The organism is Sphingomonas radicis (assembly GCF_051400635.1).
GTDB lineage: Bacteria > Pseudomonadota > Alphaproteobacteria > Sphingomonadales > Sphingomonadaceae > Sphingomonas.
The window spans coordinates 216748-328854 of the sequence record NZ_JBLFFG010000003.1 but is presented as its reverse complement, the minus strand read 5'-3'; the positions used below and the strand labels follow the sequence as shown (position 1 = coordinate 328854).

Annotated in this window: 105 protein-coding genes and 1 tRNA gene (2 of these 106 cut by a window edge); 55 read left to right on the top strand and 51 right to left on the bottom strand. The window is 66.7% G+C overall.

The window, feature by feature from the left end:
* Positions 1 to 391, top strand: partial view of an ABC transporter permease gene (locus tag ACMGDH_RS14030; protein ID WP_436828579.1) — the 3' portion only. The gene continues 452 nt to the left of window position 1, outside the view; only the last 391 of its 843 coding nucleotides appear in the window; its start codon lies beyond the left edge, outside the window; the stop codon is at positions 389 to 391.
* A 165-nt stretch (positions 392 to 556) separates the two neighbouring features.
* Here the strand turns inward: ACMGDH_RS14030 and ACMGDH_RS14025 are convergent, their stop codons facing one another.
* Positions 557 to 2077: a PAS domain-containing sensor histidine kinase gene (locus ACMGDH_RS14025; RefSeq protein WP_436828578.1), complete on the bottom strand. Its 1521-nt coding sequence runs from the start codon at positions 2075 to 2077 to the stop codon at positions 557 to 559.
* 227 nt (positions 2078 to 2304) lie between these two features.
* Between ACMGDH_RS14025 and ACMGDH_RS14020 the strand changes: the two genes are divergently transcribed.
* The 6 genes from ACMGDH_RS14020 (at position 2305) to queE (ending at position 7381) form a co-directional block, all read left to right on the top strand.
* Entirely contained in the window at positions 2305 to 3501 is a 1197-nt protein-coding gene (locus ACMGDH_RS14020) for an aspartate aminotransferase family protein (protein WP_436828577.1), read from the top strand.
* On the top strand, positions 3494 to 4420 hold the full coding sequence (gene argF, locus ACMGDH_RS14015) for an ornithine carbamoyltransferase (RefSeq protein WP_436828576.1): 927 nt from the start codon (positions 3494 to 3496) through the stop codon (positions 4418 to 4420). The genes ACMGDH_RS14020 and argF overlap by 8 nt, the downstream gene beginning before the upstream one ends.
* 154 nt (positions 4421 to 4574) lie before the next feature.
* On the top strand, positions 4575 to 5501 hold the full coding sequence (gene hslO / locus ACMGDH_RS14010; protein WP_436828575.1) for an Hsp33 family molecular chaperone HslO: 927 nt from the start codon (positions 4575 to 4577) through the stop codon (positions 5499 to 5501).
* 100 nt (positions 5502 to 5601) lie between these two features.
* Positions 5602 to 5988, top strand: a complete 387-nt coding sequence (locus ACMGDH_RS14005; RefSeq protein ID WP_436828574.1) for a hypothetical protein — start codon at positions 5602 to 5604, stop codon at positions 5986 to 5988.
* Between the two features lie 63 nt (positions 5989 to 6051).
* The gene (gene queC / locus ACMGDH_RS14000; RefSeq protein WP_436828573.1) at positions 6052 to 6738 is read left to right on the top strand and encodes a 7-cyano-7-deazaguanine synthase QueC; all 687 of its coding nucleotides are present in this window, start codon (positions 6052 to 6054) and stop codon (positions 6736 to 6738) included.
* Between the two features lie 10 nt (positions 6739 to 6748).
* Positions 6749 to 7381 carry a 7-carboxy-7-deazaguanine synthase gene (queE, locus tag ACMGDH_RS13995; protein ID WP_436828572.1) on the top strand — a complete coding sequence of 211 codons (633 nt, stop codon included), beginning with the start codon at positions 6749 to 6751 and terminating at the stop codon, positions 7379 to 7381.
* Positions 7382 to 7529: 148 nt separating this feature from the next.
* Here queE and ACMGDH_RS13990 read toward each other — a convergent pair whose 3' ends face one another.
* From ACMGDH_RS13990 to lipB, 3 genes are all read right to left on the bottom strand, one after another.
* The gene (locus tag ACMGDH_RS13990; protein ID WP_436828571.1) at positions 7530 to 8201 is read right to left on the bottom strand and encodes a hypothetical protein; all 672 of its coding nucleotides are present in this window, start codon (positions 8199 to 8201) and stop codon (positions 7530 to 7532) included.
* Between the two features lie 167 nt (positions 8202 to 8368).
* On the bottom strand, positions 8369 to 8614 hold the full coding sequence (locus ACMGDH_RS13985; RefSeq protein WP_436828570.1) for a hypothetical protein: 246 nt from the start codon (positions 8612 to 8614) through the stop codon (positions 8369 to 8371).
* Between the two features lie 90 nt (positions 8615 to 8704).
* Positions 8705 to 9391, bottom strand: a complete 687-nt coding sequence (lipB, locus tag ACMGDH_RS13980; protein WP_436828569.1) for a lipoyl(octanoyl) transferase LipB — start codon at positions 9389 to 9391, stop codon at positions 8705 to 8707.
* 100 nt (positions 9392 to 9491) lie between these two features.
* On the opposite strand from lipB, the gene ACMGDH_RS13975 reads away from it, so the two are divergent.
* Entirely contained in the window at positions 9492 to 10325 is an 834-nt protein-coding gene (locus ACMGDH_RS13975; protein WP_436828568.1) for a hypothetical protein, read from the top strand.
* Positions 10322 to 11059 carry a hypothetical protein gene (locus tag ACMGDH_RS13970; RefSeq protein ID WP_436828567.1) on the top strand — a complete coding sequence of 246 codons (738 nt, stop codon included), beginning with the start codon at positions 10322 to 10324 and terminating at the stop codon, positions 11057 to 11059. Before ACMGDH_RS13975 ends, ACMGDH_RS13970 begins: the two co-directional genes overlap by 4 nt.
* On the opposite strand, the gene ACMGDH_RS13965 is transcribed toward ACMGDH_RS13970, so the two are convergent.
* The 5 genes from ACMGDH_RS13965 to ACMGDH_RS13945 all read right to left on the bottom strand — a co-directional run bounded on the left by ACMGDH_RS13965 (position 11026) and on the right by ACMGDH_RS13945 (position 14514).
* Positions 11026 to 11622 (bottom strand): GNAT family N-acetyltransferase, encoded by a 597-nt coding sequence (locus tag ACMGDH_RS13965; protein ID WP_436828566.1) that lies wholly within the window; start codon positions 11620 to 11622, stop codon positions 11026 to 11028. The two genes, ACMGDH_RS13970 and ACMGDH_RS13965, sit on opposite strands and share 34 nt — an antisense overlap.
* Positions 11613 to 12455 carry an oxygen-dependent coproporphyrinogen oxidase gene (hemF, locus tag ACMGDH_RS13960; RefSeq protein ID WP_436828565.1) on the bottom strand — a complete coding sequence of 281 codons (843 nt, stop codon included), beginning with the start codon at positions 12453 to 12455 and terminating at the stop codon, positions 11613 to 11615. Before hemF ends, ACMGDH_RS13965 begins: the two co-directional genes overlap by 10 nt.
* Before the next feature lie 31 nt (positions 12456 to 12486).
* A complete protein-coding gene (locus ACMGDH_RS13955; protein ID WP_436828564.1) occupies positions 12487 to 13305 on the bottom strand; it encodes an alpha/beta hydrolase in 819 nt (272 codons plus the stop codon).
* A 96-nt stretch (positions 13306 to 13401) separates the two neighbouring features.
* Positions 13402 to 13851 carry a tRNA (cytidine(34)-2'-O)-methyltransferase gene (locus tag ACMGDH_RS13950; RefSeq protein WP_436828639.1) on the bottom strand — a complete coding sequence of 150 codons (450 nt, stop codon included), beginning with the start codon at positions 13849 to 13851 and terminating at the stop codon, positions 13402 to 13404.
* A gap of 42 nt (positions 13852 to 13893) precedes the next feature.
* Positions 13894 to 14514 carry a DJ-1/PfpI family protein gene (locus tag ACMGDH_RS13945; protein ID WP_436828563.1) on the bottom strand — a complete coding sequence of 207 codons (621 nt, stop codon included), beginning with the start codon at positions 14512 to 14514 and terminating at the stop codon, positions 13894 to 13896.
* A 252-nt stretch (positions 14515 to 14766) separates the two neighbouring features.
* On the opposite strand from ACMGDH_RS13945, the gene petA reads away from it, so the two are divergent.
* The 5 genes from petA (at position 14767) to ACMGDH_RS13920 (ending at position 18703) form a co-directional block, all read left to right on the top strand.
* Positions 14767 to 15351: a ubiquinol-cytochrome c reductase iron-sulfur subunit gene (petA, locus tag ACMGDH_RS13940; RefSeq protein ID WP_436828562.1), complete on the top strand. Its 585-nt coding sequence runs from the start codon at positions 14767 to 14769 to the stop codon at positions 15349 to 15351.
* A gap of 12 nt (positions 15352 to 15363) precedes the next feature.
* The gene (locus ACMGDH_RS13935; RefSeq protein WP_436828561.1) at positions 15364 to 16653 is read left to right on the top strand and encodes a cytochrome b; all 1290 of its coding nucleotides are present in this window, start codon (positions 15364 to 15366) and stop codon (positions 16651 to 16653) included.
* A gap of 15 nt (positions 16654 to 16668) precedes the next feature.
* A complete protein-coding gene (locus ACMGDH_RS13930) occupies positions 16669 to 17505 on the top strand; it encodes a cytochrome c1 (RefSeq protein ID WP_436828560.1) in 837 nt (278 codons plus the stop codon).
* Positions 17506 to 17589: 84 nt separating this feature from the next.
* Positions 17590 to 18129, top strand: coding sequence for an adenine phosphoribosyltransferase (locus ACMGDH_RS13925; protein WP_436828559.1), 540 nt, complete (start codon positions 17590 to 17592; stop codon positions 18127 to 18129).
* A gap of 103 nt (positions 18130 to 18232) precedes the next feature.
* Complete coding sequence (locus ACMGDH_RS13920) at positions 18233 to 18703, top strand: hypothetical protein (RefSeq protein WP_436828558.1); 471 nt, start codon at positions 18233 to 18235, stop codon at positions 18701 to 18703.
* A gap of 6 nt (positions 18704 to 18709) precedes the next feature.
* Here the strand turns inward: ACMGDH_RS13920 and ACMGDH_RS13915 are convergent, their stop codons facing one another.
* Both ACMGDH_RS13915 and ACMGDH_RS13910 read right to left on the bottom strand, forming a co-directional pair.
* Positions 18710 to 19156, bottom strand: a complete 447-nt coding sequence (locus tag ACMGDH_RS13915) for a MaoC family dehydratase (RefSeq protein ID WP_436828557.1) — start codon at positions 19154 to 19156, stop codon at positions 18710 to 18712.
* Between the two features lie 46 nt (positions 19157 to 19202).
* Positions 19203 to 19952, bottom strand: a complete 750-nt coding sequence (locus ACMGDH_RS13910) for a MauE/DoxX family redox-associated membrane protein (RefSeq protein ID WP_436828556.1) — start codon at positions 19950 to 19952, stop codon at positions 19203 to 19205.
* 43 nt (positions 19953 to 19995) lie between these two features.
* Between ACMGDH_RS13910 and ACMGDH_RS13905 the strand changes: the two genes are divergently transcribed.
* Positions 19996 to 20388, top strand: a complete 393-nt coding sequence (locus tag ACMGDH_RS13905; RefSeq protein WP_436828555.1) for a MerR family transcriptional regulator — start codon at positions 19996 to 19998, stop codon at positions 20386 to 20388.
* 19 nt (positions 20389 to 20407) lie between these two features.
* On the opposite strand, the gene ACMGDH_RS13900 is transcribed toward ACMGDH_RS13905, so the two are convergent.
* Positions 20408 to 20998, bottom strand: a complete 591-nt coding sequence (locus tag ACMGDH_RS13900) for a class I SAM-dependent methyltransferase (protein WP_436828554.1) — start codon at positions 20996 to 20998, stop codon at positions 20408 to 20410.
* 138 nt (positions 20999 to 21136) lie between these two features.
* Here ACMGDH_RS13900 and ACMGDH_RS13895 point away from each other — a divergent pair, with 138 nt between their 5' ends.
* A complete protein-coding gene (locus ACMGDH_RS13895; protein WP_436828553.1) occupies positions 21137 to 21931 on the top strand; it encodes a TspO-related membrane protein in 795 nt (264 codons plus the stop codon).
* A gap of 3 nt (positions 21932 to 21934) precedes the next feature.
* On the opposite strand, the gene ychF is transcribed toward ACMGDH_RS13895, so the two are convergent.
* Positions 21935 to 23035: a redox-regulated ATPase YchF gene (gene ychF / locus ACMGDH_RS13890; protein WP_436828552.1), complete on the bottom strand. Its 1101-nt coding sequence runs from the start codon at positions 23033 to 23035 to the stop codon at positions 21935 to 21937.
* A 138-nt stretch (positions 23036 to 23173) separates the two neighbouring features.
* On the opposite strand from ychF, the gene ACMGDH_RS13885 reads away from it, so the two are divergent.
* Positions 23174 to 23719, top strand: a complete 546-nt coding sequence (locus ACMGDH_RS13885; RefSeq protein WP_436828551.1) for a hypothetical protein — start codon at positions 23174 to 23176, stop codon at positions 23717 to 23719.
* Positions 23720 to 23798: 79 nt separating this feature from the next.
* On the opposite strand, the gene ACMGDH_RS13880 is transcribed toward ACMGDH_RS13885, so the two are convergent.
* The 4 genes from ACMGDH_RS13880 to ACMGDH_RS13865 all read right to left on the bottom strand — a co-directional run bounded on the left by ACMGDH_RS13880 (position 23799) and on the right by ACMGDH_RS13865 (position 26759).
* On the bottom strand, positions 23799 to 24701 hold the full coding sequence (locus ACMGDH_RS13880) for an alpha/beta fold hydrolase (protein WP_436828550.1): 903 nt from the start codon (positions 24699 to 24701) through the stop codon (positions 23799 to 23801).
* A gap of 86 nt (positions 24702 to 24787) precedes the next feature.
* Entirely contained in the window at positions 24788 to 25687 is a 900-nt protein-coding gene (locus tag ACMGDH_RS13875; RefSeq protein ID WP_436828638.1) for a pirin family protein, read from the bottom strand.
* Between the two features lie 83 nt (positions 25688 to 25770).
* Complete coding sequence (locus tag ACMGDH_RS13870; RefSeq protein WP_436828549.1) at positions 25771 to 26472, bottom strand: glutathione S-transferase; 702 nt, start codon at positions 26470 to 26472, stop codon at positions 25771 to 25773.
* Between the two features lie 2 nt (positions 26473 to 26474).
* Positions 26475 to 26759 (bottom strand): BolA family protein, encoded by a 285-nt coding sequence (locus ACMGDH_RS13865; protein ID WP_436828548.1) that lies wholly within the window; start codon positions 26757 to 26759, stop codon positions 26475 to 26477.
* 36 nt (positions 26760 to 26795) lie between these two features.
* On the opposite strand from ACMGDH_RS13865, the gene ACMGDH_RS13860 reads away from it, so the two are divergent.
* Positions 26796 to 27410 (top strand): J domain-containing protein, encoded by a 615-nt coding sequence (locus tag ACMGDH_RS13860; RefSeq protein ID WP_436828547.1) that lies wholly within the window; start codon positions 26796 to 26798, stop codon positions 27408 to 27410.
* 12 nt (positions 27411 to 27422) lie between these two features.
* Here the strand turns inward: ACMGDH_RS13860 and ACMGDH_RS13855 are convergent, their stop codons facing one another.
* From ACMGDH_RS13855 to ACMGDH_RS13825, 7 genes are all read right to left on the bottom strand, one after another.
* Complete coding sequence (locus tag ACMGDH_RS13855) at positions 27423 to 28070, bottom strand: glutathione S-transferase family protein (protein WP_436828546.1); 648 nt, start codon at positions 28068 to 28070, stop codon at positions 27423 to 27425.
* Positions 28071 to 28104: 34 nt separating this feature from the next.
* Positions 28105 to 28572: an SRPBCC family protein gene (locus tag ACMGDH_RS13850; protein ID WP_436828545.1), complete on the bottom strand. Its 468-nt coding sequence runs from the start codon at positions 28570 to 28572 to the stop codon at positions 28105 to 28107.
* Positions 28573 to 28595: 23 nt separating this feature from the next.
* On the bottom strand, positions 28596 to 29354 hold the full coding sequence (locus tag ACMGDH_RS13845; RefSeq protein WP_436828544.1) for a VOC family protein: 759 nt from the start codon (positions 29352 to 29354) through the stop codon (positions 28596 to 28598).
* Positions 29355 to 29460: 106 nt separating this feature from the next.
* Positions 29461 to 30180 carry a DUF1428 domain-containing protein gene (locus ACMGDH_RS13840; RefSeq protein WP_436828543.1) on the bottom strand — a complete coding sequence of 240 codons (720 nt, stop codon included), beginning with the start codon at positions 30178 to 30180 and terminating at the stop codon, positions 29461 to 29463.
* Positions 30181 to 30191: 11 nt separating this feature from the next.
* Entirely contained in the window at positions 30192 to 30863 is a 672-nt protein-coding gene (locus ACMGDH_RS13835) for a glutathione S-transferase family protein (RefSeq protein WP_436828542.1), read from the bottom strand.
* Between the two features lie 13 nt (positions 30864 to 30876).
* Entirely contained in the window at positions 30877 to 31362 is a 486-nt protein-coding gene (locus tag ACMGDH_RS13830) for a VOC family protein (RefSeq protein ID WP_436828541.1), read from the bottom strand.
* Between the two features lie 44 nt (positions 31363 to 31406).
* Positions 31407 to 31847: a VOC family protein gene (locus tag ACMGDH_RS13825; protein WP_436828540.1), complete on the bottom strand. Its 441-nt coding sequence runs from the start codon at positions 31845 to 31847 to the stop codon at positions 31407 to 31409.
* Positions 31848 to 32020: 173 nt separating this feature from the next.
* On the opposite strand from ACMGDH_RS13825, the gene ACMGDH_RS13820 reads away from it, so the two are divergent.
* From ACMGDH_RS13820 to ACMGDH_RS13795, 6 genes are all read left to right on the top strand, one after another.
* The gene (locus ACMGDH_RS13820; RefSeq protein WP_436828539.1) at positions 32021 to 32635 is read left to right on the top strand and encodes a winged helix-turn-helix transcriptional regulator; all 615 of its coding nucleotides are present in this window, start codon (positions 32021 to 32023) and stop codon (positions 32633 to 32635) included.
* A 75-nt stretch (positions 32636 to 32710) separates the two neighbouring features.
* Positions 32711 to 33715: a cobaltochelatase subunit CobS gene (cobS, locus tag ACMGDH_RS13815; protein WP_436828538.1), complete on the top strand. Its 1005-nt coding sequence runs from the start codon at positions 32711 to 32713 to the stop codon at positions 33713 to 33715.
* 2 nt (positions 33716 to 33717) lie between these two features.
* The gene (gene cobT / locus ACMGDH_RS13810; protein WP_436828537.1) at positions 33718 to 35544 is read left to right on the top strand and encodes a cobaltochelatase subunit CobT; all 1827 of its coding nucleotides are present in this window, start codon (positions 33718 to 33720) and stop codon (positions 35542 to 35544) included.
* Positions 35541 to 35798, top strand: coding sequence for a ribbon-helix-helix domain-containing protein (locus tag ACMGDH_RS13805; RefSeq protein WP_436828536.1), 258 nt, complete (start codon positions 35541 to 35543; stop codon positions 35796 to 35798). The genes cobT and ACMGDH_RS13805 overlap by 4 nt, the downstream gene beginning before the upstream one ends.
* Positions 35799 to 35885: 87 nt before the next feature.
* Positions 35886 to 38264: a TonB-dependent receptor gene (locus ACMGDH_RS13800; protein ID WP_436828535.1), complete on the top strand. Its 2379-nt coding sequence runs from the start codon at positions 35886 to 35888 to the stop codon at positions 38262 to 38264.
* A 127-nt stretch (positions 38265 to 38391) separates the two neighbouring features.
* A complete protein-coding gene (locus ACMGDH_RS13795) occupies positions 38392 to 39075 on the top strand; it encodes a Fe2+-dependent dioxygenase (protein ID WP_436828534.1) in 684 nt (227 codons plus the stop codon).
* Positions 39076 to 39270: 195 nt separating this feature from the next.
* Here the strand turns inward: ACMGDH_RS13795 and ACMGDH_RS13790 are convergent, their stop codons facing one another.
* The 6 genes from ACMGDH_RS13790 to ACMGDH_RS13765 form a co-directional block, all read right to left on the bottom strand.
* Complete coding sequence (locus ACMGDH_RS13790; RefSeq protein ID WP_436828637.1) at positions 39271 to 40182, bottom strand: FAD:protein FMN transferase; 912 nt, start codon at positions 40180 to 40182, stop codon at positions 39271 to 39273.
* Positions 40183 to 40268: 86 nt separating this feature from the next.
* Positions 40269 to 41144, bottom strand: a complete 876-nt coding sequence (locus ACMGDH_RS13785; protein ID WP_436828533.1) for a DUF4198 domain-containing protein — start codon at positions 41142 to 41144, stop codon at positions 40269 to 40271.
* 16 nt (positions 41145 to 41160) lie between these two features.
* Positions 41161 to 41682, bottom strand: coding sequence for a DUF2271 domain-containing protein (locus ACMGDH_RS13780; protein WP_436828532.1), 522 nt, complete (start codon positions 41680 to 41682; stop codon positions 41161 to 41163).
* Between the two features lie 15 nt (positions 41683 to 41697).
* Entirely contained in the window at positions 41698 to 42342 is a 645-nt protein-coding gene (locus tag ACMGDH_RS13775) for a PepSY-associated TM helix domain-containing protein (RefSeq protein ID WP_436828531.1), read from the bottom strand.
* A gap of 90 nt (positions 42343 to 42432) precedes the next feature.
* Positions 42433 to 47040, bottom strand: coding sequence for an NAD-glutamate dehydrogenase (locus ACMGDH_RS13770; protein ID WP_436828530.1), 4608 nt, complete (start codon positions 47038 to 47040; stop codon positions 42433 to 42435).
* Positions 46955 to 47722, bottom strand: coding sequence for a PAS domain-containing protein (locus ACMGDH_RS13765; RefSeq protein ID WP_436828529.1), 768 nt, complete (start codon positions 47720 to 47722; stop codon positions 46955 to 46957). Before ACMGDH_RS13765 ends, ACMGDH_RS13770 begins: the two co-directional genes overlap by 86 nt.
* A 209-nt stretch (positions 47723 to 47931) precedes the next feature.
* Here ACMGDH_RS13765 and ACMGDH_RS13760 point away from each other — a divergent pair.
* A tRNA-Thr gene (locus ACMGDH_RS13760) sits at positions 47932 to 48007 on the top strand.
* 113 nt (positions 48008 to 48120) lie between these two features.
* Entirely contained in the window at positions 48121 to 49446 is a 1326-nt protein-coding gene (locus ACMGDH_RS13755; protein WP_436828528.1) for a glycoside hydrolase family 28 protein, read from the top strand.
* Here ACMGDH_RS13755 and nagE read toward each other — a convergent pair whose 3' ends face one another.
* From nagE to ACMGDH_RS13735, 4 genes are all read right to left on the bottom strand, one after another.
* Positions 49447 to 51135, bottom strand: a complete 1689-nt coding sequence (nagE, locus tag ACMGDH_RS13750; protein WP_436828527.1) for an N-acetylglucosamine-specific PTS transporter subunit IIBC — start codon at positions 51133 to 51135, stop codon at positions 49447 to 49449. It abuts the gene before it with no gap.
* Positions 51132 to 53600, bottom strand: coding sequence for a phosphoenolpyruvate--protein phosphotransferase (gene ptsP / locus ACMGDH_RS13745; RefSeq protein ID WP_436828526.1), 2469 nt, complete (start codon positions 53598 to 53600; stop codon positions 51132 to 51134). The genes nagE and ptsP overlap by 4 nt, the downstream gene beginning before the upstream one ends.
* Complete coding sequence (locus ACMGDH_RS13740; RefSeq protein ID WP_436828525.1) at positions 53597 to 55876, bottom strand: beta-N-acetylhexosaminidase; 2280 nt, start codon at positions 55874 to 55876, stop codon at positions 53597 to 53599. The genes ptsP and ACMGDH_RS13740 overlap by 4 nt, the downstream gene beginning before the upstream one ends.
* Positions 55877 to 55990: 114 nt before the next feature.
* Positions 55991 to 58663: a TonB-dependent receptor gene (locus tag ACMGDH_RS13735; RefSeq protein WP_436828524.1), complete on the bottom strand. Its 2673-nt coding sequence runs from the start codon at positions 58661 to 58663 to the stop codon at positions 55991 to 55993.
* Between the two features lie 209 nt (positions 58664 to 58872).
* On the opposite strand from ACMGDH_RS13735, the gene ACMGDH_RS13730 reads away from it, so the two are divergent.
* The 3 genes from ACMGDH_RS13730 to nagA are packed head-to-tail and all read left to right on the top strand — an operon-like array spanning position 58873 to position 61775.
* Positions 58873 to 59616 carry a GntR family transcriptional regulator gene (locus tag ACMGDH_RS13730; RefSeq protein WP_436828523.1) on the top strand — a complete coding sequence of 248 codons (744 nt, stop codon included), beginning with the start codon at positions 58873 to 58875 and terminating at the stop codon, positions 59614 to 59616.
* Positions 59617 to 59619: 3 nt separating this feature from the next.
* Entirely contained in the window at positions 59620 to 60651 is a 1032-nt protein-coding gene (locus ACMGDH_RS13725; protein WP_436828522.1) for an SIS domain-containing protein, read from the top strand.
* A complete protein-coding gene (gene nagA / locus ACMGDH_RS13720; RefSeq protein WP_436828521.1) occupies positions 60651 to 61775 on the top strand; it encodes an N-acetylglucosamine-6-phosphate deacetylase in 1125 nt (374 codons plus the stop codon). The genes ACMGDH_RS13725 and nagA overlap by 1 nt, the downstream gene beginning before the upstream one ends.
* 174 nt (positions 61776 to 61949) lie before the next feature.
* Here nagA and ACMGDH_RS13715 read toward each other — a convergent pair whose 3' ends face one another.
* Together ACMGDH_RS13715 and ACMGDH_RS13710 are read right to left on the bottom strand one after the other, a co-directional pair.
* A complete protein-coding gene (locus ACMGDH_RS13715; RefSeq protein WP_436828520.1) occupies positions 61950 to 62126 on the bottom strand; it encodes a DUF4169 family protein in 177 nt (58 codons plus the stop codon).
* On the bottom strand, positions 62119 to 62514 hold the full coding sequence (locus ACMGDH_RS13710; RefSeq protein ID WP_436828519.1) for a hypothetical protein: 396 nt from the start codon (positions 62512 to 62514) through the stop codon (positions 62119 to 62121). The genes ACMGDH_RS13715 and ACMGDH_RS13710 overlap by 8 nt, the downstream gene beginning before the upstream one ends.
* Positions 62515 to 62693: 179 nt before the next feature.
* Between ACMGDH_RS13710 and ACMGDH_RS13705 the strand changes: the two genes are divergently transcribed.
* The 4 genes from ACMGDH_RS13705 (at position 62694) to ACMGDH_RS13690 (ending at position 69972) form a co-directional block, all read left to right on the top strand.
* Complete coding sequence (locus ACMGDH_RS13705; protein WP_436828518.1) at positions 62694 to 64205, top strand: tryptophan halogenase family protein; 1512 nt, start codon at positions 62694 to 62696, stop codon at positions 64203 to 64205.
* A 171-nt stretch (positions 64206 to 64376) separates the two neighbouring features.
* The gene (locus tag ACMGDH_RS13700) at positions 64377 to 67415 is read left to right on the top strand and encodes a TonB-dependent receptor (protein ID WP_436828517.1); all 3039 of its coding nucleotides are present in this window, start codon (positions 64377 to 64379) and stop codon (positions 67413 to 67415) included.
* 71 nt (positions 67416 to 67486) lie between these two features.
* Positions 67487 to 68164 (top strand): DUF6445 family protein, encoded by a 678-nt coding sequence (locus ACMGDH_RS13695; RefSeq protein ID WP_436828516.1) that lies wholly within the window; start codon positions 67487 to 67489, stop codon positions 68162 to 68164.
* Positions 68161 to 69972: a family 43 glycosylhydrolase gene (locus ACMGDH_RS13690; RefSeq protein ID WP_436828515.1), complete on the top strand. Its 1812-nt coding sequence runs from the start codon at positions 68161 to 68163 to the stop codon at positions 69970 to 69972. Before ACMGDH_RS13695 ends, ACMGDH_RS13690 begins: the two co-directional genes overlap by 4 nt.
* Before the next feature lie 14 nt (positions 69973 to 69986).
* Here the strand turns inward: ACMGDH_RS13690 and ACMGDH_RS13685 are convergent, their stop codons facing one another.
* A complete protein-coding gene (locus tag ACMGDH_RS13685; RefSeq protein WP_436828514.1) occupies positions 69987 to 70364 on the bottom strand; it encodes a nuclear transport factor 2 family protein in 378 nt (125 codons plus the stop codon).
* Between the two features lie 24 nt (positions 70365 to 70388).
* Positions 70389 to 70844 carry a VOC family protein gene (locus tag ACMGDH_RS13680; RefSeq protein ID WP_436828513.1) on the bottom strand — a complete coding sequence of 152 codons (456 nt, stop codon included), beginning with the start codon at positions 70842 to 70844 and terminating at the stop codon, positions 70389 to 70391.
* A gap of 50 nt (positions 70845 to 70894) precedes the next feature.
* On the opposite strand from ACMGDH_RS13680, the gene ACMGDH_RS13675 reads away from it, so the two are divergent.
* Positions 70895 to 71491, top strand: a complete 597-nt coding sequence (locus ACMGDH_RS13675; protein ID WP_436828512.1) for a TetR/AcrR family transcriptional regulator — start codon at positions 70895 to 70897, stop codon at positions 71489 to 71491.
* A gap of 67 nt (positions 71492 to 71558) precedes the next feature.
* On the opposite strand, the gene ACMGDH_RS13670 is transcribed toward ACMGDH_RS13675, so the two are convergent.
* Entirely contained in the window at positions 71559 to 73001 is a 1443-nt protein-coding gene (locus tag ACMGDH_RS13670; RefSeq protein ID WP_436828511.1) for a glucoamylase family protein, read from the bottom strand.
* A gap of 108 nt (positions 73002 to 73109) precedes the next feature.
* Positions 73110 to 74105, bottom strand: coding sequence for a LacI family DNA-binding transcriptional regulator (locus tag ACMGDH_RS13665; protein WP_436828510.1), 996 nt, complete (start codon positions 74103 to 74105; stop codon positions 73110 to 73112).
* Between the two features lie 189 nt (positions 74106 to 74294).
* Here ACMGDH_RS13665 and bglX point away from each other — a divergent pair, with 189 nt between their 5' ends.
* A complete protein-coding gene (gene bglX / locus ACMGDH_RS13660) occupies positions 74295 to 76586 on the top strand; it encodes a beta-glucosidase BglX (RefSeq protein WP_436828509.1) in 2292 nt (763 codons plus the stop codon).
* Between the two features lie 30 nt (positions 76587 to 76616).
* Positions 76617 to 76973, top strand: coding sequence for a VOC family protein (locus tag ACMGDH_RS13655; RefSeq protein ID WP_436828508.1), 357 nt, complete (start codon positions 76617 to 76619; stop codon positions 76971 to 76973).
* 6 nt (positions 76974 to 76979) lie between these two features.
* On the opposite strand, the gene ACMGDH_RS13650 is transcribed toward ACMGDH_RS13655, so the two are convergent.
* Positions 76980 to 78314 (bottom strand): MFS transporter, encoded by a 1335-nt coding sequence (locus ACMGDH_RS13650; RefSeq protein WP_436828507.1) that lies wholly within the window; start codon positions 78312 to 78314, stop codon positions 76980 to 76982.
* 187 nt (positions 78315 to 78501) lie between these two features.
* Between ACMGDH_RS13650 and ACMGDH_RS13645 the strand changes: the two genes are divergently transcribed.
* The 3 genes from ACMGDH_RS13645 (at position 78502) to ACMGDH_RS13635 (ending at position 80175) form a co-directional block, all read left to right on the top strand.
* Positions 78502 to 79371 (top strand): phytanoyl-CoA dioxygenase family protein, encoded by an 870-nt coding sequence (locus tag ACMGDH_RS13645; protein WP_436828506.1) that lies wholly within the window; start codon positions 78502 to 78504, stop codon positions 79369 to 79371.
* Positions 79372 to 79662: 291 nt separating this feature from the next.
* The gene (locus ACMGDH_RS13640) at positions 79663 to 79956 is read left to right on the top strand and encodes a hypothetical protein (RefSeq protein WP_436828505.1); all 294 of its coding nucleotides are present in this window, start codon (positions 79663 to 79665) and stop codon (positions 79954 to 79956) included.
* A 33-nt stretch (positions 79957 to 79989) separates the two neighbouring features.
* Positions 79990 to 80175 carry a hypothetical protein gene (locus ACMGDH_RS13635; RefSeq protein WP_436828504.1) on the top strand — a complete coding sequence of 62 codons (186 nt, stop codon included), beginning with the start codon at positions 79990 to 79992 and terminating at the stop codon, positions 80173 to 80175.
* A gap of 10 nt (positions 80176 to 80185) precedes the next feature.
* Here the strand turns inward: ACMGDH_RS13635 and ACMGDH_RS13630 are convergent, their stop codons facing one another.
* Complete coding sequence (locus tag ACMGDH_RS13630) at positions 80186 to 80935, bottom strand: S8 family peptidase (protein WP_436828503.1); 750 nt, start codon at positions 80933 to 80935, stop codon at positions 80186 to 80188.
* 113 nt (positions 80936 to 81048) lie between these two features.
* The gene (locus tag ACMGDH_RS13625; RefSeq protein ID WP_436828502.1) at positions 81049 to 82233 is read right to left on the bottom strand and encodes a serine hydrolase domain-containing protein; all 1185 of its coding nucleotides are present in this window, start codon (positions 82231 to 82233) and stop codon (positions 81049 to 81051) included.
* A 55-nt stretch (positions 82234 to 82288) separates the two neighbouring features.
* On the opposite strand from ACMGDH_RS13625, the gene ACMGDH_RS13620 reads away from it, so the two are divergent.
* The 6 genes from ACMGDH_RS13620 (at position 82289) to dacB (ending at position 89458) form a co-directional block, all read left to right on the top strand.
* Complete coding sequence (locus ACMGDH_RS13620) at positions 82289 to 83173, top strand: LysR family transcriptional regulator (protein ID WP_436828501.1); 885 nt, start codon at positions 82289 to 82291, stop codon at positions 83171 to 83173.
* Positions 83174 to 83244: 71 nt separating this feature from the next.
* Positions 83245 to 84279 carry an N-acetyltransferase DgcN gene (dgcN, locus tag ACMGDH_RS13615; protein ID WP_436828500.1) on the top strand — a complete coding sequence of 345 codons (1035 nt, stop codon included), beginning with the start codon at positions 83245 to 83247 and terminating at the stop codon, positions 84277 to 84279.
* Positions 84237 to 85226 carry an N-acetyl-D-Glu racemase DgcA gene (gene dgcA, locus ACMGDH_RS13610; protein ID WP_436828499.1) on the top strand — a complete coding sequence of 330 codons (990 nt, stop codon included), beginning with the start codon at positions 84237 to 84239 and terminating at the stop codon, positions 85224 to 85226. Before dgcN ends, dgcA begins: the two co-directional genes overlap by 43 nt.
* Positions 85223 to 86782 carry an N-acyl-D-amino-acid deacylase family protein gene (locus tag ACMGDH_RS13605; RefSeq protein WP_436828498.1) on the top strand — a complete coding sequence of 520 codons (1560 nt, stop codon included), beginning with the start codon at positions 85223 to 85225 and terminating at the stop codon, positions 86780 to 86782. The genes dgcA and ACMGDH_RS13605 overlap by 4 nt, the downstream gene beginning before the upstream one ends.
* Entirely contained in the window at positions 86782 to 88026 is a 1245-nt protein-coding gene (locus tag ACMGDH_RS13600) for a dicarboxylate/amino acid:cation symporter (protein WP_436828497.1), read from the top strand. Before ACMGDH_RS13605 ends, ACMGDH_RS13600 begins: the two co-directional genes overlap by 1 nt.
* Positions 88019 to 89458 (top strand): D-alanyl-D-alanine carboxypeptidase/D-alanyl-D-alanine endopeptidase, encoded by a 1440-nt coding sequence (dacB, locus tag ACMGDH_RS13595; RefSeq protein ID WP_436828496.1) that lies wholly within the window; start codon positions 88019 to 88021, stop codon positions 89456 to 89458. Before ACMGDH_RS13600 ends, dacB begins: the two co-directional genes overlap by 8 nt.
* Positions 89459 to 89600: 142 nt before the next feature.
* Here dacB and ACMGDH_RS13590 read toward each other — a convergent pair whose 3' ends face one another.
* The gene (locus tag ACMGDH_RS13590; protein ID WP_436828495.1) at positions 89601 to 90140 is read right to left on the bottom strand and encodes a TetR/AcrR family transcriptional regulator; all 540 of its coding nucleotides are present in this window, start codon (positions 90138 to 90140) and stop codon (positions 89601 to 89603) included.
* Positions 90141 to 90196: 56 nt separating this feature from the next.
* Between ACMGDH_RS13590 and ACMGDH_RS13585 the strand changes: the two genes are divergently transcribed.
* A complete protein-coding gene (locus ACMGDH_RS13585; protein ID WP_436828494.1) occupies positions 90197 to 90661 on the top strand; it encodes a monooxygenase family protein in 465 nt (154 codons plus the stop codon).
* A 161-nt stretch (positions 90662 to 90822) separates the two neighbouring features.
* On the opposite strand, the gene ACMGDH_RS13580 is transcribed toward ACMGDH_RS13585, so the two are convergent.
* A complete protein-coding gene (locus ACMGDH_RS13580; protein ID WP_436828493.1) occupies positions 90823 to 91842 on the bottom strand; it encodes a serine hydrolase domain-containing protein in 1020 nt (339 codons plus the stop codon).
* Positions 91839 to 93353: an MFS transporter gene (locus ACMGDH_RS13575; RefSeq protein ID WP_436828492.1), complete on the bottom strand. Its 1515-nt coding sequence runs from the start codon at positions 93351 to 93353 to the stop codon at positions 91839 to 91841. Before ACMGDH_RS13575 ends, ACMGDH_RS13580 begins: the two co-directional genes overlap by 4 nt.
* 248 nt (positions 93354 to 93601) lie before the next feature.
* Between ACMGDH_RS13575 and ACMGDH_RS13570 the strand changes: the two genes are divergently transcribed.
* From ACMGDH_RS13570 to ACMGDH_RS13540, 7 genes are all read left to right on the top strand, one after another.
* Positions 93602 to 96619, top strand: coding sequence for a TonB-dependent receptor plug domain-containing protein (locus tag ACMGDH_RS13570; protein ID WP_436828491.1), 3018 nt, complete (start codon positions 93602 to 93604; stop codon positions 96617 to 96619).
* Positions 96620 to 96906: 287 nt separating this feature from the next.
* Positions 96907 to 97812, top strand: coding sequence for a manganese catalase family protein (locus ACMGDH_RS13565; RefSeq protein WP_436828490.1), 906 nt, complete (start codon positions 96907 to 96909; stop codon positions 97810 to 97812).
* A gap of 108 nt (positions 97813 to 97920) precedes the next feature.
* Positions 97921 to 98706, top strand: a complete 786-nt coding sequence (locus ACMGDH_RS13560) for a ZIP family metal transporter (protein WP_436828489.1) — start codon at positions 97921 to 97923, stop codon at positions 98704 to 98706.
* A 158-nt stretch (positions 98707 to 98864) separates the two neighbouring features.
* Positions 98865 to 100496, top strand: a complete 1632-nt coding sequence (locus ACMGDH_RS13555; protein WP_436828488.1) for a hypothetical protein — start codon at positions 98865 to 98867, stop codon at positions 100494 to 100496.
* Positions 100478 to 102088 carry a Dyp-type peroxidase gene (locus ACMGDH_RS13550; protein WP_436828487.1) on the top strand — a complete coding sequence of 537 codons (1611 nt, stop codon included), beginning with the start codon at positions 100478 to 100480 and terminating at the stop codon, positions 102086 to 102088. The genes ACMGDH_RS13555 and ACMGDH_RS13550 overlap by 19 nt, the downstream gene beginning before the upstream one ends.
* Entirely contained in the window at positions 102085 to 103320 is a 1236-nt protein-coding gene (locus tag ACMGDH_RS13545) for a cytochrome P450 (protein ID WP_436828486.1), read from the top strand. Before ACMGDH_RS13550 ends, ACMGDH_RS13545 begins: the two co-directional genes overlap by 4 nt.
* 60 nt (positions 103321 to 103380) lie before the next feature.
* Positions 103381 to 104274 (top strand): ROK family protein, encoded by an 894-nt coding sequence (locus ACMGDH_RS13540; RefSeq protein ID WP_436828485.1) that lies wholly within the window; start codon positions 103381 to 103383, stop codon positions 104272 to 104274.
* A gap of 15 nt (positions 104275 to 104289) precedes the next feature.
* On the opposite strand, the gene ACMGDH_RS13535 is transcribed toward ACMGDH_RS13540, so the two are convergent.
* On the bottom strand, positions 104290 to 104916 hold the full coding sequence (locus tag ACMGDH_RS13535; protein WP_436828484.1) for a DNA-3-methyladenine glycosylase family protein: 627 nt from the start codon (positions 104914 to 104916) through the stop codon (positions 104290 to 104292).
* Positions 104917 to 104979: 63 nt separating this feature from the next.
* Between ACMGDH_RS13535 and ACMGDH_RS13530 the strand changes: the two genes are divergently transcribed.
* Positions 104980 to 105297 carry a 2Fe-2S iron-sulfur cluster-binding protein gene (locus ACMGDH_RS13530; protein WP_436828483.1) on the top strand — a complete coding sequence of 106 codons (318 nt, stop codon included), beginning with the start codon at positions 104980 to 104982 and terminating at the stop codon, positions 105295 to 105297.
* Positions 105298 to 105571: 274 nt separating this feature from the next.
* Here the strand turns inward: ACMGDH_RS13530 and ACMGDH_RS13525 are convergent, their stop codons facing one another.
* Positions 105572 to 108319, bottom strand: coding sequence for a TonB-dependent receptor (locus tag ACMGDH_RS13525; protein ID WP_436828482.1), 2748 nt, complete (start codon positions 108317 to 108319; stop codon positions 105572 to 105574).
* Positions 108320 to 108502: 183 nt separating this feature from the next.
* Between ACMGDH_RS13525 and ACMGDH_RS13520 the strand changes: the two genes are divergently transcribed.
* On the top strand, positions 108503 to 109177 hold the full coding sequence (locus ACMGDH_RS13520) for a Pr6Pr family membrane protein (RefSeq protein ID WP_436828481.1): 675 nt from the start codon (positions 108503 to 108505) through the stop codon (positions 109175 to 109177).
* A 266-nt stretch (positions 109178 to 109443) separates the two neighbouring features.
* Here the strand turns inward: ACMGDH_RS13520 and ACMGDH_RS13515 are convergent, their stop codons facing one another.
* The 3 genes in view from ACMGDH_RS13515 to ACMGDH_RS13505 are tightly spaced (at most 26 nt apart) and all read right to left on the bottom strand, a layout consistent with a single transcriptional unit that may run on beyond the window.
* Positions 109444 to 110292, bottom strand: a complete 849-nt coding sequence (locus ACMGDH_RS13515) for a hypothetical protein (RefSeq protein ID WP_436828480.1) — start codon at positions 110290 to 110292, stop codon at positions 109444 to 109446.
* Between the two features lie 26 nt (positions 110293 to 110318).
* Positions 110319 to 111065, bottom strand: a complete 747-nt coding sequence (rlmB, locus tag ACMGDH_RS13510; RefSeq protein ID WP_436828479.1) for a 23S rRNA (guanosine(2251)-2'-O)-methyltransferase RlmB — start codon at positions 111063 to 111065, stop codon at positions 110319 to 110321.
* Positions 111065 to 112107 carry the 3' portion of a M20/M25/M40 family metallo-hydrolase gene (locus tag ACMGDH_RS13505; RefSeq protein WP_436828478.1) on the bottom strand. It continues 571 nt past the right edge of the window, so only the last 1043 of its 1614 coding nucleotides appear in the window; its start codon lies beyond the right edge, outside the window — the gene reads right to left on this strand; its stop codon occupies positions 111065 to 111067. Before ACMGDH_RS13505 ends, rlmB begins: the two co-directional genes overlap by 1 nt.

Genomic DNA, 112107 nt, shown 5'->3' with positions numbered 1-112107 from the left:
GCTCTGGCCCGGGGTGCACGTGACGCCCAAGCATTTCTGGGCAGTGCTGTGGTTCGGCTTCCTGGGATCGCTGTTCCTGGCGTTCCTGGGCGTGCTGACCTCGATCTGGGCGGAGAAGTTCGATCATGCCGCGGCGGTGACCAATTTCGTGGTAGCGCCGCTCGCGCTGCTTTCGGGCACCTTCTACTCGGTCGACAAGCTCTCGCCCCTCTTCCAGACGATCAGCCACCTGAACCCCTTCTTCTACATCATCTCGGGCTTCCGCTACGGTTTCCTGGGCGTGGCGGATTCGCCGATCGTGACCGGGAGCGGGATCATCCTGGCGCTCAACGCGGCGCTGGGGCTGTTCTGCTACTGGCTGCTGCGCAAGGGCTGGAAGCTCAAGAGCTAGAAGTATCGGCATTTCCCTAAATCCTCCCCCGCCAGGGGAGCTGTCGGCCGCAGGCTGACGGAGGGCGCGGATGCCAGAACTGGAGCGGCGTGCTTCCTCCCCCTCCGTCGCGCTTCGCGCGCCACCTCCCCCTGGTGGGGGAGGATAAGAAGCATGCCGAGCGACCTAGATCCCTGGCCGGCTCCAGCCGGAGTCGGGCGCCGGCTCGCGTGTCGCCGCTTCGGCGGCGGCTATTCCGCACGCGGGGAAGCTCGCGCGGATCGTCACGCCGATGTCCTCGACGATTACCTGCAGCTCGCCGCCGAACTGGCGGACGCGCGCGTCCATGCCGGTCAATCCCACGCCCGCCACGAAATGCGCGCCGCGCCGGCAGATGCCGTTGTCCGCCACGGCGAGCTGCAGCCCTGCAGCGTCGCGGACGAGCGACAGCGTGACCCGGTTGGCGTTGGAGTGGCGCGCGACGTTGGTGAAGGCTTCCTGGACGATGCGGAACACCGCGCGCTGGACTTCGGGCGGCAGCTTGTTGACCGCGCCGCGCACCGAAACGCTCGTCTCGCGGCCTGTGCGCGCCGCAAAGCCGGTCGCGAAGGACTGCAGCGCCAGGCGCAACCCCTTCTCGGCCAGCGAGGGCGGATGGAGCAGGTAGGAAAGGGTGCGGATCTCGCGCTGCGCCTCGGTGATCGAGGTCTGCATCTGTGCGACCAGCGGTGGCACCGGGTTGCCGCGCTCGATCGCGCTGAGCCCGAGCTGGATCGCGACGAGGTGCTGGCTGGTGGAATCGTGCAGCTCGAGTGCGATGCGCCGGCGCTCCTCCTCCTGCACGTCGATCAGGCGCTGGGTGACCACGGCGAGCTGGCGCTGCGCGCGCACGGCATCGGTAATGTCCTCGTGCGCGACAACGACGTGGCGTTCGCGCGCGGCGGGCACCCGGATGCAATGCAGCTTGAAATGCCGGTCGAGACAGCGATAGGCATGCTCGAACTCGCCAAGCTCGCCGCGCAGCACCGCGGCGAGCTTGGCGCCGATGATCGCTGCGTCGAGGTCGCCGCCCGACGCCGCCGACGCGCAGACGGCGAGATAGTTCGCGCCGACGAAATCGGTCGTCGCGCCGCGCTGCTCGCCGAACATCTGCCAGGCGCGATTGACCGACAGCACGATACCCGACGTATCGAGCAGCGCCACTTGCGCGGACAGCGCGTCGAGCGTTCCCTGAAGCGCCAGCTGGGTCCTGAGCACCGAGTCGAGCGTAGCGACCTGCTCCGAAACGTCGCGCGTGCTGCCGAGCAGGCGCACGATCTGTCCGTCGGCACCCCGCACCGGGACCAGGTTGGTCCGCCAGTGCTTGCGCCCCTCCGGCACGTCGAGCACTTCGGCGTAGCTCAACGGCGTGCCGCGCCGCACGCAGCGCCGATAATGACGTGAAACCTTGGCTGCGTCCGCGGGAGAAAGCACCTGTTCGGGCGTCCGGCCGACGAATGTCGCGACAGTCAGGCCCGACATTCGCTCGAGTGAAGGATTGATCCCGGCGAACTGAAATTCGCGGGGGCCCAGTACTCGTACAACAAAAAGCCCCTCGAAGGCGTGCTCCCAATAAAGCGAGCCACCCTCCAGCAGAGAGCCATTAAAGGGAGTCGACGCCGGCCGGAGCCTGAAATTCGCACGAACAACATTGGACTCGCCGTCCATAGCGAATCTCTCCCCTGTTGGACTGGAATATGTCCCGATTCTGAACAAGTGGCAACGGACAAGTTTGCTGATGTTCGCAGGCTGCTTTGCTGCCGCGTTTCCGACCGCGGTGTTGACGGGCGTGCGCGTCGGCCCCTAAAACCGCGCTCCGGGCGGCCCGGGTTGGCCGCCCTTTTGCGTTTCTGGAGTTTCGACCCAGTTTTTCCGTTCGAGGAGGTACCCTGCCGATGACCATCACCCCGCTCATGCCCGTCTATCCGCGGTGCGGGGTGCGGCCGGTGCGAGGCGAGGGCGTCTATCTCATCGGCGAACGCGGCGAACGCTATCTGGATTTCGCCGCGGGGATCGCGGTCAACGCGCTGGGACACGGCCATCCGCACCTGACCAAGGCGATCCAGGACCAGGTCGCGACGCTGATGCACGTCAGCAACCTCTATGGCTCGCCCCAGGGCGAGGCGTTGGCGCAACGGATCATCGACGTGAGCTTCGCCGATACGGTGTTCTTCACCAATTCGGGCGTCGAGGCGATCGAGTGCGCGATCAAGACCGCGCGCCGCTATCACTATGCCAACGGCAATCCGCAGCGGCACAAGCTGATCACCTTCAAGAACGCGTTCCACGGCCGCTCGCTGGGGGCGATCTCGGCCACCGACCAGGCCAAGATGCGCGACGGCTTCGAGCCGCTGCTGCCGGGCTTCGACTATGTGAAGTTCAACGATCTCAAAGGTGCGCTCGCCGCGATCGACGACGAGACTGCGGGCTTCCTGGTCGAGACGGTGCAGGGCGAAGGCGGGATGACCGCGGGCACCCCCGAGTTCATCACGGGGCTGCGCAAGGCCTGCGACGAGCATGGCCTGCTGCTGATCCTGGACGAGATCCAGTGCGGCTATGGACGCACCGGCAAGATGTGGGCCTATGAGCATTACGGCATCACCCCCGACATCATGACCGTGGCCAAGGGCATCGGCGGCGGCTTCCCGCTCGGCGCGTGCCTGGCAACCGAAGAGGCGGCCAAGGGGATGGTGATCGGCACCCACGGCTCCACCTATGGCGGCAATCCGCTGGCGATGGCGGCGGGGCAGGCAGTGCTCGACGTGATGCTGGAGGACGGGTTCCTCGAGCATGTCACACGGATGGGCGAGCGGCTGCGCCAGGCGTTCGAGCAGATGATCCCCAACCATGATCATCTGTTCGAGGAGATTCGCGGCAAGGGGCTGATGCTCGGCATCAAGATGAAGGAGCCGGCGGTGAGCCGCGACTTCGTGGCGCACTTGCGTGACAACCACGGGCTGCTGACGGTGGCGGCGGGCGAGAACGTCTTCCGCGTGCTGCCGCCGCTGGTGATCGACGAGAACCATATCGCCGAGTGCGTCGAGAAGCTGAGTGAAGGCGCGCGGAGCTTCGGGATTCCGAGCGATGACTGAGCTGCGCCACTTCCTCGACCTCTCCGATGCCGGCGGCGACGCGATCGCGGCGATGCTGAACGACGCGCTGACCCGCAAGGCGGCGCGCGCGGGCTGGCCCAAGGGCAAGGCGGACAGTGATGCGCCGCTCGCGGGGCATGTGCTGGCGATGGTGTTCGAGAAGAACTCGACGCGCACGCGCGTGTCGTTCGACATGGCGATCCGCCAGCTCGGTGGCACTTCGATCGTGCTCGACGCGGGCTCGACTCAACTCGGCCGCGGCGAGACGATCGCCGACACCGCGCGGGTGCTCTCGGGCTATTGCGACGCGATCATGATCCGCACCGACGATCACCAGAAGATCGTCGACATGGCGAAATACGCCAGCGTGCCGGTGATCAACGGCCTCACCGACGCCTCGCACCCGTGCCAGATCATGGCCGACCTGCTGACGCTGATCGAGCATGGCAAGGCGCTCCCGGGGCTCAAGGTCGCGTGGCTGGGCGACGGCAACAACGTCCTCGCCTCGATCATGGAAGCCGCGGGGCTGATGCACTTCGATGTGGTCGCGGCATGCCCGCAGGGCTTCCAGCCGAGCGAGGCCGATCTCGCGCGGGGCAAGGGACGCGCGCGCTGCGTTGCCGATCCGCGCGAGGCAGTGGAAGGCGCCGACGTGATCGTCACCGACACCTGGATCTCGATGGGCCAGGCCCATGCCGAGGCGAAGCTGAAGGCGATGATGCCCTATCAGGTCAACGAGGCGCTGATGGCCGCGGCCAAGCCCGATGCGAAGTTCCTCCACTGCCTGCCCGCGCACCGCGGCGAGGAAGTGACCGACGCAGTGATCGACGGGCCGCAGTCGCTGATCTGGCCCGAGGCGGAGAACCGGCTGCACGCGCAGAAGTCGGTCCTGCGCTGGTGCTTCGGCCAGATCGGCTGAGTTGAAGCCGGGCAATCCGCAACTATCTTAACGTCATCCCCGCGAAAGCGGGGACCCATCTCCTCAACCCTCCTCCTGCATAATCGCCGTAGCAATTCGTGGCGTCTGCACGAGCTGGGCCCCCGCTTTCGCGGGGGTGACGAAGGAAAACGACGTGACGACCATTGCCCCCACCACCGACCACGATCGCGTGCTTGGCTTCACCATTCCCGGGCGCCATGTGCGCGGGCGCGTCGCGCGGCTGGGGCCGGTGCTCGACGAGATCCTGTCGGCGCATGCCTATCCGCCCGTGATCGAGAGGCTGCTGGCCGAGGCGCTGACGCTCACCGCGCTGCTCGGCGCGACGCTCAAGGACAATCAGGGGCAGATGACGCTCCAGGCGCAGAGCAAGGGCGGCATCGTCAGTCTGCTGGTGTGCGATTACAAGAATGGCGAGCTGCGCGGCTATGTCCAGTTCGATGCCGAGCGGCTGTCGCAGCTGGGCAAAAATCCGACCCTCAATGCGCTGTGTGCAAAGGGCTATCTGGCGATCACCTTCGACCAGGCGCTGACCAAGGAGCGCTATCAAGGTATCGTGCCGCTGGATGCGCGCTCGATCGGCGCTGCGGCCGAGCAGTATTTCCTCCAGTCCGAGCAGATTCCCAGCCTGATCCGGCTCGGCACCCAGCGCGACAAGGCGACCGGCAAGCTGATCGCCGGCGGCATTTTCCTCCAGCACCTGCCCGAGGGCGAGGCGGGGCGCGAACGGTTGCACGTGCGCCAGGATCATCCCGAATGGCAGCATGTCGAAGCGATGGGCGCGACGATGGGCGCGGACGAGCTCGCCGATTCCGGCCTTCCGCTCGAGAACCTCGTCTGGCGGCTGTTCAACGAGGAGCCGGAAGTGCGCATCCTGAGCGGGGCGGCGCTGTCGCGCGGCTGCCGCTGCGATGCTGCGTACATCCTGCAGGTACTCGCGAAGTTCCCCGAGTCGGAACGCGCCGAAATGGCCGACGAAGCGGGGATCATCACCGTGGACTGCGCTTTCTGTTCCAAGAAATTCCCGGTGACGCCGGGCGATCTCGTTTCACCGCCGTTGTAATCCAGAGCGAGCTGAACCATATCGCTGTCGCGTGCACGGGCGTGGATTGGGGCCGCCGTGCGCGCGGCGGTGGGGAGTTGTTATGGTGTTCAGGCGTAGCATGCGTTCGGCTGTGGCCGTTGCTTTGCTCCTGTTCCTCAGCGGGGGCGCGTCCGCGCAGCGGCATCCCGCGCTCACTGCACTGGGCGGCGTGGAACTCGGCCAGTGGCAGCTCAAGAGCCCTGAAGGGGGCATGCGCAAGATGTGCGTGAGCGCGCGCTGGATGCTGCTCCAGCCGATGCACGGCACCGCGCAGTGCGAGCATTTCGTGATGGAGAACACGCCGAGCTCGGCGACGATCCGCTACACCTGTCCCAACCACGGGCACGGGCGCACCAGACTTTCGGTCGAAACGCCGCGACTGGTGAATATCGAAACGTCCGGGGTCGCCGATGGTTCGCCCTTCTCGCAGCAGTTCGAGGCGCGCCGCGTCGGGACCTGCGGCTAGCGGCCCGTCCTCCGGGATCGTCCCGTTTTGATTCATGGCGCGAAACGCGCTAGCGGGCCGGCGATGACGAAAAGCGTAGCAGTCGCCCTGGTTTCCGGAGGGCTCGATTCGATGGTTTCCGCCGCGCGGGCGCGCGAGGACGGGCATCGGCTGCTCGCGCTCTCGGTCGATTATAACCAGCGCCATCAGGTCGAGCTGGCGGCCGCGCGCCGGATCGCCGCCGCGCTGGGGGCGGAGCGCCACGTCGTGCTTCCGCTCGACCTGCGCGCCTTCGGCGGATCGGCGCTCACCGCCGATATCGACGTGCCGAAGGACGGCGTGGTCGAGGGCGACATTCCGGTCACCTATGTCCCCGCGCGCAACACCATCTTCCTCAGTCTCGCGCTCGGCTGGGCCGAGGCGGCGGGCGCGCGCGACATCTACATCGGCGTCAACGCGCTCGATTATTCGGGCTATCCCGATTGCCGGCCGGAGTTCATCGAAGGGTTCGAGAAGCTCGCCGAGCTCGCCACCAAGGCAGGCGTGGAAGGCGAGCCCTTCCGCATCCGCGCGCCGCTGCAGCACATGACCAAGGCCGATGTGGTGCGCGAGGCGGCGCGACTGGGGCTCGATGCGGGGATGAGCTGGTCGTGCTATGACCCGGCGCCGGGCGGCGTGCACTGCGGCCTGTGCGACAGCTGCCGGCTGCGCGCCAAGGGGTTCGAGGAAGCCGGCATTCCTGATCCCACGCGCTACGCCGTGGAGCCCTGAGGTCCGGACCATGAGCTATGCGGTCAAGGAAATGTTCCTCACGCTTCAGGGCGAGGGGGTGAACGCCGGCGCACGAGCGGTTTTCGTGCGCTTCGCGGGGTGCAACCTATGGTCGGGACGCGAGGCGGACCGGGCGAGCGCGGTGTGCCGCTTCTGCGATACCGACTTCGTGGGGACCGACGGGCTAGGCGGGGGCAGGTTCGCCGACGCCGATGCGCTGGCTGACGCCGTCGTGGGCCATTGGGGCGAGGGGGACGAGGCGCGCTTCGCGGTGCTCACCGGCGGCGAGCCGATGCTCCAGGTGGATGATGCGCTGGTGGAGGCGCTTCATGCGCGCGGCTTCCGCATCGCGATCGAGAGCAACGGCACCCTGCCCGCGCATCCGGGGATCGACTGGGTGTGCATCAGCCCAAAGGCGGGCAGCGAAGTGGTGCAGCGCTCGGGCGACGAGCTGAAGCTGGTATGGCCGCAGGTGGGCACCGACCTGGACGCGATCGAAGGCTGGGACTTCCGCCACTTCCTGGTCCAGCCGATGGACAGCGCGGAGGGGGAGGCCAACACCCGCGCCGCGATTGCGCTGGCGATGGAGCGGCCCAAATGGCGGCTCACGCTCCAGACGCACAAGCTTCTGGGGCTGCGGTAGGAATCAAGCCCTCTCCCGCTTGCGGGAGGGGGTTGGGTGAGGGTGAGTAAGGGAAGCGAGGGCAAACCTTCCCTTACTCACCCTCACCCTCCCACCGGCTGCGCTGGCGGGCCCCTCCCTCTCCCGCAGGCGGGAGAGGGATCGTCACCTAACCGATCGCGCCGCAGCGCCGGGCCTGGTAGCGGTCCTTCTTCCAGCAGCGCTTGTCGCCGAACGCGGGGAGCGGACCGAAGGGCGGAAGCGTGTAGCCCGAGGTGCTGCGAAACTGCTCGCCCCAGGGCGCCAGGCTGGCGCGCAGCTCGCGCATCCGCGCCTGGGCGAGATCGCCGAATTTGCCGCGGCGCGTGAACAGCGCCTCATGGCTGATTGAGGCAGCGGTCTGGCAGAAAGTGAGCTGCGCCGAGACGGTGGAAAAGCTCGAGTAGACGCGGGTGCCGTACTTATCGAGCTCGGTCTGACCCGCCTTCGCGTTCTTGTTGGTTCGAACGAAATATTTCTCGAGCGTTCCATAGGATTCACGCAGTTCGACTGCATGATCCTTGAGGATCGCGTTGTAATTGGGAAGCGTCAGCAGCGTCGGTTCGAACTGGCACTGGAGTGCGGCGACGTTGAGCGCGGCGCGCAGGTTCCACACCAGCGCGGCGCGCAGCTCGGCGCCCGTTGCGCCCGGCAGCGCCGGACCGGTCATGCCGGGCTCCGCCCCCGTTACCGGCGTGCCGGTGAGATTGGCCGACTTGAGGAAGAACTGCGCCGAAGCCGGAGCTGCGACGAGCATGCCGGCCGCAGCGGCCAGCACGATGGTTATACGCGAAACAAGCATCCTGCCCTCTCAAACCCCTATGCCGCTGTGGTTAAGGGTTTTCGACTCCGCGCCCAAGCCCTTTTTCTCCCAAGGGTCGGCCGGGCGGCGATTTCAGTGCAGGACCAACGAAAAAGGGCCGCCCGGTTTCCCGAGCGGCCCTTTCGAAACACGCTTCCGCGCGATGATTACATCGCGTTGGTGGTGGTGTTCTCGACGATCGTGCTGTTGGTGTCGACAGTGGTGTTGTCGAGCGGAGCAGCGGTGTCGATGTTGGTGACCATCGTGTCGGTCGCGCCGACGTTCTCGGTCGGGACGATCTCGGTGGTGTTGGTGACGTTGGTCGCAGACTCGTTGCTGGTGCACGCCGAGGCCAGGAGGGCCGCGCCGGCGATCATCGAACCTGCAACGATCTTCGAAATGACTGCACGCATGTAATAGCTCCCTAGATAGTGGATTTGGACGACGAACAAGCCGTTTAATACCCAAACCGGGGTGGACATTAGTCGGTTTGAGTCGGGCCCTCAAGGGTCGTTTTGAATCGGCACCAATGAGAGAGCGTCCAAAAACGGCGAGAATGTGGCAGCAAGCGCGGAATCGAACGCCTTAGGGGTGACCGGTTTGCCCAGCGCGGCGGCGCTGGTGACCGGGAATTCGGCGATGCCGCACGGGACGATCCCGCCGAAGTGCGCCAGATCGGGATCGAGGTTCACTGCAAAGCCGTGGAGCGTGACCCATTGGCGGATGCGCACCCCGATCGCGCCGATCTTGGCCTCCTGCCCGCGGTCGAGCGTCCAGATGCCGATCCGGCCGGGCGCGCGGAACGCCTCGATGCCGCATTCGCCGAGCGCTGCGATCACCCAGCCCTCGACCGCGTGGACATAGCCCCGCACGTCGCGGCGGCGCTCGCGCCGCAGGTCGAGCACGAGATAGCCGATGCGCTGGCCGGGGCCGTGATAGGTATAGCGGCCGCCGCGCCCGGTGCGGTGGACGGGAAAGCGGGGGTCGAGCAGCTCGGCGGTGTCGGTCGCGCTGGTGCCGGCGGTGTAGACGGGCGGGTGCTCGAGCAGCCAGATCAGCTCGCCGGCCTCGCCCTTGGTGACGGCCGCGGCGCGCGCCTCCATCGCGGCGAGCGCTTGCGGGTAATCGACCCGCCCGGGCTCGACGCGCCATTCGATGCCGGGGGGGAGGTTTGCAGGCAGGGACGTCATGCGCGCCGATTGCGCCCCCGCGCGGTTTTGCGCAAGCGGGCGAAGCCATTGGCAATGCACCGCGCGGCCGCTAATCACGCGGACGCAAAGGGAGGGTTTCATGGTCGCGATGGGAAACGTCTGGGATCGCACCGCGGAGTTCCTGAGCGAGAACGTCGCCGCCATCCTGCCGATCGCGCTTGTCGCCTTCTTCATTCCGACATCGATCACGGGCAGCCTGGAGCCCGCGCGTGCGACTGGGGGCGAGGGGTTCAAGCTGGGCTTCGGCGCGATGCAGCTGGTCTTCGCGATCCTCTCGCTCTGGGGCTCGCTGGCGATCACCGCCTTGGCGCTCGACGCCGGCAAGGCGTCCGCCGCTGCAGGGGTTGCGCTGCGGCGGCTGCCGGCGATGCTGGTCGTGGCAATCGTGATGTTCGTGGCGATCGGCGTGCTCGCCGCGCCGATCGGCGTGATGCTGGCGCGCGCCGGCATCGACTTCATGGCGCCCGAGGACATGAGCAATTTTCAGCTCGGCCCCGCGACCGGCGGCGCGATCGCACTCTATGCGCTGGTGCTCGTGGTGGTGCTGTTCTGGCTTGGCGCCCGGCTGATCGTCGCGACCGCGGTGATCGTGCGCGAGGGGCGTGTGCTCGGCGCGCTGGGGCGCTCGTGGCAGCTGACGCGGCGCCATGCGCTGCGCATCATCGGCGTGCTCATCCTCTATGTCATTGTCGCCTGGGTCGCCTATCTCGCCGCGACTGCGGTGTTCGGCAGCATCTTCGCGCTGGTCGCCGGCGGCGAGGGTGAGGGAGTCACGCTGGCGAGCGTGCTCACGTCGATCGTCGCGGCGGCGGTGCAGGCCGGCTTCTCGGTGCTCGGCGCGGCCTTCACTGCGAAGCTCTATCTCGCGCTCGCCGCGGAGACGAGCCTGGGCGACGCGTCCGCCGCGGCATGACTCCAGGCTTCGCCCGCGTCCTGAGCGACGCGGCATCCCTCTGGCGCAGCGAGCGCGAGCTGCTGGCGCGGGTATCCGGGCTGTTCTTCTTCGTGCCGATGCTGGGGGTGGTGCTGCTGCTCGCCGACAGCGGCTTCGGCAAGGATCTGGCGCCCGAGCAGTTCCGCGAGGCGCTGCTCGCGTTCCAGACCAGCTATTTCCTGCCCGTGCTGCTCGCCAGCGTCGCGCTCGATTTCGGCACCTTCGCGGTGCTCAACCTCTTCCTCCAGGGCGGCGGGCGCACGCTGGGGGAGGTGCTGCGGATCACGCTGCGCCGGTTCCTGCCGTTCCTGGCGATCACGATCGTCGCGGGCATGTTGTTCAGTATCGGCCTGTCGCTGTTCGTGCTGCCGGGACTGTTCTTCTTCGCGCGGACCTGGCTCGCCGCGCCTGCCTTCGCTGCCGCACCCGAGCGCGGGCCCTTCGCGGCATTCGTCGAAGGATGGCGCCGCAGCGCCGGCCTCACCTGGCTGCTGATCCTGGCGCTGGTGGGGGCGGTGCTGGTGCCGGCGCTGTTCGCTTCGATGCTGGCGGCGGGGCTGCTGGCGGGCGTGGGCGTGGCGATCGGCGCGTTGCAGGGAGCGACGATCGCTGCCCATTTGATCGCCGCGGGAATCGGCGCGCTCGCCTGGGCGTGGCTCGCAGTGCTGCGCGTCGCGCTCTACCGCTCGACCGAGACCAGCAAGGGAATGTGAGGCGCCGCCTCGGGCGGCAATATCCCGGCCGCGCGCGGATCGGCGAAAGTCTCGATCGTGCGCTTGTACGGCACGAAGCCGTGGCGGCGGTAGAAGCCGAGCGCGGCGGGGTGATCGAGCGTGCAGGTGTGCACCCACACGCGCGTGATCCCCTTGCGCCACGCGAACCCCAGCGCCTGCGCCATCAACCAACTGCCGTTGCCCTTGCCCGTGAGTTCGGGGACCAGCCCGAAATAGGAGAGCTCGCAGGTCGCCTCGGTGCGGAAATCGAGCTCGAGCATGCCGATCTCGATCCCGGCGCGGTCGGTGACGGCATAGACTTCAACTGCCGGGTCATCGAGGATGCGGCGCAGCGCGACCTCCTCCATCACCAGCCGCGAGAACCAGAGCCACGGCCCGCCGACGCGGCGAAAGAGCACGCGGTATTTCTCGCTCGCCGGGGCCTGCCAGCGGGTGAGGCGAAGCGGCGAAGGCGGCACGGGCCGCAGCGGCGGCCGGGCGCGCATCTCGAGCGACGTGACCACCGTCGCGAGCTGGTCGTTGGCGACGGGGATCAGACCCATGTCGCGACGGGGGGCAGGCTCATCAGGATCGCGTCGATGTTGCCGCCGGTCTTGAGCCCGAACAGCGTGCCGCGATCGTAGATCAGGTTGAACTCGGCATAGCGGCCGCGCCATTCGAGCTGGCGCGCCTTGTCGGCGTCGCTGAACGCCATTCCCATCCGGCGGCGCACGATCCGCGGGAAAACGTCGAGGAACGTGCGGCCGACGTCCTGGGTGAAGGCGAAGTCGGCCTCCCATTCGCCCTCGAGGTGATCGTAGAAGATGCCGCCGACGCCGCGGTGGACCTTGCGGTGGGGGATGTAGAAATAATCGTCCGCCCATTGCTTGAAGCGGGGATAGTAACTGGTGTCGTGCCGGTCGCACGCCAGCTCCAGCGCGGTATGGAACTCGGCGGTGTCCTCGCCATAGGGAATCGGCGGGTTGAGGTCCGCGCCGCCGCCGAACCAGCGCTTGGTGGTGCACAGGAAGCGGGTGTTCATGTGCACCGCGGGCACGTGCGGGTTCGCCATGTGCGCGACCAGGCTGATGCCGGTGGCGAAAAAGCTCGGGTCCTCGCCCGCCCCGTGGATCGACTTGGCGAAATCGCCTTCGAACGTGCCGCCGACGGTGGAGACATTGACGCCGACCTTTTCGAAGACCTTGCCCTTCATCACCCCGCGCACGCCACCACCCCCGGGCTCGCCCGAAGGATCGGCGCGTTCCCAGGCGAGATAGTCGAAGCGCGCATCGGAGCCCGCCTCGACTTCGATCGCCTCGAATTCGGCGCAGATCGCGTCGCGCAGGGTTTCGAACCAGGTGCGGGCGGCTTGTTGCTGTTGGTCGAGAGGCTTCATGCAGGGTGCGATGGCAATCGTGCGGGCGAAGTCAATCCCCGCCTCGCGTAGCCTCGCTGACGAAACGGAAGCTCTGGGCGACAATCCGACGGCTTTCGTTCGTATCGTTGTAGCCGTCGAAGCCGTGTTCGCTCTCTGGCGCGTTTACCAGGGTGACTGGCTGCCCAGCGGCGAGCGCCGCCGCGAGGAACCGGTCGATCGTCGCGTTGATCGCGGGGCTGTCTCGTCCCGCACGCGCGACGAGCGTCGGCACGCGCGGCGCTCCGACGCGCGCCACCGCCTCGGCCGGCGAGAAGGCGGGGAGCAATGCCGGGTCGTTCATCAGATCGGCTGACGAAAGTATGGGATAGTAAGCGACGAGGCAGGCGATACGCGGCGCATTCTCGCGAAAGGGCAGGGCGGCCAATCGGCCGCCTGCGGAAAACACCCAGAGGCAGATTCGATCCGGATCTATGCCGAGTGCGGGTGCCTCGGCCTGCAGATGCGCGAACAGCGCTTCGGTGTCGGCCATGCCGGTCCTGAGACCGTCAGCGCCGCGCGGATAGCGCTTGTCCGGCACGATGCCGACCATGCCATGCGCCGCGGCGAGCCGCCCGAGGTCCTGATACCAGGTCCAATCGCGGACATCGGAAGTGCCGCTGACGAAGACGATGGCGGGGCGCGCCTTGGCATCGGTGGCTGGCAGATAGGCGTCGTAAGCGAGCGGCGTACCCGCCGAATCGAAGCGCTGGTCCGCACGGACCTTAACCCTCTCCGTGCCGGCCACCCGATAGACCACACGCGTTTTCGAGGGGTCGCGCCGAGCTTCGTCCTGCGCGAGCACCGTGCAGGGGGCCAGCAATGCGGCCACGGCCAACCACCAAATCCGCATGGCAACCACCTCCAGCTCCCGCCGCGCCGATCGTGACCTTTTTCCGCGCCCCTGCAATATGAATTTCTCGCGCCATTATCCGGGCCAGCCGCGGGTCTGGCGAAGTGCTTCGCCCAGCGCGATGCCCGCGGCGATCGCGACGTTCAGCGAGCGGAAGCCGGGGGCGAGCGGGATGCGCACGGCGAGATCGGCGCGGGCATGGACGAAGTCGGGCGCGCCGGCGCTTTCGGAACCGAGCAGGAGCGTGTCGCCCGGCGTAAAGGCGGTGGCATCGAGCCGGTTGCCGCCGCGCGTGGTGAGCAAGACGATTCGGCCGGGGACCTGTTCGAGAAAGGCGTCCCAGTCGGCGTGGCGGCGGACTTGCGCCTGCGCGGCATAGTCCATTCCCGCGCGCGCAAGGGCGCGGTCGCTCCACGGAAAGCCCATTGGCTCGATCAGGTCGACTGCGACCCCGGTGCATGCGGCGAGCCGAAGGATCGTGCCGACGTTGCCGGCGATGTCGGGCTGGAACAGCGCGATGCGCATGGGGTGGGTAGAGTGCAGCGGCGGATTGGTCATCTGTCGTGGCTAGGCTGCCGCCTGCACCGTCTCGGCGAGATACGGCGCCACCACCGCCAGCGCGCGATCGACGTACATGTCCTTCTCGCCGACCGGTGCGACATAGTGGATCGCCTGCCGGGCATCTTCGACGCTCGCCAGACGTGCGATCATCCAGGTAGCGAGATATTGCGACGCCAGGCATCCGCCCGCAGTCGCCACATTGCCATGCGCGACGAAGGGCGCGTCGAGCACCTCCACCCCTGCCTCGACCACCCAGGGCTTGGTGGTGAGATCGGTGCAGGCGGGAAGCGAGCCGATCAGGCCGAGCCTGGCGAGCATGAGCGTGCCCGAGCATTGCGCGCCGATCAGCTGCCGCTTTGGATCGAGCACGATACGCGAAAGGAGCTCGGAATCGGCAGCCAGCTCGCGCGTCCTGATCCCGCTGCCGATCAGCACGGCATCTGCCTCCGCGGCGAATTCGAGCGGCTTCTGGCGCTCGATCGTCACTCCGTTCATCGACGTCACCTGCGCGCTGGGGGCGGTGATGTGCGCCGTCCATCCCTTAGCCTTCAGCCGTTTGAGGATCGCGGCCGCGACGAACGAGTCCAGCTCGTTGAAACCGTCGAATGTGAGAACCGCGATCTGCACCTGCGCCTCCGGGCGATGGGAAAGGATGTCCGGCGTAGCAGAGCCGCTTCGCCGGCTAAAGGCGAAGCAGCGGCGTGCCGGTGCGCTCCCGGTTACGGCACCGTCAAAATCCCTGTTGGCAAAGCCGCTTCGCCACGTCTATCAGGCCGCCCAAGCCACCGGGGGCACTCGGGCGGCTCTGGGCGTGTATGCGCTCGCGTCCCGTTTCTCCGCACATCCGCGCGGCAAGTATCGAAGTGCAAGGGCTGAAGCATGGCAACGCTTGAAGATGGTGTTTCCCCGACCCAGACGGTGGTCCCGCCGGGCGAAGTGGTCGAGAACCCCCGCCGGCGCGACTATCTGAAGGTCGCCGCCGTCTCGTTCGCGGGCGTCGGCGCGGGTGTGGCCGTGCTGCCGCTGATCAATTCGATGAACCCTTCGGCCGATGTGCTCGCGCTTTCGACCACCGAGCTCGACGTTTCGGCGATCGAGCCGGGCCAGGCGATCAAGGCGAGCTTCCGCAAGCAGCCGCTGTTCGTGCGCAACCTGACTCCGCAGGAAATCGCCGAGGCGGACAAGGTGCCGGTATCGTCGCTGCGTGATCCGCAGACGCTCGCCGAGCGCACCAAGGAAGGCAAGCAGAACTGGCTGATCACGCTGGGCGTGTGCACGCACCTGGGCTGCGTGCCGCTGGGTGCGGGCGAGGGCGAGAATCGCGGCCCCTTCGGTGGCTATTTCTGCCCGTGCCACGGCTCGGCTTACGACACCGCCGGCCGCATCCGCCAGGGTCCGGCGCCCACCAACCTGGTGGTTCCCGATTATGAATTCACGTCCGACACTGTCGTCGTGGTCGGTTGAGGATAGACGCAGATGAGCTTCCCCTGGGCACGCCATTACGAACCCAAGAACCCGGTGATGCAGTGGATCGACAGCCGTCTTCCGCTGCCCCGCTTCGTCTATAACGCGGTCGGCGCCGGCTATCCGGTGCCGCGCAACCTCAATTATTTCTGGAACTTCGGCGTGCTCGCCGGGGTGGCGCTGGTCGTCCAGATCGTCACCGGCATCGTGCTCGCGATGCACTTCCACTCGTCGGCCGCCGGCGCGTTCGAATCGATCAACGGCACGATCATGCGCGACGTGAACGCCGGCTGGTTCCTGCGCTTCGCGCACGCCAACGGCGCCAGCATGTTCCTGCTGGTGGTCTATATCCACATCTTCCGCGGCCTTTATTACGGATCGTACAAGGCGCCGCGCGAGATGGTGTGGCTGATCGGCGTGGTGATCTTCCTGCTGCTGATGGCCACCGCGTTCATGGGCTATGTGCTTCCTTGGGGCCAGATGAGCTTCTGGGGTGCGCAGGTGATCACCGGATTCTTCTCGGCGATCCCGGTCGTCGGCGAATGGATCCGCGTGTGGCTGCTCGGCGGCTATGCGCCGGACGATGCCGCGCTCAACCGCTTCTTCTCGCTCCACTATCTGCTGCCGTTCGTGATCGCGGGCGCCGTGATCCTGCACATCTGGGCGCTCCACATCCCTGGCTCGGGCAACCCGACCGGCGTGGAAGTGAAGGGCGAGCAGGACACCGTTCCGTTCCACCCGTACTATACGGCGAAGGACGGCTTCGGCGTGGGCGTGTTCATGATCGTCTTCGCGACGCTGATCTTCTTCTACCCGGACCTGCTGGGCCACCCGGACAACTATATCGCGGCGAACCCGCTCTCGACGCCCGCGCACATCGTCCCCGAATGGTATTTCTGGCCGTTCTACGCGATCCTGCGCGCCTTCACCGCCGACTTCATCATCGCGGCGAAGCTGTGGGGCGTGGTGGCGATGTTCGGCTCGATCATCCTGCTGTTCTTCCTACCCTGGCTCGACAAGTCGCCGGTTCGCTCGGCAAACTTCCGCCCGGCCTACCGGGTCGCCTTCTGGGTGCTCGTGCTCGACGTGCTGGTGCTCGGCTATTGCGGCGGCTCGGCGGCGACGCCCGGGATCGTGGTGACCAGCCAGATCGCGGCCGCTTATTATTTCGCGCACTTCCTGATCATCGTTCCGATCATCTCGCGTCTCGAAACGCCGAAGCCGCTGCCCAACTCGATCACCGAGGCAGTGCTGGGCGACAAGGGCGGCTCGCGGATGAGCGAAACGGCACTGAGCGCGTAAAGGGGACTTGGATCAATGCTTCCGTTGTTCATCCGCTCGATCAAGTTCCTGATCGGTGCCGCGTTCATCTTCGTGCTCGGCCTCGCGCTGTTCGGCACGGTCAAGACCTGGATCCAGGAACCGCCGGCCGAAACCGCCGAAGAGGCGATGCACAAGCATCCCAAGCATCTCGACCTGCCGTCGAACGGGCCGCTCGGCAAGTTCGACCTGGCCCAGCTCCAGCGCGGCTTCCTGGTCTATGAGAAGGTCTGCGCGAGCTGCCACTCGCTGAACCTGGTGGCGTTCCGCAACCTCGCCGACCTCGGCTACTCCGAAGCCGAGATCAAGAAGATCGCCAAGGACTGGCCGATCAAGCAGCCGGTGCAGGACCCCAAAGCGGGCACCTGGGGCGAGCGCGACAATCTGCCTTCGGACCGCTTCCCCAAGGTCTACTATCCGGGCACCGGCACGCCGCCGGACCTGAGCCTGATGACCAAGGCGCGGCACGATGGCGCGGCATATGTCTATTCGCTGCTGACCGGCTATAACGAGAAGCCTTCGGCGGAAGCGCTGAAGCACTTCCCGGAATTCGCGAAGACTCCCGACGGGATGTACTTCAACCCCTATTTCGCCAACCTCAACATCTCGATGCCGCCGCCGCTGACCGGCGACGACCAGGTGACCTATACCGACGGTACTCGCGCGACGGTGGACCAGATGGCGAAGGACGTTTCCGCGTTCTTCGTCTGGACCGCCGAGCCGACGATGCAGAGCCGCCACCGCGCAGGCCTGGCGGTGGTCGCCTTCCTGCTTATCGCGACGGGGCTCGCCTATGGCGCGTACCTGACCGTATGGCGGGGCGTGAAGCACTGAGAGGTGCGCCCAGCGCATCGCTGATCTGACGGAACCCCGCCGAAGCATCGCTTGGGCGGGGTTCCTGCTTTTGGGGAGATTTCCATGGCGCAGGACAACGAAGACATCCGCTCGCGCATCCGCACCATCCCGGATTTCCCGAAGCCGGGGATCCAGTTCCGCGACATCACCACGTTGCTGCTCGATCCCGAGGGGCTGCGACTGACCGTGGAGCGGATGGCAGAGGGAATCGAAGGGCAGGTGGACCTGGTGGCGGGGATCGAGGCGCGCGGTTTCCTCTTTGCCGCCGCGGTCGCCTATCGGCTCGGCACCGGCGTGCTGCTGATCCGCAAGGACGGCAAGCTTCCTGGCGCGACGATCGCCGAGGATTATGCGCTCGAATACGGCACCGACCGGATCGCGATCCACGCCGATGCCTGTGCGCCGGGTGCGCGGGTGCTGCTCGTCGACGATCTGATTGCCACCGGAGGCACCGCGCGCGCGGCGGTGCGGCTGCTGCGCAAGGCGGAGGCGGTAGTGACGCAGGCGGCGTTCGTCGTCGACCTGCCCGAGCTCGGTGGCGCCGATGCGCTGCGCGGTGATGGAATCGCGGTCAACGCCCTGGTCGCCTTCGACGGTCATTGAAGCGCCGGAACAACGAATATAGCCTCAGCGTTCTCAGATCCTTAGCCGCCAGAGTGCGTCGCTGGAGCACCGTAGCGGCAGGATAGCGCGAAAGGTTGTGGTGATGTTGTTCCGCCGCGTTAGCGCCCTGGGCCTGTTGCTCGCCCTGGGCCTTGGCACCGCCGCCTGTACCGAAGACGGCTACGGATATTCGGGCATCTCGCTCGGCTATGGCAGCCCGGGCTATTATGATTATGCCTACAGCCCGTCCTATTATGGCTGGTACGGCGACTATTATTACCCGGGCTCGGGCTATTACGTCTACGACCGCGGCCGGCGTCCGCATCGCTGGAACGAAGGGCAGCGGCGCTATTGGGAAACGCGGCGCAACGCCTGGCGCGGCGATCGGCGGTGGGGTCGCGAGAACTGGGGCGACTTCGGCCGCGACCGTCGCGGAGCGTACCGCAGGCCAGACGGCGGCCGTCCGGATTACCGCGGGGATGGTCGCCGGGGCCGCCCCGATTTCGGACGGGACCAGCGGCGGCCGGATTGGAACGGTCAGCGCCGCGGCAGCCCGCGCTTCCGGCGTGACTGACTCGCCTCAAGCAGGCCGGCGGCGTAGCAGCGCGCGGGCGATGAAGCGAAGCACCGACTCGTCGTTCTGGTTGAAGACTATCATCTGGGTGCGCAGGCTGCCCATTTCGGGCTTGCTGCGCGACGGCGTGACTTCGAGCACTTCGGTCTCGCAGCGGAGCACGTCGCCGGGATGGACCGGCTTGAGCCAGCGCAGCTCGTCGATTCCCGCGGCGCCCAGGCTCGCCTGCGGATCCTCCTTCATGTGCTCGACGAGCATCGCCATCGTCATAGCGCAAGTGTGCCAGCCGCTCGCCGCCAGCCGGCCGAAGTGCGTGCGCGCCGCCGCCTCGTCGGAGAGGTGGAAGGGCTGGGGATCGTAGCGGCGGGCGAACTCCAGCACCTCGTCGCGGGTTACTTCATGGCGGCCGAAGCTGGCGCGGTCGCCCACCGATATGTCTTCCAGATAGCGCATGGTTTCAGTTTCGGATGAAAACCCATGTTTGGCAAGCCCGGACGGTTCAGCCGTGCACGCCGATCAGCATCCACACCGCCATGCCGATCATCATCAGATTCTCGGTGAGCGAAATGAACCCGAGCGGCACGTTGCTGTCGCCGCCCACGCACGCGCATTTGAGCTCGCGCCGATCGATGTAGACCGCCTTGAACACCGAGACTGCACCCACCGTGCCGATGAACAGCGCGAGCGGTGCTGCGAACCATGTCGCCACTCCCGCCACCATCAGCACGCCCGCAAGCCCCTCGGCAAAGGGATAGAGCGTCGCATAGGGGACCCAGCGCTGCGCGAGCAGGTCATAGCCGAGAAACATCGTCGAGAAGCTCGCCACGTCGCGCAGCTTGAACAGCGCGAGCAGACACATGGCGAAGGAAATGAACCAGACGAGCGCCTGGAGCGTGAAGGGCGTTCCCGCCGCGGCCTGGCTCGCTGCGAGCGCCATCACCGCGGCGGTGCCGAACAGCGCGATCACGGGCGCGTAGGTCAGCGCCTTGGGATCGCGCACCTTCAGCCCGAAATAGCGGCGAAGATCGTCATAGCCGCCAATCCGCTTGCCGCCGATGAAGGTCTGCGGAGTGGTGGGGACACCGTGCTCGGCCTTGAAGGCGTCGATCTCGGCGCGGGTGATGAGGTGGTGGTCCTCGACCTCGAACCCCTTGCGGCGCAGCAGATCGAGCGCGCGCAGCCCCCAGGGGCAGATGTGCTCGGGCGTGACCATGCGGTAGAGAACCGCGTTCTTTGCGTTTTCAGCCATGCCGACCCATATAGCGGCCGTACCATGGTACGGAGTCAAGGGCATGACGAGACTGACGATCGGCAAGCTGGCGCAAGCGGGCGGCGTGGGCGTCGAGACGATCCGCTACTATCAGCGCCGGGGCCTGATCGACGAGCCCGACCGCGGTTATATGGGGAGCGTGCGGCGCTATGGCGAGGGCGACGTGCGACGGCTGCGCTTCATCCGATCGGCGCAGGCAGCAGGCTTCACGCTCGAGCAGATCGGCGAACTGATCGAACTCGATGCGCGCGACGACCGGCCACGCGCCCGCGAGCTGGCCCGCGAGCGCATCTCGGCACTCGACGCGAGGATCGTAGAGCTGACGGCGGCGCGGGACGCGCTGCGCAGGCTCGCGCGCGAATGCGGATCGGGCGGCACGGGGCCGTGCCCGATCCTGACGGCGTTCGAAGCGTAGATCGAAAGATGGTCGCGACTCAGGGCTGGCTGCACGGCTTGACGGCATCGAAATAATTGTTCCCGCCCTCATCGACGCGGCAGCCGACCAGGTGCAATCCCGACGCTTCGAGGAGCCGCTGGTAGGTTTGTTCGCCGAGCGACATCGATCGCCGCCCGGTCAACGCGTCCGGCCATTCGCAAGGCTCGCGTGGCGCACTGAACAGAAACCGGCCCCCTGGCTCAAGCGCATCCGCCACACGACCAAGCAATTTGCGCTGATCGTCTGCGGAAAGCAGGAACAACAGGCCGATCGAAACCGCAGCATCGAAGCTACGACCGAAGAACGCGCTGTCCTGCGCGGCCTCACAGGCACTTGGCGCGTCCGGAAACCGGCGGCGGAATGTCGCTATCAATCTGGGCGATGCATCGATCCCGAAGACCGTGAACCCCTCTTCGACGAGCACTTGCGCGATCGGCACTCCCGAGCCGCAACCGACGTCCACGACAGTGGCCGACAGCGGCAGATGGTCTCGAGCCCAGGAGCGGACGAGGCCTGTTCCGATGCCGGAGCGAGCCGCGATGAATTGCTCGGCAACTCCGTCCCAGCCTTCGGAGCGATCGATGGTCATGCGGCGCGCTTCCGGGCAGCGACTCTCGTCTCCTACTCTATTGAACCGGTGGCAGTTGGAAAGTCGGTGCCCCCAAACGGCCCGCTCTGTTGCCGGGCCGACGCGGAACTTCGGCACTCCACGGCGGGTTTGCGCGCCATGGCTACGCTGCACTCTTCGGTCGACCGTCCCGACGGCGGCAATTCGCGCCGGATCGCCGTGATGGCTCTGGCGGTGCTCCAGGTGCTGGTGCCGATCCTGCCCAGTCTCGGCATCGGAACGCAAGTAGGAGAGCGGTCCGATGCAGCGCATACGCTGATCACGCCCGCGGGCTGGGCCTTCTCGATCTGGGGGCTGCTCTATGCCGGGTCGCTCGCCTATGCCGTCTTCCAGACGATGCCGGCGCAGCGGGGCAATCCGCTGCTCGCGCGGATCGGCTGGCCGAGTGCGGGGGCGTTCCTGGGCAATGCGCTGTGGGCATTCTACACCCAGAGCTTCGGGCTCAATGCCGGATCGGTCGCGATCATCGTCTTCACACTGGGGTGCCTCCTGGTGGTCACCCGCAGCTTCGCGCGCGAGCCGGCATTCACGCTGGGTGAGCTGGCGCTGACCGTGGTGCCGCTGAGCGCGCTCGGCGGCTGGCTGACCGCGGCGACGATCGTCAACATCGCCGCGTCGCTGCAATTCCACGGCATCGAACTGGCGCCCGGCGCCGCAGCCGCGATGCTGGTTGCGGGAGGGGCGTTCGCCGCGGGAATGCTCGCGTTCGGCCGTGGCAATTTCTGGTACGCGCTTCCCTTCCTCTGGGCGCTGGCGGCGGTCCATGCCGAAGGCGGGCGTGCGAACGCGACGATCGGTACGACGGCGATCGTTGCCGCGCTGCTCGTGCTCGCCAGCGCGGCGATCCTGCTGATGCGGGGCGAAAATCGAGAGCGCTGGTTCCGCGCCGCCTGATGATCAGACGTTGAAGCGGAACAGCATCACGTCGCCGTCCTGGACGACATATTCCTTGCCTTCGGAGCGCAGCTTGCCCGCATCCCGCGCGCCGGCCTCGCCCTTGAACTGAACGTAATCCTCATAGCCGATCGTCTCGGCGCGGATGAAGCCGCGCTCGAAATCGGTGTGGATCGCGCCCGCTGCCTGGGGTGCCTTGGCGCCCACCTCGACGGTCCAGGCGCGCGCTTCCTTGGGGCCGACGGTGAAGAAGGTGAGCAAGTGGAGCAGCTTGTAGCCTGCGCGGATCACGCGGGCGAGGCCGGTCTCCTCCAGTCCCAGCTCGGCCAGGAACTCGGCGCGCTCGTCGGCGGGCATGGTCGCGATCTCGGCCTCGATCGCGGCGGAGACGACAACGGCCTCGGCACCCTCGGCTTTGGCCTTCTCGAACACCCGCGCCGAAAAGGCGTTGCCGTTCGCGGCATCCTCTTCGTTGACGTTACAGACGTAGAGCACGGGCTTGCCGGTGAGCAGCTGCGCCTGGGCGAGGACCCTGGCTTCCTCGGCGTCCTTCGGCTCGGTGAGGCGCGCGGGCTTGCCGTCACGGAGCAGATCGAGCGCTTGGCCAAGCACGCTCGCGGCGATCTTCGCCTCCTTGTCGCCCTGCTGGCCCTTCTTGATGTAGTTGGGGACGCGCTTCTCGAGGCTCTCGAGGTCGGCGAGCATGAGCTCGGTCTCGACCGTCTCGGCATCTGCGATCGGATCGACCTTGTTGTCGACGTGCTGGATGTCGTCGTTCTCGAAGCAGCGCAGGACGTGGACGATCGCGTCGACCTCGCGGATGTTGCCAAGGAACTGGTTGCCCAGGCCCTCGCCTTTCGATGCGCCGCGTACGAGCCCGGCGATGTCGACGAAGCCGAGCTGGGTTTCGATGATCTTGGCCGATCCGGCGATCTCGGCGAGCTTGGTGAGCCGCGGATCGGGCACGGCGACGTTCCCGACATTGGGCTCGATCGTGCAGAAGGGATAGTTGGCCGCTTGTGCCGCCGCAGTCTCGGTCAGCGCGTTGAAGAGCGTGGACTTGCCGACGTTCGGAAGGCCGACAATGCCGCAGCGGAAACCCATGGGAGAATAGCCTGTTCGTAGGAAAGGGAGATGGTGCGCCGATAGAGGGTTCGACGGGCATTTTCCAGCGTTTGAGAGGTGCGTTGACTTGGCTCGGCACTGTGACACACTCCCCCAAGCACAAGGGGAGTAAATATAATGAACAGGAGAGGAAGAACGGCCGCGCTGTTTTGCGCGGGGGCAGCGCTGGCACTCGGGCTCGGCGGGTGTGAAGACGCGGAGGCCGTCGCCAAGGCGGAAGCCGCAGCCAAGGCCAAGAAAATCGAGGCCGAACGTCTCGACAAGCAGAAGCGCAAGGCCGCGCACAACGTCGATTGTCTTACCGCGCTGCGCTGGCAAAAGGCCGCGCTCTCAACGCTGCCGATTGGCGATCTCAAGCTCTACGAAGATTATTATCGCGGCCAGCTGGACGAAACGGTGGGCGGCGCGATGATCACCAACGAAGGCGGCCCGACGCTCGCGCGCTCGACGATGCAGGACTATCTCGACTGGGCCTATGCCGAGAATGTCCGGACCAAGTTCGTGGCAGGCACCGAACCCAACGAGCGGGGGTATAATATCGTAACCGCGTGCGTGCTCGAAGCTGCCGAAGCGGGCCACGGGCCGCTCGCCGAAAAGGACAAGGTCGAGCGCATGCAGTATCTCCAGGCGCTGCGTGAGAAGCTCGACTCCTCGGGCGCCTGACCTTCGCACGAACGCTCCCCGCGGGTGCCCTGGCGCGTCCGTGGGGAGCGACGGGCTTCGACGATGCCGGTTGCTCGGATCAACCGGCCGTCCGCGCCAGCCAGTCGCGCAGCGCCGCGTTCACGGCATCGGGCCTCTCCCACGGAAGGAAATGACCGCCGTTCTCGATCTTCGCCAGCGTGAGATCGGGCACCAGACGGTCGAGGCCGTCGAGCTGGATCGGGAGCAATGCCCTGTCCTTCATTCCCCAGATCACCAGAGTCGGCTGTGCCACCAGCGGAAAGGGGCCGTCGATCCACGCCGGCCGCTCGACCTGTTCGCCCTCCGCCGGGACGACGATGCTGCTTGCGCGATACCAATTGAGCATCGCGGTCATCGCGCCGGGCTGGCTCCATTCGTCGAGATAGGCGGCCTTGTCCTCGCCCGCGACTGCGCTCACCAGATGCTGGGTGAAGGTCGAGGCGAAGAAGCGCTCGAGCCCGGCGCCGACGAGCCCCTGGTCGATGCTCGTGTCGCGAAAGGTGCGGATGTAGCGGCTGGCGCGGCGCTGTTCGGGATCGTCGAACAGCGAGCGCTGGAAGATCTGCGGATGCGGTCCGTTGACGATCGCCAGTCGGTCCACGCGGCCCGGATGCTGGAGCGCGGCCATCCAGGCGATCGCGCCGCCCCAGTCGTGGCCGACCAGCGTGAAGCGGTCGATGCCGAGCGCATCGGCTAGCGCCAGGAGATCGGCGACCGGCTTGTCGGGCGTATATTGTTCCACCCCCTCGGGCTTGGAAGAGCGGGCATAGCCGCGCTGGTCCGGCGCGATCACATGATGGTCGGCAGCGAGCATCGGGATCTGGTGGCGCCAAGTGCGATGCGATTCGGGGAAGCCGTGGAGCAGGAAGATCGGGGGGTTCTTCGGATCGCCTGCGATCGCGACGTCGAGCTCGACGCCGGTGGGAAGGGCGAAGCGTTCGAGGGCGAAATCCTTCTGCATCCTCACCTCCGTTCGCCCTGAGCCTGTCGAAGGGCGCATGCGAAGGCTGGGGGAAAAATCGCGCTTCTACAAGCTAGGCGCGGCCATCATGGATAGCTGACCGTCTTCGGGATCTCGGGGATGGGGATCCATTCCTTGTCGTCGCCCGGAACCTTAGGGAAGCGCCCGGCCTTCCAGTCTTCCTTGGCCTGGTTGATACGGTCGCGATCGGAGGAGACGAAGTTCCACCAGACGTGGCGCGGGGTGCGGAAGGCTTCGCCGCCGCACAGCATCACGCGGCCGCCCGCCTGCGAGCGCAGCGTCGCCGCCGTGCCGGGGCGGAGGACGTAAAGCGTCAGCGGCGCGAGCGGCATGCCGTCCAGGCTCGCTTCGCCCAGCGCCACGTACAGGGCCCGCTCATCGGCCTCGGGATCGATCGGGATGCTGCCGCCGGGCGCGAGCTCGATATCGGCATAGATGGTGCCGGCATAGGTGGTGGTCGGCGCCGCGGCGCCCCACAGGTTGCCCATGATCACTCGGGCACGTACCCCGGCGGCTTCGACGGTCGGAAGCTGGCCGGCGGCGACGTGCTCGAAGGCGGGGTCCATCTCCTCGACCGCCTCGGGCAGCGCTATCCAGGTCTGGATTCCCGAAAGCTCCGGTCCCTTGGCGCGTTCGGCGGAGGGGGAGCGCTCCGAGTGGACGATGCCGTTGCCCGCGGTCATCAGATTGACTGCGCCCGGCTCGATCGTGGCGAAGGTGCCGAGCGAATCGCGATGGTCGATCGCGCCGGCGTAGAGATAGGTGACGGTGGCGAGATTGATGTGCGGATGCGGGCGGACGTCGATCCCGTTGCCCACATCGAGATGCGCCGGCCCCATCTGGTCGAAGAAGATGAAGGGGCCGACCATGGTGCGCGGCCGCGACGGCAGTGTGCGATGGACCTTGAACCCGCCCAGGTCGTGCGTGGTGGGTTCGATCGTCTGGATGAACAGGTCTTCGCGCATCGCTTCCTCCGGCTGGTGTTCGGCATAGCCCGCGGAGGCACGCGGCGACAATCACCCGATCGCGTGGCACCCGATCGTGTGGCTCATCCGGCGTCGAGCTCGGGATAGTGACGGAAGATGCCCTGGGTGTTGAAGCCGATTCGCCGATCGCTGGCACAATAGGCGGCGACGCCGGGGAGCGCCGCGACGTGATCGCGGATCGTGGCGAGCCTGGGATAATTCCCCTCGATCGCCTTCATCCGCCGGGGGAACATATAGTGCAGCCCCTCGATCAGCTGGAAGATCGAGGTGTCGCCATAGCTCCATGCGTCGCCCGCAAGCCACTCGCCCTGCACCGAACGCTCGAACCAGCCGAGGAACTTGGGCATCCGCTCTTCGCAAAATTCCTGCGCGAAGCGTGCGGCCTCGGCCTTCTGGTCCTCGTAATAGAGGCTGGTGCCGACGGGGTGATGGACCTGGTGCACCTCGGCGACGAAATCAGTGATGGTGAGCTGGACTTCGTGGAGCCAGTAGCGACCCGCCGGATCTTCGGGGGCGATGCCGTGCCTGTCCCCCAGATAGAGCAGGATGTTGGCGACCTGCGAGAGCACCATGTCGCCGGTGTCGAGATACGGCGGGGCGAAGGGCGGGTGATCCTGGCGTGCTTGCATGTCGGCGATCAGCGCGTCCGAGCCCCGCTCGCGCGCCATGTCGACATAGGCGATCTGCGCCGCCTCCATCGGCAGCCGGACGAACTCGCCCCGACCCTGGATCTCGGCCCAGTACCAGAGCTTGTACGTCGTCATATTCACTCTCCCGGAGCGCGTGCCCTGATCGCTAGCGCGTGGATGCGGCCGGCGAGCAGATCGGCGAGCGCGTTGTTGACCAATCGCTGGCGCTGAACGCGCGAAAGTCCCTGGAAGGCCCCGCTTTCGATCGCCACCGTCCAATGCGACTCGCCGGTGCCGTCGTCGCCGAGATGGCCGCTGTGATGGTGGCTGTCGTTGATCACTTCGAGCTGCGTCGGGGCGAGCGCGGCGATCAGACGGGCGGCGATGATGTCGGCGAGTGCGCCGCTGGAAGGGTCGGTCATGGCGCCTATATAGGCGGTTTGTTCGAGGGAGGTAGCGTGGCTGACGGGCAGCCGAAAAAGGATCGACCGAACGCACGTTTCCACGGCCGCGTGGAAGCGGAGGGAAGGCTGTGCGCCGAGCCGGGCTGTGCCGAGCCGGGCGAGTTTCGTGCGCCGAGCGCAGCACCGCGCCACGGATTCGACGGGCCTGGAGACTATCGCTGGCTCTGCCTCGATCACGTCCGCGCGTTCAATTCGGGATATAATTTCTTCGCGGGCATGAGCCCCGACGAAATCCATGACGCGCAACGACCGTTCGCCGGGTGGGAGCGCGAAACCCGCGCGTTCAACGCGACCGGCGGTGCCGACCGGCCGCCGCGCTGGGCCGATTTCTCCGACCCGCTCGACGCGATCGGCGCGCGTTTCCGCGACCGCATGAAGGATCGCGGCGAGCGCAAGGACGGCAAGCCGCTTTCGGGCCGGGATCGCGAGGCGCTCACCACGCTTGCGCTCGAGATCGATGCCGACCGGATGGCGCTGCGAAAGCGCTATTCGGAGCTGGTCCGCCGCTACCATCCCGACCGCAACGGCGGCGACCGCAGCCACGAGGCCAAGCTCCAGCGAGTGATCGAGGCGTATCAGCAGCTCAAGAGCTCACCGGCGTTCGCCTAGCAGCTGGGTTGCTCAGCTGGCCGATGGCTTGTTGACTGCCAATTGCGCATCGAAGGCGCGCCTGTAGGCGGGGCGCGCCTCGCCGCGGGCGACATAGGCGGCGAGGGTCGGATATTCGTCCAGCAACCCCGATGATCTCGACCTGAGAAGCACCGAGATCATCATCAGGTCGCCTGCGCTGAACGCGCCGTCGAGCCAGTCCGTGTCGCCGAGGCGAAGCGCGAGCTGGCCCAGCCGATCACGGACGCGATCCTCGACGATCGGCATGCGCGCCGAGGCCCATGGCTTGTCGCTCTCGAGAATCCTGGCGTTCGCGAGCTCTATGATCGGCGGCTCCACCGTGCTCAGCGCGGCGAACATCCAGGTGATCGCGCGTGACCGGGCATTCGGATCGTTCGGGAACAGGCCTGCATGCCGCTCCGCGATATGGAACACGATCGCCCCAGTCTCGAAGAGCGCGAGATCGCCTTCCTCATAGGTGGGGATCTGACCGAAGGGGTGCAGCGCGAGATGTGCGGGCTCCTTCATCGCCCCGAACGAAACCGGGCGAACCTCGTAGGGCTGGCCGACTTCCTCCAGCGCCCAGCGGACGCGCGTATCGCGCGCCAGCCCCTTGCCGCCATCGGGCGACCGTTCAAAGGCGGTGATGGTGACGGACATCGCGAGCTGCTCCTTAGCGCAGGTGCCGATGCGCTCAGGCGCCGACGCTCTCGGCGATGCGCTTCGCTACCGCTTCCCATTGCTCCGCGACCTTGCTCCAGCCCTGGTGGAAACCCATCGCTTCGTGCTGGGCGCGCGCTTCCTCGGTCCAGTGGCGCGCGCGGCCGCGGTAGAGCGTCTTTCCGCCCGGCTGCGGCTCGAACTCGAACGATCCGACCATGAACGGCCCGGCCGGGTCCCAGCCCTTGGTGAAGGCATCGGTGAAGACGATCAGCCGTTCGGGGATCACTTCCAGATAGACGCCGTCGTTGGGCATCACTTCGCCGTCCGGGCCGTACATGGTGATCGCCGCGCGTCCGCCCGCGCGCAGATCCATCTCTGTCACCTCGGCGCGCCAGGGCGGCGGGCAGAACCATTCGCCGAGGTGATCGGTATAGGCGCGCCACAATGCGCTGGCAGGCGCGTCCATCAGGCGCTCGACGACGAGCTCATGGGCTGACATTGCTTCTCTCCTTGTGGTTTCGGTTACTTGGGCGCGACGAGGCCGAAGCCGGCGCCCTGCGGATCGGTGGAAAAGAAGACGCGCTCGCCGCCGGGCACTTCCATCGGATCGTGCATTGGCGTGCCGCCATTGGCCTTCACCTTCTCGAACGCCTCCTCGATGTCGGGGACGCGGAAGTAGAAGTTCCAGCCGATCGGGTTTTCGGCTTTCTCGCGCGGCATCATCGCGCCCCAGACCTCCGCTTCGCCGTCCGGGGTGAGGAAGCTATAGTCTCCCCACGGCATCGGCATCGCGCCGGCCTTTTTCCAGCCGAACACCTTGCTGTAGAAATCGAATGCGGCGGCATCGTCGCTCGTCTGCAGCTCGTTCCAGCTACCCTTGCCGAGCTCCATCCGGCCATAGGCCTTGCTGGGCTCGGGACTCTCGCCGCGCATCACGTAGAATTTGGCGCCCTGGGGATCCTCGACCAGCGCCATCCGACCCACCTGGTCCATGGTCGTGGGCGGCATATGGACCTTGCCGCCGAGCGACTCGATCTTCGCCACGGTCGCGTCGACATCGTCGACGCCGATGTAGCCGAGCCAGGCGGGAGCAGTGGGCATCGGGTTCTTCATCAGGCCGCCGACGCCGTCGCCGCCAGCGTTGAGGATCGTGTAATCGCTCGGTGCGCCTTCGAACTTGCTCGGAGTCCAGCCAACGACCTTGGTATAGAAATCGAGCGCGGCATCGGCGTTGGTGGTGAGCAGCTCGTACCAGATCCAGCTTCCATGGGGGTTGGTCATCGCGTGTCTCCTAAAGGTAATCGGGCTGAAGATCGCCGCCGCTGCGGGCGAAGCCGAGCCTTTGGGGGGGTGGCTCGGCTTCGCCCTGGGCGAAGGACCGGGGGCTTTAGCCCTTCGCGTCGAAGAGCGGCGCGAAACCGCCCCACATCATCCGCTGGCCATCGAACGGCATGTTGGAGAAGTCCGGCTTCATCCGCTCGTCCTCCATCATCTTGGGCCAGGCGGCGTCGCGCGCTTCCTTGGACGGCCACTCGACCCAGGAATAGACGACGCGCTCATCGTCTTTCCGTAACGTGGCGCGATTATAGTCGGTCTTCTTGCCGTCCGGGGTCTCCTCGCCCCAGGCTTCGACGACGCGCAGCGCGCCATATTCGCGGAAGACCGCGGCGGCTTTCTCTGCCATCGCCTTGTATGCGTCCTTGTTGCCCGCGGGCACCGGCAGGACATAGCCGTCGAGATAGCCGGTGCCCTTGCCTTCGCCGACTTCGACGAAGGGCTCGAACCCCGCGAAGATCATGCGGCTGCCGTCGAACGGCATGTCCATGTTCATCAGGTCCGGATTCTCCATCATCTTGCGATTGGCCTCGTCGCGCGTCGCCTTGTCCGGATATTCGAGCCAGCTGAACAGTACGGTCTCGTCGTCCTTGAGGTCGACCGCCTTCTTGAGGTCGTTGGTCTTGCCGTCGGGCACATCGTCGCCCCAGGCTTCGACGAAGCGTGTCGCACCGAGGCCGAGGAACAGGTCGATCGCGCCTTCGGCGTGCTTCTTGTAGGCGTCCTTGTTGGCAGTGGGGACGGGGGTCAGAAATCCTTCGACATAGGTCATGACATCTCTCCTCAGGCAGCTTTTGGTTGTTCGGTCTGTAGATCGGCGAGCTGCGCCTGGATCGCAGCAGCATAGCCCGGCCGGGCCAGGCAGCGCTGCTGATAGGCGGCGAGGCGTGGCTGCTCGGCGAGCAAATCGGTGTGGTCGAGCGCGCGCAGTACCGCGGCCATCAACAGGTCACCGGCGGTGAACCGGCCTTCCAGATAGTCGCGATCGCCGAGTGCTTCGGCGAGTCGTGCGAGCCGCGTGCGGATATCCTCCACCAGCCCGGGCCGACGCAGCGCCGCCCATTGCTCGCCGGCGTGGAAGACATCGACCGTCACCAGCTCCATCAGCAGCGGCTCGACGCTGTTGAGCGCGGCGATCGTCCAGGCCACGGCCCGCGCCTGGCCGGCCGGGTCTGCGGGCAGCAGCGTCTCGCAATCCCGGCCGATGTGGAGCACGATCGCGCCAGACTCGAAGAGCTGGACGATATCGTCGCGATAGGACGGCACCTGCCCCCAGGGCTGCTCGGCGAAATAGTCCTGCGGACGGTTCACCGCGCTGATTAGCCGGGTCCGATAGGGGATGCCCGCTTCCTCGAGCGCCCAGCGGACGCGGAAGTCGCGGACATAGGAGCGGGCGAAGTCGGGCACCCAGTCGAAGGCTGTGACTTCGACCGGTGCATTGGGATCGACGGGCATCGTGCTTCTCCCTTCAGGCGGCGCGCGCGGCGGCTTCGATTGTGGCGATGTCGATCTTGCGCATCTGCATCATCGCATCCATCGCGCGCTTGCCGGCGGCGCGGTCGGGGTTCTGAAGCCCCAGCTCGATCAACTGCTTGGGCGTGACCTGCCAGTTTACGCCCCATTTGTCCTTGCACCAGCCGCACATGCTCTCGGCGCCGCCGTTGCCGACGATCGCGTTCCAGAACTTGTCGGTCTCTTCCTGATTCTCGGTGTGGATGACGAAGCTGACCGCCTCGGTCTGCGGGAACATCGGTCCGCCGTTCAGGCCGATGAACTTATGGCCCATCAGCTCGAACTCCACGACGATCACTTCGCCGGCCTTTTGCGAGGGCGTGTCCGAAGGGGTGCGTTGTACGCTGGTGATCCGGCTGTCGGGAAAGAGCGAGACGTAGAAGTTCGCGGCTTCCTCGGCAGTGTAGTTGTACCAGATGCAGGTGGTGAGTTGCTTGTCCATCATCTCTCTCCTGTGGAGTGGGCTTAGGCGTCGCCCTTTTGTTTTCAGGCCGGTTCGTGCGCCGGCCCCTCGGGAAAGGCGGCCATCGCGGCTTCCATGTCCATGAACATCGGCTCGAAGATATGGCCGTCCGGATCCTCGAAGCTGCGGCCGTACATGAAGCCCATGTCCTGCTTTTCGCGGATGTCGGCCTTGCCGCCGGCAGCCGCCGCCTTCTCGACGATCGCGTCGACTGCCTCGCGGCTGTCCCGCGAGAGCGCGATCAGCACTTCGGTAGTCGCATGCGCGTCGGCGAGCGGCTTCGGCGTGAAGGTTTTGAAGAAGTCCTGCGACAGGATCATGAACACGATCGAGTCGCTGAGCTGCATCGCCGAGGCGGCTTCGTTGCTGAAGCGCTCGTCCTTGGTGCAGCCGATCGCTTCATAAAATGCGGTCGACTTGGCCACATCGGCCACCGGCAGATTGATGAAGATCATCTGAGTCATCGTTTCGCTCCCTCTCGTTCGCGGTGGCCGGATCGGGCTCCGGCGAATCACCTACTTGCTCCTGATGCAGCATTGAGTTACATAAAGCAACTATGAAGTCACAAAAAATAACCAACTCGGGTCTGGGCAAGTCGCGGCGCTGGTATCCGGATGCTTGTGGAACTGCCCTTGCGATGGAACTGATCGGCGAGCGCTGGGCGCTGCTGATCGTGCGCGAGCTGCTCCTGGGCGGACGCCGATTCAGCGAGCTGCGTGCGGGCCTTCCGGGCATCAGCGCCAACATCCTCACCCAGCGGCTGGAGGGGCTAGAAGCGTCGGGCATCCTCCGGCGGCGCACGCTGCCGTCGCCTGCCAATGCGCAGGTCTATGAGTTGACGAGCTGGGGGAAGAAGCTGGAGGAGCCGATCTTCTCCTTGAGCCGCTGGGCGGCGGGATCGCCCGCGCACGACGTGACGCTGGGGCTGAGCAACACCGCGCTCATGCTCTCGCTGCGCACGATGATCGATCGCGACGCGGCGCGCGGTTTTCCCGCCGAACTGGGTTTCCGCGTGGGCGGCGAGCCCTTTCGGGCGCAGGTGATCGACGGCCGGCTCGAAATCGAGCGCGCCGATCCGAAGGGCGCCGAGCTGCTGTTCGAAGGCGAGCCGACGGCGCTCGCTCCCACCTTCTACGGCCGCGACCCGCTGGAGGAATCCCAGCGGCTGGGGAGGGTGCGCTTCACCGGCGATCCGGCGCTCGGCCAGCGCTTCGTCGATCTCTTCCACTTGCCCAAGTTCGAGAACGACTGAGCGCCTGCGTGGCTTTGGCGTTGCGGCGGCGGGTGCGAGCGACTAACTCGCACTCGCATTCTCCAGGAAGCAGTGATGGCCGATATTCCCAACACGCAGCCCGACAGCCGCGAGACGACGATCCTCGAAGCGCCCGACAAGCAGGTGAGCGTCCGCGACCTGTTCGGCATCGACATCGACATGGAGGTGCCTGCCTTCAGCGAGGCGGACGAGCGCGTCCCCGATCTCGATCCCGCTTATGTCTTCGATCCCGATACGACGCTCGCGATCCTGGCGGGCTTCGCCTACAATCGCCGCGTGATGATCCAGGGCTATCACGGCACCGGCAAGTCGTCGCACATCGAGCAGGTGGCGGCGCGGCTCAACTGGCCCTGCATCCGCATTAACCTCGACGCGCACATCAGTCGCATCGACCTGATCGGCCGCGACGCGATCGTGCTGCGCGACGGCCAGCAGGTCACCGAATTCCGCGAGGGCCTGCTCCCCTGGGCGCTGCAGACGCCGACTGCGCTCGTCTTCGACGAATATGATGCGGGGCGGCCCGACGTGATGTTCGTGATCCAGCGCGTACTGGAGACCGAGGGCAAGCTGACGCTGCTCGACCAGAACCGGGTGATCCGGCCGAACCCCTGGTTCCGCCTGTTCTCGACCGCCAACACGGTGGGTCTGGGCGATACCAGCGGGCTCTATCACGGCACCCAGCAGATCAATCAGGGCCAGATGGACCGCTGGAACGTGGTGGTGACGCTCAACTATCTCCCCGCCGCGACCGAGGCGCAGATCGTGCTCGCCAAATCGGGCGATTACGACAAGCCCGGCGGCAAGGAGCTGGTCGAGAACATGGTTCGCGTGGCCGATCTCACCCGCAAGGGCTTCATCGCCGGCGACATTTCGACCGTGATGAGCCCGCGCACCGTGATCACCTGGGCGCAGAATGCCGAGATCTTCAAGGACGTCGGCTTCGCCTTCCGCCTCTCGTTCCTCAACAAATGCGACGAGGCCGAGCGCGCGCAGGTCGCTGAATATTATCAGCGCGTGTTCGGGAAGGACTTGCCCGAGAGCGTCGTCTCCAAGGCCTGAGGGTGGCCGCGGACTCGCCTCTGGAGCAATTGCGCGCCGTTCTCGGCGGGGCCGCGCGTGCGCTTTCGGGTGAGCCCGAGGCGGAGCTCAGCTTCACTTCCGATCCGCCGCGGCAGGACGGGCGGAGCATCAAGGTGCCGATGCCCTCACGCACGCTGCCGGTTGATCAGGTGGCCGAGGCGCGGGGCTTCGCGGATGGGTTCGCGCTCCGGATCAAGCATCACGACAGCGCGCTCCACCAGCACGGCGCGCCGGGCGAGGCCGTCGCGCGCGCGGTGTTCGATGCCGTCGAGACGGCGCGGATCGAAGCGCTGGGCTCGCGCGGCTATGCGGGAATCGCGGACAATCTCGAGCATTCGCTTGCCGTGCGGCTGCGCTCGGATCCGATCGCTCGCGCCCGCAACCGCGAGGAAGTGCCGCTTTCGACTGCGGTGGGGCTGATGGTCCGCGAGCGGCTCACCGGCCGTGAGGCGCCGGCCAGCGCCGCGCTCGGCATGGCGCTGGTACGCGACTGGATCGAGGAGCGCGCCGGCTCTGACCTCGACGCGCTCGCGCTCGCGATCGACGACCAGCGGGCCTTCGCCCAGCTCGCCAGCAAGCTGCTCCATGATCTCGAGCTCACCGAAGGAGACATGGTGCCCGACGAAGCCGACGAAGGCGGCGGCGAGGACGAGGGCAGTGACGAGCAGGAGGAGCCCGGCGACGAAGAGGGCGACTCCGAGGGCCAGCAGGGCGAGGGCGAAGTCGAGGCGCGCGGCGAGCAGCGCGACTCCGATCAGAGCGAGGAGGGCGAGGACCAGCAGTCCGACGCGATGGAGGACAGCGACGGCGAGCCAGGGGACGAAGGCGACGAGGGCATGCTCCCCACGCGCCCCAACCGGCCGTGGAGCGATTTGCCTCCGCAGTTCGAATATCACCCCTATACGATCCAGTTCGACGAAGTGATCGCCGCGACCGAGCTGTGCGACGCCGAGGAGCTCGACCGGCTGCGCTCGTACCTCGACCAGCAGCTCGTCCATCTCCAGGGCGCAGTCACCAAGCTTGCCAACCGGCTCCAGCGCCGGCTGATGGCGCAGCAGAACCGCAGCTGGGACTTTGACCAGGAAGAGGGGCTGCTCGACGCGGCGCGGCTGGCGCGCGTGGTGGTCAATCCGATGCAGTCGCTCTCGTACAAGATCGAGCGCGACACCGAGTTCAAGGACACCGTGGTCACGCTGCTGATCGATAATTCGGGATCGATGCGCGGCCGGCCGATCTCGATCGCCGCGATCAGCGCCGACATCCTTGCGCGTACGCTCGAACGGGTGGGGGTCAAGACCGAGATCCTGGGCTTCACCACGCGCGCCTGGAAGGGCGGCCAGAGTCGCGAGAAATGGCTCGCCGAAGGCCGCCCGGCGCAGCCCGGCCGGCTCAACGACATCCGCCACATCGTCTACAAGCAGGCCGACGAGCCCTGGCGCCGCGCCAAGCGCAGCCTAGGCCTGATGATGCGCGAGGGGCTACTCAAGGAGAATATCGACGGCGAGGCGCTGCTCTGGGCGCACGGCCGTCTGATCGGCCGGCCGGAGGATCGCAAGATCCTGATGGTGATCTCGGACGGCGCGCCGGTAGACGATTCGACGCTGTCGGTGAATTCGGGGAGCTATCTGGAGCGGCACCTGCGCCAGGTGATCGGCTGGATCGAAGCGCGCTCGCCCGTGGAACTCGTTGCGATCGGGATCGGCCACGACGTGACGCGCTATTACCAGCGGGCGGTGACGATCATGGACGCCGAGCAGCTCGCTGGCACGATGGTCGAACAGCTCGCGGCGCTGTTCGATACCGAGTGACGATCGACCCGCCTCCCGGAGGCTTCCACGGGCCGGTGAAGCGATCGGTGACCATCGCCGGCCATCCCACCTCGATCAGCCTCGAACCGGTCTTCTGGAAAGCGCTCGAAGCCGCTGCCGCCGATTTCGGGCTGCCGCTCAATGCGCTGATCGCTGCGATCGATCACGCGCGGATCCAGACACCCGATCCCCCGAACCTGGCGAGCGCATTGCGCAGCTGGCTGTTGCACAGGAGCGAAGCTGCGACAATTTGATACTTGATGCGATCAACTCGCATTAGCGTTGACTCTGCAAACGATTCGCAATAGCTCGCCGCGTAACGAACCTAAAAGGGGAAAATCGTGACGCGTTCGACGCCTGCCGCTTCGCCGGCATTCCTTGCGCTCGCCTGTGTGGGCTTTGTCGCCTCCTCGCCGGCGCTGGCAAACGATCCGGTGACCGGGCCGGCCGCTGCGGACGAGCAGACGCAGGAGCAGCGGCGCGACGACGATGTCGTGGTCACCGGCGCGATGTACGCCCCCAAGCAGGAAAGCCCCAAGGCGACCCGCACCGTGCGCGACACGCCGCAGACCGTCACCGTCATCACCGGCGAGACGATCGAGCAGCAGAACCTGCTGACGCTCCGCGACGTCCTCTCCACGGTGCCGGGCATCACCTTCGGTGCGGGCGAAGGCGGCGGCGGCTACGGCGATTCGATCAACCTGCGCGGCTATTCGGCCAACACCGACATCACGATCGACGGCGTTCGCGACAGCGCGCAATACACGCGCACCGATCCGTTCAACCTCGAGCAGCTCGAAGTCGTGAACGGCGCCAATTCGGTCTACAACGGCTCGGGCTCGGTCGGCGGATCGATCAACATCATCACCAAGAAGCCCACGGCAACTGACCGCGTGACGATCTCCGGCGGAGTGGGCACTGCCGATTATTACCGCGGCACGATCGACGCGAACGAGCGCGTCAACGATCTAATCGCAGTGCGGCTCAACGCGATGTACCACGAGAACCGCGTGCCCGGCCGCGACGTGGAGAAATACGAACGCTGGGGCGTGGCGCCGTCGCTCACGATCGGGATCGAGAGCCCGACGCGGCTGACGCTCCAGTATCATCACCAGGAAGACACCAACGTCCCGCAATATGGCGTTCCCTATTTCGAGAATGCGGTGAACGCGGGGCCGCTGCCGGGCGTCGATTCGAGCGATTACTTCGGCTTCCGCAACGTCGATACGCAGGAAATCCACTTCGATCAGGCGACGGCGATCTTCGAGCACGACTTCACCGACCGGCTCTCGATCCGCAACCTGACCCGCTGGCAGGAAGTCACTCAGCTCGCGATCGTCAATCCGCCGCAGGGCACCTGGTGTCTCGCCTCGGGTGTGCAGGCGACGGGCGCGCCCTGCCCGGCAACCGTGCCGGCCGGTTATTATCTGCCCTCGGGCCCGCGGGGTAACACCCGTGATTCACGCAACCAGTTGATGTACAACCAGACCGACCTCAACGCGGTGTTCGACACCGGGGGCATCGAGCATACGCTGGTGCTCGGCACGGCCTGGTCGTGGGAGAAATACAATCTCTCCACGGGCAATGTACTGCGCAACCCCAACGGCTCCGCCGCCTATTCCAGCTTCCCGCTGATGCGGATCGACAATCCGAACGAGGTGGTCGCGGGCCCTGCGGGCTTCACCTACGGCAGCAACGTCTACACCGGGCCGCTCAACTTCATCGAGAGCGCGCGACAGACCGGCGAGTTGGAGAATTTTGCAGTCTATCTGTTCGACGCGATGAAGCTAGGCGACATGTTCGAGATCAACGGCGGCGTCCGCTGGGAGCGCAACAAGGGCTGGTACCGCGCCGACACTGTCTCGATCGCTGCGGCGACGCTCGGCCAGGTCGCCGTCGGCGAACGCTTCGACAACGACGACGATCTTTTCTCTTACCGCGCCGGCCTGGTCTTCAAGCCGGTCGAGGCCGTGAGCATCTACGCCGCCTATGGCAATTCGGAGACTCCTTCGAAGACCTCGGTCAACGGATCGTGCACTGCCGCGAGCTGCAACGTCGAGCCGGAGTCCGGCAAGAGCTACGAGATCGGCGCGAAGGCGGAGCTGTTCCATGGCGGGCTGCTGCTCACCGCGGCCGCGTTCCGCAACGAGCGTGACAAGTACAAGGTCGCATCGAACGACCCGGTCGAGCCCGACCAGGTGCTCGACGGCAATTCGCGCGTGGACGGGATCGCGCTGGGTGCGGTCGGCAAGATCACGCCGCGATGGTCGGTCACCGCCAACTACACCTATCTGAAGGGCGAACTGATCCAGTCGGTTTCGGACTATTGCCTTGCGAACCCGGGGACGACGGGTTGCAACAACAGCAGCGCTAACCCCGATCCCGGCGCCGGTGCCCGGCTGGTCAACACGCCCGAGCATTCGGGCAGCCTGTTCACCACTTATGCGTTCCCGTTCGGCCTCACGGTCGGCTATGGCGTGACCTACCAGGGCAGCTTCGCGTTCGGCACGCCCACGCTCGCCGCGCCGGATGTGCTCTATTCGGACGCCTATTGGGTCCACAGCGCCTATATCGCGTACAACTTCACCGAGAATCTGAGCGCGCAGATCAACGTGAAGAACTTCACCGACGAAGAATATTACACCCGCATCCGCAACAACGGCTGGGCGACGCCGGGCGACCGCGCTGCGGGAGTGCTGACGGTCAACTACCGCTTCTGAGAAAGGGGGAAGGAGCGGGCCGCGGATATCCCCAAGCGTCCGTGGTCCGCTCCGCACCCCTGCCGTTGCCATCGCGCGCGGATGCTGAGACAGGTTCGGGGCACCGCTCCGCTGCCTGGAGATACGAATGCTGATCCCGATCCCCGATTTGCTCGATCCGGCGCAGGTGGCACGCGTCCGCGCGATCATCGATGCCGGCGAGTGGGTCGACGGCAACGTGACTTCGGGGCCTCAGTCGGCGCTGGCGAAGAAGAACGAACAGCTTCCCGAGGCGAGCGCCGCCGCGCAGCAAGCGGGGGCGATGATCCTGGAGGCGCTCGGCAAGTCGCCGCTGTTCGTCGCCGCCGCGCTCCCGCTCAAGGTCTTCCCCCCGCTGTTCAATCGCTACGGCGAGGGGCAGAATTTCGGAACGCACGTGGATAATGCAGTGCGGATCCAGCGCGGCAGCGATTTCCGAATCCGCAGCGACTTGTCGATGACGGTGTTCCTCGCGCCGCCGGACGAATATGACGGCGGCGAGCTGCTGGTCGACGGGATGTTCGGCGCCCAATCGGTCAAGCTCTCCGCAGGCCATGCCATCCTCTATCCTTCCTCGAGCCTCCACAAGGTGACGCCCGTCACGCGCGGCGTGCGCGTGGCGAGCTTCTTCTGGATCCAGTCGATGGTGCGCGACGACGGCCAGCGCCGCATCCTGTTCGACCTCGATCAGGCCGTGCAGCGGCTCACCGGTCAGCTTGGCGGGGGCGACCGCTCGGTGATCGAGCTCACCGGCGTCTATCACAACCTGCTGCGCAGCTGGGCCGACGCTTAGACGTCGGGCAGTCGTATCCGCTCAATCCTCCCCCGCCAGGGGGAGGTGGCGCCGAAGGCGTCGGAGGGGGAGGAAGCACGTCGTTACGTTCTGGCATCCGCCCCCTCCGTCATGCTCCGCATGACAGCTCCCCCTGGCGGGGGAGGATCAACTATGCGCATTCGTCGATCTCCGCGAAACGTCCGAACGCAGAGCTCAGCCAAGCATCGCTTCCAGCGCTGGGGATAGGCGTTCGGCGAAGCCCCCGTCCTCGGTGCGCATCACCAGCCGCGCCGTGAGGCCTTCGCGCTCGGCCAACGCCAGCCCTTCCTCCGGCCCCAACACCGTGAGCGCGGTTGCCCAGGCATCGGCGTACATCGCCTGCGCGTGGAGCACCGTTGCCGAGGCGATGCGGTTGTCCACCGGCCAGCCGGTGCGCGGATCGAGCGTATGGGCGAACCGGCGGCCGGCATGCGCGAAGCCGCGGCGATAGTCGCCCGAGGTGGCAACCGCGAGCTCGTGGAGTGCGACGCGCAGAGGCGGCAGCGCCGATCCGGGGACAGGCTCCATCTCGACCCACCACGGCTGGCCGTCCGGCTTGATACCCGCGCCGCGAAGCTCGCCGCCGATCTCGACGAGGAAGTCGGTGATGCCCGCTTCGATCAGCTGCGCGGCGACTGCGTCGACTGCATAGCCCTTGGCGATCCCCGAGAAGTCGAGCGCCGCGTCGCAACGCCGCCGCGCGCGGAAGAGCAGCAAGTCAAGCTCGACGCTGCCGGGGCCGCTGCGCGCAGCCGCATCGGCGATGCTCCCGGGAGAGGGCGGCGCTGCAACCGGGCCGGATGCGCCGAAACCCCATAGCTCGACGAGCGCACCCTTCGTTGGATCGAACGCGCCCTGGCTTGCCTGGCCGATCTCGATCCCGGCTCTGAGCACGTTGAGGAAATCTGCGGGGAGCGCCTGCCAGCGCCCGATCGCCACGCGGTTGAACCGGCTGAGAACCGAGTCCTGCTCCCATTGGCTCATCTGCGCGATGATCCGGCCGAGCACGGCTTCGATATCCTGCTCGATCCGGGGAAGCGCGGCTTCGTCTGGGGAGACGAGCCGGACCGACCAGCTCGTCCCCATCGTCTTGCCGCCCAGCACCTCCACCGGCGCGCCGGCACGTCGTCGCCGGAAAGCCTCGGGCGAAAGCGCGGGCGGGATCGCGATTCTCAGGGCGCGAGCACCTCGAGCGTGGTGACGTAATTGGCGCGGCGCTGCGGCGGGCCGGCGGGCGCGGCGGCCGGCACGGTAGCCTGACTCTGACCTTGTGCTCCCGGACCGCCCGGCCCGCCACGGTCCCCGCCGCTGCTGACGTTGAGCCAATACATGCCCGGCTCCGGCCAGGCGATCTGCACCTTGCCTTCGGCGTCGGTCTTGAGATTCATCTGGTTGAGCTTGTCACGGTAGCGGATCCCGCCCGGGATCACCGTCACTGCTTGGTTCGGGAAGGGCTGGCCGTCGAGCAGGAACTGGAAGGTGGCGGTCTCGCCCGCGACCAGATCATTGGGATGCGTCACCGGCACCAGCTCGATGCCCTTGCCGGTCGGCTCGAAGACGGTGGTGGTCGGCGCGCCCGAGGTGATGAACACTTCGTTGCGAGTCACATTCTCGCTGGTGCGCACATCGGTCGCGCCCACGGGGATCGCCGTGGCGAGCGCAGCCGTGGTCGTGCCGCGCGGCAGCATCTTGCGCTCGCCGTTCAGCATGTAGCTGCCCATGATGCCTTCATTGACGATCGCGACCTTGTAGGTGCCCTTCTGCGTCAGATGGACGTCGAAGGTGGTGCGATAACGGCCGGTCGCCTTGTTCTCGACCTGGCCTTCGCTGCCGTCCGGCGCGAACACCCTGGGATCGCCGCGCAGCGGATGGTGCTCGAAATAGAAGAGGTCGTTCGAGATGGCGGCGTCGATCGTCACCCAGACGTCGTCGCCCGATACGACCGTGGCCGAGGGCAGCATCCACATCCGATGCGCCTGGACGGCGGCGGGCGTGGCGAGCGCGATCAGCGCGGCTGCCGCTAGAATGGGCGTGCGGAACTTCTTCATGGCTTCCCCCTGTTGATCAACGACGGACGGTGAGGCTGACCGCGCCGAGCTCGCTGGAGCCCTGCGCCTTGGCCGTCCCGCCCTTGGGCACGGTGAAGGGCAGGCGCAGCAGCTCGCGGCCGCCCACTTCGCGCGCGGCCTCCACCACCAGCGTGTAATTGCCTCCGCTGAGCTGCGGCATCGGTCCGCGTCCGGCGGTGAAGCTCAGCTTGTGCGTGCCGGGCGCGCGCGTGGCGCCGGTCACCCCGTCGGCCGGGAACGACATCGAGCGGCCGGACGCGCGCCACCATTGCCGCACGTCGCGCAGCCATTTGGTGCCTTCGTTGTTGCGCATGTCCGAATCGTACCAGACCGCGAGGGTGCGCGGCGCGGCGCCCTCCTTTTCGAGCCAGACGGCGACATAGGGCCGGTGGTATTCGGCGACGTTGAGCCGCGGAATGGTGATCGTCAGGTCCAGCGTCTGCGCGGCGGCGGGCGAGACGACCATCGCGCTCGCGCCCAAGGCGGTGACGGTGAGGCCGGTCAGGCGGATCTGCATTTGGGCAGGGTCTCCCTAGTGGATCAGGAAAATGGCGATGAGCGCCGGAATCACGAGGCCCGCCGCGACCAGCGGCCAGGTGCTCCGGCGGTGCTTTGAATGCATCCACAGCAGCACCAGCCCGGTGAGCGAGAAGATCACGCAGGCGGCCACGAAGATGTCGATGAACCATTTCCACACGGTGCCGGCGTTGCGGCCCTTGTGGAGGTCGTTGAGATAGGCGATCCAGCCGCGGCTGGTGGCTTCGGTGGTGACCTCGCCGGTAGCGCGGTCGATCGCTACCCAGCCGTCGCCGCCTGGGCGCGGCTGGGCGAGATAGATTTCATCGGCGGACCATTCGGCCTCGCCCCTGCCCGAGAAGGGCAGGTTCGCCGCGACCCAGCTAGAGACCTGCGGCGGCAGCGGCTTCTTGGCATCGGCGGCATCGTCGGGTGCCACCTGGCGCAGCAGTTCGGGCGGAAGCTGCGCGCTCGCTTCGCGCACCTGCGGCGCTGCTTCGATGTCGGCCGCATGATTGAGCGTGAAGCCGGTAATCGCGAACAGCAGCATCCCGATCAGGCTGATCGCCGAGCTCATCCAGTGCCAGGTATGCAGCTGCTTCAGCCAGAAGCTCTTCCGGCTACGCTTGATCTTGGCCGGGGCTGCGGCGGTTCCGTGCATGAGAGGCGGAAGACTCGAACGTTTCGGTTGCAACGCCGATAACGCGAACGATTCGCATTTGCAACTCCATCCTCTCCGTGCAGGGGAGGATCAGCGCCCGAGCAGCACTCGGGCCTGGCCGGCGATCTGCGCGAGCATCGCCGCGTTGGGCGCCGCCGTCTGGCGCGCGCGCCGCACGAGCGCTGCGAACTGCTCGACGCGCGGCCGTTGCGCTTCGAGCCAGGTCTCGACGGCCGCTTCCGGATTCTCGTCGGGCAGCCGCGCCAGGAATTCGAGACGGAGCTGCTGGAAGTCACGCGCGAGGCCGGCGATGAGCAGCCGTTCCCAGGGATCGCCGGTGGTGATCCGCGCGGCGGTCGACTGCGCCCAATCGAGCCCCAGCACCTGCCCCAGATGGGTGAAGGCGCGGGTGAGCACGGTTTCGTCGACTCCCTTGCGCACGCCCAGGTCGGCAAGGCCCACCGCCCCGTCCATCTCGAACAGCCGAACGACCCGTGCGACGAGTTCGGCAGGCGCGCCGGTGGCTTCGAGCCGTGCGGAAATGCGTGCGCTCTGCGTCCGCACTTCCTCGAGCAGCAGCGTCTTGGTTTCGCGACTCAGTGCGTCGATCCCGGGCTTGAGCCGCGCGACGACTTCCGCCGGACGGGCGCCGGGCGCGCAGACGCGGAGCAGGTCGGCGATCTGCCCGCGCACCGCCACGGCGATCTCCTCGAGCAGCGCGAGCCGCGCGCCTTCGCCGATCGCCGCGCTTTCGACCGCAGCCCAGGTGGCAGGCAGATCGAACAGCCGTTCGGCAGCGACGAACATCGAGGCGATGTCGCCCATCGCCGCCCCTTCCTCCTCGGCCAGCTCGAAGGGGTGGAGCACGCCGAGGCGGTTGACGATGCGATTGGCGAGCTTGGTGGCGACGATCTCGCCGCGCAGGCGGTGCGCCTCGATCGCGCCGGCGAACCGCGCCTGCATCTCCCTGGGGAAAGCGGCGAGCAGGTCTTCGCGCAGCTCGGCGTCCTCTCCCAGCCCCGCACGCTCGATCGCGTCCTGCAGCGCGAGCTTGGTCGAGGCGAGCAGCACCGCCAGCTCGGGCCGGGTCAGCCCGCGGCCATCCTGGGCCCTGCGCAGCAGCTCCTCGTTCGGGCCCAGCCCCTCGACCGCGCGATCGAGCCGGTTCGCAGCCTCGAGCATCTCGATCACGCGGACATAGCTCGGCAGCGAGACGGCGCCGTCATTCTCCATGAACGAGAGCGCGAGCGTCTGGAGGCGGTTGTCCTCCAGCACCAGATGCGCGACGTCGTCGGTCATGTCGGCGAGCAGCGCGTTGCGATCGTCGAACGCCAGCCGCCCCTCGGCCATCTCGCGGTTGAGCGCGATCTTGATGTTGACCTCGTTGTCCGAGCAGTCGACGCCGGCCGAATTATCGATGAAGTCGGTGTTGATGCGCCCGCCCTTGCCTGCGAAGGCGATGCGTGCGGCCTGGGTGACGCCCAGGTTCGCGCCTTCGCCGATCACGCGCGCGCGCACATCCTCGGCATTGACGCGGAGCCGGTCGTTGGCCGGATCGCCGACGTCGACATGGCTTTCCGACGCCGCCTTCACATAGGTGCCGATGCCGCCGAACCACATCAGATCGACCGGCGCCTTGAGGATCGCAGTGATCAGGCCGGCAGGATCAATCTCGGCCACGTCGATCCCCAGCGCCTCGCGCACCTCGGGACTGAGCGGAATCGATTTCTCGGTCCGCGCAAAGACGCCGCCGCCCTTCGAGATCAGCGCCGGATCATAGTCGGCCCAGCTCGATCGCGGCAGCGCGAACATGCGGTTGCGCTCCTCCCAGCTCTTGGCGGGATCGGGGTCGGGATCGAGGAAGATGTGGCGGTGGTCGAACGCGGCTACCAGCTTGATCGCCTTCGACAGCAGCATGCCGTTGCCGAACACGTCGCCGGACATGTCGCCGCAGCCCGCGACGCGCACCGGCTCGCTCTGCACGTCGACGCCGAGCTCGAGGAAATGGCGGCGGACCGAGATCCAGGCGCCTTTGGCAGTGATTCCCATCGCCTTGTGGTCATAGCCGTGGCTGCCACCGCTCGCGAAGGCATCGCCCAGCCAGAAGCCGTGCTCAGTGGCGATCCCGTTGGCAACGTCGGAGAAGGTGGCGGTGCCCTTGTCGGCGGCCACGACGAAATAGGGATCGTCGCCGTCGAGCACGGTCACGCCCTCGGGATGCACCACTTCGGTGCCGACGATGTTGTCGGTGATCGAGAGCAGCGCGCGGATGAAGATGCGGTAGCTTTCGGTCCCTTCCGCGAACCACGCATCGCGATCGACTGCGGGCGAGGGGAGCAGCTTGGGGTAGAAGCCGCCCTTGGCGCCGGTAGGCACGATCACTGCGTTCTTCACGCGCTGCGCCTTCATCAGGCCCAGGATCTCGGTGCGGAAATCGTCGCGCCGGTCGGACCAGCGCAGCCCTCCGCGCGCGACTGGGCCGGCGCGCAGGTGGATGCCCTCCACGCGCGGGCTATAGATCCAGATCTCGCGCCAGGGGAGCGGCTGGGGCAGGCCTGGCACCTTGCTCGAATCGAGCTTGAAGGCGAGCGCTTCGCGCGCGGCGGGGGCGAAGGCGTTGGTGCGCAGCGTGGCCGCGACGACTCCCTTCAGCGTGCGCAGGATACGATCGTCATCGATCGCTGAGACCTTGTCGAGCCCGGCATCGATCGCGCGCGTCGCCGCCTCGACCGCTGCTTCGTCGGACGCCCGGGCCGGATCATGCGCCGCTTCGAACCGCTCGATCAGCGCATTGGCAACCGCCGGCGCGCGGCGCAGCGCATCGACCACCGTCGCCATGCCATAGCTGAGGCCGGTCTGGCGCAGATAGCGGAACCAGGCGCGGAACAGCACCACCGAGGCCGGACGCATCCCCCCCTCCACGATCAGCCGATTGAAGCTGTCGTTCTCGGCGCTTCCTTCGAGCACGGCGGCGATCGCGCGCTCGATCGTCTCGAAATCGGCAGCGGGCGAGGGGATGCTGCCGACAAGCGCTACCTTGAAATCATGGACATAGCCGCCGTTGGCGAGCTGGGTCGGGACTTCCTCCATGACCCGGAAGCCGAAATTCTCGAATACCGGAACTGCGTCCGACAGGGCCAGCGCGCCGCTCTGGGTATAGAGCTTGAGCCGGTATTCGCCGGGCTTGTCGGCAACGGGTGCGATGCGCGCCGAGCGGCTGGCGGACCCTTCGAGAGAAGCGATGCGCAATATGTCGCGCGCCGCCTCTTCGGGCGTGCTCGTGGCGCGATAGACGGGTGGGAACGCCTGGGCATAGCGCAGCGCGAGCCGCGTCGCTCCGGTTCCGGCCTGCTCACCCAGCGCGGCTTCCACCGCGGGCACCCAGCCGCGAACCATGCGCTCGAGCTGGCGATCGAGTTCGGCGGCATCGGGCATCACGCCGCCCGCGCGCAGATCGAGCGTGTAGCGCAGCAGGGCTACCACGCCGTCCTCCAGTGCGATCGACCAGCTGATCAGCTTGGCGTTGGCGGCTTCGCACAGCATCTCGCCGATCGCGACGCGGCGGTCGGTGGCGACTTCGTCGCGCGGCAGCCAGACGAAGGCGAACAGATGGCGGCCGAGCAGCGAGCGGACGAGCACCAGCTTGGGGCGCGGCCGATCGGCGACCGACATCGATGTGAGCACCAGCGTCTCGAGCGAGGCGGGATCGAAGGCAGTGGTCAGGTCGTGCGGAAGCGCAGTGAGCGCATGCGCCATCGCCTTGCCGGTGTGCCCCTTCGGATCGAAGCCGAACTTCTTCTCGAACGCCCCCAGCCGGGCGCGCAGCACCGGCACGTCCTCGGGCGCGGCGAACAGCGCGGCGCTCGTCCACAGTCCGGCGTGGATCGAAAGCCCAGTGACTTCGGCGCCGGTGAGGATGGGGACCACGATGATGTCCAGCGGCGCGCGGCGATGGACTGTGGAAATCGAATTGGACTTGAGCAGCAGCGGCGCCTCGCCGCCCGCCTTGAAATAGTCGAGTGCCGCGCGGCGTGAGGTTTCGGCGAGGATCGGCGTTTCCAGATCGTAGCGCGTCAGCCCCAGCTGATCCGAAACCGCGCCGTCGGCGCGCCATTTCTCATGCCCGAGCAGCGTCATCGCGCCTTCGCAGAACCAGCGCAGCAGCGCCGCGCCTTCGGCCGACGGGAGTGTGCCGGCATCGGACGATATCGCAGCCTGGAGCGCGCGCCAGTCGTCCACGGCGTCGCGCACCTGATCGAGCGTGCGTTCGAGATCGGCGACCAGCGAGCGGCGCTTGCGGGCGTCGCCGCGATCCATCTCGATATAGATCATAGATTCGGCAGCCCCGCTGCCGATCGAGACGAGCCGGCCCTCGCCGTCGCGCTCGACGGGGATCACCGGGTGGATGATGCGGAAGATCGCAAGATCGTGCGCAGCGATCGCGGCAGAGATCGAATCGACCAGGAAGGGCATGTCGTCGTTGACGACGGCCAGCCGCATCCGGCGGCGCTCCTCGTCAAGATAGGTCTCGATGCGGATGCGCGGAGTTCCTGCCGCGCGCACCGCCGCAGTCTGCGCGACGAAGCCCGCGGCATCGGCGCGCTCCGCTTCGTCAAACCCCTCCAGCTCGCCCGGCAGTGCTCCTTCGAGCAGCCGCGCCTCGAACGCCTGCGTCAGCGACGTCATCATTGTCTTCATGGCCGCTTGCTATGCGCGCGCGGCTCCGCGACCTCAAGGCTTGAGGTGAGGAAAAAGTATCAATTGCGACCAGGTCGGGCTGCGGCCGGGCGGATTTTCCATTGGCTCCGGCCGGTCCAAGGCGCGCCAGCTCGGCGGCGATCTGCGCCTCGGTCGCCGCGTCGGCCCTCTCCTTGCCGTTGATCACGCCGTAGATGAAATCGACCGACCCACCGCTGGAGGAGAAGGGCAGCAGGATGCCGCGATAGAGGCTGTTGCGGTCGCGCAGGTCGACGCATTCCGCCTCGAATCCGATCGGCGCGCGATTCGCGATGACCTGGCGGCAAAGACCGGGCAGGCGGGCGAGCAGTGATCCGGCCGGAGCCTGATCCATGTGCACGATCGGCTCGGCGATGCCGCATTCCGCGCGCAGTGTCGCTCCGAGATGGCGGATCACCGGGTTACGATCGTCTGCCGCGAAATCGAGCAGCACGCCGTGCGGCGCGAAACGGGCGATGGCTGCGGGATCAAGATCGCCGATCGCCGGAAGGTTGCCCCCGCGAAGTAGCGTGGCCCAATGATCATAGGCGCGCGCGTGCATGCGGCGCTCGCCTGCACCCACGCGGACCGGGACTTCGATCCGCGCCTCGTCCCCCGCAGGCCGTGGCGCCGGATCGAACGGCCTCCCAAATTCGTGCGCCATGTCCATGCGCCTGCTCCACTTCGGGCGCTAACCCATTGTCTCATCGGGGGCTTGCACGCGGTGTGGTAAACAGCGCGTAAAGCGGGGAGCGTCGGCGGAAGGCACCCGCAATCATACGGACAGGCGGGCAAAGAGAATCGCAACGCTTGTCAGTCAGGAATCATGCTGGTAAGCGCGCGCTCTCTTCCGAGGCTAGGCGCTTCGGACGGGCCGCTTTAGCTCAGCTGGTAGAGCATCGCATTCGTAATGCGGGGGTCACAGGTTCGAGTCCTGTAAGCGGCACCACTTTCCAGATCATCTGCAAGTCGCGCCGTCGCAACCGCTTTTCCGGCTCGTTGGCCTATGAGGACGAAAGCGGCCTTAACGCGCGCGGCCAAGTCGGGTTAGAGTCGGCATTCTTGCTCACGGCACATCGGATCGACATGCTCTTTCGTTACACGCGCCGCTGGTTCACGTCTTCGATGCTTCTGGCGCCGGTCTGGGCGTCCGGCGCCCGGGCAACGGCTGCGAAGGAGCAGCGCAAATCGATCCACGACTTCGGTGCGCGCGGGGACGGTGCTACCATCGATACCGGTGCGATCCAGGCGGCGATCGACGATCTCGCCGAGCGGGGCGGGGGAACCGTGGTGGTGCCGCGCGGCGTGTTCGTCAGCGGCGCGCTATTCCTCAAGCCGCGGGTGAACCTCCATCTCGATGCCGGCGCAGTGATCCAGTGCAGCACCGACATGCGCCACTTCCCACCGCAGCGCACGCGGATCGAGGGACATTTCGAGGAAAAGTTCACGCCGGCGCTGATCAACGCGAAGCGCTGCGACGGACTCAGGATCACCGGCCAGGGGACGCTCGACGGTGCCGGGCGACCGATCTGGGACAAGTTCTGGAAACTGCGCAATGCCGCGCCGAACCCGCATGAATTTCCCAATCTGGGTGTCCCGCGCGCGCGGCTCGCGTTGATCGAAGAGTCGAAGGGCGTGGTGGTCGACGGCATCACCTTCCAGGATTCGCAGTTCTGGAACCTCCACCTATACAATTGCGAGGACGTGCTCGTGCGCGGGGCGCGCTTCGAGGTGCCCGACGATTACAAACAGGCGCCCAGCAGCGACGGCATCGATCTCGACAGCTGCCGCAAGGTGACGATCGACGGCTGCTACTTCTCGGTCACCGACGATTGCATCGCGGCCAAGGGCACCAAGGGCCCGCGCGCGCTGGAGGACAAGGACAGCCCACCCGTGGTGAACATCCGCGTGCGCAACTGCCACTTCCGCCGCGGCCATCACGCGCTGGCGTGCGGGAGCGAGGCGACGATCGTCCGCGACGTGATCGTCGAGAACTGCAAGGTGACGGGCGAAATGGCGCTGGTCCGGCTGAAGCTGCGACCGGACACGCCGCAGCGCTATGAAGACATCACTTTCCGCAACATCACGCTCGACAGCGCGGGCGGGACGATCGTTTCCGTCCAGCCATGGTCCCAATATGTCGATCTGAAGGGCGAGGCCCCGCCGCAGTCGATCGTCCGGGGCGTACGCTTCGTCGGCATCAAGGGGCGTTTCGGAGCGTTCGGCACCATCGCGCCCAATCCCGGCCAGACGCAGATCAGCGACGTGCTGTTCAAGGACTTCGACGTGCGGCTGGCTGAGGGCGAACTGAAGGCCACCGAAGTGCGCGGGCTCGGCTTCGAGAATGTCGTGGTCAACGGCAGGTGGGTCGCCGCCCCGCATGGCTGATCAGCTCGCGGAAGCGCCGCGCTCCAGCTCGGCCAGCACGGCGGGAGCCGTGGGTCCGAGGATCAGGTGGAGCCGCGCGCCGCGCGACATCGCTCGCACGCCTGCCGCATGCAGCGCCTGCGGGTCCATCATGGCACCATCGGGGAGATCGACCAGCAGCCGTGTAGCATCGGCGGAGATCCCGCGCGCGCCTGCCTCGTGCAGCAACGCGCCGAGCGCCGCCACATTGGGGAGCGTAGTTCCCGTGGCCGGTGCGCTCGAGGCCAGCGCGTCGCGCACTTCGCCTGCGACTTGATCGGCGATCGGGCCGAGAATCACCTGCACGCCGCTGCCGTCCGCCAGTCGGACGATGCCGCGCGCGCCGAGCGCCTTGAGCGCAACGTCGTCGGCTGCGGCGGGATCGACAAGGACGAGCCGCAGGCGCGTCGTGCAGGCGGCGACGGAGCGGATATTGCCGGCCCCGCCCAGCGCCGCGACGATCCGGTCACCACGCGTTCCCCCGGCGCCTGCGGCCGTGCCTTGCACCGCATCGGCGTCGCGCCCGGGCGTCTTGAGATCGAAGCGGCGGATGCACCAGCTGAACGCGAAATAGTAGATCGCGAAATAGGCCGCGCCGACCGGCAGCAGCATCCAGGGGCGTGTCGCGAGCCCATAGTTGAGCAGGTAATCGAACAGGCCCGCCGAGAAACCGAAGCCGAGCCGCACGCCCAGTGCGTCCATCACCACCATCGCCAGCCCGGTGAGGATGGCGTGGACGAGATAGAGCATCGGCGCGAGGAAGATGAAGGTGAACTCGATCGGTTCGGTCACGCCGGTGAGGAACGAAGTGAGCGCAAGGCTCACCAGTAAGCCGCCGACGCCTTTACGCCGCTCGGGGAGCGCGTTGCGGTACATCGCGAGGCACGCCGCCGGCAGCCCGAACATCATCACCGGGAAAAAGCCCGACATGAATGCGCCCGCGCTCGGGTCCCCCGCGAAGAAGCGCGCGATGTCGCCGGTCGCGCCGCGATAGTCGCCGAGCAGGAACCAGGCGATGTTGTTGATGATGTGGTGCAGCCCGGTGATCAGCAGCAGCCGGTTGAGCACGCCGTAGACGAACAGTCCGAAAGGCCCGGCGCCCAGCACCCAGCGGCTCGCGGTGTCCACCCCCGCCTCGATCCAGGGGAAACCAAGCCCGAAGATCAGCGCGCCGATCAGTCCCGCGAAACCCGCGACGATCGGCACGAAGCGCCGGCCCGCGAAAAAGGCGAGGTAATCGGGAAGCTTGATCGCGTGGAAACGGTTGTAGAGCAGCCCGCTGACGATCCCGGCGGCGATGCCGGCAGGGACGCCGAGCTTGGCGATCTCCTTGGCGCGCCATGCGGCCTGCTCGGCGGGCACCAGAATGTCGGCCGGCACCTGCAGCAGCACCTTGGCGCCTTCGGTGGTGACGAGATAGGCGACCACGCCCGCGAGCGATGCCGCGCCGTGGTTCTCGCGCGCGAGCCCCACCGCCACGCCTGCCGCGAAGAGGAGGCCGAGGTTGGAGAAGATCGCGCTGCCGGCACCTGCGACGAACGCGATGTCGAGCATGTCGGGCTGGCCGAGGCGGAGCAGGAGCGCGGCGATCGGCAGCACTGCGACCGGCAGCATGAGCGCGCGGCCGAGCGGCTGCAGGCGGGTGAGCGCGCGGGAGAAGGGATTGTTCATGTTGTGATTTCCCGGGCGATCGCGCGTACTGCTTCGGGCGATTCCGCGTCGCAGGCGCGCTGGGCGAGCGCGACGCATACCTCCATGGTGAGCCCGCGCACCACTGCCTTGAGGTGCGGGATCGCGGCAGGCGGGACCGAGAGTTCGGTGATGCCGAGCCCGATCAGGATCGGCGCGGCGAGCGGATCGGCGGCGAGCCCGCCGCACATTCCCGCCCAGCGGCCGGCCTCCCGCGCGCCGCGGCCGACTTCGCGGACCAACCGCAGCACAGCCGGGTGAAACGCATCGATCCGCTGCGAGACGCCTGCGTTGCCGCGGTCGGCCGCCAGCGCATATTGGGTGAGATCGTTGGTTCCGATCGATAGGAACGCCGCCTCGCGCGCGATCTGGCCGGCCAGCATCGCGGCAGCCGGCGTCTCGATCATCACGCCGAGCGGAGGCGCGGCGACGCCGAGTTCGGTGACAATCTCGTCGAGCATGACGCGCGCGGCGCGATAGTCCGAAAGGTCTGCGACCATCGGCAGCATGATCCGGCATTGCCCGGCGGGCACGCCGCGCAGCGCGGCGCGGAACTGGAGCCGCAGTAGGTCCGGCCGGGCGAGGCTCAGGCGGATGCCGCGGACGCCCAGTGCCGGATTCTCCTCGGCGGGTATCGGAAGATAAGGCACGGGCTTGTCGCCGCCGATGTCGAGCGTGCGAAGGATCAGCGGGCGATCGCCGAGGGTGGCGGCGATCCGGGCATAGGAATCGCGCTGCTCCTCCTCGTCCGGCGCGGTCTCGCGGTCGAGGAACAGGAATTCGGTGCGCAGCAGCCCGCAGCCCTCGGCACCTGCGCGCACTGCAGCGGCTGCATCCGCGACCGAGCCCAGATTGGCGAATACCTCAATCCGCGTGCCATCCGCCATCCGGCATTCACTTTGGGCAGCGTGGATTTCGGCCGCACGGCGCTCGCGGCTTTGGGCGAGCCTTTCACTCGCTTCCGCCAGCGCCATCGCGTCGGGCTCGACTGCGATTGTCGCTGCATCGGCGTCGAGGATTACCGTGGCGCCATCCTCAATCTCGAGCACGGCGCTGCCCGCCGCGACGATCATCGGAATCCCCGCCGAGGCCGCGAGAATCGCGACATGCGCGGTCGGACCCCCCGCGGCGGTGCAGATTCCGGCGAGCCGGCTCTTGTCGAGCGCAAGGAATTGCGAGGGTAGTAGATCCCCGCCGATCAGGATCGTGTCGGGCGCGAGTGTCGGCGCTGCCGGACCGCTCTCGCCCAGCAGTGTGCCGATTACCTGGCGCTCCAGATCGGCCAGATCCGCCACCCGCTCCATCAACAGCGCGTCTCCGGTAGCGCGGATCAAATCCGCGGCCTCGCGGCTGGCGGCGCGCCATGCGAAGGCGGCGCTTCGGCCCAGCGCGATCTGCCGTTCGGCCGCTGCGGCCAGCTCTGGATCGGCGAGCAGCGCGCGATGCGCCTCGACTACCGCTGCAGCGGTGCCCCCGCTGCCGCTGAGCCCCACCGATACGTGTGCGAGCGCATCGGCGAGCGCGGTGCGCTCCCGCGCAATTCCTGCGCCGTCCACAGGCACGTCGATCTCGGCGAGGCGGAGCTGGAGCGCACGCCCGATCGCGAGCCCCGGCGAAGCCGTCACCGGCCCGCCGCCCTGCGCCCGCACGATGGCCGGACCCGGTTCGGCGGCGTCTTCCTCCGCGATCCGATCGAGCAGCGCCGCCACTGCATCGATGCCGGCGCGGGCATCGGGGCCGGTTGCGGTGATCGTCACGCGATCACCGTTACTCGCGCCGAGGCCGAGCAACGCTACCGTGCTGCGCGCGTTGGCGACGCGCTCACCGTGATGGAATGTCACTTCCGCCGCGAACGGCTTGAGCGCGGCGGCAATCCGCGCAGCAGGGCGCGCATGGATACCGTTCGGAGCTGCCACGATCAGCTCGCGCGTGTGGCGTTCGCCCGGAACAGCTGGCTCGCGCGCCACCGCAGCGGCTGTCCGCGTCACTCGCGCAACCGTGGCGCCTGCATCGATCTGGCGGCCTGGCCTTTCGACGTCGAGCGCATAGCCTTCGTTGGCCACCACCAACGGCGTAATCAGTGCCTTGGCCGCCCCGGCCAGCGCATCGAGATCGAAGGCGATCAGCGGGTCGCCCGCGCGCACCCGGGCACCCGCTGCGAACTTCGGCTCGAAGCCCCTGCCGCCGAGCGCCACCGTTTCGAGCCCGATATGGAGCAGTAGCTCGGCACCATTATCGAGCCGCAACGTCACGGCATGGCCGCTTGCGGGAATTGAAATCACTTCGCTGTCGGCAGGTGCGCGCAGCAGCCCTTCGATCGGATCGATCGCCAGCCCGTCGCCCATCATCCGTTCGGCGAACACCGGGTCGGGGACTTCCTCCAGCGGAGCCAGCCAGCCCGAAAAGGGAGCGATCAGCGTCACCACGTCGCCGGACCTGTCGTTCAAGGAATCAGCTCCACTGCGTCGATCGCCCACATCGGCTCGACGCCCTTGGCAGTGTAGGTGATGCAGAGCGTCTCGTTCCCGGCGCGCGGGCTGAGCGGCGCGACCAGCCGGGTGATCCCCGGGTTACCGGCGGCAGGCGCGAGCGGGAGCATCGCGACGCGCGGCCCCTCGCACCCGCCGGCGCGGACCTCGAACTCGCCTTCGGGAGTCGCGGGGGGCGCGAACTTGATGCCCTCCACGTCCTTGCCGACCTGGAAGTTGAACGGGATCTGCCCGACGCTGAGCGCAACCTGCTTCGCGCCGCCGACCGGCGCCTTTTCCCATAGCCAACAGGGATTGAAGATGTCGGTGACGAAGACCGCGCGCTTGCCGGTGGCGGGATAATCATCCTCCAGCGCGAGCACGACGCGGCTGGTGCAGGTCTTGAGCGTTTCGTCGCTGCGGCGGAGCAGCATTTGGCGCGTGACATTGTCCTTGATAGCGCCAGGAATCATCTCGCCGCGGCGGAGTGTGGCAGCCGTCAGCTCGAACGGTAGCCTGACCTCGAAGGGCTGGTCGTACATTGGTGACCGCTCAGTCACGGGGCTGCCGTCGGTCGTGTAGCGCATGTCCAGCCCCGATTGATTTTCGAGGCGCACCGTCACCCTGTCGCTGCCGGGCACGTAGTCATAGTGGGGCATGATCTCGAAGGCGCTGAAGGCTGCGCTCAGGCCAAGCCCGCGCATCCGCTCCATCTGCGGCAGCAGCCGCTCGACGAAATCGGAATAGGCGCGCCCCTCCTTGGCGGACCAGCCGATTTCGGCCACTGCCGAGGCGCGGGGAAACATCATCCACGCCGCGCGCTTCTCAGTGCGGATATGCTCGGTCCACAGATTTGCCTGAAGCCCGAGGATATGCTTGCGCTGCGCCGCGGGGACCTCAGCGGGCACCGGCTCGAAGTCATAGACGGTCCTGAGCGTGATCAGGCTGCCATGGGCGGGCGGCTCGCTGTCGGCGAAGGCCTGCCGGTTGTTGAGATAGAGCGTCGGCGCGGGGCTGAGAACGGCGTCGTGCCCGGCCTTGGCGGCGTGGATCGCGCCTTCGATGCCACGCCAGGAAGTGATCGTCGCGTCGGGCGGCACATCGCCTTCGAGGATCTCGTCCCAACCGATCAGCTTGCGAGCGTTCTTGCTCAGATATTCGCCGATCCGGTGCATGAACCACGCCTGGAGCGCGGTCTCGTCCTTCAGCCCCAGCGCCTTGATCTTCGCCTGTATCGCGGGCGAGGCCTTCCACTGATCCTTCACCGCCTCGTCGCCGCCGACATGGATGTATTTGGACGGGAACAGCGCCATCACCTCGGCGAGCACATCCTGCAGGAAGGTGAAGGTCGAGTCGTCGACATTGTAGAGCCATGGGAAGACGCCCCAGTCGCTCTCGGTCCCCGGCGGGATCGGCGTGTCGGTGCCCAACTCAGGATAGGCGCGGATCGCGGCGAGCGCGTGGCCGGGCATTTCGATCTCCGGGAGGATCGTGATGCTGCGCTCGGCGGCATAGGTGACGATCGCGCGGATTTCGTCCTGCGTGTAGAAGCCGCCCACTTTCGGGAGCTGCGGCGCGCCCGGTGCGGTGGCGGGATGGCGCCAGCCGGAGACCTCGGTCAGCTTCGGATATTTCTTGATCTCTATCCGCCAGCCCTGGTCGTCGACCAGATGCCAGTGGAGCGTGTTGAGCTTGTTCGCCGCCATCCAATCGATCAGGCTGCGGACATAGTCGGGTGACTGGAAGTGGCGCGCACTGTCGAGCATGAGCCCGCGCCAATGGAAGCGCGGCGCATCGCGCACGGTGAAGCCTGCGACCTGCACCGCGCCGGTGCCCGGCTCCTGCGTCATCGCTTGCCACAGCGTCACGCCGCCGTAGAGCAGGCCGGCGTCGTCGCCAGCAGTGATCGTCGCTCCGTCCGCGCCGACTGCGAGTTGGTAGGATTCGGCTCCCTCGGCGCTGCCGCGCCGGAAGCGGATCGCCGGCCCCTTCGCGTCCGCCACGATCCGCAACTCCAGCCCGCGCGTGCGCCGCACCAGATCGGCGAAGCGGAGCGCGGCATTGTGCGCGCCTTGGTCGCCTGCGGGCACCACCAGCGGCGTGGCGGCGCTGATCGCGAAAACGCCCGGCGCTTGCTCGATCTCGGCGGGAAGGGGAAGCAGGCGCGGGAGCTGCTGCGCGGCGGCGGGTGTCGCAACCCCCGCGAGCAGGAGCGCACAGAGCCAATGGGCACGGTTCACAGGCAGCATGGGCATCAGCTTACGCGGCTTTCGCTTGCGGACAACATAGGCTCGGGGAAACGAATCGGGCGGCGGAACTGGAATGTTCGATCCGCCGCCCGATGTTGCTCACCTTTCCACCCGCGGTCGTCAGAAGTTAACGTTGACGGTGGCGAGCAGCTTCTTGCCCGTGCGGTAGACGCCGCGCGGCAGGCGCTGGGTATTGGCATAGGCGTAATATTCGCTGTCGGTCAGGTTCATGCCCGAAAGCGTGATGCCGATGTTCTCGGTGACGTTGTAAGTCGCCGAGACGTCCACATTGGCCGAATCGCGCACATACATCTCGTCGCCGCGATCGATGCTGGTGAAGTATTTCGAGCGCCAGGTGTAGGTCGCCCGCAGCGACACCGGGCCGCTCTCGAAGAACGGGCTCAGGCTCGCCTGGTGCTTGGAATTATAGGGCAGGTCCGCGCCGTCCTGCCCCTGGGCGTCCGAATAGGTGTAGTTGGCGAGGATGCCGAAACCGTAGGGCAGGTTCTGCTGATAGGCGAGGGCGAAGCCCTTCACCTCGGCCGAGCCGGCATTGTACGGGCGCGCCACTTGATAGGTGGTCACCCGGCCCTGCGACTGGTTGAAATACTGCTCGGGCCCGGTCCGCCTGAGGATGTAGTTGCTGATGTCCTTGTAGAAGACCTCGGCTGCCAGCACCGCGCGCGGCGCGAAATACCATTCGAGCGACGCGTTGAGGTTGGACGATTCATAGGGCTTGAGGTCGGGGTTGCCGCCCTCGCCGGTCAGGATGCCGTCGGAGAGCCAGAAGAAGTTGGTCATGTCGGCGTAGTTGGGACGCGCGATCACCTGCGCTGCGGCGAAGCGGAGGATCAGATCCTCCTGCAGGTCCACTGCCAGGTTCAGGTTCGGCAGCACGTTCTGGTAGCTGCTCTTGGTGGTTTCCCAGTTCCAGTTCGCCTCGGCGTTGCACGGCGTTCCGGATTCGCAGACATAGCCGGCGCTCTCCGTGGAGGTGCTGACGTAGCGCACGCCGAAGTTGCCGCGCACCCCGCCGGTCTCGACGTTGACCTGTGCATAGGCGGCGTGGATGTCCTCATCGACTTCCCAATTGCCCGCGGTGAACTCAGCCGCCGCGAAGATCGAAGGCGTCGGCAGCGTGCGGCCTTCGAGGAAGTCCACCATCGCCGGGCCGCTAATCGTGAAGCGGTTCGCCATCTGATCGTTGATGCCGTTGAAGCCGGACAGATAATTGTCTGGGGCGGGCCGGGCGTCGAACTGGCTCGCAGCGACTGCCAGCCCGTTCAGCGCGATGCCGGCATATTGCTGCGCGGTCTCGTGCCGGCGGAACTTGTAGCCGAGCTGGATGCGCTTGACCGCACCGTCGAGGTCGAAGCCCAGATCGACCTGTGCGTAGCGCTCCTTGTCGCTCGTCGGCTTCTCGACGGTGTTGCCGCTCCAGCCGGGATCGGTGACGAACGCTGCGGGGTTGCCCTGCACGTCAGTGGTGTAGGTGAGCGTGCCCGGGCTGTCGGGCGCGGCCGAGAGGTCGACCGTATAGTCGGCCCAGTTGAGGAACTCGAGGAACACCTGACGCTTGGTGCCGCCGTTCGCCTCGGAGATGCCGCCCTCGACATTGATGTCCCAGGTTTCGCCGTCCCAGCCGATCTTGCCGTGATAGGTGTCGGACTTCATCTCGGCTTCGCGATACTGGACGTCGAGCACGCTGAGGCCGTTCGTCAGCGACGCGCTGGTAACGATGCCGTCTTGCACCTCGATACCGGTGAGCGCGCCCAGGCTGTTCCAGGTATTGCCCTGGAAGGCGTACATCGATTGGTTGAGGTTGTCGTAAGTCGCGTCGACCTTGAGCCAGTTGAACTCGAGCAGGAGCTCGTCGACCGGCTTCCACTGCGCGGTCGCCGAATAGGTGAGGCGCTCGCGGCCCTGCTCGAAATAAGACGTGCCGAAGGCGTTGGGGCTGACGGCATCCAGATTGGCGGTCAGCGTCTCCGCGCAGGCGCCGACGCAGCCGTTGTCGCGCGAATCGACGGGGTTATCGGGGTTGCCGCCCGCCCATTGGTTCGCGCGCATCGTGCCATAGGTTTCCAGGCCGTCGCGGCGCAGCCGGTCCTTGGCGCGCTGGAAGGAGGCGAGCAGCCCGATCGTCCCGGCTTCGTTGCGCCAGCTGATCAGCGCGGAACCCTGGACGTCGCCCTTCTCGGAGCGGGTGTTGTAGAGATAGCCGAGCGAGGCGGCGATCGTCAGCGGCTTGAGTTCCAGCGGCTTGCGCGTGACGACGTTCACCGTGCCGCCGATCGAGCCTTCGTCGATCCGCGCCTCGGGCGACTTGTACACATCGACGCGGCCGACGAGCTGCGGCGCGAGCAGCGCATAGTTGAAGGTGCGGCCCGGCGAATCGAGGATGAACCAGTCCGCCGAGGCGACGGTCTGGCCGTTGAGCAACGTGCGGTTGAGCGCCGGGTCGGTGCCCAGGATCGAGATTTTCTCACCCTGGCCGAACTGGCGGTCGACGGTGACGCCCGGCACCAGCGTCAGCGCCTCGGCGACATTGGTGTTGGGGAACTTGCCCACGTCCTCGGCGGAAACCGAATCCACGATGGCATCGGCGTTGCGCTTGGTTTCGATCGCGGCGGCGAGCGACGCGCGATAGCCGGTGACGACGATATCCTCCTGCGGCTCGGCGGCAGCAGTCGTGTCGCTATCGGCTTGTGTTTGCGTGGTCTGTGCCTGGGCGGCGCTGGCGAGCAGCGCCAGGCTGCTGGCGGTACCGACGAGAATTCCCCGAATCCGCATGTCTCATCCCCTTTTTCCGTTATCCGGTGGTACGCTTATTTTTATACCAGTTGCGTACCAATACGGGGAGCATCTGCCAGAGCTCTCAGCCCGTCAAGAGGGATTCTTTCACAAATATGACGGGATGTGGTTCTTTTTTGCTGGCGTGTGGTATCTGATTGGTATTAGTGTTGCGTCCGAAGCCCTTACGCCCAATGGTGGGAGCCGAAATGCCGTTGCTGGCCGAAAAGATACGCGTGCTCGATCAACCCGGTGGAGGGCCCCTCTACCGGCGGCTGGAGGATGCGTTGCGCGCGGCGCTTCGCGACCAAGTGCTCAAGCCCAACGAGGCGCTTCCTGCCGAGCGCGACCTTGCTGCCGATCTTTCGGTATCGCGGATCACGCTGCGCAAGGCACTCGACACGCTGGTGGACGAGGGCCTGCTGGTGCGGCGCCACGGCGCGGGGACCTTCGTCGCAGGGCGTGTCGAGAAGCAATTCTCCAAGCTGTCGTCCTTCTCGGAAGACATGGCGGCGCGCGGCCGCAGCGTGCGCAGCGAATGGCTGAGCAAGACCGCTGGCGCAGTCACGCCCGACGAGGCGCTGACGCTGAGCCTGAGCCCCGGCACCCCGGTCTATCGGTTCAATCGCATCCGCTTCGCCGACGACGTGCCGATGGCGCTCGAGCAAGCAGTGGTCCCCGGCTTCGGACTGGAGAGTGCGGAAGTGGTCGGCAGCTCGCTCTATGCTGCGCTCGAGGCGAGCGGCAATCGGCCGGTGCGCGCGCTCCAGCGGCTGCGCGCAGTGCTGGTCGATGCGGGCCGGGCCAAGCTGCTCGGCGTGGAGGTGGGAGCGCCGGCGCTCTATATCGAACGGCGGGGCTTTCTGGCCGACGGGCGCGTTATCGAAGCGACGCAAAGCTGGTACCGCGGCGACGCCTATGACTTCGTCGCCGAACTCGACGCCCGGGCCTGAGCAATGATCGAACCGAACCAGACCCGCATGTTCGCGGAAGCCGCCGAGGCTGCCGATGTTGTGGAGCGCCAGCTCGCCGCCAATGGCGATGCCATCGCAGCGCTTGTCGAGACGCTGCGCGCCCGGCCGGTGCGCGGCGTCGTCACCTGCGCGCGCGGCAGCTCGGATCACGCGGCGACCTTCGGCCGCTATCTGATCGAAACCCGGCTCGGGTTGCTGACTGCATCGGCCTCGCCCTCGGTGGCGTCGGTCTATGGCGCCTCGCCGGATTATTCGGACATGCTCGCGCTGGGCATTTCGCAATCGGGCAAGAGCCCGGATATCCTTGCCGCGATGCGCGGCGCCCGCGCAGTCGGCGCGCGCACGCTGGCGCTGGTCAACGTCGCCGATTCGCCGATGGCTGCGGAGGCCGACACGTATCTTCCGCTTCACGCCGGGCCCGAGATCAGCGTCGCAGCGACCAAATCCTATATCGCTGCGATCTCTGGCCTGGTGCACCTAGTCGCCCGTTGGAGCGGTGACGACGTGCTGATGGAAGCGCTGGCCGAATCGCCCGCGCTGCTGCGCCGGGCGTGGGAGGATGACTGGTCGCCGCTGGTCGATCGACTGGCGGAGGCGAGGGGGCTCTACGTGATCGGGCGCGGCCTCGGCTTCGGCATCGCGCAGGAGGCCGCGCTCAAGTTCAAGGAAACCTGCGGCCTCCATGCCGAGGCGTTCAGCGCCGCCGAGGTGCGCCATGGACCGATGGCGCTTGTCGGTCCCGGCTTCCCGCTGCTCGTTTTCCGCCAGGGCGATGCGACTGCCGACGGGGTCGACGAACTGGTCGCCGACGTCGTCGCCCGCGGGGGCGAGGTGCTGGTGAGCGGCGGCGCAGTCCCCGGCGCGACCTGGCTGCCGCACCCGTCCGCGCATCCGGCGATCGAGCCGATGCTCCAGATCCAGGCCTTCTACCGCGCCGCCAACACGCTTTCGCTACGCCGCGGCTTCGACCCCGACCGGCCTCCCCAGCTCGCCAAGGTGACCGAGACCATCTGATGCCAAGGGCCATATTACCCGATCGCGTGCTCGTCGGCGGTGCGTGGCGCGAAGGCCATGCGGTGCTGGTGGAGGATGACCGCATCGCTGCGATCGTCGCGCCGGCCGCGCTCGACTCGAGTGCGGCGGTGGAGCGTGTCGCTGGTAGCCTCGTCCCCGGCTTCGTCGATACCCAGGTCAACGGCGGCGGCGGCGTGCTGTTCAACGACGCGCCGACCCTGGAAGGCATCGCGGCCATCGCCGCTGCGCACCGCCGCTTCGGCACCACCGGGCTGCTGCCGACGCTGATCAGCGACGATCTGGCGGTGATCCGCCGCGCCGTTTCCGCAGTGGACTCCGCGATCGAGGCCGGCGTGCCGGGCGTGCTCGGCATTCATATCGAAGGACCGTTCCTCAACGTCGAGCGCAAGGGCATCCATTCGGCCGACAAGATCCGCCTGCTCGATGAGGAGGGCTTCGCGGTGCTGACCGGGCTGCGGCGGGGCCGTACGCTCGTCACGCTCGCACCCGAGCGGACTTCGGTGGAGATGGTCCGCCGCCTGGTCGATGCTGGCGTGGTTGTCGCCGCGGGGCACACCAACGCCAGCTATGAGCAGGCAATCGCAGCGATCGACGCGGGGCTCACCGGAGTCACGCACCTGTTCAATGCCATGTCGCCGCTCAGTTCGCGCCGTCCGGGCGTGGTCGGCGCCGCGCTCGAAGCCGATGGCGTCACTTGCGGCATCATCGTCGACGGCCACCACGTCAGCCCCGCGACGCTGCGCCTCGCGCTGCGCTGCAAGCCGCACGACCGCGTGATGCTGGTGACCGACGCCATGCCGTCAGTCGGCAGCGAGGCGAGCGAGTTCGTGCTTCAGGGCAGCCGCATCCTGGTGCGCGGCGACCTGGTGACCGACGAGGCCGGCACGCTCGCCGGTTCGAACCTCGACATGGCCGGGGCGGTGCGGAATGCGGTGTCGATGCTAGGCCTCACCCTGCCCGAAGCCGTGGCGATGGCGAGCAGCGTGCCGGCGGCATTCCTGGGGCTTGCCGATGTCGGCCGGATTGCGCCGGGTTATCGCGCGGACTTCGTGTTGCTAGACGAGGCGCTCAAGGTCACCGCTACATGGATCGGCGAACGTTAGCAAATCCAAGTTCCCCTCCCTGCAAGGGAGTGGTTAGGGGCGGGTGAGAAAAGAGCGGGCTCGATGCCCGGTCTTTTCTTTCTCACCGAACGGCTGAAATGCTCGCTGCGCTCGCAACCCACCCCCCACCCTCCCTTGCAGGGAGGGGAGTAGGCAGGGAGGGAGTAGATGGGATCAATCCTCGCGCTTCGCCTGATCGAGCTGCCGTCGTGCGCGCTCCGCCTCGCCGGCATCGGCCTGTTTCTGCGCCTTCGACCGTCCGAAAGCGGCGCGGTTCGCCGCCGCCTGATCCTCCGCCGCCTTGCGGTCGCGCCGCTTGCGCGCCTGGCGGAGGTTGACGATCTCAGCCACGCGGCCCGGGCTTCTTGGGATCACGGGGCGGGCGACGTGGACCGTCACCCGAAGGCCGGCCGCGTGGCCCTTCGCCCGAGGGGCGCCCGCGTGGCGGCCCGCGGCGCTGGCCGCCCGGCGCATGTGGCGCAGCGGGCTGCACCGCGCTGGTCGCGGCGACCGAATAGCCTTCCTTGAGCAGCTTGGTGAACGCCGCGCGCACGTTCGCCGTGATCGCGTCCTGCACGTCCTTCGGCAGATCGGCGAAGGTGACGTTGCGGTGAATCGCGTTGACGTCGCGCACCAGCTGGTTGGGTAGCCCGTTCGACGCGCGCTTGAGCGCATCGATCGAGTCGAGGAACATGGAGAACAGGATCTCCTGCATGAGCTCGGTGGCGGGCTTCGGCATGGCGCCCTAATGCGCCGGGCGGCAGGCGCTTGCAACCGGGTGCGGCGCCTCCCGTGGCGAAAAGGCGCCGGCGTGCGCGGCTTGCCTCGCGCCGTCCTCAGCCGCTATTCCGCACGGAAATTCGGCACCGCGACAGATAGCCGATGAAAGCGGTTACACGTGCGGGAGGGAGGATATCGATGGTGCAGCGGATCACGATCGTCGGCGGGGGCACCGCAGGGTGGATGACGGCGGCGCTGCTCTCCAAGCTTCTCGTTCGCGGCTTCGAGATAAGGCTGGTCGAATCGGACGAGATCGGCACGATCGGCGTCGGCGAGGCGACGATCCCCGGCATCCGCGACTATTGCGGCCTCGCCGGCCTCGATCAGGTGGCGATGATCCGCGCTACCCAGGCGACTTTCAAGCTCGGGATCGAATTCGTCAACTGGCGCGAGCCGGGGCACAGCTACATCCACGGCTTTGGCAAGATCGGGCAGGATCTGTGGTGGCTCCACATGCACCAGCTCTGGCTCAAGATGGCCGGGCGGGGCGCGGCCAAGCATTTCGACCATTATGCGCTCAACTGCCTCGCCGCGCGCAAGAACCGTTTCTGCTTCCCCAATCCTTCGAACCCGCATTCGCCGATCGCGCACATCGACTATGCCTACCATTTCGATGCGTCGCTGTTCGCGCGCCACCTGCGTGCCGAGAGCGAGGCGCGCGGCGTGAAGCGGATCGAAGGGCGGATCGTCTCGGTCGAGCAGCGGCCCGAGGACGGTTATGTCGACCATCTGGTGCTGGCCGACGGACGCATCGTCGACGGCGATCTGTTCGTCGATTGCTCGGGAATGCGCGGACTGCTGATCGGCCAGACGCTGGGCGTCGGCTATGAGGAATGGAGCAAGTGGCTGCTCTGCGACCGCGCGCTCGCGGTGCCGTGCGAGAGCGTGAGCCCGCTCACCCCTTATACCCGCTCCACTGCGCATGGCAGCGGCTGGCAATGGCGCATTCCGCTCCAGCATCGGATCGGCAACGGCCATGTCTATTCGAGCGCGCATATGAGCGACGACGAGGCGGCCACGATCCTGATGGCGAACCTCGACGGCCGGCCGCTCGGTGACCCGCGTCCGGTGCGCTTCACGCCCGGTAAGCGGCATCGCGCGTGGGAGAAGAACGTCGTCGCCATCGGGCTTTCGAGCGGCTTCCTCGAGCCGCTCGAATCGACCAGCATCCACCTGATCCAGACGGGCATATTGCGGCTGGTCGCGCTCTTTCCGGGCGCGGGCGTCAAGGCTGCGGACGTCGCCGAATACAACCGCCAGACCGACTTCGAATATCGCGACGTCCGCGATTTCATCATCGCGCACTATAAGGTCACCAATCGCGAGGACACGCCGTTCTGGGCCTATCTCAAGCACATGGACGTGCCCGACAGTCTGGCCGAGCGGATCGAGCTGTTCCGCACCTCCAGTCGCTTCTTCGTCCACGGCAAGGCCGAGCTGTTCAAGGAAGAGAGCTGGGTGCAGGTGCTGCTCGGGCAGGGGCTGGACATGCGCTACGACCCGATGGTCGACATGGTGCCCGACGCCGAACTTCTCGCGTTCCTCCGCGATGTCGAGGAGGTGATCGAGGACGTGGCGAACGCGATGCCCGATCATGCTGCCTTTATCGAGCGCCACTGCAAGGCACCGCCGCTCACTGTTGCATCCTGAACACGTTTTGCAGCGTTGATGCGCCCGTCCACCGCTCCGGCGAGGGAACGGGATTGACATCGCGCGAGAAAGGGTTTTGTCACCGTTGTCGGAAAAACAGAAACTGCCGGAACGTAATGTAACCGGTTACGGACTGGTCAGGAGGGGAATAAAGTGAAGGATTCCAGCATAATGCGTGCACATCTCGCTCGCGGTATCTCTGCCGCGGCGCTTGCTGCTGCGCTCGTCATCGGCGTTCCCGCCGCCGCGCAGACGACATCGACTCTGCAGGGCCAGGGCGGCCAGGCCGGCACCAGCGTCACTATCACCGATACTGTCACCGGCCGCTCGGTCACGACGACGGTGGGGCCGAACGGGCGCTTCGTCGTGCCCGGCCTCCGGCCCAGCACCTATCGCATCGAAGTGGAGGGACAGGAGCCGCGCAGCGTGACGCTGCCGGTGGGCCAGACCGTGACCGTCGATGTCGTCGAGGAGCCCGCTGCTGCCGTGGACGCTGGCGAGGAAGTCGTCGTGACCGGCACGCGCGATCGCACCGAAGTGCGAACCGCGACAACCTCGACCAACGTCAGCCAGGCGCAGATCGAGAACCTGCCGCAGAACGATCGCAACTTCCTCAACTTCGCCGCGCTTGCGCCCGGCGTGTCGGTTTCCCCGACCGGAGGCTCGCGCCGTGTCCAGGCAGGTGCGGTCAGCGCGGACAACACCAACGTCTTCATCGATGGTCTCAGCCTCAAGAACCCGATCAACCACGGCGGCGTGGCGGGCCAGAACTTCTCGCGCGGCAATCCCTTCCCGCAGTCCGCGGTGCAGGAGTTCAAGGTCGACACGCAGAACTTCAAGGCCGAGTATGAGCAGGCCGGATCGGCGATCATCACTGCGGTCACCAAGACCGGCGGCACCGAATTCCACGGCGGCGCTTTCGGCGAATGGCAGCCCAAGTCGTTCATTGCACGGCCGTATTTCGATCGGCCGGGGCAGGAGGGCAACCGGGACGGCACCGATCCCAAGCCCGATTACGAGCGTTGGCAGTACGGCGTCGACCTCGGCGGCCCGATCATCAAGGACAAGCTGCACTTCTTCGCCGCGTTCGAAGGTACCAGCCAGACGCTGGCTTCACAGGCAGTAACGCTGGAAGCGGACGATGGCGTCCCTGCGGCGATCGTCAGCGAATTCAACGGCAGCTATCCGCAAACCTTTGAACAGCGTCTCTATTTTGGCAAGCTGAGCCTGTTCGCCACCGAGCAGGACACGATCAACGCCAGCGTGTTCATCCGGCAGGAAGACGAACTGCGCGATTTCGGCGACAATGCGGTGCCCTCGCACGGCCACACGATCGATTCGGATGTTAAAGTCTACCAGGCCGAATGGAGCCATCGCGGCGACAATTGGCTGAACGAACTCACGGTCGCGTACAACACCGTTTCCACCGGCACGCCGAGGGTATCGGAGGGACCGGAGATCGTTCTCAATCCCGCACCCGAGCTCGGCGGCGAAGTCGCGCTCCTCGGCGCCAGCTCGTTCGAGCAGAACGACCGGCAGGAGACCTGGACGTTCAAGAACAACGTCACCTTCTTCGGCGGCGAGCACACGGTGAAGGCGGGCGTCAAGGTCTCGCTGAACGACTATAGCCGCGAGGAGGATCTTCGCAGCAACGGTTCCTATTATTTCCACGCGCCGACCTACACCAGCTTCGATGCATCCACGCCCTTCGCTGCCAGCATTTCGACTGTCCCGGTCGAGCCGGCGACGGCGAAAAACACCCAGGTTGGTCTGTTCGTTCAAGACGATTGGACGCCGGACGATCACTGGACGATCAATGCCGGCCTGCGTTGGGATTTCGAGACCAATGCGAAGAACGAAGACTTCGTCACCCCGGACAATGTAGCCACTGCGCTACGCAACTATCCCGGCTGGCAGGCAGCGGGGATCGATCCCGAGGACTATATTTCGACCGGCGACAATCGTGAGCCGTTCTGGGGCGCGTTCCAGCCGCGCCTCGGCATCAGCTACGACGTCCATGGTGACCGTGATCTGATCTTCTTCGCAGGTGCCGGCCGCTATTATGATCGGCCGCTGTTCATCACCGCAGGCATCGAGACGATCAAGAACCTGTACCAGTCAGCGCCCCAGATATCGTTCTGTGACGGCGGGGGCGGGCAGCCGACCTGCGCGAGCGTGAGCGAAAACGGTGTGCTGCCCGTCGAGTATCTTCCCTACAATCCTGCCTACAAGGACACGGAGACGTTGCGATCGGCGGTGTCGGGCATCGGCGGCGACATCTGGCTGCTCAACAACGACACTAAGCTGCCCTTTTCGGACCAGTTCAGCCTGGGCGTGCGCAAGCGGTTCGGCGCGGTGCAGACCTCGCTCACCTTCTCGCACATCCGCAGCCACAACATCTTCCAGTTCGTCCGCGGCAATCGCTTCTCGAACGGCTGGTACACCCGAATCCTGGAGCGTGACGGCGCAGGCAACGTGATCGGCTGCAGGGACGGCGGGAACAATTGGGTCCAGGACAACATCCCTGACACCGATTATGCCGCCTGCCCGGCTACGCAGGGCGATCTTGCCGGCTTCAACGGCAAGCTCAACATCGGCCAGAACAACGGCAAGGCAGTCTACAACGCCGTCTATCTGACGGTCGACAAGCCCTATTCGAAGGAATCGGGGTGGGGCTTCACCTTCTCGGGCACCTATCAGCGCGCCCGCACCAACGTGGGCACTGAGCTCGGCTCCGACGAATTCTTCGCGGGCACTGAAGTCGATCAGTTCGGTTGGCAGAACGTTCAGGGCGTCGACCAGTATCGCTTCGTCGCGACTGGAATGGTCAATCTGCCGTGGGACGTTCTGTTCTCCGCGACGGGCACATTCGCTTCGGGTCCGGCATATGGCTATGCTGGCTGCGCACCGGCCGCCATTCCGGACCCGGGGCCCCGTCCCGACGGTGTCGGCTGCATCGCGAACCTGGGCGGCGTGCGTTTTCCGCCGAACGAGTTCGCCTATGCGAACGTCGACCTGCGTCTGACCAAGACCTTCAACCTTCCCTGGGGCCACGAGCTTCAGATCAAGGGCGAGGTGTTCAACCTCTTCGACTCGATCAACCGCAACTATTCGGCCTGGAGCGCAGGCAACAATCCGCCCCGCTGGGAAGAGGAGGCCACCGTGGGCAACGCCCGCGCTTTCCAGGTTGGCGCCAGCTATCGCTTCTGAGCCCCCTTCGAAGCGACACACTGCAGGGGAGGGGGTATGCCTCCTCCCCTGCTTCTTTTTAAGCTGATGCGATGAAGCCAGAGCTGTTGCACTTCGGCGAAGGCCGGCATCCGGTGGTCACCATCGATGCGTTCACCGGCGATCTCGCCGGCTGGCGCGATCTGGCGGCGGCGATGGCGCCGTTCCCCGCCAACCGCGGCACCTATTATCCCGGGCTCCGCCGGCTGATCAGCGAGGCTGACGCAGAAGCATTCGAGCGCATACGCCAGCTTCTCGCGCGTGCCGCGCCCTACATCGGCGGCGGCTTCGATCTCGCCGGCTTCGACCTCGTCGAAGCGAGCTTTTCGATGGTGACTACGCGGCCCGAGGCGCTCGGGCTGCCGCAGCGCGTGCCGCACTTCGACTCCTCCGATCCCGATTATCTCGCGCTGCTGCTCTATCTCTCGGACACACCCGGCACCGGCTTCTATCGGCAGCGTTCGACCGGGATCGAACGCATCACGCGCGAGAATTTGTCGACATTCGTCGATGCCGCCAGGCCCGAGAGCGCCGAGATGCAGGGCTATATCCGCGGCTCCACGCCGCAGTTCGAGCAGATCGGCACGGTGGCCGGCGTGGCCGACCGGCTCGCCATCTACCCCGGCTCGCTGCTCCATTCGGGGATCATTCCCGAGGACATGAACTTCAGCATCGATCCGCGCCGCGGCCGGCTGACCCTCAACCTGTTCGTTCAAGGACGCCGATCATGAAGCGTATCGCCCCGCTCGTGCTGAGCCTCGCCGCTACTGCCGCTTCGGCGCAGACGGCCGCGCCCGAGCGCCGGACCTACATCAATCCGATCGACATCGATTACCGCTACAACTTCGAGCAGATCAACGACCACGCTTCCTACCGAACCGGCGCCGATCCCGCGATCGTGCGGCACAAGGACTCCTATTACATGTTCCAGACGCTGGCCGACGGTTATTGGCGCTCGACCAACCTCACCGACTGGACCTTCATCAAGCCCAGCCGTTGGCCGTTCGATTCTATCGTAGCGCCCGCCGCCTGGTCCGACGGCGAGCGGATCATCCTCCAGCCGTCGATGATGGAACCCGAGTCCATTCTGGTTACGGAAGCGCCGGAGACCGGCAAGCTCGACTTCCTGGTCCGCCGCATGCCGCCGCTCCCCGGCGCGACCAACAAGGCGCCCGAGGAAATGAAGCCCGGCGAGATCCCGCCCGGCCCCTGGGACCCGGCGCTGTTCAAGGACGATGACGGCCAGTGGTACATGTATTGGGGCTCGTCGAACGTCTTCCCGATGTATGGCGCCAAGATCGCGTTCGAGGACGGCAGGCTCATCTACCAGAGCGAGGCCAAGCCGATGCTGAGCCTCCACCCCGATCGGCATGGCTGGGAGCGCTTCGGGCAGGATCATTGCGCATGCTGGGCCCCCGGCAAACCGAGCCCCTCCTACATGGAGGGCGCGTGGATGACCAAGCACGGCGGCCGCTATTATCTCCAGTACGGTGCGCCCGGATCGGAGTTCAACGCCTACGCCAACGGCACCTATGTCTCGGACAGCCCGCTCGGGCCGTTCACTTATGCGCCCTGGAACCCGGTGGCCTATCGCCCCGGCGGCTTCGCGCAGGGCGTGGGGCATGGCTCGACCTTCCAGGACAAGCACGGCAATTGGTGGAACAGCGGCACGAGCTGGGTGGGCTATAATTGGGGCATGGAGCGCCGGATCGCCATGTATCCGGTCAAATTCTACGAAGACGGCCAGATGTCCGCCTTCTCGCGCTTCGGCGATTTCCCGCACTTCGCGCCCACCTCGAAGATCGACGATCCCGAGAGCCTGTTCACCGGCTGGATGCTGCTTTCCTATCGCAAGGCGGCCAGCGCCTCCTCGACGATGGGCGAGTTCGCGGCGGATCGCGTGACCGACGAGAACCCGCGCACTTTCTGGGTCGCGGGCGCGAACAAGCCGGGCGAGACGCTGACGCTCGATCTCGGTGCGGCCAAGACGCTACGCGCGGTGCAGGTCAATTATGCGGACTATAAATCGAACCGCTACGCCGACGCGCCGGACATATACACCGAGTTCGAGCTGCAATCTTCGCTCGACGGCAAGAGCTGGTCGCCGCTCGCCCGCACCGAAGGGCCGCGCCGCGACCGGCCCAATGCCTATCTGGAGCTGCAGGCGCCGGTGAAGGCGCGCTATGTCCGCTACATCCACGGCCATGTCGGTGCCGCCAACCTCGCGATCGCCGATATCCGCGTGTTCGGCAGTGCCGGCGGTAGGCCCCCCACTGCGCCCACCGGCGTCACCGCAAAGCGAGAAAGCGACGAGCGAAATGCGAAGATCGCGTGGAAGCCGGTGAAGGGCGTGGTCGGCTACAACGTCCTGTGGGGCATCCGGCCCGATCGCCTGACGCTCGGCTACCAGCGTTGGGCCGACCAGGGCACCAGCCTCGACCTGCGCGCGCTCAACAAGGGGCACGCCTATTGGGTTGCGGTGGAGGCGTTCGACGAGAACGGCGTGTCACGGCGCTCGAAGCCAGTGCAAATCGACTAGAAGGCGGGTGAAAATCAAGCCCGCGCCGGCGTCAGATGCGTCAGCGCACACAGCCATTGCCCGTCGACCCGGCGATAAATGTCAGTAATCCATTCGTCCGCGCTGATCGGCTCGCCCTTGAACGATCCGGTGTTCCGGCCGCGACCGGTCACGACCGCGACGTCACCATAGACTTTCACGCGGGCGATATCCTTGACCATCATGTCGTGGCTCAGCGTCCCATCCGAGATCACCGACAGGATCCGATCGCGGCCGACGGGACCAGCTTCGGGGGTTACCAGCGTCCAGTCGTCGGCGATGCACGCGGCGATCCGATCGACGTCATTCGACACCATCGCAGCGTTGAAGGCATCCTCGAGTGCAGTGAAATGCTCGGTCTCGTCGATGCGCACGCCCGTTCTCCCCTACGGCAAAGATCAGATCGCCGTGGACTCGGACCAGCGCCGCTGGGTCTCAGCGACTGTCAGATCCTCGACCTTGGCATCGATGAACCAATGATAGCCGAAAGGATCGGCGAGCAGGCCCGAGCGGTGGCCGTAGAACTGATCCTTGACCGGCCGCAGCACGATCGCGCCCTGCGCGGTGGCGGCGGCGACGAAAGCATCCGCATCGTCGACGTTGAGGTGCATCTGCACCGGCGAGCCACCCAGCGTATCGGGGCTCACGGCGCCGAACTCCGGATATTCGTCGCACAGGAACAGTCTGGATGTGCCGAACGTCAGCTCCGCGTGGCCGATTCGTCCGTCAACGGGATCCTCCAGCCGAAAATCCTCGGTCGCGCCGAATGCGGCGACATAGAAATCGATCGCGGCGCGCGCATCCTTCAGCGCCAGATGCGCGCTGAGGCTATGCGGAAGTTGCTCGGAGGACATCGGCAATTCCTTTGACGACTCACGTATATTACGTTACGTATCGTTTCATAATGAGTCAAGCTCCGACATCGACGCCTCGGAAAGCCGGTCGTCCGCGCAGCGAAGCGGCGCGGCTCGCGATCCTTGACGCCGCGTATCGGATTCTGATCGAGGACGGTTTCGGCCAGCTGACGATCGAGGCCGTGGCCGCTCGCGCCGGCGTCGGCAAACCGACCATTTACCGATACTGGAACAACGCGCAGGAGTTGGCCATGGCGGCGTTCCTGTCCCGCCCGGATGCGGAGCCGGTGCAGACGCCACAGCGGTCCACGCGCGATGGTCTGAAGGCGCATCTGCGTTCGGTGGTGCGTGCCTTTGCGACCAGTCGCGGACGGCAGATCACGCTGACCATGGCCTCGTCCGATTCCGACAGCGAGGTCGCCAAAGCTTTTCGCACCCAAATCATCCTCAAGAGCCGCGAAACCGGCCGTGCGCTACTTGAAGCCGGAGAGAGCTCCGGCGAAGTTCGCATCGGCGGCAACATCGAGGCGGCGCTCGACATGATCTACGGTCCGATCTTCTATCGGCTCCTGGCCGGCCACGGACCGCTCGACGATAGCTTCAGCGAAGCCGTGATCGACATCGTCTGCGACGGAATTCGGCGATAGCGTCCAAGGGCGCGCTTCCCAAAGATCGAAGCGGGCGCTCGGTCCGAAAACCGCACCGGCCCGATCGTCAGCCGCCCAGCCACCCGCCCCTGAACCCCGCGCGCTGAAGGCCGCGTCGGATCGCCGGCACCTGGCGCATCCGGCTCCAGACGAAGTCGTTGCGGTAGTTCGCCGCCATGGTGACGATCGGGCCCTGATCGATCCCCAGATAATCGTCGTCCACCCAGCCATGGACCGGATCGACGCTGCCCTTCTCTGGCTTCACCTCACGGTATTTGAAGCTCGGGTTGAACGAATCGAGGAAGCCGTACTTGCCGTACAGCCGCCCGCCCTGTGCGCTGCGCATCGCCTGGGCTGCGGGGATCACGATCTCCGGCGCGAAGGCCAGCGAGCCGAGCGCTGCGGTGGGCGCGAGCGTGCCGTCGTCGCGCTCGTCGGGCTGGCCGAGCGGCCCGCGCGCGGCATAGCCGTAGAACTCGCGCGTCTCGCCCTTGAACGGCAGCTTGAAGCCGCCCGGGCCATCGCACGCGGTGAGGCCCCAGATCTCGTTCGAATAGCCGTCCCAGCGCATCGGATTGGCAGTGCAATAGGCGCGATTGGCATAGGTCGCACGGCGGCTGTTCTCGAAATAGTCGATCCCCGCTTCGCGCATCGGGGCGTCCTGGATGCCGCGGAAGTCGATCCAGACATGGCTGTACTGGTGGCCGAACAGCGGCGCGAAGGCGAGATGGCGCGTCGGCCCTTCGCCGCGCCAGCAGCGCGGATAGTTCTGAGTCCAGGCTTCCCATGTGTTGTCCGTCACCGGATGCACCGGCGCGCCGAGCGCCAGAACGTGGACGAACATGCCTTCGTTGTAGCCGTTCCAGTTCGCAGGGATCAGCCCGCGCTCGGGATGCCAGCCCATCGAGATCGACTTGCGCCCGTCGGTGCGGAAGAAGTTCCAGTCGGCGCGGGTGTAGATGTCGGCAGCAAGCTTGCGGATCTCGGCCTCGGCGGCATCGTCGCGGTCGTAATATTGGCCGGCGAACAACACCCCCATCAGCAGGATCGTGGTGTCGACGCTCGAGAGCTCGACGTCGCGGAAGCGGTGCCCCGTTTCCATGTCGATGAAATGGTAGAAGAAGCCCTTGTGCCCGATCCTGCCGGTCGATTCGGGGCCCTGCGGCGAATTCCAGAAGAAGCGCAGCGTGGTGAGGGTCAGGTCGCGTGCTTCCTCGCGCGTGCACCAGCCGCGCTCTACGCCGATCGGATAGGCAGTGAGCCCGAACCCCACCGATGCGATCGAGCAGAAGCCGGGAGTCGGCCAGCGATCGGGCACCAGCCCGTTCTTGCGGTTCACCGTTTCCCAGAACCAGCGGAAAGTCCGCTCCTCGATATCTTCGTAGAAGGCGGGGAGGCCGTTGCCGGCGGGCGCGGCGCCACCGGTCCGGAGCGCTTGTGCGCAGCTGGGAAGCGCTGCCGTGGCGGCTATCAGCGAGGAACGGGAGAGAAGCTGGCGTCTGTCGATCATGTCCTGAATCCTATGCCCCAGGAGAGAGGAACGATGCGCAGAGCGCCGTTTCCTGCGGGGTTGTTGCGAAACCGGTTACACACTTGGCGCGGCAAAAGGGCGTCCCCATCACGCGCGGCCAGCGGTGGTGGCGCGAATGACGAGCTCGGGCGCGATCAGCTCGACGCCGTCGCCGGGACCCTTGCCCTCGAGCATGTCGACCAGCCGGCCGACTGCGCGCGCGCCGATCTCGGCGATGCGGACCTGCACCGTGGTGAGCGAGAGATAGCGCGCGAGCGGCACGTCGTCGAAGCCGGCGACCGCTACGTCCTCCGGCACACGCTTGCCTGCCGTGCGGAACGCGTAGAGGCAGCCGATCGCCATCATGTCGTTCGCCGCGAACACTGCATCGCAAGGCGCGTCGCTCGCCATTATCACGCGCGCGGCGGCCTCGCCCGAATCTTCGTTGAAATCGCCTTCGATGATCCGCACCGGCATGTCTGGAGCGAGCCGGTGGAGCGCGTCGCAGAAGCCGTCGGCACGTTCGCGGGCGTCCACATTGCTCTGCGGCCCGGCGATGTGGACGATGTTGCGATAGCCGCGGTCGAGCAGATGGCGCACCATCGCCTCGGCGCCGGCGGCATTGTCGAGCCGGAGCCCCGGTCGCGATGCGACTTCGCCCGCCGCATTGATCAACACCGACGGCAGCGCGGCGGGAAGCGCCCGCTCGAGCGAGGCGGCCGGGATGTGCGGCGCCATCACCAGCAGCCCGTCGACTCGCCCGCGCATCGTGCGCAGCGCAGCGGCCGACTGTTCGCTGTCGTCGTGCATGTTCGAAAGCAGCAGCACATAGCCGCGCCGGTTGGCTTCCCTGTCCATGCCGCGCACGCATTCGGAGAAGAATTCGCCGTGCAGGTCCGGGAGCACCACGCCGATCGCGTGCGCGCGGGCCAGGCTGAGGCTGCGCGCGCCGGCATGCGGGACATAGCCGAGCTCGGCCGCGGCGGCCATGATCCGCTCGCGCGTCTCGCTGCGGACATTGTCCACGCCGTTGAACGCACGTGATACCGAGGCGATCGAAACCTCGGCGCGGCGGGCAACATCGCGGATGGTGGCCTCTCCCATTTTGCTCCTGTTCCCGGTCTCACGCATGTTTCCTACGTTTCAGACCCTGAGGGCGATTGCAATCCTCGCCCTGCGAAGCGTATGTAACCGGTTACGGAAATCAGCCTCAAGCACAAAGTTTCGCGTTTGGGCTGCAGCGTTTCATTGATCGCGCTCAGTTGGGACGCGGTGTTTCGGGGAGAGGAATTGATGTTCGAAGCCAGGATTTCGCGACGCGCGGCGTTGCTCGGAGCGGGCGCGATCGCGGCCTGGGCGTCGAGCCCGGCGCGCGCGATGCTCCAGGCGGCGACGCGGCTGCCGGTGCCTGCCTTCATCGACGGGCTGATCGCCAAGATGACGCTGCAGGAGAAGGCGGGCCAGCTCACGCTGATGCCCAGCGCCTGGGGCGGCGGCGTCGCGACGCAGCTCAATCCCCCGACCTCCGGCCCGAGCTTCGATGCGCAGCTCGAGGAAGTGCGCCAGGGGCTGCTCACCGGCGTGTTCAACGGCAATGGCGCCGAGATGGCCCGCCGCATGCAGACCGCGGCGATGACGCAGAGCCGGCTCAAGATCCCGCTGATCTTCGCCGCCGACGTGATCCACGGCCACCGCACGATCTTCCCGGTGCCGGTGGGCGAGGCAGCGAGCTTCGAGCCCGATCTGGCCGCGCGCACCGCGCGCATGGCGTCGTACGAAGGCGCCGCCTCGGGCATCGACTGGACCTTCGCGCCGATGGTCGACATCGCGCGCGACCAGCGCTGGGGCCGGACGATGGAAGGCGCGGGCGAGGACGTGCACCTCGGCATGCTGATGGCGGAAGCGCGCGTGCGCGGCTTCCAGCGCAAGGACCTGAAGGCGATCGATTCGATGATGGCCTGCGCCAAGCATTTCGCGGCCTATGGCGCCGCCGAAGCAGGGCTCGACTACAACAGCGTCGACATCTCCGAGCGGACTCTGCGCGAAGTCTATCTGCCGCCGTTCAAGTCGGCGCTCGACGCCGGGGTGCTGACTTTCATGGCCTCGTTCAACGAGATCGCGGGCGTGCCCTCGACCGCCAACGAATGGCTGATGCGCAACCTTCTGCGCGGCGAATGGGGTTTCGATGGCTTCGTCGTCTCCGACTATACCGGCGACATGGAGCTGATCGACCACGGCTTCGCCAGGGATTCGCGCGAGGCCGCCAAGCTCGCCTTCCTGGCGGGGGTCGACATGAGCATGACCAGCGGCTTCTACCGCAAGCATCTGCCCGAGTTGGTCGAGGCCGGCGAAGTGCCGATGGCGCGGGTCGATGAATCGGTGCGCAAGGTGCTGGCGATCAAGGCCGCGCTCGGGCTGTTCGAGGATCCGTTCCGCCGTATCGACTTGAAGCGCGAGAAGGCGCGCTCGCGTACGAAGCAAGCGCTGGCCCTCTCGCGCGAGGCCGGGCGCAAGTCGATCGTGCTGCTCAAGAACGAAGGCGATCTGCTGCCGCTGCCCAAATCGGGCAAGAAGATCGCGATCATCGGCCCGTTCGCGGCGGGCAAGCATGATTTGAACGGCCCGTGGGTCGTCTATGGCAGCAACGATTACGCCGTCGATCTGGCCGAAGGCGTCAGGAATGCGGTAGCCGACAAGAGCAGCGTCACGGTGGTCGAGGGCTCGGGAGTCGAGGAAGCGCTCCCCGGCGGGATCGAGGCCGCAGTGGCGGCGGCGCGCGCGGCGGACGTGGTGCTGCTCGCGATCGGCGAGAGCGAAGGCATGTCGGGCGAGGCCCAGTCGCGCCCCGAGATCGTGGTGCCCGCGCCGCAGCAGGCGCTGGCCGAGGCGGTGGCCGCGGTCGGCAAGCCCGTGGTGGTGGTGCTCAAGAACGGCCGCGCGCTCGCGCTGGAAGGAGCGGTGGCCAACGCGCCTGCGATCCTCGTCACCTGGTTCCTCGGCACCGAAAGCGGCAACGCGACCGCCGACGTGCTGTTCGGCGACTATAGCCCATCGGCGCGCCTGCCGTGCAGCTTCCCGCGCTCGCCGGGCCAGCAGCCCTATTATTATGCGCACAAGCCGACCGGCCGCCCCAACCCGTCGGACGACAAGCTCGAGCCGTACAAGGCGCACTATCGCGGCATTCCGAACTCCGCGCTCTATCCGTTCGGCCACGGCCTCACTTATGGCCGGATCGAATATTCGGACCTGCAGGCGGCGCCGACCTTGGCGTGGGACGGCGAGCTGACGGTCAGCGCGCGCGTCACCAACCGCGGCACACGCGCCGCCGAGGAAGTGGTGCAGCTCTATATCCGCGACCGGACGGCCAGCATCACGCGGCCGGTCCGCGAGCTCAAGGCGTTCCGCAAGCTCGCGCTGGCGCCGGGCCAGTCAGAGACGGTGACGTTCAAGATCCGCCGCGACCTGCTGCTCTTCATCGGCCGCGAGAACAAGCCTATAGTGGAGCCCGGCACGTTCGACGTCTGGATCGCGCCCTCAGCCGAAGCGCAGGGCGTGCATGCGCAGTTCGAGCTGATGAAGGGCTGATCTTCCCCTGCGGAACGAAGGAGCGATCCCATGAGCGAAGCGCGTCGAGTGGTGGCGATCGTTCCGGCAGGCGATCTAGATGCGAGCACGGCCTTCTATCGCGAGCTCGGCTTCGAGGTTGCGAGCGATCATGGCGACTATCGTATCCTCACCGACGGGCGAGGTTGGGACCTGCATCTTCGGCACCAGCCGGGCTGGCCGGCCAATGTCGAGGACAACCCGCTCGGGCTCTATTTCTATGTCGAGGATGTCGATGCTGTCGCCGATCGCGTGCGGGGTCGCATCATCGAGCAGGGCGCGCCGCGCGCCAAGCCCTGGGGCACCTATGAGTTCGCGGTGAGCGACCCCAGCGGCGTGCTGGTGCGCGTAGGGCGGGTCGTCGGCTAGCCGGCTCTAGGCGCCAAGCTCGCGCACAATCCGCGCGTGCGTGCCCCGGCCGAGCGGATTGAGCAGCATCAGCGCGCACGACAGGGCGAGGCACCCCAACGGCACGAGCGCGATTGTCCAGCGCATCGCAGCGAGCGTGGCCGCGCTCTGCTCGACATTGGCGACATAACCCGCCGATTCGAATCCGAGCCCCAGCACCGCCGTCGCGATGCCGATCGCGACCCGCTGGAGCAGCGAGGCCATGCCGAACACCGCGCCCTCGACGCGCATGCCCGTCGCCTGCTCGCCATATTCGATCGTGTTGGGCAGCATTGCCCAGAAGGAGAAATGCAGCCCGACGATGGCCGCTTGCATCGCGACCAGGAAGATCTGCATCGCGGCCGCTTGCCCGATGTGGATCGCACCGAACAGCGTCAGGCCGGCGATGCACAGCCCCGCGGCGAGGAACCACAGCGCGCGCGTGCCGATCCGGCGCTGGAGCAGCATCCACAGCGGGACCGCCATAGAGCTCACCACGCCCATCCAGGCGAGCGCCGACTGGCCGGCCGCGTCGTCGCCGATGAAATACTTGAAATAATAGAGCACCGATTTGTTGAGCACCGTCACCGCGACGATCATCGCCATCATCGCCAGGTTGAGCGTCACGAAAGCGCGGTTCGCGGCAAGCGCTCTCAGCCCGGCGCCGATCGAGGGCGGCGGCGCCGCGGCGGGCAGCGCATTTTCGCGATAGATGGCGCCCACCAGCATCAGAATCGCGGTGGCGACGACTGCGAAGGCGAGTGCTGCGCCCAGATAGGCCTGCGCGGGGACCACGCTGCCTGCGAGCCAGGCGCCGAGCGGCACCGTGCCCCGCGCGACCACGACCCAGGCGAGCGTCCCGAACAGCATCCGTGCGCCAGCCACGAAGGCGCGGTCGTTGCTGTCGACGCTGATCCGCGCGCCCATTGCGAGATAAGGGACGTTGAGCGCGGCATAGGCGGTGCGGAACAGCAAATGCCCGACCACCACTGCTGCGACGCCCCAGAAACCGGTGGTGAGCGGAGGCGAGTAGGTGAGGATGCAGGCGAGTCCCAGCGGGATGCTGCCGATCACGAGAACGCGTCCATAGCCGTGCTTCGGATGGTGCCGATCGGTGATCGCCCCGGCCAGGAAATTGGCGATGCCGTCCCAGATCGAGGCGGCGGTGTAGATCGCCGCGGCCGTGGTCATCGGCAGTGCCAGCGCCTCGGTATAATAGAAGAGCAGGTAGAGCATGATGCTCTGCCAGTAGAGATTGAACGCAAAGTCCCCGAAGGCGAACACGACCAGACGGGTCTTGGTGGAGAGGGGCGGGGCCTTCATGCGACGGGGGTAGGACAGGCGGGTCGCTGAGTCATCTTCGCCTCGGCTCTCACGCGGCATCTGGTCGTTTTTGTGTGCCGGACCAATGCGTTGAGCTATAGCCATTGGGCATCGGAGCGCGCACGCAAGCTATTTGCCGCGCCGCCACGCGCTGCCCAGTCTGGCAGCAAGTGAGGAACGACAGGCGATGACTGCCCAGACCCCGACCCGCACATCTGCTCCCGACGATTTCGTCGAGCGCTTTCGTCGCGAGGGCTATGCCATTGTCCGCGGCTTCTTCTCCCCCGCGGAAGTGGTGGAGATCGCGGCCGCGACGGACCAGCTTCGCGAGGAAGGCGAGCGCCACGGCCGGAGCTTCCGCCACGGCAACCTCTTCTACAACGTCGCGCCCGGCGACGCCGGGCCGCTGGTGCGGATGGTGCAATGGCCGTCCTACCATCAGCCGGTGATGAACGCGGTGCGGCTCGACCGTCGCTTCGCCGAGCTGCTCGCGCCGCTGATCGGGGGCGACCTCAAGCAGATCATCAACCAGGTGCATTGGAAGGCGCCGGGCAGCCTGGGCGATTTCGCCTGGCACCAGGATTCGCGCTTTCGAAAGCCGGACTCGGTCTATCGCAACCTTGGTGCATCCTATGTGCAGACAGGTCTTGCGATCGATCCGCACACCCCCGAATCGGGATGCATGCGGATGATCCCGCGCAGCCACCTTCGCGGAGAGCTGCCGCTCGACACATCGACCGAAGTGCTCGGCAGCCAGCTGCAGGACGGGGCGCTGGCGGCGGCGGGATTGTCGGCGGAGGATGTGGTCGAACTGGTGCTCGATCCGGGCGATCTCGCGCTGTGGAGCCCCTATCTGGTGCACGGCTCGGGCACCAACCGGTCGAGCCATCGCCGCCGGCTCTACATCAACGGCTATGTCCGGGCGGAGGACTGCGATCGCGGCGAATGGACCTTCCGCGGCGGCGAGCCCGTGCCGCTCGGCCCGGAGCCGGCGCTGGTCCATTACGAGCAGCTGCACGAGCGCGGCGAGCCCCATTATGTCGAGACGCGCGCCTAGAGGCCGTCCCCGTCAAGTTGAACCATCACCGTTCGCCACGGGTCGCTTCCCAACGCAATTCACCCGCGGATTGCCGCCCCCTTCGACGCCGCCTGCGGCGTCGCTCAGGACAGGCTTCGACAAGCTCAGGGCGAACGGGGGCGTTTCCATCTCAGCGAGATAGACCCTAATTCAGTAACCGTTCCCGGAACGCGGCGGCCGGTCCTTCGTTCGGCCGGAAACGACCGCATCTTTTGGGGCAGGGACATGGCACGGCAAAGACGAGAACGGTCCGCGGCTGCGCGGCGGCCCATGGGTGCGACATGGGCGCTGGCCGGGCTGCTCGGCGCGGCGGTGATCGGGCTGGCAGCGTTCGCCGTGCGCCGCATGGCCGGCAGGGAAGCCGATCCGGAAGGCCCGACGCCGGCAGCCTTCACCACTTCCGTTCCCGCTCCCGACAGCTTTGACCAGACTCGCGATGCCGGGCCCGAGAACATGCGCGACGAGGATGGCGCGGTTTGGGATGAAGTGGACGAAGGATCGGACGAGTCCTTCCCCGCCAGCGACCCCCCGTCCTACATCCTGCCCAAATCCCGCCTTAGCTAGGTTCCTGCGCCCTCCTGGCGACGAAGAAAGACGATGACCGAAGAACCCGACAATCCCGACAATTACTTCTACGACCGTGCCGAAGCCGAGCTGGAAGCGGCGCAGAATGCCGATCATCCAGCGGCGGTGCGCGCGCATTATCTGCTCGCCGGACATTATCTCGATCGTTTCTACGGTCCGCCCGAGGACGAGGAACCCGCCGCCGAGGCTGCCGAATAGCGTCGCCGGATCAGTGCGTGGCGGTCTGCGCTGCGAATTGGGGCGCCGCGAGCTGACGGGCCGTTTCGATCGGCGCCGCGAACGACGTGCCGGTCGCCACCATCGGGCGGCCGTCGGCCGCCGTGGTGGGGACCTGGACCCCCAGCTGCCAGGAATAGCGATAGCCGTCGGGCTCGGCGTCGGGACGGTTGGTGCCGCTCCACACCTGGCCCGCCGAGTCGATCGCCCCGACGAGCACTGCATTTGGATAGGCGGCGCGCGCTTGGGGCAGGTTACCCGGATGATCGAAGCCGTTGTTGCCCGCCGCCAGGATCACGCGGATACCCTTTTCCCCAGCTTCGCGGATCGCTGCAGTGATCTCCGGATCCCTGCTCAGCGCGAGCGAGATGTTGATCGCATCTACCTTTAGCGCGATCGCGCGGCGGATCGCCTGAACGATCGGTTCCGCAGAGGGCTGGCACGGCGGATTGGCGTCCACGGGGCAGCCTGCGGGATCGTCGATGCGGATCGAGATGATGTCGACATGCCGGTTCGCGGCGCGCGCGAGGATCGTCGCCACCATCGTGCCATGGTCGTAGCGCGGCTGGAACGCCGGTCGCTGCTCCGAAGCCATGTCATATTCGGCCGAGACGAGCGGCGCGAGCTCGGGCGTTTTCGCGATTCCGCTGTCGATGATCGCCACCCGGGGCGCCTGCGCTGCAGTAGTGACGGGCGCTTCCGCCCCGAAGGCCGCCAGCAGCGGCAACAGCAGAAATTTCACGAACCCCGACCCCCCGGCCAAAGCGATTCACACACCTGCATTTATTCATCGATGAATGCGGTGCGAATACGGCAACATTGGTTCGGCTGGCCGCTTAAGTCTGTTCAGGGATTCTACGGTCGAGGAGCGAACTCTGCTCCTGCGGCCATAGTCTCTTCCGCGACCGTGAAAGCCGAGCGGCGGCCGGGCCCATCCGCGACGTCGGTTGCGAAATAGGCGACGCCGGTGCCGCGCTCGGGGTCGATCCACAGCCCGGACCGCAGCCCATAGGCCTCGCCCGCGTGCCCGAAACGGCTGCGGCCGTCTGCGAACAGATCGTCGCGGCAGCCTGTGCGCTGCGTGGGGAGGAACGTCACCGCGAGCCCATAGCTGCAATAGAAGCCGTCGCTCGTGTCGCCGTTCTGCCCGTCATAGGTCCACAGCGGCCGGCGGAGCAGCGCTACGGACGCAGGGCGGAGCAGCCGTACGCCGTCAACGCTTCCCTCGCCGAGCAGCAGCCTGCCGATCTTCGCCAGCCCGCGCGCCGAGATCCGCAGCCCGCCCTGCGGCGAAAAGATCGCACCGTTGATGCCCGCGCGCCAGGTGGAGAGATCGCAGCTGCCATCGGTTGCGGGCGTGACGGGGCAGGGCGGGGGTGCGCCCTTGTGATCGTCCTTGGTGGGCCGGGCAGCACGATAGATCGCCACTGCGCGCGCCGCCGTAGCATCGGAGCAACTCGCCCAATTGTAGCAGCCGGGAATCGCGAGCGGCTTCAGCACCAGCCGTCCCATTAGTTGGTCGAACCGCTCGCCGGTCGCCTTCTCCATCACCGCGGCGATCACCGGGAAGTTGAAATTGGCGTAGCGGAAATACGTGCCGGGGGCGTGCTCGGCGTCCCATGCCTCCGGGTTCTCGAGCATTTTGCGCATGTCGCCGTCGAGCGGCAGGACATAGTCGATCGTGTCGGTGAGGCTCGATTGGTGCGAGAGCAGCAGCCGCAGCGTGATCGGCGCATCGGGGAAGGCGGGATTACGCAGCCGCCAGCCGAGCCGCTGCGACACGTCCGCATCGAGATCGAGCGCGCCCTGCTCGACCAGGCGGAGCACGGCGATCGCAACGACCAGCTTCGAAACCGAGGCGACGCGCACGGGATCGTCGAGCTCCACCGGCCGCTTCGCCGCCAGGTCGGCGAAGCCGCTGGCTTTGGCTTCGGTCTCGCGGTTGCGATCGAAGGCGACGCGCACCATCGCGACGGGCGGTGAGGGAGGTTCGGGCGCGGTTTGGGGCGTTGCGGCGAGCAGCAGGACGGGGAGCAGCATGGCGGCAGCATGACGGGCGCTTCCCCTTTTCGCAAACCGCTATAGTCTCTCCCCCATGAACCTTCGGCACATCGAGATCTTTCACGCGGTCTACGTCAACGGCTCGGTCAGCGGGGCGGCGCGTGCGCTCAACGTCTCGCAGCCTTCGGTCTCGAAGATGCTGCGCCATGCGGAATCGCTGCTCGGCTTCCAGCTTTTCCAGCGCACCAATGGGCGGCTCGTGCCGACCGAGGACGCGCACACGCTGTTCACCGAAGTCGCGGAGATCCAGGACCGCGTCTATGCGCTGCGCGAGGCGGGGCGGAACCTTCGCCGCGGCGCAGGCGGCATGCTGCGCGTCTCCGCCCTCCCCTCGCTTGCGCTCCAGGCGGTACCCCTGGCGGTCGCCCGCTTCCAGAGCGGGCACCAGAATGTGCGGTTCGACCTCCAGACCGTCCACCACGACGATCTGCTCCGGAAACTGTTCGAGCGCGAGACCGATATCGCGATCGCCTATGAAGTGCCGCCAGCCTCGCCGCTCGACCATCGGCCGCTGGGCGAGGGCGAGCTGGTGGTGCTCTATCGCGAGCAGGACATGCCCGATGCGCCGCCGCGATGCGATCTCGGCTGCCTGGTCGGCAAGCCCTTCATCAGCCTGGCGACGAGCGGTCCGATCGGCCAGCTCTTCACCCAGGAGCTCGAGCGCCAGGGCATCGAGCTCGACGAAGTGATCTCGGCGCGCACCTTCTACATCGCTGCGGCGCTGGTGCAGCAGGGCGTGGGGATGACGGTGGTCGATAGCTTCACCGCGCAGGCCTATCTCGGCAACGGGCTGACGATGCGGCCGCTGAAGCCGTCGCTCACCTTCGGCGTCCACGCGATGTTCCTCCACAACCGCCCGCTCACGGCGCTCGCCACCGATTTTCTCAGGACGCTACGGAGCGTGATCGACGTGCCATAACGCGCGGCTATGAGGCGCCCCGCAGACGCTATGCGCGGACATTTGCGTGCTCGCGATACGGGAAGATCAACATGATTCCTGCGCCTTACCTGCTCTATCTGGGCCACAGCGCCGACTTCGTCGGCATCAAGACCTCGCGCGGTCTCGCGACCTTCCGTCCCGAGGATTGCGTCGGCGAATTCCGCTACGACGACTGCCCGCTCACCGTGGGCATGCCGCGCATGACGATCGCGGAAGGCGCCGCCGCCGGCGCCCGGACGCTCGTGCTCGGCATCGCCAATTCGGGCGGCACGCTGGGTCGGGATCTGGTCGACGACGCCGCTGCCGCGCTCGAAGCGGGGATGAACGTCGCCGCCGGGCTCCACCAGCGGTTGCGCGACGAACCGCGGCTCGCTGCCCTCGCCGAGGAGAAGGGGCTCCAGCTTTTCGACGTGCGCGATCCGCCCGCCGGGCTGGTCGTCGGCAACGGCTATGCGCGCGCCGGCCACCGATTGCTCACCGTCGGCACCGATTGTTCGGTGGGCAAGATGTACACCACGCTCGCGCTTACCACGGCGCTTCGCGCGCGCGGCGTCGCGGCCGATTTTCGCGCGACGGGTCAGACCGGCATCCTGATCGCAGGTGCCGGCGTGCCGGTGGACGCCGTGATCGCCGATTTCATCTCGGGCGCGATCGAGCAGCTCGCTCCCGCGCGCGAGGACGACGGCTGGGACCTGATCGAGGGCCAGGGCTCGCTGTTCCACCCGAGCTTCGCCGGCGTCTCGACCGGGCTGCTCCACGGCGCCCAGCCCGAGGCGATCGTGCTGTGCCACGATCCCGCGCGCACCAGCATGCGCGGCATTCCCGGCCGTGCGCTTCCCGGTCTGGCCGAATGTCTGGAGATGAACCTTCAGGTTGCGCGGTTGACCAGCCCGAACGTGCGCGCGGTGGGCGTGTGCCTCAACACCTCGACGCTCGATGCCGATGCCGCGCGGGCGCTCTGCGCGCGCATCGAGGACGAGCTGGGCCTGCCCTGCACCGATCCGATGGCCTTCGGAGTCGAAACCATCCTCGACGAACTTCTATGTCCCGAACCCTCAGCGCGCGTCACGACCGCTTCGCTCTGAGCCAACCGTTCCGCATCTCGCGCGGCGTCAAGACGCAGGCGGATGTGATGACGGTGGCGGTGGAGCAGGACGGCGTCGTCGGGTGCGGCGAGGGCGTGCCCTATGCCCGCTATGGCGAAAGCATCGAGACCGCACTCGCCGCGATCGAGCAGGTCAGGCCTGCGATCGAGGCCGGTGCCGACCACCACGCGCTGCTCGATCTGCTGCCGCCCGGCGCGGCGCGCAACGCAGTCGATTGCGCGCTCTGGGATCTGGAGGCGCGGCTGGCAGGGCGCAGCGTGGCCGATCTGATCGGCGTGCCCGCTCCGGAACGGCTGGCAAGCGCGCTGACGGTGGGGCTCGACGCGCCCCCGACGATGGGCGCCGCGGCACGCCGGATCGCCGATGCGCCGCTGATCAAGGTCAAGGTCGACGCGACGATCCCCGATGCGCAGATCCGTGCCGTGCGGCAGGGCGCACCGCAGGCGCGGCTGATCGTCGATCCCAACGAGAGCTGGGACCAGCGCCTCGTCGAGGCGATGCAGCCGCTGCTGGTCGAGCTCAAGGTCGATCTGCTCGAGCAGCCCGTTCCCGCTGGCGCCGACCAGTGGCTGGAGGATTTCACGCCGCTCGTCCCGATCTGCGCCGATGAATCGGTGCACGTCGCGGCCGACCTGGAGGTGATCGCGCGGCGCTACCAGGTGGTGAACGTCAAGCTCGACAAGTCCGGCGGGCTCACCGCCGCGCTCGAGCTGGCGCAGGCGGCGCGTGCCCGCGGCCTTGGGCTGATGACCGGCTGCATGATCAGCTCGTCGCTTTCGATCGCGCCGGCGCTTCACATCGCGCGCCTCTCCGACTTCGTCGACCTTGACGGGCCCATCTGGCTCAAGGAGGATCGCACCGGCGGTGTGCGCGACGAGGGCGGCTATATGGTGCCGCCGCAACAGGGTTTCTGGGGGACATTATGAAGGTCGCGCTGCTGCTCGGGATCGCGGCTCTGGCGCTGGGCGCCGCTTCTCCCTCCCCCGAGCAGCAAGTCGACCTGCTGATCCGCGGCGGGACGGTCTATACTGGATCGGGCGAGCCCTTCACCGGCGATGTCGCGATCCGCGGCGACCGGATCGTCGCGGTCGACCACAACCTCAAGCTCGCCGCCACCCGCGTGATCGATGCGAGGGGCATGATCGTCGCGCCGGGCTTCATCGATCCGCATACGCACATGAGCGACATCGTTTCCGACGACGCCAAGGCCCGGCTGATCCCCGCCTTCCTGATGCAGGGCGTGACCACCGCCTTCGTCGGCAACGACGGCGGCGGCGATCCGGACATCGCCAAGGTGCTCGGCAGCGCGAAGACGAAGCCGGTGGGCATCAACTATGCCGCCTATGTCGGCTTCGGCGCCGTGCGCGAGAAGGTCATCGGCGAGGCCGACCGCGCGCCGACCGGGGCCGAGCTCGCGCAGATGAAGAAGCTGGTGGCCGACGCGATGTGCCACGGCGCGCTAGGGCTCTCGACCGGGCTGTTCTACGCCCCCCAGAGCTTCGCCAAGACCGACGAGGTCGTGGCGCTTGCCCGCGAGGCAGGCGCGCGCGGCGGCGTCTACGACAGCCATATCCGCGACGAATCCTCCTACACCGTCGGCCTTTCCGCGGCGATCGACGAGGCGATCGCGATCGGTCGCGCGGGCGGGCTGCCGACCCACATCAGCCACATCAAGGCACTCGGCATCGACGTTCAGGGCCAGGCGCCCGCAATCATCGCAAAGGTGGAGGCCGCGCGCCGGGCCGGGCAGAAAGTGACTGCCGATCAATATCCCTGGGAAGCAAGCGGCACGAGCCTGGTCGCGTCGCTGATGCCGCTCTGGGCGCAGGACGGCGGTCGAACGGCGCTGCTCGCGCGCTTCGATGATCCGGCACAGGCCGAGAAGCTGCGCAGCGGGATCACCGAGAACCTTCGCAAGCGTGGCGGCGCGGACAAGCTGCTGATCGTCCAGGGCAAATACGCCAACCGCACCTTGGCCGACGTGGCGAAGGAACTGGGGCAGGATCCGGTGAGCGCTGCGATCACTGCGATCCGGATCGCCGATGCGCGGGTGGTGTCGTTCAATCAGAGCGAGGCGGACATTGCCGCCTTCATGAAGCAGCCCTGGGTGATGACCAGCTCGGATGCTTCGGGCGGGCACCCGCGCGTCTTCGGCAGCTTTGCGCGGAAGTACGCCAAATATGTGAAGGCTGAGAAGGTGATCTCGCTCCGCGACTTCATCGAGCGATCCTCCTCGCTCACTGCCGACACCTTCGGGATCACGGACCGCGGGCGGCTGCGCGCGGGCGCCTTTGCCGATGTGGTGGTGTTCGATCCCGCCAAATACGCGGCGCGTGCCACCTATCAGCAGCCGACGCTGCTCGCGCAGGGCGTCCAGACCGTGGTGGTCAACGGCGTCGTCGCGCTCGACAAGGGCGCGCTCACCGGCAAGGCCGCGGGCCGCGCGCTTGCGCATGCACCCACGCCGGGAAGCTGCCGCTGATGCTGGCGGCCTGGTTCGCCATCCCGCTGTGGAAGCGCGTACTTGGCGCGCTCGCTCTGGGGCTCGTCTTCGCGTTCGTGTGGCCGCAGGGCACGCCCTATGTCCAGTTCATCGGCGATCTGTTCGTCCGCGCGATCCGGATGCTGGTGGCGCCGATCGTGCTGGTGACGATCGCGGCAGGGATCACGTCGCTCGCCGATCCGAAGCGGCTCGGCGGGATCGGCGGGCGCACGATCGGGCTGTTCGCGCTCACCACGGCGATCGCGGTCTCGGTGGGGATGCTCGTCGCGACACTGGTGCAGCCCGGCGTCGGTGCGCCGCTCGGCACGGCGTCGGCGCACGCGCTTGGCGAGCCGGTGACTCCGTACCAGCAGCTGATCGGCATCATCCCCCTCAACATCTTCGATGCGCTGGCCAAGGGAGACATGCTCGCGCTGATCTTCGTCGCGATCCTGGTCGGCGTCGGCACGGTAGTTGCGGGCGAGCCCGGCAAGCCCTTCGCCGCGCTGCTCCAGTCGACGTCGGCGGTGCTGCTCAAGGTGGTGGGCATCGTGATGGAAGCGACGCCCTTCGGCGTGTTCGCGCTGATCGCCAATGCCGTCGCGGCGAATGGCGCGGCGGTGTTCGTCAACGTCGGCTGGCTCGCGCTCGCGGTGGTGCTCGGCTCGCTCATCCAGATCATCGTGGTGCACAGCCTAATCCTGCGCCTGTTCGCGCGGCTGCCGGTGCTGCCCTTCTTCCGCGGGATCGTCGATGCGCTGGTGGTCGCCTTCTCCACTGCTTCGAGTTCGGCGACGCTGCCCGTTGCGATGCGCGTCGCCGAGAAGAACCTGGGCGTCAGTCGCCCGGTCTTCTCCACCGTGCTTCCGCTCGGCGCGAGCATCGGCAAGGACGGGACGGCGATGTACGTCGGGCTGCTCAGCATGTTCGCGCTCCAGGCGTTCGGCACGCCGCTCAGCCCGCAGGTCTATGGGCTGGTGCTGCTCACCGGCGCGCTGGCCGCGTTCGGAACGGCGCCGGTGCCTTCCGCCTCGCTGTTCATGCTCGCCGCGGTGCTCTCGGCCGTCGGCGTGCCGCCCGAGCAGACTGCGCTCGTCGTCGGCTTCGTGCTGCCGTTCGATCGGCTGCTCGACATGACTCGCACCGTTCCCAGCGCGAGCGCCAACCTCACCGTCGCCACCACCGTCGCGCGCTGGGAAGGCGAACTCGACGAGACCATCTACAGGGCCCCCGATCGTGCATAAGCCAATCCTCCTCGCGCTCGCGCTCGTCTCCGCCACGCCCGCGCTTGCGCAGCAGGAGCTGCAGCAACGCGTCGAAACCAGCCTCGCCGAGGCGCCGCTGGGAACCCGCTTCGGACTCGTAGTGCTCGACGAGCAGGGCAGCGAGATCGTCGCGATCGATCCCGACGACCGGTTCATCCCCGCCTCGAACACCAAGATGTTCACCACTGCCGCTGCCTATGCGACGCTCGCCGGGCTCGATCGCCCTGATGCGGCGGGCGGCGCCGCGGTGCGGATCGAGGGCGGCGACGTGATCCTGATCGGGAACGGCGACGCGCGGCTTTCGAGCACGGCCGATTGCGTGATCGACTGTCTCGCCACGCTCGCCGATGCCGTCGCCGCCAAGACGCGGCGCGTGCGCAACGTCGTCGGCGACGACACGCTATTCCCCGATCAGCGCTGGAGCCCGGGGATGAGTTGGAACAATGTCTTCAGCCGCTACGGCACCGGCATCTCGGCGCTCACGCTCGACGACAATGAGCTGGTGCTCGAAGTGCGCCCCGCTGCGGCGGGCAAGGCGCCGGCAGCGGCAATGCGCTTTCCCTATTTCGAGATCGACAATCGCGCGGTTACCGTGCCCGCCGGCGGCAAGACCGACCTCAGCTACGATCGCGACGTGAACGGCAAGCTGCTGCGCCTCACCGGCACGATCGCGGCCGACGCCGAGCCCCAGACGCTGCGCATGGGGATCGACGATCCGGCACATTATGCCGCCTGGCGGTTCAGGACGCTGCTCGAGGCACGCGGGGTGAAGGTCAGCGGCGATGCCGTCGCGCGGCACCGGCCGCTTGCGCCCGCGGACGATCCCGAGGTGCGAAAGGGCACGCCCGCGCCGCGGGTGCCTGCCGCACCCGTCCTCGCCAGCCTCGTGCCGCCACCGCTCGTTGATGATATCACGCACATCAACAAGGTCAGCCAGAACCTTCACGCCGAGCTGCTGCTGCGCCGCGTGGGCGTGCGCCGGGGCAGCGGCTCGATCGCCGACGGGGTGGCTGAGATCGGCACGATGCTCGACGGCGCCGGTGTGCCGCGCACCGCCTGGGATTTCTCCGACGGTTCGGGCATGTCGACGTACAACCGCACCGCGCCGCGCGGGACGGTGAAGATGCTGCGCTGGATTGCTGCGCAGCCCTGGGGTGTAGCATGGCGCGAAACGCTGCCAATCGCGGGCCAGGACGGCACGCTCGCCAAGCGCTTCAAAGGCACCAGCCTGGAGGGCAAGCTGTTCGCCAAGACCGGCACGCTCAACGCCACCAATGCGCTGTCGGGCTATATGATCGCGAAGAGCGGCCGCACACTCACCTTCTCGATGATCGCCAACGACGTTCCCGGTGACGTGAGCGCGACCAAATTCATGGATGCCGCGCTGGTGCTGATCGCCGAAGCGAACTGAGTTCCTACCCTAGGATCTGTGGAACTGCCACCGTTCGCCCTGAGCCTGTCGAAGGGCGCTTCCCAACCGCCATTTGTTCGCAGATGGCCGCCCTTCGACAGGCTCAGGGCGAACGTGGGTATTTCCATCGGCGAGATAGACCCTAACTTAACCCCTGCGCAAACAGCGTGAGCACCGAGCGCGCCTGATCCGCGTCGATCGGCAGCGTACCGTCGAGCGCCAGCAGGGCGAGGCCGTGGACGATCGCCCAGGCGGCGATCGTCGCAGTCGCGGCTGCCGAGGGATCGGTGACGATGCTCTCGACGCGCCTGGCCAGAATCGCATGTGCGTCGGGCCCGGCCTCGGTCGGGGCGGGCGGCGCGCATAGGTTGGAGAACATCAGCCGGAAAAGCGCCGGGTGTTCGCCCGCAAAGCGGAAATAGGCCAAGCCCTGCTCGACCAGCGCCTCGCGGCCGCCGTCCCGATCGCCGGCTTCCAATGCTTCGCGCAGCATCTCGAACCCGCGATCGGCCACTGCGCGCAGCAGTGCCGCCTTGTCGGGAAAGTGCCGATAGGGAGCCATGGCCGAGACGCCGGCCCCGCGCGCGACGCTGCGCAGGCTCAACGCATCGGCGCTCTCCGCCAGCATTTCCATCGCGACCTGCACCAGCCGCGCGTGCAATCGGGGTTGATCGTCATCCATTGTTTACACCGTACACACAGCTTGCTATGTTTACATCGTAAACTCAGGAGGCTGTGATGCAAGGCAATGCGGTGCGTGAGACGGTGGACCTCTCGGCATTTCCCGATCTGGTCGTAGTGCTGCTCGGCTTCAAAGTGCGGGGCCTGCGCGGCATCGCGGCGACGCTGAACATCGGCCGCGGGCTAACCGCGCTGCGCCGCGACCCGCCTGACGGCATGCTGCTCGACGAGCGTTTCCTGTTCGGGTGGAACCACATCGGCATTCGCCAATATTGGCGCGATTTCGAAAGCCTCGAGCGTTTCACGCGCGATCCGCTGCATGCCGGCTGGTGGCGCGATTTCCTGCGCGACACGCACGGCTGCGGCTTCTGGCACGAAACCTACAGCACGAGCAGGGGGATGGAGGCGATCTATATCGACATGCCCGGGCGGGTAGGCTTCGGCACATTCGCGCCGATCCGCCATCCCGTGGGACCCTTCATGTCGAGCCGTGATCGGCTGCAGGCACGTGGCGCTGCCTGAAAGCCTCGGGGGCAGTCTGATCGGGGTTGAAATGTAGGATTTCGTCTGCTTCGCTCGGTCCATGTCTGCCCGCGGCCTTCTTGCACCCGTTTCCAGCAGCGGCGGCGGACCGGGCCAAAGTGAAAAGATGAAACGCGATTCCCTTCACTTTGCCGATCGAGTCAATCGATCGGTTGACCGTCCCATGCGGCGATCACTGCGTCGCCCGTCGCTGGTCGCAGCGCGAAGATTCCGCTGTCGCGGTGCCGGGTCGGGTGAACGCGGTTGGTGAGCAAGGTCCAGGCGAGCCCGCGGTCGAAATCGACCCACAGTCCAGACCCCGTGAAGCCGGTGTGGCCGATCGTCTCGTCCGAGCACGCCTGCCCTCCCGACCAGCCCGCGAACTTGCGTTCCCACCCGCAGGTGCGGTGCGTGTGTTGCGGCGTGCGGATCGCGTGCAGCATCGCGGGGCTCGCGCCGCTGCCGTCGAGCAACCCTGCTGCAAAGTCGAGTATCCCCGCAGCGGTGCCGAACAGCCCGGCATGGCCGGTCTGTCCGCCCATCGCCGCGCAATTCTCGTCATGCACTTCGCCGTGCAGCACGCGGCCGCGCCATGTGCAGCGCTCGGTCGCGACTGCGGGGCCGGGAGGCGGGCCGAAGCGCAGGCCGTCGCCGAGCTCCCACGCGCCGAGCGGCCGGCCGGTGATCCGCTCGATCGCGATGCCGAGCAGGATGAAGTTGATGTCCGAATAGACCGGCTCCGGCACTTGCCGCCACTCGCGCTGGAGCACGAAGGCGCGCAGCCGCGCGGGGTCGTCGCCATAGGTGTAGATCGGCTCGACCGCGGGGAGGAGGGTGCGGTGGGAGAGGCAGTCGCGAAAGGTCAGGGTGCGCTCATAGGCGTTGGCCACGTCATACTGGCGCAGATCGGGGATGGCACTGGCGAGCGGCGCGTCGAGGTCGATCCGGCCCTCGTCGGCCAGGCGTAGCACCATCGTCGTGGTCGCGATCACCTTGGAGACCGAAGCGAGATCGAACCAATGGTCCTCCGTCAATGCCTCGGGCTCGGGTTCGAGCGCGGCCATTCCGGCGTGGCGAGTCCAGCGACGCCCGTCGGCGGCGACCACGCCCAGCATTGCGCCGGGGATGCGCCCTTCCGTGACGGCTACGGCGGCCGGAGCGAAGGCAGCATCGACGTTCATGGCCGATCGTCCGGACGCGGTCTGGCGCGTGCGAGCAGGGGCAGGAAGGCGAGTGCGGCGAGGCTCACTATGCCCGATGCGAGAAAGAACATGTCGAAGCCATTGTACCCCTGGGCGTCGAGCTGCTCGACGATCTGCCCGCCGGCGCCAGCGACGAGCCGTGAAAGGAGAAAGGCGAAGCCCGAGAGGAAGGCATATTGCGCGCCGGGAAAACGCGGGTTCACCAGCATCGAGAGGTAAACCACGAACACTGCACCCGCCATGCCGTTGCCGAACTGGTCGGCGCCGGTGGCGATGTAGAGCAGCCACTCGTCGCGGGGTTGGTGGGATAGCCAGACGAAGCCGAAGTTGCCTATCGCCGCAAAGATAGCGCCTATGGTGAGCGTCACCGGGGAGCGCCAGCGCGTCACCATCCAGCCGCCCAGGCCCACGCCCAGGATGCTGCTGGCGAGCGCCACAACGCCGTCCGCACGGCCGATCTCGGACTTGGTGTAGCCGAGGTCGAGGATCATCGGCTTGGAGAGGTTGAGCGCCAGCACGTCGCCCATGCGGTACACCGATACGAACGCCATCAGCACGATCGCCATGAACCCATAGCGCCAGAAGAAGTCGACATAGGGCCCGATCGCGACCGAGGTGCGCAGCGGATCGGCGGGGCCGGCACGACGGATGCGAGGGAGCGCGAAGGCCATGGCAACGAAAGGCAGCATCGCGACGATCACGACGAAGGTCTTCACATCGGTATCGGGTCCCACCCCCATGCCGGCCACCGCGGAGAGCAGCGCCCAGCCGACCGCGGCGGTTGCCAGCGCCGCTGCCGCAAGGATGGCGGCGCTCGCCAGCAGCCCTGTCGCCAGCGCCACCCAGCGCCCGCCGCCATGCGCCGGATCGGGGCGCAGCGCCACGAGAAGGGGGAAGGGGAGGAACGCGGCGACGGCGATCGCCAGATAAGCGCCCGTCCAGCCGAGCGCGGGCGCGTCGGCGATCAGCAGCGCCCCGCTGCCCGCCGCGACCATCGCGGTGCGATAGCCCCACAGATTGGCGGCGGCGACCGGTCCCTGCTCCTCCTCGGTCGGCGCGAGCTCGATACGCCAGGCGTCGGCGGCGACTTCGAGCGTGGTGGTCCAGAAGGCGAGCAGTACCGCGAACAGCGCGGTCAAAGCCAGGCTCGCATCCGACGCAGTGAAGGTCATCGCGAGCATCGAGGTGAAGATCCCGAGCTGCGACAGCATGATCCAGCCGCGTCGCTTCCCCCAGAAGCGCGCAAAGCCGGGCACGTCGTAGCGATCGAGCAGCGGCGCCCAGAGGAACTTGAAGGTGGGGAGCAGCTGCACCCAGGCGAAGAAGCCGATGATCGTCAGCGCGACGCCGTGATCGGTCAGCCGCGCCGCGAGCACGGTCGAGAACATGTAGAAGGGCAGCCCGGCCGAGAAACCGAGCAGAACATAGAGCGCCATGCGCCCGATTCCGCGCGGCACGGCAGGCGGACCGGCGAGCGATGCCTCAGCCAAGACGGGCGCCCGCGGAAGCGGAGAACGAGGGAGGAAACGCGGCGCGGGGCGGAAAGGGCATTGCGGCACGCTCGGCGAAGCGAGGGCGCGCGTCAATCGGCTCCGTTGTTGCAGCAATGCCACGGTTTCAAGCGCAACATGCCGCTAAGCTATGGTTTTGCGAACAGAAACTATGGCGCAGTGCAACATTCTTGTTACTTAATGTCACGGCGTCGCGCGGGGTCGGCTGCCATTGGGGGCTTCATAAGATGAACGGGTTCAAGTCTTTCAAGAATGTCCTGATTTCCGGCACTGCACTGGCCGCGCTGGCCGGAACCGCGCCGGCCTGGGCGCAGACTGAAGCCACGGGTTCCGCGCTCCCCCAGGCGGAGCAGGAGAGCGGCGGCGATGAAGTCGTGGTCACCGGCACGCGTATCATCCGTGACGGTTTCCAAGCCCCCACGCCGCTAACGGTGATGACGCAGGAAGACATCCAGAACACCTCGCCGACGAACAACATCGCCGATTTCGTCAACCAGCTGCCCCAGCTTGCCGGCTCGACCAAGCCGGCCAACTCGCGCCTCAACCTCTCGAACGGTTCGGCGGGCATCAACGCGCTCAACATGCGCAACCTGGGCGAAGGCCGGGTGCTGGTCCTGCTCGACGGCCGCCGCTCGGTGGGCTCGACGATCTATGGTTGGGTCGACATCAACACGATTCCGCAGGCCCTGGTCGAGCGAGTCGAGGTCGTCACCGGCGGCGCTTCGTCGGCCTATGGTTCGGACGCTGTCGCGGGCGTCGTCAACTTCGTCCTCAACAAGAAGATGGAGGGGCTGAAAATTCAGGCTGATACCGGCCTCACCAGCGCGGGGGACGGTTTCAACTATTCGGGCAGCATCGCGGGCGGCACGTCGTTCGCCGACGGCCGCGGCCATATCCTGTTCAACGCCGAGATTGCACACCAGGATGGCATCTTCGAAATCAGCCCGAGCGATCGTCCGTGGAATCACACCGGCTATGCGCGCATCCAGGATCCAAACTGGGTAGCCGGCAGCACGACGCCGCAGTTCATCACCACCCGGCGCCAGGTCGGCGCGTCGAACTCGACGCCCGGAGGCCTGATCACCGGCTCGGCCGGCGCGACCGCGAACAGCCTGCGTGGTCTGTATTTCGGCTATGGCGGTGCGGTGAACGTCTTCGATTACGGCACCTTCACCTATCCGGCCTTCACCCGCGCGCAAGGATCCTCCGCGCCGTCGCTTACCCAGGGCGGATCGTGGCAAGTCAACGACTCGGGCCGTCGCATCGGGCTTCTGCCGGAGGATGACCGCTGGGGCCTCTTCGGCCGGCTGAGCTATGAGGTAGCGGACGGCGTCGAAGTCTTCGCCGAGGGTTCTTACAACCGGCAGGAAGTCTATTTCAATGCGGGTCCGAACCTCTCGACCGGCATCTCCATCAACACCACCGGCTGCACCGTCGTACCCGTTCCGGTGACCTGCAATGCCTTTGCGCTGCAGTCGCTCGGGGCTGCGCGGCTTGCCGGCATCACCAGCGTCACGCTGGCGACTACCGCCGCCGACCTGCCGTTCCGCGGCATCAACAACGAGCGCAAGGTGCAGCGCTACGTCGTCGGCGCCCAGGGCGAGTTCGAAGCATTCGGGCGGGCCGGGCACTGGGACGTCTATGCGCAATACGGCCGCTCCGACCTGCGCGAGCAGCTCCGCAACATCATGCATCTGACCAACATGGCCAATGCTACCGCCGCGGCGTTCGCGCCGGCCGGCAATGCCGGCGGCTACCTGGCTGGATCGATCCAGTGTCTCGTCAACGTCGATGCCAGCACCACCAACAACGATCCGAACTGCGTACCGCTCAATCGCATGGGCCTCGGCGTCGCCAGCCAGGCAGCGATCGACTATGTTCTGGGCGACCCGTACCGCGATCAGGTGATGGAGCAGTTCGTCGCCGGCACCAACTGGGCGATGACGCCGTTCGCCACCTGGGCAGGCGACGTCAGCGTTTCCTTCGGCGGCGAGGTTCGCAAGGAGAAGATCCGCGGCAGCGTGCCTGAGGAGTTCCAACCGGTAGTCACTACAACGGGCACGACCAATCGGTGGTCGGTGGGCAACTATCTTCCCTTCACGGGCGAATACAGCGTCAAGGAAGCCTATCTCGAGACGGTCGTTCCGCTAGGCCTCGGCCTGGAGTTCAATGGAGCGGTGCGTGCCACCGACTATTCGAACTCGGGCTATGTCACGACCTGGAAGCTGGGTGCGACCTGGGCACCGATCGAGGATATCCGCTTCCGTGTGACGCGGTCGCGCGACATCCGCGCGCCCAACCTCAACGAGCTCTACCAAGCCGGCACCGCCAACAGCGACTCGGTACGCAATCCAAACTACACGCAGGACGGCGCGAACGGTCCGGCGAGCTGGGGCTATTCGGGCCTGACCACCGGCAATCCGAACCTGCAGCCGGAAAAGGCTGACTCGTGGAACATCGGCGCGGTGCTGTCGCCGCGCTTCCTGCCGGGCTTCACGGCGTCGGTCGACTATTTCCGCATCGACCTCGAGGATGCGATCGATACGATCACCGCGCAGGAGATCGTCAACCGCTGCGACGAAGGCGTTCAGGAATTCTGTGACGCGATCACCGAGGATCCGATCCGCACGCAGCCCGGACCGCCGCGCGTCCCATACCTGCTGATCCGCAGCCAGCCTTTCAACTTCGCACGCAAGCTGGTGCGCGGCATCGATTTCGACGCGGCTTACCGCATCCCTATCGGCTCGGGCAGCTTCATGCTGAAGGGCGTGGCGACGCGCTACATCGAGAACCTGACCGATACGGGCATCGCGGGCACCGTTCCGCTCAACACGGTCGGCCAGAACGGGGGCCAGACCGGCACGCCAACCTGGATCTTCCGCGCCAGCGCGATGTACGAGACGCCGACCTTCTCGGCGACAGTCACCGGGCGCGGCATCAGTGCGGGCAGGTACTCCACCAGCGGCACAAGCAGCATCGAGTGCACGACCGGCTGCCCGCCCTCGACCAATCTGTTCCCGACCTACGACAACAACCGCGTCTCGGGTCTGTTCTATGCCGACCTCAATCTCACGCAGAAGATCGACGTCGGCGGCGGATCGGAAGCGGAGATGTTCTTCAACGTGACGAATATCTTCGATCGCTGGCCGCTGCTGCTCCCCGAAACCGGCCTGGCGGCGAACAGCACTTATTCCGACATGCTGGGTCGGCAGTTCCGCATGGGCGTACGCTTTCAGCTGCGCTGATCGCGCTGGCTCACTCGGGCAGTCAGAGGCCGCGGCGGGATTTCCGCCGCGGCCCTTCTTTTCATTTCGCGGCTGCGTTCCGCCGGGCTTCTTCCGAGGCTCATCGACCCAGTCGATCAGAGCGCCACGCGATCCTTGTTGACGATGGCGAAACGAGCCCCGGCGGAGCGGGATTTGCGGAACGGTCGCGCGCGAGCGCACATTGAAAATGCCGTTCTTTCAAAATGCTGGCGAAACTCCGCCCCCCCGCCTCCTGTTGTTTGGCGACCCCAGCAGGAGTGGTTGCCATGTTCATGCACAACAAGCGTCTTCAATATACGGTGCGCGTATCCGAGCCGAATCCGCGGCTCGCCTGCGTTCTGCTCGAGCAATTCGGGGGCGCCGACGGCGAACTCGCCGCGGCGATGCGCTATTTCACGCAAGGTCTGGGCGAGGAGGATCCCGGCCGAAAGGACATGCTGCTCGACATTGCGACCGAGGAACTCAGCCATCTCGAGGTGATCGGCTCGATCGTCGCGATGCTCAACAAGGGGGCCAAGGCCCAGTTGTCGGAGGCGCAGCAGAACGAAGCCGAGCTGTTCGCGATGGTGGGCCAGACCGGCACCTCCGCCAAGGAATCGATCCTGTTCGGCGGCGGGCCCGCGCTCGTCGATTCCGCCGGCGTCCCGTGGACCGCAGCCTATATCGACACGCGTTCCGAACCGACGGTGGACCTGCGCAGCAACATCGCCGCCGAAAGCCGCGCCAAGATCGTCTACGAGCGGCTGATCAACATCACCGACGATCCGGGCGTGAAGGAAGCGCTGGGCTTCCTGATGACGCGCGAGATCGCGCACCAGAAATCGTTCGAGAAAGCGCTCTATTCGATCGAGCCTAACTTCCCCTCGGGCAAGCTGCCCGGGATGGAGCAATATGCCAGCATGTATGTGAACACCTCGCAGGGCGAGGGCGACATGACCGGGCCCTGGAATTCGGGCGATCAGTGGGACCGCATCGACGATCTTGAGCAGACGCTGCCGGCGGACGACGGCGACGGCAGCGCCACGGTCGATCTGGAGGCCGAGGACAGGGCGGCACTGCGGCAGCTCGCGACGCGGCTCGCGTCGGATACGAGCCGCGATCCCACCACGGGAACCGACCTGGGCGCCGGTCCCGGAGCGGGGCGGACCAAGCAGCTGGAGGCTGCCGACTGAGCCATATGACGAATAGGCTGTTCGCGGCCGAATTGCGGATGCATTATCAAGGCGCGCGGGACCGTGCCATGGCGGAAAGGGTCGCGCGCGCCATTGATCGGAGTCCGGGTGAGCGAGATCGTAACGGCAGGTGCGCTGGCAAGCCTTTTGGCCGGATTGGCGACCAGCCTCGGCGCTCTTCCCGTTCTCTTCCTGCGCCCGCCCACCGCGCAGCAGCAGAATCTGCTTCTCGGATTCGCCGCCGGAGTGATGCTCGCGGCGAGCTTCTTTTCGCTGATCCTGCCGGCGATAGAAGTCGCACGCGAACAGGGGGCGGGGCGCGCGGGCGCGTCGATCCAGGTTGCGGCCGCCGTGCTTCTCGGCGCATTCGTCATCGCCCGCATCAACGTCTGGCTGCCGCCGCTCGATCGGCTGGGGCTCGGGCCGCCCGGTATCGCCGCGAGCACGTCGCTGCGCCGCATCTGGCTTTTCGTCGCGGCGGTCACGCTGCACAATTTTCCCGAAGGCATGGCGGTGGGCGTCAGCTTCGGCGCGGGCGATTTCGAGGCGGGCCGAGTGACGGCGCTCGGCATCGGGCTGCAGAACATCCCCGAAGGGCTGGCGGTGGCGGTGGCGCTTACCTCGATCGGCTACGGCCGCGCCCGGGCTGCGGCGATCGCCACCGCATCGGGCCTGGTCGAGCCTGTCGCCGGGCTGATCGGCGTCACCGTCGTCACCTTCGCGGAGGCATTCCTTCCCTGGGGCCTGGGTCTCGCGGCGGGAGCGATGATCTATGTCGTCGCGTCGGACATCATCCCCGACGCGCATGCGCGCATCCACGGCGGCGGAAGAGTGGGCACGGGGCTGATGATCGGGCTCGCCGCGATGATGTTCCTCGACACGACCTTCGGCTGAGAGTCTGTTCGGGAATGCGCCTTATGGCGCATTCCCGAACAGGCCGCTGAAGCATTCCGGTCGCGAAGTCGGATCTTTCCTATCCTTGCGCGAATCGCTGTGAGACAAAGCCTGCGAATCGGCGCTCGGGGGAGCGTGCCGGGAAGGGGGAATGCCAGATGCGCCAGACCACGCTGTCGGTCGCGCTCGAGGTCAAGCCGGAGAGCTATGACCATCTGTCCAATCTGCTCGATGCGCTTCGTGACCGGCGCAGCCCGGATCCGTCGGGCGGCAAGGGCACCTATGCCGAATTCCTGAGCCGCGTGCCGGCGCTGCACTTCATGTCGCTCAGCGTGTTTCCCGGCTTCGATTATGATCCGCTGTTCGTGCTCGAGGCCAATTTCGACGGCGCGCCAGGGCCGTTCTGGGCGCAGCTCGAAGCTGCCATAGGCGACGACCTGCGCACGATGCTGCGCTGCTGCAAGCGCCCGCTCGACAATGACGGGCCGTTGTTCGATGCGGTCACTGCGCCGGGCTCGCGCGCGCCGCTGGCACCCTATTTCGAGGCGCGGGCGCTGACGCCCACCGTTTTCCATCACGGCAATCGAGGGATGAGCAGGGATCGTATCCTGGATGAGGCGGCGCTGTTCCGCGCGACGCGCACCGAGCTCGCCGGCCCGCAGGCGCACACTCCCAACCCCTATCGCAAGCTTGCTCCGGGCGAGATCCACGCCAAGCTGCGCGCTGCGCTGCTCCCGCGTTTCGCCTGGCTCGGTGAAAAGGCTCCGCCCCGGATCACCCTGGGCGAGAGCGTGCGCGACTGGGCTCGCCTGACGATCTTCGCGCTGACGGCGGTGCTCGCACTGTCGATCCCGGGGCTGACGCTGCGGCTGGCGATGCCGGCCGATCGGCTGGTGGTGCTGCTCGTCGTGGTCTTTCTGGTGTTCGCCGCGCTGCTCAAGCGGCTCGGCGGCGCGCTGCCGGGCACCGAGGTGCCGACGCGGTTCAGCTTCCTCAAGCTTTTCCTCCAGCTCAAGCTCCTGCTGACGCTGGCGGCGCTCGTCGCGGTCTACCTCACTCTGGCCACTGCGATCGTAGCGCCTGTCGCGATGCTGGCCGCGGACATGACCTGGCGGGAGGCTTGGCATGGCGTGCTGGCGTGGCTGGGCTGGGGACTGGCCAGCCTGCCGGTCACCGCCGCCGGGCTGGTGCTGTGGCTGCGCATGCTCGAGCGCGCTGATTCCTCGCAGGATGCTCCGCCAGTCGACCCGCGGATGCTGCGCGAGATGGCGCGGCGGGAAGACTGGATTCCGCAGAACCACATGGGCTCGGTCGTGCTGGTGAAGCCCGGCGTGCTGCGCGCGATCCTGATCCGGGCCGGACACCGCGGGCTGGGCCTTGCGCTGCGGATCGTCGCGCGCGACGGCTATCTCGGCTCGATGCGCACGATCCATTTCGCGCATTGGGCGCTGGTCAACAACCAGAGCCGGCTGATGTTCTTCTCGAACTTCGACCAGACCTGGGAAAGCTACCTCGATGACTTCATCGAGAAAGCGCACGGCGGGCTCACGCTGGCGTGGACCTGCGGCGTTGGCTTCCCGCCCACGCGCTTCCTGGTGAAGGACGGCGCGAGCCACGGCCGTCAGTTCAAGGAGTGGGCGCGGCATTCGATGACGGTCAGCCGCTTCTGGTACTCGGCTTACAGGGATCTCACCGCCGACCAGATCGAGCGCAACTACCGGATCGCGCTGGGGCTGCGAAAACCGAAACTCACGGAGAAGGAGGCCGCGCTGTGGATCAACGACCTGTGAGCGCGCCCGGCCGCAACGGGCCGCCGAGCTGGAAGCTCGCGCCGCCGCACGACAAGCTGACCCAGGGCATGGTGGTGAGCGGCTTCGCGACGCTGCCGACCGGGCGTGCGCTGTTCCTGGAATTCGGCTGGGACGGCGTGAAGCGCGAAGAGGGCGGCGCCTGGCTCGAGGCGCTTCAGCAGGTGGCGCCGATCACCGACGCCGACGGGCGCGATCCGCGTGCGGCCGGGATCGGGTTCACCTGGCAGGGGCTCCGCAAGATGGGGCTGAATGCGAACTCGCTCGCTTCGTTTGATCGGCCCTTCAAGGAGGGCATGTTCCAGGAGGACCGGCTGCGCCGGCTGGGCGATCGCCGCGGCGAGGAGTGGCTGAAGACGGTGATCGAAGGCGGGCCGAAGTGGAGCGGCAACATCCCGCTCGACGCCGCGGCGCGCGATCCGCGTGCCCACGCCTTTGCCGACGACGGGCCCGAGACGCCCGAGCAGAACATCACCACGCCGATCACCGTCCACGCGCTGCTGCTGCTCTACGAGAAGGACGAGGAGACGGCCGAGGCCTGGTGCGCCGAGGTGAGCAAGGCGCTCGCGCCGCATCAGGTGACCGTGGTCCACCGTCTGCCGCTCCAGCTTCGTCCCGACGAACGCGGGATCGCACGCGAGCATTTCGGCTTCGCCGACGGCGTCTCGCAGCCCATGCCCTATGAAGCCGGCGTGGTGACGCTGGGCGCTTCGGGCGAGGCACCTCAGGATCCGTGGAACGGCGTGCCGCTTGGCGAGATACTGATGGGCCACACGACTGCGCACCACGAGATCGCGCCCGGCCCGGTGGTTCCCGATGGGGAGGCCGCGCAAAAGGCGGGGCTGCCACCGCATCCCCGCGGCGAGGGTTTCCGCGATCTGGGGCTCGACGGCAGCTACATGGTCGTGCGCGAGCTCAAGCAGGACGTCGCTGCCTTCTGGAACTCGATGGCCGATGCGGCGAAGCGGATCAGCGAAGGCGACCCCGAGCATTCCGGCCATATCGATTCCGACTGGCTCGCCGACCGCGTTGTGGGCCGCGACAAGGACGGCAATCTACTCTGCCCGGGCGGAGTGCTGCCGCCCAATGCCTATGACCAGCCTGACAATGACTTCGCCTTTTACGACCGCGATCCGCACGGTCATGGTTGCCCGCTCGGCAGCCATGTCCGCCGCGGCAATCCGCGCGACGGGCTGGCGCCCAAGCCGGCCGACAAGCAGACGCTGCTCGAAGCCGCGAACAGCCACCGCATCCTGCGGCGCGGGCGGAAATACGGCCCCACGATCGCCGATCCGATGCAGGACGACGGCGCCGACCGCGGGTTGCTCTTCATCTGCCTAAACACCGACATCACGCGGCAGTTCGAATTCGTCCAGCAGACTTGGGTCCTCAATCCCAACTTCGCCACGCTGTTCGACGAGGTCGACCCGCTGATCGGTCCCAAGGGGACGCTCACGATTCCCGAGGACCCGCTGCGGCGGATCATCGGGGTCGACACCTTCGTGCAGATGGCGGGCGGCGAATATTTCTTCCTGCCGAGCATGCCGGCGCTGCGATACCTGGCTTCGCTATGAGCGTGCTTGCATCGAAGGACGTGCTCCGTCCCGGGCCCAAGGGGCTGAAGGGACTGATGCAGCGGATGATCTTCGCGGCGATGCCGTGGTTCTTCAGCGTGCTGCGGCGCGTGAAGCCGATCGCGAAGCTGGGGAACAACTATCTCACCTCGCGCTACGACGATGTGCGTGAGGTGTTCGCGACCGACGCGGCATTCGGCGTGATCTACAAGCCCAAGCTCGACGTGATCATGGGTGGGCAGCCCTTCTTCCTGGGCATGGGCGATACCCCGCAATACCGGCACGACACCGATGCGATGCGCAGGGTCGTGCGGCCGGAGGATCTGCCGGCGCTCGCCGCGCGGGTCGAGGCGCTGGCGGAGGAGGCGGTCGCGGCTGCGCCTGGGCGGATCGAAGTGGTCGACAGGCTCGTGCGGCGGGTGACCTTCACCTTCCTTTCCGAATATCTGGGCGTGCCCGAACCCAAGGAGGGCGACCTGCGCGTCTGGGCGACGCGGCTGTTCGAGTTCCAGTTCGCCGACCAGGGCAACGATCCTGCGCTCCGCGCCGAGGTCGACGCGATCGCGCCGGCGCTGCGTGCACACATCCAGGGGGAGATCGAGCGTCGGCGCTCCGATCCGCAGGGAGACGATGTGCTCGCGCGTTGCCTGAGGATGCAGGCGGCCGGGGAGTCGGGCTTCGACGACGATTCGGTGCGCACGGCGCTGATGGGATTCATCGTCGGGGGTCCACCGCAGCCGCCGATGGTGGTGCCGCAGGCGATGGAGCAGTTGCTCCGCCGCCCGCAGGTGCTCGCCGAAGCGCAGGCCGCCGCTCGCTCGGACGACGACGCCCGGCTCGCCGCCTATGTGGTCGAGGCCATGCGCTTCGATCCGCTCGCACCCGGGCTGCCGCGGCTGGCGCTCAAGGACTGGACCGTTGCCGCGGGCACCCGCCATGCCTGCACCATTCCGGCCGGGGCGAGCGTGCTCGCGGCGTTCGCGTCGGCGATGATGGACCCACGCCGCGTCGCCCATCCGCGCCGCTTCGACCCCAATCGGCCGGCGAGCGACTATATCCACTTCGGCTATGGCCTCCACCAATGCTTCGGCCGGCACATTAACCAGGCGACGCTGCACCTGATGCTCAAGCCGTTGCTCAAGCGGCCGAACCTGCGGCGCGCGCCGGGCAGCGCGGGGCGGCTGCGCAAGAACGGCCCCTTCGCCGAGCGACTGGAAGTGGTGTTCGACTGACGCGAACCGGCGGCGGTGCTTTTGCTTTTCCTTACGGCACGGCTGGGCTAGCTCCGCGCGATGACTTCGACTGCTCCGCTGATCGCTGGAATCGAGCTTGGCGGGACCAAATGCGTCGTGCTGCTCGCAACTGGGCCTGACGACGTTCGGGAGCGGAAGACGATCCCTACCACCGAGCCCGAACCGACGCTCGCCGCGATCGAAGCAGTGCTCGACGGCTGGGGCTTCGATGCGATCGGTGTCGCCAGCTTCGGCCCGCTCGAGCTCGACCGCGCCCGGCCGGCCTATGGCTCGGTCACCGCCACCACCAAGCCGGGCTGGACCGGGACCGATCTGACGAACCGGCTCGCGCGTCGCTATGGCCGGCCGCTTGCGATCCAGACCGACGTCAACGGCGCGGCGCTCGCCGAGGCGCGCTGGGGTGCCGCGCAGGGCATGGCGACGCACACCTATATCACCATCGGCACCGGGGTCGGTGTCGGCACGATCGTCGACGGGCGGCCGGTGCAGGGGGTGGCGCACGGCGAGGCGGGACACATGCGGGTGCCGCGTGCGCCCGGCGACACCTATCCGGGCTGGTGCCGTTTCCACGGCGACTGCGTGGAAGGGCTGATCTCCGGGCCTGCGCTTGCCGAACGCTTCGGTACGCCGGGCCGCGAGCTGCCGCAGGACGGGCCGCAATGGGATTTGTTCGTCCATGATCTGAGCGGCCTGCTCCACAATCTCGTCACTGCCTTCGCGCCCGAGCGGATTGCGATCGGCGGGGGTGTGATCGCGGAGCGCGCGCACCTGTTCGAGCGGCTTCGTACCCGCCTTGCCGAGAGCATCGGCGGCTATGGCTCGCTCGCACCCTATGCCGCCGAGCTCGACCGTCGGCTGGGCCCGCCGGGACTGGGGACGATGGCGGGGCCGCTCGGCGCGATCGCGATGGGGCTCGAAGCGGCGGGCGCCTGACGGCCCCGCGCCCCGTCAGATCACTTCCATGTCGATCTTGTAATGGTGCCAAGCGAAGATCGCCGCGGCGCCGCGGTGCGGGCTCCAGGGCGCGGACCATTCGCGCAGCAGCTTTTCGGACGGGCGCTCGGCGTGCCCCAGGATACGGCCGATCTCGATCTGCACCGCGAGATCGCCGGCCGGCCAGATGTCAGGCCGCCCCTCGGCGAAGAGCAAATAGATCTCGGCGGACCAGCGGCCGATCCCCTTGATGTGGGTGAGCCCGGCGATCGCCTCCTCATCGTCTTCGGGCAGGTTCATCAGGTCGAGCCGACCGCTCGTGACTTCGTCGGCAAGGCTGCGGGCATAGCTCGCCTTCTGGCGCGAGAGCCCGGCGGCGCGCAGCTGCTCGTCCGAAGCGCTCGCGATCGTCGCGGGATCGGTGAGGTTGCCGCCGAGCCCCGCTTCCAGCTTGTTCCAGATCGATTGCGCGGCGGCGACGCTCACCTGCTGGCCGACGATCGTGCGCAGCAAAGTCTCATAGCCCGGATCGCGCTGGCGCGGCGCAGGATAGCCGGCGCGCGCGAGTGCGGCGGCAAAAGCGGGCTCGACCACAGCTAGAGCGTCGATCGAAAGCTTGAGCTGGTCGGCGGTCAGGCCCATTTGCGGCATCCTTGAACTGTGCGGGCATCGGCGGCATGGACGCGGCCGACGAAGGAGAATTGCATGCCGAAGCTCATCGTGATGACCAGGGACGGGCAGGAGCGCGAAGTCAACGGCGGTGACGGCCTCAGCGTGATGGAAGTGATCCGCGAGAGCGGGATCGACGAGCTGCTCGCGATCTGCGGCGGCTGCTGCAGTTGCGCCACCTGCCACGTGCATGTCGATCCGGAATTTGCGGCCAAACTCCCGCCGATGAGCATGGACGAAGACGACCTGCTCGACAGCTCGTCGGATCGCGACGAACGCTCGCGCCTTTCGTGCCAGATCCCGTTCACGCCCGAGCTCGACGGGCTGCGCGTGACGATCGCCGAAGAGGATTGATCCGCCGGCCGGTTGACTCCGGTTGACTCGAATCGGGGTTTTCTTGCGAAGCGGAATCGCGGTTTTCCGCCATTTTTCCTTACCGGCTGCCCAAGCCAACCAACCAAAAGGTTGGCTGCCGGGGCGGCGCCGTTGACTCGCGCGGACCACGCAGCGAAGCCGCCTGGCCCGTTTGCGATGCGCGGCGGAGGAGGCGTCGGCGGCATCTCCGAACGAAAGCAGAACAAACCCTATTTTGCAAGGCCGCCCGCTCGCCCGGCCTCCGCTCCCCGCGTCAGAAGCGCACGCGCACGCCCCCGTAGAAGCGGCGGCCGAACGTCTCGATGATCGTGCGCCGGTAGATGCTGTTGGCGTTCTCCGCACGCACGGCGTTGAACAGGTTCACGCCTTCGAAGAACAGCGACACATTGTCGGCGACGTCGATCCCGGCCGAGGCGTCCCATTGCCCATAGGCTTCGCCGAACTCGGGATTGTTGCCGCGCCCGCGCGAGGTGATGAGGTATTTCGAGCGCCAGTTGTACGAGATGCGGGCGTTGAACACACTGTCTTCGTAGAAGCCCGACACATTGTAGCTGTGCCGCGAAAGCCCCGGGAAGCTCAGCGGCCCGCCGGTGAAAAGGTCGCGGTCGGCATAGCCCGAGTCCTTGGAATAAGTGTAGTTCGCGATCACGCCGAGATTACCGAGCGGCCCGGGCAGGAAATCGAGCACATATTGCCCGCCCACCTCGACGCCGTTGATCGTCACCTTGCTGTCGCCGTTCACTGGCACCGTCACCGTATAAGTGGTGCCCGTCGTCGGCTCGACATAATCTTCGCTGCCGTTCTGGATGAACGAGCTGATTTCCTTGCGGAAATAAGTGGCTGAGACATAGCCGGTACGGTTGGGATAATATTCGATCCCGAAGTCGTACTGGCGCGCGCGATAGGGCTCGAGCGCGGGATTGCCGCGCGACCCGGTGAGCCCCACCGCATCGAGCACGAAGCGCGGCGCAAGCTGCTGCGGCGAGGGACGGGCCAGCACCTCGGTCGCGGTGGCGCGCAGCTGGAGCTTGTCGCGGATGATCTGCGCCTTGAGGTTCAGCGAGGGCAGGAACTCGGTGTAATGCCCATCGAAGGAGACCGGCGTCACCGCCCCGGCGAGCACCTGGAAGCCGTCCGAAGTGGTGCGTGTATCGACCACGCGCGCGCCGAACACGCCGCTCAGCTCCACGCCGATGTCCGCCTCGAACGCGGCCTGGGCATAGCCCGCGAAGTTCTTCTCGGTCACTTCCCAGGTGTCGAGCGGCACGGGATTCACGAAGGGGTCGGGGATGCCGACGGCATCGGCGACGTCCATGCCCAGATTGAGCCAGCGCTCGATCCCGCCGGTGTAGCCGCGATCGGCGCCGCGGAAGAAATCATGGTCGCCGAGCGTTGCGTTGGCGCCCACCAGATCGCGGATCTGCTGGGTGAGCTGCGCCGGCGGGACGGTGGACACGGTGACGTTCGAGCTGACGCCGGTGGCATAGGTGTTGGTGAGCGTGGTGCCGTTGTAGCCGTTCATCGTCACCGAGCGATCATAGTAGCGGCTGTCGGCGGTGAGCTCGCGATGCTCCAGACCCGCCTTGAACGAAGTGAACAGTCCCGCGCCCGGCTTGAACTCGGCGTCGAGCTTGAGGTCGATTTCCTCCTGATCATTGTATCGCGGGCGGCGCAGAACGATGAGCTGATTGAGTCCCTCGGTTGTGGTCTGGTCGATCGGCAGGGTTATGTTGGGCGCCTGCTGGTCGTTGTCATAGTCGATCGTGAGCGTCGACAGGCCCAGCGCGGCCGCAGTGGCGTTGATCTCGTCATTGTATGCGCGTGACTTGGCATAGCCCGCCCGCGCCTGGAGCGTAAGCCGCCCGATCGTATAGTCGACGCCTGCCTGGCCGTTGAAGGTGTTGCGGTCCTGCGTGCCCAGGATGTTGCGGTAGCTGGCGGAGAGCCCGTTGGGCGCGGCGAGGACGCCGTTGAAGGTGACGCTCGATACGGTGTCGTCCGGGCCGATCGTCGTGCGGCTGCGATCGACGCCGCCGTCGACCACATTCTGTACCGTGCCGAGCTGGAGGAACTGGCTGTCGAGCGTCAGCCGCGAGCGCGTGTAGGTGCCCTCGACGAAGGCGCGGAAATCGTCGTTGGGGCGGTATTCGAGGATGCCGTTGATCGCGCCGCGCTTGGTCGCCTCGCGATTGATGATCGGCCGGGGGATGTCCGGGTAGAAGTCGCCCGATCCGTCGCCGTTGAGATCGAGCAACTGGGCGCCCGCGGTGGCCGGATCGGCATCGATCTGGCGCCAGCCCGTGGTGCGCAGCTGATCGTACCAGAGGCTGCGTTCCTCATAGGTCGCCGATATCAGCACGCCCAGCGTATCGTTGGCGAACAAGGTGCTGCCGATCAGCGCGAGCTTGGGATCGAGCCGATCGGAAAGGGTGCCGTAGATGCCCTGCGCCGATCCGGCGATATAGGGCTTCTTGCTGTCGAACGGCCGGCGCGTGACGATCCGCACGGTGCCGCCGAGCCCGCCCTCGGTCATGTCGGGCGTCGCCGATTTGACCACCTCGACGCGCGATACGAACTCGACGGGAAGATCCCGGAACTCGACGGCGCGCGAGCTGCCGACCACGGTGGAGAGCGCCGTCTGGCCGTTGATCTCGACTCGGTTGAGCCCCGGCTCGGCGCCGCGGATCGAGATGTTCTGGCCTTCGCCCGCTGCGCGCGAGATCTGCACGCCGGTCACGCGCTGGAGCGCCTCGCCGATGTTCTTGTCCGGGAACTTGCCGATGTCCTCGGCCGAAATGGCATCGACCACCTGCGCCGAGTTGCGCTTGACGCTCTGCGCGTCCGCGAGGCTCTGGCGGATGCCGGTGACGACGACTTCGGTATCGTCTTCCTGGGGGGCGGGCGCCGGCTGGGGCTGCGTCTGGGCCTGTGCGCCGCTTGCCAGAACCAGCGCGGCGATGCTGGAGGTTTGCGCCCAGCGACCAACGTGGCGAGCATTCATGGATGCCTCCTCTCCTGAGTCCGCACTTTTGTGTCGGTCAGAGCAGGATACACGCGCTCAAATGATTAACAAGTAGAATGTCGTCCCATAAAATGGGAACAATCAACTGCGAGATTGACCTGTGGCTGCAGAAGCTATGGAAGGTGTCACGCGAGCTGGCGACGACACTGCAGGAGCGATGCCATGGCCTTCCAGTCCAGTTACTACGGCGCACCGACTCCGCAGCTCACATCGCTTGTCCGCGTCTGTGCCGGGGTGATCGCGCTCGCCGGCTGGGCCGGGCTCGCCATCCAGCTCGACGCCAGCCTGGCAAAGAGCGGATCGCTTGGGGCTTCGCTTTGGAGCATGCTGCGGTTCTTCACGGTCATCTCGAACCTGATACTCGCGCTTTTCTTCACCGGAATCGCCCTGGGCTTCGCGCGCCTGATGCGGCCTCGGGCGATCGGCGGGATGACGCTCACGATGCTCCTGGTCGGAGTCGTCTACCATCTGCTGCTGCGCGGGCTGGTCGAGCTGAGCGCGGGCGCGATGCTTGCGAACGTCCTGCTCCACAAGGTGACGCCGCTGCTTGCCGCTGGTTTCTGGCTCGCCTTCGCCGTGAAGGGCGGGCTCCGTTTCAGCGACCCGCTGCGCTGGACCGCGCTGCCGCTGGCCTATCTCGGCTATGCGCTGGGGCGCGGTGCCATCGACGGAGTCTATCCCTATCCCTTCATGGACGTCGCGAGCATCGGCTGGACGCGGACCCTGGCCAATTCGGCTGCGATTGCAGCCGGGTTCCTGGTGGCGGGTTATGCGCTCGTCTTCCTCGATCGACTGCTTGCCGGGCGCGAGCGGCGGAGCTCGGCGAGGAGCGACTAGGATGGATCGGCATTCAGGTCGAAGCGTGTCGGATCGGCCCATACCACCCGTCACCCCGGACTTGTTCCGCGGTCCACCGGGAGACAAGGGCCGGACAAGAGGCTCCATGGCAGCCGGCGCGGCGGAGTAGGCCCCGGAACAAGTCCGGGGTGACGGGGTATTTTGGGAAACGGGGCCAAAAATCTAAATATCGATTCGGCCTACCCGTCTCCGCACATCAATGCTCCGCGCCATTCTAACGTGGCGGGCCGCCGCGCCGGAGTAGCTTAGAGCCCCGCCACGCGCAGCACCGCCATCGGGGCGTCCTTCGTCCGGTTGGTGACCTTCCAGACGATCGTCCTTGTCGTGCCGCTGGTGCGCGCGCCGTCTTCCTGGTTCTGGCTGACGATCTCGGCGTCGGTGGTGAGCGTGAAGGTGCCGTCGATCTTGGCGGGATCGAAGCCCATCGCCTTGCCCATGCCTTCGCCCATGCCCTGGCTCATCGCGCCCATTGCGCCCGCGCTGGCGGCATTGCCCATTCCGCCCATCTCCTGCGCAGCGAAGCCGGGGGCCTTGATGCGGACGCTGTCCTTGCCGCGCAGATCGACTACCACGAAGGGGAAGACCATCTCGGCGTCTTGGTTGTAGGGAAAGGCGAAGCCGTGGCTGAGCTTACCCGTGATCGCATAGTCGACGTAGAACAGGCCTTCGCCGCGATATTCGACGGTGCGATAGCCGGCTTCCTTGGCGATCTGCGCGGCGAGCTCGCGATACTCGGCGTCGCGTTCGGCCTTTTCCTCGGGAGTCAGCGCGAGCTCGGGGTCCTTCTTTTCGACGTTCTTGTTGTCCTGGGCGAATCCGACATTGTTGAACGTGGCGCCGTCGGTGCTCTCCTCTTCGGAGTCCTCGGAGCTGTCGCTGCCCTTTTCGGCGTCCTCGGCAATCGCGGCTTCCATTGCCTTGCCGCTCAGCCGCTTGAGGTCGAGTGCCTGGATCTCGCCCTTGTAGGTGAAGGTGAAGCTGCGGTCGGCGCGGATGTCGAGCGTCGATGCGAACTTGCCCGGTACGAACAGGCACGCGGCGAGCGCGAGCGGCATGAACAGCGCCGCGACGAGCGCCTTTCCCCAATGCATCATCGATGTAACCCCCCGTTGGCGCGTCCTCAGCCGCGGACCGCGATCGCGTAGAGCGCTACCGCCGCGGCGTTGGACACGTTCAGGCTTTCGACCTTAGGCGAGATCGGCAGCTTCGCAAGCTCGTCGCAATGCGCTTCGGTGTTCTGGCGCATGCCTTCGCCCTCGGCACCGAGGACGAGCGCGACCCGCGCCTCGCCGATCGCCTGGCCGAGCGTCTTCTGGGCGTGGCCGGTGAGGCCGATCCGCCAGAAGCCTGCCTCGGCGATCTCGTCGAGCGCGCGGGCGAGATTGACGACGCGCACCCAAGGGACGGTCTCGAGCGTGCCTGATGCGGCGCGGGCGAGCGCGCCCGACTCGGGTGGCGCGTGCCGGTCTTGGGTGACGATGCCCAATGCGCCGAACGCGGCGGCCGAGCGCAGGATCGCGCCGACATTGTGTGGATCGGTGACCTGATCGAGCACGACCAGCGGGCGGCGATCGTCCGCCCCCTGCTGGAGCAGGTCGCCGAGCCACACGTCCTCGAGCGGATCGACTTCGGCGACCATCCCCTGATGCGGCGCGTCGTTCGGCACCAGCCGCGCGAGATCGGCGACATCGGCATAGGTGACCGGGATCGATGCGGGGATGTCGAACCCCGCCAGCGCCTCGCGCGTACCCCAGATTTTCCGCACGTTGCGCTCGGGATTGGCGAGCGCGGCGGTGACGGCGTGGCGGCCGTAGAAGCGCGGCCGCGACGGGGCGGCCTGGCTCGGGCGATGTCCCCTGCGCGCCATCAGTCGAGCTCGTCGGGGTTGGGGTAGGCGAAGGGATCGGTGACCCCGGGCTCGGAGGGGAAGGGCAGGCGAGGCAAGGGCTTCTCCGCATTGGCGGCGTTGAGGAGGAAGGACGCGAGGATCACCGCGCCCTGCCGCAGGTCCGCGGGCTTTAGGTGATCGAAGGTATCGACGCTCGTGTGGTGGAGCCGGGCGCGATAGTCGAGCGGATCCTGGATGAACTGGAACGCCGGGATGCCGACGGCCGAGAAGAAGACATGATCGGTGCCGCCGGTCTTGCGGATCGCGACCGTGCTTGCCCCCATCGAATTGAACGGTGCGAACCATTCGCGGAAGATCGGCACCGCGGCAAGGTTGTTCTCGGCGTTGATGCCGCGGATCTTGCCCGATCCGTTGTCGAGGTTGAAATAGGCGACCAGCTTGTCGTGGCCGGGCTGGCGGATGATCGGCCAGCGCTCGGTCCAGCCGTAGAAGCGGGCGAGGCCGGTTTCCGGGGCGCCGGGCTTGCGCGTGCGGGTGGCGACGTGCTTCTCGACATAGGCCATCGAGCCGAGCAGGCCCTGCTCCTCGCCGTTCCACAGCGCGAAACGGATCGTGCGCTTGGGGCGGACGCCCATCGCCTTGAGGATGCGTGCGGCTTCCATCACCATCGCGACCCCGGCGGCGTTGTCGACCGCGCCGTCGCCGGCGGCCCAGCTGTCGAGGTGCGCGCCGGCCATCACATAGGCGCCCGAGGAGTCGCTGCCGGGGATGTCGGCGAGGACGTTGTACGCCTGGGTGTCGGCGTCGTCGAAATGGACGACGCTCTCGATCTCGAGCACCGGAGCGGGGCCGGTCTTGGCAAGCCGGGCGAGGCGGCGATAATCCTCGGCGGCGATCTCGATTCCGGGCACCTGCTGGGTCTCGCCGACGCCGAACAGATAGCCGCTGCCGTGGATCAGCTTGCCGTCACGGTACGACATGGTCGCATAGGCGACCGCGCCCTCGGCCTTCAGGAAGGCGTCGAGCTTGCGCGCATAGTCGAGCCGCTTGATCCGGCGGT

Coding starts and splice junctions, on each gene's coding strand:
- ACMGDH_RS14025 (WP_436828578.1), bottom strand. CDS start 2,077: ATGGACGGCGAGTCCAATGTTGTTCGTGCGAATTTCAGGCTCCGGCCG.
- ACMGDH_RS14020 (WP_436828577.1), top strand. CDS start 2,305: ATGACCATCACCCCGCTCATGCCCGTCTATCCGCGGTGCGGGGTGCGG.
- argF (WP_436828576.1), top strand. CDS start 3,494: ATGACTGAGCTGCGCCACTTCCTCGACCTCTCCGATGCCGGCGGCGAC.
- ACMGDH_RS14005 (WP_436828574.1), top strand. CDS start 5,602: ATGCGTTCGGCTGTGGCCGTTGCTTTGCTCCTGTTCCTCAGCGGGGGC.
- queC (WP_436828573.1), top strand. CDS start 6,052: ATGACGAAAAGCGTAGCAGTCGCCCTGGTTTCCGGAGGGCTCGATTCG.
- queE (WP_436828572.1), top strand. CDS start 6,749: ATGAGCTATGCGGTCAAGGAAATGTTCCTCACGCTTCAGGGCGAGGGG.
- ACMGDH_RS13990 (WP_436828571.1), bottom strand. CDS start 8,201: ATGCTTGTTTCGCGTATAACCATCGTGCTGGCCGCTGCGGCCGGCATG.
- ACMGDH_RS13985 (WP_436828570.1), bottom strand. CDS start 8,614: ATGCGTGCAGTCATTTCGAAGATCGTTGCAGGTTCGATGATCGCCGGC.
- lipB (WP_436828569.1), bottom strand. CDS start 9,391: ATGACGTCCCTGCCTGCAAACCTCCCCCCCGGCATCGAATGGCGCGTC.
- ACMGDH_RS13975 (WP_436828568.1), top strand. CDS start 9,492: ATGGTCGCGATGGGAAACGTCTGGGATCGCACCGCGGAGTTCCTGAGC.
- ACMGDH_RS13970 (WP_436828567.1), top strand. CDS start 10,322: ATGACTCCAGGCTTCGCCCGCGTCCTGAGCGACGCGGCATCCCTCTGG.
- ACMGDH_RS13965 (WP_436828566.1), bottom strand. CDS start 11,622: ATGGGTCTGATCCCCGTCGCCAACGACCAGCTCGCGACGGTGGTCACG.
- hemF (WP_436828565.1), bottom strand. CDS start 12,455: ATGAAGCCTCTCGACCAACAGCAACAAGCCGCCCGCACCTGGTTCGAA.
- ACMGDH_RS13950 (WP_436828639.1), bottom strand. CDS start 13,851: ATGCGCATCGCGCTGTTCCAGCCCGACATCGCCGGCAACGTCGGCACG.
- petA (WP_436828562.1), top strand. CDS start 14,767: ATGGCAACGCTTGAAGATGGTGTTTCCCCGACCCAGACGGTGGTCCCG.
- ACMGDH_RS13935 (WP_436828561.1), top strand. CDS start 15,364: ATGAGCTTCCCCTGGGCACGCCATTACGAACCCAAGAACCCGGTGATG.
- ACMGDH_RS13930 (WP_436828560.1), top strand. CDS start 16,669: ATGCTTCCGTTGTTCATCCGCTCGATCAAGTTCCTGATCGGTGCCGCG.
- ACMGDH_RS13925 (WP_436828559.1), top strand. CDS start 17,590: ATGGCGCAGGACAACGAAGACATCCGCTCGCGCATCCGCACCATCCCG.
- ACMGDH_RS13920 (WP_436828558.1), top strand. CDS start 18,233: ATGTTGTTCCGCCGCGTTAGCGCCCTGGGCCTGTTGCTCGCCCTGGGC.
- ACMGDH_RS13915 (WP_436828557.1), bottom strand. CDS start 19,156: ATGCGCTATCTGGAAGACATATCGGTGGGCGACCGCGCCAGCTTCGGC.
- ACMGDH_RS13910 (WP_436828556.1), bottom strand. CDS start 19,952: ATGGCTGAAAACGCAAAGAACGCGGTTCTCTACCGCATGGTCACGCCC.
- ACMGDH_RS13905 (WP_436828555.1), top strand. CDS start 19,996: ATGACGAGACTGACGATCGGCAAGCTGGCGCAAGCGGGCGGCGTGGGC.
- ACMGDH_RS13900 (WP_436828554.1), bottom strand. CDS start 20,998: ATGACCATCGATCGCTCCGAAGGCTGGGACGGAGTTGCCGAGCAATTC.
- ACMGDH_RS13895 (WP_436828553.1), top strand. CDS start 21,137: ATGGCTACGCTGCACTCTTCGGTCGACCGTCCCGACGGCGGCAATTCG.
- ychF (WP_436828552.1), bottom strand. CDS start 23,035: ATGGGTTTCCGCTGCGGCATTGTCGGCCTTCCGAACGTCGGCAAGTCC.
- ACMGDH_RS13885 (WP_436828551.1), top strand. CDS start 23,174: ATGAACAGGAGAGGAAGAACGGCCGCGCTGTTTTGCGCGGGGGCAGCG.
- ACMGDH_RS13880 (WP_436828550.1), bottom strand. CDS start 24,701: ATGCAGAAGGATTTCGCCCTCGAACGCTTCGCCCTTCCCACCGGCGTC.
- ACMGDH_RS13875 (WP_436828638.1), bottom strand. CDS start 25,687: ATGCGCGAAGACCTGTTCATCCAGACGATCGAACCCACCACGCACGAC.
- ACMGDH_RS13870 (WP_436828549.1), bottom strand. CDS start 26,472: ATGACGACGTACAAGCTCTGGTACTGGGCCGAGATCCAGGGTCGGGGC.
- ACMGDH_RS13865 (WP_436828548.1), bottom strand. CDS start 26,759: ATGACCGACCCTTCCAGCGGCGCACTCGCCGACATCATCGCCGCCCGT.
- ACMGDH_RS13855 (WP_436828546.1), bottom strand. CDS start 28,070: ATGTCCGTCACCATCACCGCCTTTGAACGGTCGCCCGATGGCGGCAAG.
- ACMGDH_RS13850 (WP_436828545.1), bottom strand. CDS start 28,572: ATGTCAGCCCATGAGCTCGTCGTCGAGCGCCTGATGGACGCGCCTGCC.
- ACMGDH_RS13845 (WP_436828544.1), bottom strand. CDS start 29,354: ATGACCAACCCCCATGGAAGCTGGATCTGGTACGAGCTGCTCACCACC.
- ACMGDH_RS13840 (WP_436828543.1), bottom strand. CDS start 30,180: ATGACCTATGTCGAAGGATTTCTGACCCCCGTCCCCACTGCCAACAAG.
- ACMGDH_RS13835 (WP_436828542.1), bottom strand. CDS start 30,863: ATGCCCGTCGATCCCAATGCACCGGTCGAAGTCACAGCCTTCGACTGG.
- ACMGDH_RS13830 (WP_436828541.1), bottom strand. CDS start 31,362: ATGGACAAGCAACTCACCACCTGCATCTGGTACAACTACACTGCCGAG.
- ACMGDH_RS13825 (WP_436828540.1), bottom strand. CDS start 31,847: ATGACTCAGATGATCTTCATCAATCTGCCGGTGGCCGATGTGGCCAAG.
- ACMGDH_RS13820 (WP_436828539.1), top strand. CDS start 32,021: ATGGAACTGATCGGCGAGCGCTGGGCGCTGCTGATCGTGCGCGAGCTG.
- cobS (WP_436828538.1), top strand. CDS start 32,711: ATGGCCGATATTCCCAACACGCAGCCCGACAGCCGCGAGACGACGATC.
- ACMGDH_RS13795 (WP_436828534.1), top strand. CDS start 38,392: ATGCTGATCCCGATCCCCGATTTGCTCGATCCGGCGCAGGTGGCACGC.
- ACMGDH_RS13790 (WP_436828637.1), bottom strand. CDS start 40,182: ATGGGGACGAGCTGGTCGGTCCGGCTCGTCTCCCCAGACGAAGCCGCG.
- ACMGDH_RS13785 (WP_436828533.1), bottom strand. CDS start 41,144: ATGAAGAAGTTCCGCACGCCCATTCTAGCGGCAGCCGCGCTGATCGCG.
- ACMGDH_RS13780 (WP_436828532.1), bottom strand. CDS start 41,682: ATGCAGATCCGCCTGACCGGCCTCACCGTCACCGCCTTGGGCGCGAGC.
- ACMGDH_RS13775 (WP_436828531.1), bottom strand. CDS start 42,342: ATGCACGGAACCGCCGCAGCCCCGGCCAAGATCAAGCGTAGCCGGAAG.
- ACMGDH_RS13770 (WP_436828530.1), bottom strand. CDS start 47,040: ATGAAGACAATGATGACGTCGCTGACGCAGGCGTTCGAGGCGCGGCTG.
- ACMGDH_RS13765 (WP_436828529.1), bottom strand. CDS start 47,722: ATGGCGCACGAATTTGGGAGGCCGTTCGATCCGGCGCCACGGCCTGCG.
- nagE (WP_436828527.1), bottom strand. CDS start 51,135: ATGAACAATCCCTTCTCCCGCGCGCTCACCCGCCTGCAGCCGCTCGGC.
- ACMGDH_RS13740 (WP_436828525.1), bottom strand. CDS start 55,876: ATGCCCATGCTGCCTGTGAACCGTGCCCATTGGCTCTGTGCGCTCCTG.
- ACMGDH_RS13735 (WP_436828524.1), bottom strand. CDS start 58,663: ATGCGGATTCGGGGAATTCTCGTCGGTACCGCCAGCAGCCTGGCGCTG.
- ACMGDH_RS13730 (WP_436828523.1), top strand. CDS start 58,873: ATGCCGTTGCTGGCCGAAAAGATACGCGTGCTCGATCAACCCGGTGGA.
- ACMGDH_RS13725 (WP_436828522.1), top strand. CDS start 59,620: ATGATCGAACCGAACCAGACCCGCATGTTCGCGGAAGCCGCCGAGGCT.
- nagA (WP_436828521.1), top strand. CDS start 60,651: ATGCCAAGGGCCATATTACCCGATCGCGTGCTCGTCGGCGGTGCGTGG.
- ACMGDH_RS13710 (WP_436828519.1), bottom strand. CDS start 62,514: ATGCCGAAGCCCGCCACCGAGCTCATGCAGGAGATCCTGTTCTCCATG.
- ACMGDH_RS13705 (WP_436828518.1), top strand. CDS start 62,694: ATGGTGCAGCGGATCACGATCGTCGGCGGGGGCACCGCAGGGTGGATG.
- ACMGDH_RS13700 (WP_436828517.1), top strand. CDS start 64,377: ATGCGTGCACATCTCGCTCGCGGTATCTCTGCCGCGGCGCTTGCTGCT.
- ACMGDH_RS13695 (WP_436828516.1), top strand. CDS start 67,487: ATGAAGCCAGAGCTGTTGCACTTCGGCGAAGGCCGGCATCCGGTGGTC.
- ACMGDH_RS13690 (WP_436828515.1), top strand. CDS start 68,161: ATGAAGCGTATCGCCCCGCTCGTGCTGAGCCTCGCCGCTACTGCCGCT.
- ACMGDH_RS13680 (WP_436828513.1), bottom strand. CDS start 70,844: ATGTCCTCCGAGCAACTTCCGCATAGCCTCAGCGCGCATCTGGCGCTG.
- ACMGDH_RS13675 (WP_436828512.1), top strand. CDS start 70,895: ATGAGTCAAGCTCCGACATCGACGCCTCGGAAAGCCGGTCGTCCGCGC.
- ACMGDH_RS13670 (WP_436828511.1), bottom strand. CDS start 73,001: ATGATCGACAGACGCCAGCTTCTCTCCCGTTCCTCGCTGATAGCCGCC.
- ACMGDH_RS13665 (WP_436828510.1), bottom strand. CDS start 74,105: ATGGGAGAGGCCACCATCCGCGATGTTGCCCGCCGCGCCGAGGTTTCG.
- bglX (WP_436828509.1), top strand. CDS start 74,295: ATGTTCGAAGCCAGGATTTCGCGACGCGCGGCGTTGCTCGGAGCGGGC.
- ACMGDH_RS13655 (WP_436828508.1), top strand. CDS start 76,617: ATGAGCGAAGCGCGTCGAGTGGTGGCGATCGTTCCGGCAGGCGATCTA.
- ACMGDH_RS13650 (WP_436828507.1), bottom strand. CDS start 78,314: ATGAAGGCCCCGCCCCTCTCCACCAAGACCCGTCTGGTCGTGTTCGCC.
- ACMGDH_RS13645 (WP_436828506.1), top strand. CDS start 78,502: ATGACTGCCCAGACCCCGACCCGCACATCTGCTCCCGACGATTTCGTC.
- ACMGDH_RS13640 (WP_436828505.1), top strand. CDS start 79,663: ATGGGTGCGACATGGGCGCTGGCCGGGCTGCTCGGCGCGGCGGTGATC.
- ACMGDH_RS13635 (WP_436828504.1), top strand. CDS start 79,990: ATGACCGAAGAACCCGACAATCCCGACAATTACTTCTACGACCGTGCC.
- ACMGDH_RS13625 (WP_436828502.1), bottom strand. CDS start 82,233: ATGCTGCTCCCCGTCCTGCTGCTCGCCGCAACGCCCCAAACCGCGCCC.
- ACMGDH_RS13620 (WP_436828501.1), top strand. CDS start 82,289: ATGAACCTTCGGCACATCGAGATCTTTCACGCGGTCTACGTCAACGGC.
- dgcN (WP_436828500.1), top strand. CDS start 83,245: ATGATTCCTGCGCCTTACCTGCTCTATCTGGGCCACAGCGCCGACTTC.
- dgcA (WP_436828499.1), top strand. CDS start 84,237: ATGTCCCGAACCCTCAGCGCGCGTCACGACCGCTTCGCTCTGAGCCAA.
- ACMGDH_RS13605 (WP_436828498.1), top strand. CDS start 85,223: ATGAAGGTCGCGCTGCTGCTCGGGATCGCGGCTCTGGCGCTGGGCGCC.
- ACMGDH_RS13600 (WP_436828497.1), top strand. CDS start 86,782: ATGCTGGCGGCCTGGTTCGCCATCCCGCTGTGGAAGCGCGTACTTGGC.
- ACMGDH_RS13590 (WP_436828495.1), bottom strand. CDS start 90,140: ATGGATGACGATCAACCCCGATTGCACGCGCGGCTGGTGCAGGTCGCG.
- ACMGDH_RS13585 (WP_436828494.1), top strand. CDS start 90,197: ATGCAAGGCAATGCGGTGCGTGAGACGGTGGACCTCTCGGCATTTCCC.
- ACMGDH_RS13580 (WP_436828493.1), bottom strand. CDS start 91,842: ATGAACGTCGATGCTGCCTTCGCTCCGGCCGCCGTAGCCGTCACGGAA.
- ACMGDH_RS13570 (WP_436828491.1), top strand. CDS start 93,602: ATGAACGGGTTCAAGTCTTTCAAGAATGTCCTGATTTCCGGCACTGCA.
- ACMGDH_RS13565 (WP_436828490.1), top strand. CDS start 96,907: ATGTTCATGCACAACAAGCGTCTTCAATATACGGTGCGCGTATCCGAG.
- ACMGDH_RS13555 (WP_436828488.1), top strand. CDS start 98,865: ATGCGCCAGACCACGCTGTCGGTCGCGCTCGAGGTCAAGCCGGAGAGC.
- ACMGDH_RS13545 (WP_436828486.1), top strand. CDS start 102,085: ATGAGCGTGCTTGCATCGAAGGACGTGCTCCGTCCCGGGCCCAAGGGG.
- ACMGDH_RS13540 (WP_436828485.1), top strand. CDS start 103,381: ATGACTTCGACTGCTCCGCTGATCGCTGGAATCGAGCTTGGCGGGACC.
- ACMGDH_RS13535 (WP_436828484.1), bottom strand. CDS start 104,916: ATGGGCCTGACCGCCGACCAGCTCAAGCTTTCGATCGACGCTCTAGCT.
- ACMGDH_RS13530 (WP_436828483.1), top strand. CDS start 104,980: ATGCCGAAGCTCATCGTGATGACCAGGGACGGGCAGGAGCGCGAAGTC.
- ACMGDH_RS13525 (WP_436828482.1), bottom strand. CDS start 108,319: ATGAATGCTCGCCACGTTGGTCGCTGGGCGCAAACCTCCAGCATCGCC.
- ACMGDH_RS13520 (WP_436828481.1), top strand. CDS start 108,503: ATGGCCTTCCAGTCCAGTTACTACGGCGCACCGACTCCGCAGCTCACA.
- ACMGDH_RS13515 (WP_436828480.1), bottom strand. CDS start 110,292: ATGATGCATTGGGGAAAGGCGCTCGTCGCGGCGCTGTTCATGCCGCTC.
- rlmB (WP_436828479.1), bottom strand. CDS start 111,065: ATGGCGCGCAGGGGACATCGCCCGAGCCAGGCCGCCCCGTCGCGGCCG.